Here is a 101,660-nt window from a genome sequence, read left to right as displayed (position 1 = left end):
CCCCGCTTCAACCCATTCAAGGGACCCGACACCAGCAATGATGTCAGGCGGGAACCGGACTGGCAAACCAGAAAAATACAAGCATAAAGTAGTACAAACACACTCTTGAGTTCTCAAACCACCACACCACGACACGCCAACACCACCAAACAAAACTGAAGGGGGAATCGGCCGCGCCGGGCGGCAACAGATGAAACAATACACCACCCAAGCCCAACACGCAAAAACGGCATGCGCAAGCGGGGCGCGAAACGTTGGAACCACAACGATCCCACGGCGTGTCGCAACAGGCCAGCCCGAACCCAAACCCGGCCCGCCCGCGGGCGACACCCGCGTCCTGACACCAACGCTACACCACAGCGAAGCGGCCACGCCCGCGGCCGGGACAACCGTCAGACACACGACACCCAAAATTCACCCAAACACCCCGACCGGCACCACCGGCGCGGCCAGCCAACGCACGACGGTTAAGGATCCTTCGACTCCGCTCCGCTCCGCTCAGGATGACGGAAGGAACCCGCCACGGTGCCCGGCCACGCCGGACCGGCGCGGTAAACCAATGCACAAGATCTAAGGATCCTTCGACTCCGCCCTCCGGGCTCCGCTCAGGATGACTGAGGGACTCCGCCACACGCCATGCCCAGCAACCCAGCGCCGCAACGCCAAGAACGGCAAGCTTCCCGCGAAACCGCCAACCACTTGCTAGTCTGGTTCTGACACCGCGCACGGACAGGGTGCGCGGGATATCCAAGACAAAGGAGCCTTCAACCATGACCACCGTCGCCGTCATCGGATGCACGCACGCCGGCACGTTCGCCGCGCAGTCCATTCTCCAGGAGCATCCCGATTGGGAAGTCCATGTGTTCGAGCGCAACAGCACGCTCTCGTTCCTCTCGTGCGGCATCGCACTGTGGGTGGGCGACCACGTGTCCGATCCCAAGAAGATGTTCTACTCATCGCCGCAGGCCCTTGCCGCAGCCGGAGCCACCATGCACATGCGCACCGACGTGCTTTCCGTGGACGCGGCCGGCAAGACCCTTCATGCCAAGGATCTCGAAACCGGCGAGGAGAAGGATTATGCGTTCGACAAGCTGGTGGTGACCACCGGCTCCAAGCCCGTCATTCCGCCCATCCCCGGCATCGATTCCGAGCACGTGATGCTGTGCAAGAACTGGGATCACGCCATGGCCATCAAGGAGCGCGCGAAGACCGCCAAGTCCGCCGTGGTGGTGGGCTCCGGCTACATCGGCGCCGAGCTGGCCGAGCAGTTCAGCCTGGCCGGCGTGAAAACCACGCTGGTCGACGCCATGGATCGCGTACTGGCCAACAACTTCGACGAGCCGATCACCACGCAGGTGGAGCATGAGTTCGAGGCGCACGGCGTGGAGCTTGCGCTCGGACAGAAAGTGACGAAGTTCGAGGACACGGGCAACGGCGTCACCGTGGTGACCGAGAAGGGCGAGTACACCGCAGACTTCGCGATCCTTGCGGTCGGATTCCTGCCAGCCACCGAATTGCTCAAGGGGCAGGTGGATATGCTGCCGAACGGCGCGATCATCGTGGACAAATACATGCGCGCCAGCGTGCCGGACGTGTATGCAGCCGGTGACTCCGCCACCGTGTTCTACAACCCGACCGGCAAGCACGACTACATCCCGCTGGCCACCAATGCGGTTCGACAGGGCCTGCTTGTGGGACGCAACATCGACAAGCCCACGCGCGCCTACATGGGCACGCAGGCCACCTCCGCTGTCCAGCTGTACGATCTGTCCCTCGCCGCATCCGGCCTGACCAAGGGCGGCGCGGACCGCCGAGGCGTCAATGTCCATCTGACCGAGCTCGTGGACGACTACCGTCCCGACTTCATGCTCACCACCACGCCGGTGACTAGCCTGCTCACGTGGGACCCGGCCACGCGCGAGGTCAAGGGCGGTCAGTTCCTGGCCAAGGCGGACGTCTCCGGCGCGGCCAACGTGATCTCCATGGCGATTCAGGCCCACTTCACCATTGATGATCTGGCCAACGTGGACTTCCTGTTCCAGCCGAACTTCGACAAGCCGGTCTACTACGTGGGCGCGGTGGCGATGAAGGCGGCCGCGGAGGCCTGATGGCACTCAGCCCAACGGCTCCAGCGTTCCGATCGCCTTCATCAGCGACTCGACGTGCCCCTTGGCACGCACGTTGTATCGGGCGATCGCGATGGAGCCGTTGGGCTCAATGACCAAGGTGGAGCGGATCACGCCCACGTGGACCTTGCCGTACAGCTTCTTTTCCCCGTACGCGCCGTACAGTTTGTGCACGGCAAGGTCCACATCGCTCAGCAGAGGGAAGGTCAGGTGATCGCGCTCGATGAAACGGCGCAGTTTGTCCGCCGGATCCTTGGAGACGCCGATCACGCGGACGCCAAGACCTTCCAATCGTGCGAGGTTGTCGCGAAAATCGCATGCCTCGGTCGTGCAGCCCGGCGTCATGGCGGCCGGGTAGAAATACAACACCACGCGGCGCCCTTCACGCAGCAGATCGGACAGGGTGATCGTCGCATCCTCCCTATCCGACATCACGGCGGGCAGGGTGAAATCGGGAGCCGACTGGCCCGGCTGAAGGCGTTCGGGATGATCGTTGGCAGTGGTGTTTGGTACTTCGCTCATACCCGACATCGTAGTCGGAATGTCATTCTGGGAGAAGCCGAAGGATCCTTCGCTACGCTCAGGATGACAGAAAAGATATCCGTCATCCTGAACGGAGTGAAGGATCCTTAACTTTGCGCACTATGACCTTGTGCGAGATGACGAAGGATCCTTCGCTGCGCTCAGGATGACGAAGAAGGGCACCCCGAGGAGCGGACAGGCTCAGCGCTCGGCGAATTCGCCTGCGGCGTCCGCGGCGACGATCCGATCGTACTCGGCGCGGGACAGGCTCATCACGCCGCCGTGCTTGGTGTGCGGGGCCATGTAGAAGTGGTCGTCGCGCAGATAGTCGAAACCATGGTCGGGATCGCTGGTGACCATCGGACGGTAGCCGATCGACGGAATCACATCCACGAACATGAACGTGCGGTCATCGGTATGCGAGGAGAACAGGGCCGGTCCCTCAAGGCCGCCGGCGCGACCGTCCGGGGCCCATTCGGCGCCCACACCCTCCTGGATGACCTCCCACTTGGCGTCTGGCTCCCACCAGCGCGGAGCGTCGGTGGCATCCAGCCAGATGCCCTGACCGGGAACGGGACCATTGTCCTTGGTGGCGCGATACGTGCGGATGTGGCCGTCGGCCGCGCGGCGCTGGAGCATGGTGGTGTCGATCGTGGGATGGCCGCGGTCGATGAACGTGCCGCCGAATTCAAACGTGCTATTGGTGAAGTCGCGGGTCGCGCCCCACAGCACGCGATCGTAGGACTCGGCGGTGTGATCGGGATCATCCGCCTCGAAGACCTTGCTGGACCAGTACAGCACAAAAGCGCCACGGCCACCGGGCGTGCCTTCGGGGTAATAATCGGCCACCCACAAGGCCTCCGGGGCCCAAGCCATGCCAAGCGATGCGTGACCGCCATCGGGCAGGGCGGAAACGTCGAGCGCGCGCGGCTCGCTCCAATGGACCAGATCGTCGCTCTCCCAAATGATCAGATCCGTGCTGCCGTGATGCGAGAAGCCCCACCAGTCGGAATGGGAGTCGGACCCGTGGCCGCCGGCGAACACCTGCAGATCGGTGGCGATGATGTACACGCGACCGGTTTCCGGGTTGCGCGTCAGGTACGGATCGCGCACGCCCTTGGTGCCGAGCGGGGAGGTGAGCACGGGCTTGCCGCCGTTGAGCGGAATCCAGCGCTCCACGTCGTCGCCGTCGGAACGGTCGAGGTAGATGCGCTCGGCATAGTGCTCGGGATCCTCGATGAAGTGGACGAGCAGATAGCCGTACGGGTCGGCCGGTGCCTGCGGCTGGGGGACGATCGTCTGATCGGTTGGTGATTGGGACATGGCTAGCGGGACTCCTTCTCTGAAGCGCGCAATGACGATCGCTCGTTCTGCGCGCACTTTGCACGGCAGATAAGTACAACGTTGTTCCGATCATAACGGTGAATCGATACAACATAGCCGGCGCGCCGCCGATCCGCAGCCGGAAAGAGAAAACCGCCCGCGCCGCAGGAAGAAGAAAAAACGGCACGGGCGGCGGGATGGAAAGGAAGGAAGGGTAAGTCTTAATTTATGGAGTGCGCGGCCGGCTGGATGGAAGGGTGAAGACCACCCAGCCGCGCGCTGTGTTGGTTCGGCCGATCGATTTGGCACGATCCGCCATGGATGGATGTAGATGGGGTGGGGTGCGGGTCTGAGGACCGTGTTAAGGATCCTTCGACTCGCTCCGCTCGCTCAGGATGACGGGTAAGGCCCTATGGCCATCGCTAAACGGCTCGCCTTCGGCCCTGCAATTAAGGACTCGCCCTACGGGCGAGACTCAATCCGACCTTCGCCGCCTTGGCGGCGGCTCAGGCTGACGCTACGCGGAGCCCACCGGGCTCCGCGCTTAACGCGTCAGCCCTTGACCGCGCCCCCTCCAGGTCTTGCAATTAAGGACTTCGCTTCGCGAAGGCTCAACGTTGGCTCCGGGCCTCGCCCCGTATTGGCGAGGCCCTGCGCTCGGCGCCGTCGGGAAGCGCACTGCGCTTCCCTGAAGGGCTATCAGCCCTTCACGGCTCCGATCATGACGCCCTTGTTGAAGTACTTCTGGAGGAAGGGGTAGAGGATCAGCAGGGGCAGGGTGGAGACCAGGATGATGCCGTACTTGATCTGGTCGGCGAACAGCTGCTGCTGGGCGGCGTTCATCATGGCACTACCGGTCTGGGACGTGTTGGCGAGCAGGATGTCGCGCAGCACGTTCTGCAACGGCTGCTTGTCGGCCTTGTTCACATAGATAAGACCGGTGGCGAAGTCGTTCCAGTGCTGCACGAAGTAGTACAGCATGATCACAGCCATGATGGCGGCGGACAGCGGGATGACGATCTTGAAGAAGAAGCCGTAGTAGCTCTCGCCGTCCAGCTGGGCGGCCTCGAACAGCTCGTTCGGGATCGAGGACTCGAAGAAGGAACGGGCCACGATCAGGTTGAACACGTTGACTGCTGTGGGCAGGATGAACACCCACATGGAGTTGAGCAGGTTCAGCTCCTTGTACAGCAGGTAGTTCGGGATCATGCCGCCGGCGAAGAACATGGTGAACGTGAACAGGAACATCAGGATGCGGCGGGGCTTGAATTCGCGACGGGACAGCGCGAATGCGGCCGGGATGGTGACAGCGATGTTCAGGGCCGTGCCCACCACCGAGTACACGATCGTGTTCCAGTAGCCCTGCCAGATGCGGCCGTCCGCGAACACCATCTCATAGCCGTTGAGATTGAAGCCCTTAGGCCACAGCAGCACCTGTCCCTGAGCCACGTACGTCTGGTCAGAGAAGGAGGCGATGACGATGAACCACAGCGGATAGAGCACCACGAAGACCACCAGGGTCAGAATCACCCAGATGGCGATGTCGACGACCCAGTCGGAGAAGGTGCGGCGCTGGTGCACCTTGGGGTTCCAGGGGATTTCGCTGGAGTCCACGCGGGGTGCGGGAGAGGCCGAAGCGTTGATTGCCTGTGACATTTTTCGATTCACCCGTCCTTAGAAGATGCTGGTGTCGGAGACCTTCTTCGAAATGAAGTTGGCCGCCACCAGGAAGCAGAAGTTGATGAGGGTGTTGAAGAGGCCGACCGCCGTAGACAGCGAAATCTGGCCGTTCATGATACCCATCTTGTACACGAAGGTGGAAAGCACCTCGGATCCGGGCGCGTTCAGCGCGTTCTGGAGCAGGAAGGTCTTGTCGAAGCCGACGCTCAGGATGCCGCCGAGGTTCAGGATCAGCATGATCACGCAGGTGGGCATGATGGTGGGTAGATCGACGGACCAGATGAGGCGCAGACGACCTGCGCCGTCGATCTTGGCGGCTTCATACAGGGAGACGTCCACGGAGCTCAACGCAGCCAAGTAGATGATGCAGTTCCATCCGCAGTGCTGCCAGACCTCGGAGATCCAGTAGATGGGTGCGAACCAGTTCGGGTAGGCCAATAAGCTCTGCTCGCCGAAGAAACGGCCCAGGATGCCGGAGTCGGGGGTGAGGAAGATGTTGATCATGGAGACCATGACCACCACGGAGATGAAGTGGGGCATGTAGGTGATGGTCTGCACGAAGCTCTTCACCTTCATGGAGTGGATCTGGTTGATAAGCAGGGCCAGAATGATGGGGAAGATGAAGCCGAAGGCCACAGTCTGCACGGCGATGTTGATCGTGTTGCGCATGATGGGCCAGAACTGCGGATTCTGGAAGAATTGGTTGAAGTATTTGAGTCCTACGAACTTGCCGCCGGCGAGACCCTTCTTCGGGTTGTAGTCCTTGAAGGCCAGACCCAAACCGTACATCGGCACGTAGGCGAAGATGATCACGAAGACCATCGCAGGCAGTACGAAGGTCCACAGCTGCCAGAATTTCTTGAAGTGCCGGACGATCTTCACCGGCAGTGGGGCTTTGCGCTGGGCTTCGAGATTGTCCACCACAACGGGGGCGCCCGCACCCTTCTCCTTTACGGATTCCATGTCTTCTTCCTTGTAGATGATTTGCGAATTGCCCGGTCCCGAACAGGCGGGACCGTTCACAGTCAAGCGGTTAGAGGGTGGGCTCCCCACCAGAGGGAGCCCACGCGATGGGAGGGATCAGACGATCACTTCTTCTTGGCTTCATCCAGCCACTTCTGCCAGATCTGGTTGTTCTGGTCCAGACCCAGCGGCTGCAGGCTGTCGACGTAGGCCTTCCAGGAGGCGTCGTCCAGACCGCCGTTCTGCATCCAGTCGGCGACCTTCGGCAGGGCCGCGCTCAGGTAGGTGGCGGAGTTGTTGGACAGGGTGGTGGAGTCCTCGTCGCTCGGGACAAGGGAGATCGGGAAGTAGTCGTCGCCCACGGCCTTGAGCTGGTCGGCATAGATCGCATCGGCCTTCTGCAGATCCTCGTTGGAGGTGTCGCCCTTGATGGTCCATTCGTCGGAGATCCAGCCGGCGAAGCGGTCGGCGAACGCCGGGCTCTTCTCATTGGCGGTCAGCTTGAAGAGCTTCTCGTTCACGGTGTAGGTGTGGTCACCGTCCTTGGTCACCCAATCGCCGAAGGTGCCGTAGCGCTGCTGGACGGACAGGTCCTCGCCGTACATGGCGTTGATGAGCTTGAGGATGGCGTCCATGTTCGGGGCGCCCTCGCGCACGGCCACGGCATAATCCTCGAACGCACCCTCATCCTGGGAGTGGTCGGCCACGGCGGTCACGCCAGCCTTGGAGGCGGGCCACGGGATGGCCTCGTACTGGTCCTGCAGACCGGTGCCGAAGGCGCTGGCGATGTTGGTGATGGCAAGACCCACGGTGGCGGTCTTGTTGTCATCGGCGCCCTGCAGGGAGGCGTAGTACTTGGAGGACTGCTGGGTCAGGGAGTCCTTGGGGCTGTACCCCTTCTCGATCATGGTGTGCAGGAACTCGATCACATCGCGGTACTCGTCGGACACCAAGTAGTTCTGGACCTTGCCGTCCTTGATGTAGGCGCCGAAGCGGGAGGGGCTGTTGTTGAACTGGGTGGAGATGCCGGTGGAGTTCAGGAACAGGAACGGGCTCCACCAGCCGATCTCGCTGGTGCCGATGTTGCGCATGGCGTAGGGGATCTCGTCCGCCTGACCGTTGCCGTTCGGATCCTGGGTCTTGAAGGCCTCCATGACCTTGAAGAGCTCGTCCCAGGTCTGCGGGACCTGCAGCCCCAGCTTGTCCAGCCAGGTCTTGTTGATGTACAGATGCTGGCCGGAAGCGCGCTGCAGCTTGCCGCTGTAACGCGGCAGCGTGTACATCTTGCCGTCCGGGGTGGTGACCATGCCCTTGGCGATCGGCTGCTCCTTGAAGAACGCCTGCACGTTGGGCATCTGATCGAGGTGCTGGGACAGATCCTCGAAGAACGGGTACTTCTGGGCGTCGGACGGGTGGTAGGCGCGGATGGACACATCGGCCGGGTTGCCGCCCGCCAGCGTGGCGGCCTTCTGCTGGGTCCACTGGGAGTCCTGCACCTCGGACCACTCGATCGTGCAGCCGCAGGCCTCCTGCAGGCCGTTGATCCAGGTGCCCATGGTGGCGATCGTCTGGTTGGACGCGCTCTGGAACATCACCTTCACCAGCGGCTTGCCATCTTTGTCAAGCTGCTGCGCGGCCTCGTCACCGCTGCCGCCACAGGCGGACAGCATCATCGACAGGGCGCTCACCGCGGCGATTGCGGCGACGGCCTTCTTCTTGGTGCCCTTCACGGTCATCTTGGTTCCTTTCTCGCATGTTCCTTCATGCTTTCGATGCCTCGACCGACTACAACGTCCTGTCCGTTTCGGCATCCCGCCCGGGGGCTTGTGCCTCCGTGCTCCCCTTGCTGTTCAAGGTTAACGCTAATCATCATAAAGGCGGTTTATAGCGTTTGCACTGGCATTTCACATCCTTCCGTCAACAAAACATATCCAAATGTAGAGTACGCTTTGAAACCGATATCACACTTCGAAAATGCTTATATTCCAATACTTTTGCCACATACTGATGATAATTTGATCAAACCCAAAGCCCTCAACACACCGTCACTTGGACCAAATGTCAAGTTAACGATAATCTGTGCTGTGAAGGTTAATGCCGTGGTTAACCGTAACTCCGCGGACTGGCCAACCACCTACATAAGGAACGCAATGAAACGCAATTCGGTAACGCTCAAGGACGTCGCCGCCGAAGCGGGGGTCTCCATGATGACCGTCTCCAAGGCGCTGCGCAGCAAGCCCGGCGTGAGCGAAGCCACCCGTGGCATGATCATCGACGTGGCCAACCGGCTCGGGTACGAGGCGAACACGTCGGCCTCCATCCTCAAGTCCGGGCGCAGCGGGATCGTGCAGGTGATCGTCAACGAATACAATATTCCCTTTTACTCGGCTCTGATCGAGGCGCTGTCCACCGCAATCACCAATCAGGGCATGCTCCCCTTCCTGCAGCAGACCGGCTATTCCTCCAAGGAGGCCGAATCGGTACTGGCCAACACCCGGATCGCCGGAGCACTCTCCGATGGCGCGATCATCCACGCCTCCAGCCTCAACGGCGCGCTGGTCAGCAGCATCAACAAGGGCAAGCCCGCCGTGCTCATCGACTCATGCGATGAACAACCTCTGGTCTCATCCATCACCTTCCCCAACGAGGACGGAGCCCGCGCGGCCATCCGTCATCTGGCCGAACGCGGCTGCAAGCGCATCGGCATCGTAGGCCCGCCTTTCATGTCCAAAACGGAGTTTCTCACGGATCCCTCACCCAGAAAGCTGCGTCTGCGCGGCGCCAAATCGGCCCTGCAGGAACTTGGATTGACCTACGACGAATCGACCGTGATCCCGCTAACCGGCCTCACGGAGGAATACGGGCGGGAGGCGGGCCACCGGCTCGCCGAGGATGGCCTGGCGTTCGACGGACTCATGTGTCTCAACGATTCCTCCGCCTTCGGCGTGATACGCGGGCTCAGGGACCGGGGCGTGCGCGTGCCGGACGACGTGAAAGTGATCGGATTCGACGGCGTGCGCGGCGGCGAATTCACCGTCCCCTCCCTCACCACCATCCGCGTGGACATCGACCAGCTCGCACAGCTTGCGGTGATGACGCTCATGCAGCAGATCCAGCGCACCGGAGACCCGGTGCCGCCCACCCGCACGATCGTGGGCTTTACGCTGGTGGAACGCGAATCGACCAAGTAGCGGCATCATCTAGTAAAATGGCTTGATAATCGTCGCATTCAAGCTTCGCCGTCGAGGGACATATGCCAACGCCACTGAAGACCACCATCAATCACGAAGTCAAGCCGTTGCGCATCAACTTCCGCAGCGTCGCCATCGAACGGGACATCACCCGCTCCTCGTGGGGCCCGAATGTGCTTGACCGCACCTGCGTGCTGGTGGTGCTCCGCGGACAAGGGGAATTCATGCTCGACGGCGTCAACCACAAGGTCCACGCCGGTCAGGCCATGGCCGTGCCCAAAGGCGTTCCGGCTTTCTACCACACCGACTTCCATGCGCCTGAGGCATGGAGCCTGTGCTGGGTGATCTTCGACGGCGAGGACGCGAACCAAGTGCTCCAGCACTGCAGATTCACCGTGGCCAGACCCGTGGTCAACGTCGAGGACACCGAACCGTTCGAAGAGATCGTAAGCCATATGCTCGCCTATGCGGATCGTACATATTCCAACGCGATGATGCTGCAGGGACTCATGCTGGCGTTCCTCTCCACCCTCGTCGCCTCCGTCACCTCCGTGGCGGAGGACATCGACCCCAAGGACAACAAGTATCTGGACGCCGCCGTCAATTACATCCACGAGCACATCAACGAGCCGCTGCAGGTGAACGACGTGGCCGACGCGCTGTACATCAGCCGCTCCTACCTGTGCACGGTGTTCCAAGACCATCTGAAGATCACGCCAAAGGTGTTCATCATGAAGGCGAAGATGTTCCAGGCCGCGGAGGACCTGCGGCACAGCGCGGCTTCGATCGCGCAGCTGGCCGAACGGTACGGCTATTCCTCGCCGTTCGCGTTCTCCAAGAGCTTCAAGCGCATCATGGGCATGAGCCCGCGCGAATTCCGCGAGCAGTTCACCGAGCCGGACGATCTGGTGGTGGAGCTGTTCAAGCCACCCACCGCAAGAAAGAACCAACGGTCATACGCCAGCACCGGCGCGGAGCCCGCCGCACGCTGACAACGACGACGGCCACGCGCATTCGACCGGGGGCGACGCTATGGTGGAACCATAGATTTGAATCGTTTACATACGAAGAGGTCGTCTCATGGTCACCATACGCGATGTGGCGCAAGAGGCCGGGGTCTCCCCCGCCACCGTCTCCTACGCACTCAGGGGCGACCCGCGCATCCGCCCCGAAACCGCCGAACAGGTGCTCAAAGCGGCCCGCAAACTGCACTACACGGTCAACCTCACGGCCAAGAACCTGCGTACCGGGCGCACCGGCATCATCGGGCTGGCCCTGTACGAGCTCAATCTGCCCTACACCGCCAGCCTTGTCTCGGCGATCACCAACGAGGCGGACCGACGCGGACTACAGGTGCTCGCCCAGCAGACGGGCTATACGCGCGAAGGCGAAAGCGCGGTCTTCCGCAATGTGACCAACCAGTTCTGCGACGGCACAATCTTCGCCGCCAGCCACCTGAGCAACGACGATCTGCTCACGCTTTCCCAAGGCAAGCCCATTGTGCTGCTGGACGATCGCACTCCGCCTTCCGAGCGCGCCTTCGACACCGTGCTCAGTGTGGGTGCGGAAGGCGTCCGGGAAGCAACCGAGCTGCTGATGCGACAAGGCGCCAGACGCATTGCCGTACTGGGCGCCGATCGTATGAGCCCGGAACAGGCACGCGGACTGCACACGGTGACCGCACGCCGACTGACCGGATTCTTCGAGGCGCTGGCGAGCGGATCCAGCTCCCCCACGGATGAAACCGCCGAAGCCGCCGGATTCCTCCCCTGCACATGGAGCTCCGAGGCCGCGCGAACGACCATCATTGACGCCGTGCGGGGCGGAGCGCGATTCGATGCGCTGCTGTGCATGACCGATCTGGTCTCCATGGGCGCCGTGCGTGGACTCACCGACTGCGGGCTGAGCGTGCCGGACGATGTGAAGGTGATCGGCGTGGACGGCATCCACGAAACCGCCTACACCGTGCCATCCCTGTCCACCGTCGCCGTGGATTTCCAGGACCTAGCCCGCAAGGCCCTGGATCTGATCACTTCCCGCATCGACGCCATCGCATCCGGCGAAGCGGATGACCCCGGGTTGCCCCCGCGCACGCTCACCGCCGATTTCACGGTCATCGAGCGCGAGTCGACCGGCGGGCAAGGATAGCGCGTCGTCCCTTCGGAGCGGCGTCTCTATCCCGTCATCCTGAGCACCAAGCCGTAAAGCGGACAGCCCCTCGTCATCCTGAGCGCCGAGCCGTGAATCGGGCAGACCCTCGTCATCCTGAGCGGAACGAAGTGGAGTCGAAGGATCCTTGGCCATTACGCACTTAACCGTGGCTCCAGTTAGTGCGGGAATTAAGGATCCTTCGACTGCGCCCTGACGGGCTTCGCTCAGGATGACGTTGATGGCCATCATGTCGAGCGCTTGGGTGGGTGTGACGAGGTGTGCGCTGTGACACGGCGTGTGACATGGCGTGCCCATTCCCGGTCACAGGGATTTCAAAATGGCTTTATTCCAACGATTCCGACACCCCGTGACCGGGCGCGCCCACACCATGTCACACCCCCGGTCACAACGCACGCCGGGTCACACACTCGGTCACACACCATGTCACGTTGAATTCCGGAACCGGCACGATCTGCCCAGCTCTGCCCAGTCCGCAAATCCAGCGTCCGCATTTGCCCAGTTTGCGGGCGGAATGGTGCGGAGCGCGTGCGAAGACTCTTTAAACGTCATCCTGAGCGGAACGAAGTGGAGCCGAAGGATCCTTCGACTGCGCTCCGCTTCGCTCAGGATGACGGAATGAGACTACGCTTCGCTCAGGATGACGGAATGCGACCTACTTCACCGCATCGGCCTTGAAGGCGACGCCCTCATAGGTCCAACCCTGAGTGGGCAGGTAGTCGCGCTCCTGCTCATTCAGCGTGAACAGGTGCTCTCCGGTGTACTGGTTGTACAGACGGTAGACATCCTTGGATGCCAGCGGCGCAAACTCGGATTCGGGATCGATCGCGTACCAACCGATTCCTTCCTGGGTCCAACCCCGGGTCTTCAGATAGTCGTACTCTTGCTCGTTCATGGTGTAGTGATGCGAACCATCGTACTGGTTGTACAGACGCCAGACCGGCTTGGCACCCGTCGCATCCTTGCCCACGCTCAGGAAGGACACGCCCTCCTGATTCCATCCCTGGGTCTTGAGGAACTCGTACTCCACAGGGTTGGTGGTGTACAGGTGGGACGATCCGGCGGTCATGTACGGGTTGTACAGGCGATACACCGGCACGCGCCACTGGGCGTACAGCGTGAACGAGGACGTGACCGGCTGCGTGAAGTCGTACGGTTTCGCGCCGGCCTCGTCCGTGGTCCACCGGTAGAACGCATACCCGTCGCGGGTGGGTTCGGCGGGCGCGTCCACGGCGGTGCCGGGTTCCACGATGCGCGTGGTCACGGCCGAGCCGCCGCGCGAGTCGAACTGCACGCGCAGGTAGGAGACGGACGGGCCGGTGGAGCCGGAGTCCGAACCGGAGCCACCGGTCGGGCGCCTCACCAGCGCCTTGATCGCGGCATTGAGCTTGTTCAGCGCCGCATCCACGGCGTCCTGAGTGGTATTCGGATCGTCGAGCACCTTGTTCGCCTCGTCAAGCGCGGTGGCCGCAGCGGCCCACGACTCGGAGGTGTAATCCTCGGCCGATTCCGCCAGTTCATTGGCATCATCCACCGCAGCCTGCAGATCGGCCTTGTCCGCGCGCTCCACCAGCTTGCTCTGGGCATCCGCGAGCGCGGCTGACGCATCCTGGATCTCCTGAGCGGAGGCATCGCCGCGGGCCAACATGTCCTTGGCTGCCTTGAGAGCCTCCGCAAAGGCCTTCCAAGAGTCGGGCGTGTAATCGGACTCGGCCAGCTTGCTGGCCTCATCGACCTGCTGCTGCAGCTTCTCCTGCGTTTCGGCGTCGCCCACCCTCACCAATGCCTTGCGGGCGGCAACCAGCGCATCAAGCGCGGATCGCACCTGCTCGGCGGTGGCATTGTCGTCGGCGAGCACGGCCTCGGCGGCCTTGAGAGCGGATTCGAACGGCGTCCACGTAGCGGCGGTGTAGTCAGTCGCACGCAGATCGGCATCAGCCTCGACTTCGGCCTTCAGCGCGGTCTTGTCCGGCTTGGGCGGGGTCAGGCCATCGGTGCCGAGCACCTTGATTTCCGCGAACTGGGCGCGGTACCAGGTCTGCTGACCCTTGTCCCAGTTGTTCTGGGTGTAGGGGGCGCCGAACACCACCTTCACGTACCGGTAGTTGCCGGCAATCGTTTCGGCGGTGAAGCCGTAATCGGCCTTGTTGTTGGCCGCGGGCTTGCCGGTCTTGTCCAGGATCACGTCGAACTTGGCGCCGTCGTTGCTGCCGTACACCGTGTAGGGGTACCAGCCTTCGGAGCCGTTCATGATGTACGACGAGATCTCGATGCCGGTGAGGTTGCGCGACTCACCCAGATCGACCTGCCAGGTTGCGGGCCAGCGCTTGGCGAGATCCGCATCCGTATTGGCGGTAACGGTCTGATAGTCACCGTCGGTGGTGGCGGAGGCGTCCGCGCCGTTGAGCGTGGCAGCCCGGCCTTCCGAGAGCACCACGCCATCGCGCTCGGGGATCACCTGACCGGTGGTCGCGTCGGTGTAGATGGTTCGGTAGTATTCGGAAGCCGCATAACCATTGCTCAGCGCGAGCGGTGTGATGCGCCAGCCGGCAGTGCCGTCGGAACGCCACCAGCGGTTGCCGGAGACGGTCGCCCCCGTGGCGGCTGAACCCTGCCAGAAGGCGGCACCGTTCTGCTGGGTGGAGAAGGACGATCCCTCACCCACCTGGCGCAGCTCACTCCACTCGCCGTCAAGGGTCTTGGCGGAGTTGTAGCCGCCCGCGGAGGGCAGCCATCCGGCGTTCGCGGAGGTGAACAGGTAGTACCAGCCGTCAGCCTTGATGAGGGCCGGGGCCTCTCGTGATCCGCTGGCGGTGAGCTTGGCCACATAGCCGTTGTCGCCCACCGGTTCCACGGCGGTCCAGTCGGCGTTGAGCTTGCTGATCACGATGTGCCGGTTCGACGGCTCGCCGGGCAGGTTGCTGGCGGTGACGAGATACGCGGTGTTGTCGTCGTCCACGAAGACGGACTTGTCGCGCGCCTGATACCCGTTCGGGAAGACCAGCCCACCGTAATGCTTGGTGTCTGCCGCCTTGCCCGGGGTGACATCGGCCTCGAACAGGGCGCCGGTGGCGTAGCCGGAGCGCTTCTCGTAGTGCGCCCAGATGACCACCTTGTTCTTCGCCTTGTTGTACACGGTGCTCACGGCTTCGAACTTGTAGTCATCAAGCGCGCCGTCCGTCGCGTCGGACTGGGTGACGACCACGCCGGAGTCGGACCATGTCTTGCCACCGTCGGTGGACTTCTGTTCCTTGACCACGTAGCCATTCTTGGCCGCGTCATCGTTGTTGCCGCTGATCAGGTACTGGTACCTGACGCCGTCCACGACGATGCCCCCGTCGTTCGAATCGACCGCACCGGTGCCGGTGTTGTTGTCGAACGCCTTGGCGCCTTCGGGCAGCTTGGCCCACGTGACGGCCTTGGCGATCACGCTTTCGGAAACGACCTTGCCATCAAGATAGCCCTTGACCTGATAGTAGTAGGTCTTGTCCTGCGCCGGCAGGTTGTCATCCCAGCTGGAGGCGGCACCGTCGAAGGACTTGGCCTCCACCGGATCGCGCATGTCCGCGGATTCGGAGCGGAACACCTTGTAGGAGGTGGCGGCCGGATCGGTGGCCCAGTGCAGCTGCACGCGGTTGACCGGATCGAAACCTGCCACCTTGTATGTCTGCGCGGTCAGATCCTTGCCCGCGGTCGGGGTGACCGCACCACCCTCGGACGGCTTGCCCCACACCTGGAACTCCTGAATGCCGGACGCCCATCCGGCACCCTGGTTGTCCTTCTGCTTGGCCACCTTGGTCACGTTGAGACGCACATAGCGCGCCTGGCCAGTCAACTTGTGGCTCATGAAACCGACCGTGGTGTTGTCGCTTTCATCCACGACCTTCGTCCAGTTGGTATTGTTGAGGCTGGTTTCGATCGTGTACTGGTAGTAGGTCTCAGAGCCGTTGACGAGCCTGGTGGACAGATCGATGCGGCTGATGTCCGCGACCTTGCCCAGATCGACCGTGTAGGTGAATGGCATGGTGACGGTGGAGCCATCCTCGTCGAAGCCGCGGAAGTACGTGGTCCAATCGCCATCGTTCGCGTATTCGAGCTTGAATCCGTCCTTGTCGGTGACAGCGGCGGAGGAGGAAGTCGTCACGCCTTCGCCCTGCGAGAGCAGCTGGGAACCGGAAGTGACCACCTCGCCGGTTTCGGTGTTGAGCGACCAATCGGTCTGGTAGTCCATGGCCAGCGGGTTGTCCGCATTGCCGGTCTCCGTCAGCGGCAGCCACACATAGGTGGAGTCGCGCAGCGCGGACGGATTCCAGCGATCGCCCATATAGACCAGCGTGGTGCCCTTGGAGCCGTTGACCTGCATGATGTTGGTGGGCTGGCTGTAGAACGTGGAGTTGTTGCCGATCGCGGCGAACGGGCTCCTGCCATCCTCTGTGAGCTTCCAACCGTTGGGGTCCTTGAGGTTCGTGGTGTACGAGTAGCGGGCCTCATTCGGCAGCCAGCCGGACTGGCCGGAGGTGATGATGTAGTACTTGCCATCGATCTTCGAAAGGGCCGGAGCCTCGCGGCGGCCGCCATCGAACATCAGGTAGGTCATCTTCGGGGTGCCGTCGGCGTTGAACGCCACATCGGTGTAATCCGCGTTAAGCTCGTAGATGCGCATGCGGGAGCCGTCCTGCGCGGAAATCATGTAGGCGGTGCCGTCGTCGTCCACGAACAGGGTCATGTCGCGCGAACCGGTGCCCCATGTGGCGGTGTCGGCCAGATCATCGGGGTTGATGGTCCTGTGGTCGTCCTCGAAGAAGTACTCACCGCGTTCCTGACGCCAGTTGCGGTGATCGGCGTCCGCGCCCGGGCGCCAATGGCCCAGGAACTCGTAGTCGCCGTCGACGGTCTTGCTGGTGGCCACGGCGATCTGCGAGGAGGCATAGCTGTCGTAGCCCTCCCAGTGTCCCCAGAGCACATAGGTCTTGGTATTGGCGTTGTAGATGAGCTTCGGGCGCTCGATCTTGTTCTGGTTCAGACCGGGAATGTCGTTGTTGTACTTGAGGATCAGGTTGCGGAAGGTCCAGTTGACCAGATCCTTGGAGGAGTAGAGCGCGATGCCGTTGTAGTTGGCGGAGTTGTGCGTCTTGTCCTCGCCCACCCAGTAGTAGATGGGCTTGCCGTCGGCGTCGGTCTGCTGCAGGAAGCCGCCGCCGTGCGCCTGAATTGCAGCGCCTTCGGTATCCAGCCAGGTATCGCCCACCTGCACGGTGCTGTAGCGGGAGGTGTTGAGATCCTGAACGGTCATCGTTTCGATGCCCGCGTTGACCATGCGCACCTGCCAGTTGATCTGGTCCTGGTTGTACTTGCCTTCGTTGTCGTTGAGGATCTTGTCCGCTTCACTCACGGCGGCATCGAGGATCGCGGTGCTGTGCGCGGCATAGGTTTTGCCGTCGGACTGGATCGCCTTGGCCTCCTTGACCGCGGTGCGCAGCTCGGCCTTGTTGAGGATCGGATCGGGGTTTTCGCCCTTGGCGACCGCCAGCCAGCTGATCACACCGTTCTCGTTGGATTGGCCGCCCACGTCGGGGCCACGCGGGAATGCGACCTTGACCAGCGTCTTTTCCTTGAGCGTGAAGCTGCCGGAGGAGACCACCGGGGCCGCATCCTTGGCCTTAGCATTGCCGCCGCGCGGAGACAGGCGCACATCATCCAGCGTGAGCAGCTCGGCGCCGGTCTTGGCATCGGTGACCTTCTGGGAGATCGTACGGCCGTGGTTGCCGTCGTACAGCTCGCGGATGCCGGTGGTCAGCGTGTAGGTGCCGGCGTCGAGCGTGAAGTAGTAGGTGAAGTTGTTTCGGTCCAGCGAGGTCATGCCCATGTCGTACTTTCCGGACACGGTATCGCCATTCTCCACGGTCACGCCGAAGGGGATCTGGTCCGGGCTCGGGCGCTTGTCGCTGGCGCGGGTGCCCTGCTCATGACCCCAGGTATCGTTATCCGCGGCGACGTAGAACTGGTCGGAGTCGGCGTTGAGCAGCTGATCTCCGGCGAGCGCCTTAATGGCCTGCCATGTCCCGGAGACGATGTTCTTGCGCGCCTGGGAGGCGTTGCTCTCCCAGTCCTTGCCGGTGCCGGCGTCAATGAAGTACGTGACGCCTTCGGTAACCACATCCACGGTTGCGGTGGCCTTGCCACCGTCCGCGGTGGTTCCGGTCGCAGTGACCGTGCTCCACAGATCGTTGTAGGTGTCGCCCTGCGTGAAGGAATCATCCCACGTGACCTTCTGACCGTCGATTTCGGCCGGCAACTTGGGCGACTGGCCATAGTAGGTGGCGATGTGGGCGGTCACATCGGTGCCGGTCGCGACGGCTTGGGCGCTTTGATCGTCCTGAATGGTCGGACTGGCGGCGAGTGCAGCCGATCCGGAAAGACCCATTGAGGCCAGCATGGCGACTGATGTGGCAAGGGCGGCGACGACGCGAGGAATGCCCTTTGCCTTTCTCGTTGTGCCGAATCTGTGCATGATGCTCCTGTTCTCTTCGCTGAGGAAGCTGCGTTGCAGATGAGTTGGATATCGCCATTCACCGACTGACATCATCATGTGAGTTAACGATAACCTTGCATTCAGGGTAATTCACGGAACAGTAAAATCGTCGGCGAAAGCGCTGCCTTTTGTAGGCTGCTCATATCCAAATCGCGTCCTCCATGCGTAGCGCTCCGCCATCCTGCGAGGAACGGGTGCCGTCATCTGAGCGCTGAGCCGTAAAGCGGACAGCCCCTCGTCATCCTGAGCACTGAACCATAAAGCGGACAGACCCTCGTCATCCTGAGCGGAACGAAGTGGAGCCGAAGGATCCTTGGCCATTACGCACTTAGTCGTAGCTCCAATTAGTGCGGGAAGTTAAGGATCCTTCGACTGCGCCCTGTCGGTGTCCGGCTACGCCGCACCGTCACCGCCTTGGCGGCGGCTGCTCGACCGCAATCACGGACGGCCTACGGCCGCAGCATTATTTGCTCACTGTCGTTCGCCCTCGCCTACGAACGCCGCCGGCGTTCGCCCCACGGCTCGGCTTGCCTACGGACAGCCCACCGGGCTGTCCGCTTAACGGCTCAGTGCTCAGGATGACGTAGACGACTCTCCACCACTCGCTCAGGATGACGTTGATGGCCATCATGTCGAGCACCTGGGTGCGTTGTGACCGGGTGTGCGCTGTGACGAGGCGTGCGCTGTGACACGGCGTGTGACATGGTGTGCCCATTGCCGGTCACAGGGATTTCAAAATGGCTTTATTCCAACGATTCCAACACCCCGTGACCGGGCGCGCCCACACCATGTCACACACCCGGTCACACCGCACTCCGGGTCACGCCCCGGTCACACACCATGTCACGCCGAATCCTCAAAATCGGCACGATCTGCCCAGTTCATGCCCAGTTCATGCCCGTCTCGCGCCCAATCTGCCCAGTCCATGCCCAGTTCGCGCCCGATTGCGCCGCAAACTGGGCAGATCAGGCCTCCCGCCGCACAAACTGGGCAGATCCTGCCATCTTGAGGCCGAAAACCGGCCGCAGAAGACCGGATCTGCCCAGTCTGCAAATCAAGCGTCCACATTTGCCCAGTTTGCGGGGCGGGATGGTGCGGAGCGAGCACAGCGAGAGACCACCAACGTCATCCTGAGCGGAACGAAGTGGAGCCGAAGGATCCTTGGCCATTACGCACTTAGTCGTGGTTCCGATTAGTGCGGGAAATTAAGGATCCTTCGACTCCGTCCTAACGGGCTTCGCTCAGGATGACGTAGATGGCCCTCCTCACTCGCTCAGGATGAGAGAGACCACGCCACAGCTCAGCGCCGGAATGCCGGGATATATTGCCCCGCCAGCCGCGAACTACAGCCGTGTGATCAGGTACAGCCTCGAGGCGAAGTCGCGGCCGCCCAGATCGGTGTCGTTCAGGCCGATGCGCATGAGCTCGGCGCCGGAGCGGACCACCGCCCCCTCGCCAGACTCCGCACCGCCATCGCCGGAATCGACATCGGACGCACCGCCATCGACCCCCGACGGCCCGGAAGTCCCAGAAGCGCCCGCCCAATCCCATGCGCCGGCATCCACCGTGCGCACCTCGTACAGGGCCGCCGGGTCGAGTCCGCGCAGAGCCAACCGCGTGTTGGGGCGGTTCGGCTGCATGAGGATCGTGAAATCGGCCACCAGCGCCTCGGAACCGTCGCGCGCCACCGTCATCCAGGCGGCGGAACGGCGATCGGGCGCGAACGGCGAGCGCAGACGGTAGAAATCACCCCAATGGATCAGCGGGCCGAAGCGCTTGAAGAACGCGACCTGCGAGCGGATCGCCTCCAGATCCTCGGCGGATGTCCGATTCAGATCCATCTCGTAACCGAATGTGCCGAACATGGCCACATTCGCACGGGTGTCGATCGGCTCAGACCGACCGGTCTGGTGGTTCGGGGTGATCGACACGTGCGCGCCCATCGCCTCGACCGGGTAGATGTAGCTGGTCCCCCACTGCACGCCCAAACGCTCCACGGCGTCGGTGTCGTCGCTGGTCCAGATTTGCGGGGAGTACGCCAGAATGCCCAGATCGAACCGCGCGCCGCCGGACGAGCATCCCTCGATGATGAGTTCGGGGAACGCGGCGAGCAGTCGGCGGTAGAGCTCGTACACGCCCAGAATGTAGCGGTGCAGAACCTCGCCCTGCCGTTCGGCACCGCGCGTGGCGTCGAAGGCCTCGGTGATGAAGCGGTTCATGTCCCACTTGATGTAGGCGATGTTCGCGCCGGACAGCAGCGTGTGCAGTTGGCTGTAGATGTTGTTCACCACGGCAGGATTCGCGAAGTTGAGCACGTACTGGTGCCGGTATACGGACATGCCGCGGCCGGGGGTGGCCAGCACCCAGTCTGGATGCTCGGTGTACAGATCGGACGCCTTGTTGACCATTTCCGGCTCGAACCACAGGCCGAACCGCATGCCCAGTTCGTTGACCTTCCGCGCTATGCCGGCTATGCCGTCCGGCAGCCTGTCCGGGTTGGGCGTCCAGTCGCCAAGGCCGGCGTTGTCGGTCACGCGGGCATGCGGCCCCTTGCCGAACCAGCCGTCGTCCAGCACGAACAGTTCGATGCCGGCCTTCCAGGCCGTGCGCGCGAGGGCGAGGAGCTTGTCCTCGGTGAAGTCGAAGTACGTGGCCTCCCAGTTGTTGATAAGCACCGGGCGCTCACGGCCCTTCCACGGACCGCGCGCCAGATTGCCGCGCACGATGTTGTGGAAGGCGTGGCTCAGGGCGTTCAGGCCGTTGCTCGAATAGGCCAGCAACGCTTCCGGCGCTTGGAACGATTCGCCCGGTTCGAGCCGCCACGTGAAGCCGAAATCGTTGATGCCCAGCTGGATGCGGGTGGCATCGAAGGTGTCCACCTCCGCGTGCAGGTCGAAGTTGCCGGAGTAGACGAACGCGACGCCGAACGCCTCGCCTTGGTCCTCATCGGTGTTGGGACGCGCGAAGATGGCCGAGGGGTTGGCGAACGGGCTGCTCGCGCCACGCAGTGAGCCGACGCCCTGCACGCCGGGGTGCAGCGGCTGGCTGTACGGCCGGCGTTCCCGGGCCCAGGCGCCCATGAATTCGGTCATGGTCCAGTTGCGATCCGGCAGATCGAGATTCAGGCTCATGACCCGCTCAAGATCGAGCGGCTCGCGGCCCCCGTTGCGGATCACGGCGCTGCGGGCGATCACCGGCTCGTCGCGGAAGATGGTGTAGGCGAGTGTGACCGTGAGACCGGTCGGATCATCCGCAAGGTCCACGAGAAGGGTCTGCGCGTCGGCAAGACCCTCGTCGCTCCGTCCGGCAGCCCCCTCATTCGCATACGTGGACGGCAGACCATCCAGCTCCGGCTTGCCATCGACCACGCGGTACCCTGCATACGCCAGATCGGTGATGCGCGACCCGTTAGGCTGCGCAACCGAAATGGCGGGCAGGCGGAAGTCGCCGCGACCGTATTCGGGAAACTCCTGACGCAGGAACTCCACGTAGCGCGAATCGTCATCCCGGCGCACGGTGGCCAGCACGCGGAAGCGGTCCTCGAGCAGGTATCCGAAGTCGCTCCGATCGGGCAGCGGCGCGCCGGTGTACAGATTGACGAGCTTGCCCGCGGCCACGCCAAGGATCATGCTCACCTTGCCGTTGCGCAGATGGAATTGAGGGTTGGCGGGCGATTCCGCCTCATGGACGACGATCAGACCGGTCACAGCGACTCCCTACTCGACATGTTTTGTTACGTTCGATCCGTGTGGATCGTCAGCGCGGATTGTCAGCGCGGTTCGTCAGCGCCGATCCAAGGCGATCCAGACCACGCCATGGCCGGGCACGGTGGCCTTGACCACGCGATCGGAGCCCTCGCCCTCGATGCGCACGTCGGAGCCAGCCTCCGCCACGCCGCCATCGCCCCACAGATCAGTGAGCGTCCACGGCTCGTTGCGCGCGTCGATCCCGACCACGCTTTGCAGCGCCAGCTCGCACTCGCGCGGCTCGTCGCCGGTCCAGAACAGGGCCGCGTAATGGCCGCCGGCATGCGCGGATGCGGTGCCATCGGCCCAGTCGGCGGCATCGGCCTTCCACACGATGTAATCGCCCAGATAGCTGGCATCGTCCGACCAGTGGCGGTTGATCCGCTCGCGCACGATCTCCCCGTTGTTCGCGCTGCCCGCGGTGACCTCGCGCAGGGCGGGATTGGCGAGGAGCTTCAGGGTCTCGGGCGTACTGGTCGGCAGATCGCCGCCAACCATGAGCGGGGAGCGGCCCATGGCCCACAGTGCGAGGATCGTGCGCTGCTCGTCGGCGGTGAGCTTGCTCTGGCGGTCGTCGCCGCGCTCGGCCCGCAGGCCAATGTGCCCCAGCGGAAGCATGTCGGCGTCGGCCCAGTGGCCGTTGGTCTGCAACGGGGCCCAGCGGGCGAGGCGGGCGAACTGGGCGTAGATGTCCAGCCACTTGTCCCACAGATCGTCGGAGATGCGCCACAGCTCGGCATTGTTGCGCAGGAAGTCCACGTGCGTAGTGGCAACCCATCCGCCGGGAGACAGGGACAGGACCATGGGATGGCCGTACTTGCGCTCGGCCTTCTCGATGGCCAGATGGTAGGCATGGATCTCCTCGGAGTAGAACGGCGTCTGCATGTCGTCCACCTTGAGGTAGTCGACGCCCCACTGCGCGAACTGGTCGAGCTGGGCGTCGTACCAAGCCTGCGCGCCCGGGTGGGACTGGTTGAGACCGTAATTGTCCGGGTTCCAGCGGCACACGTGATCCAGATCGGCCACCTGCTTGGCGGTGTACTCGGTGCCGTACACCGGCAGATCCTTGTCGACGGCGATGCGCGGGATGCCGCGCATCACGTGGATGCCGAACTTGAGGCCAAGCTCGTGGACCTTCTCGGCGAGGGGGCCGAAGCCCTTGCCTCCGGCCGCGGAGGGAAACCGGACCGGGTCGGGCAGCTGGCGGCCGTACTCGTCGAGCACCAGCGGGGCGTTCGCGTTGTAGCCGTGGGCGCGGGCGGTTGGATCGTACCAGGCGATATCCACCACAAGCGTGTCCCAGCCGGCCGGCTTGAGCTCGGCGGCCATGGTGCGCGCATTGGCGAGGACCTCGTCCTCGGTGACGGTGGTGCCGTAGGAATCCCAGCTGTTCCAGCCCATGGGCGGGCGCCATGCCTTGGGGGCTGCGGTATTGGCGGAAGTGGTCATTGCGTTCCTCCGTGAACGAAGATCAAGCCGAACACCAGCCTGATCCTGAATTAAAGCCTATTGCACTGAATGGCGACATCCAATGGTTGAATCGTTACAACTATCAACGCTCTTTAGTTTAACGTTGTACTTTCCAAGACACGCCGGCCGCGCGATGACCAACGTCATGTACTTGACGAGTTGTGCATGACCAAGGACGCCGTGGCCGTATACAACCCGCGGATTTTCGGCGGAATAACGCCATGGACGTCGCGGATGCGGCCGTTCCGGCATGCATAACTCGGAAATGTCAATCGGGATTGGCGCCATCGGACCCCTCACACACAATCCGGCACGTAATCCGAGCCACCACGGGCCATGCAGTACGTAGAAAAACCGGCGCAGACCAACCCCAGCATCCCGCATGACGCCGAAGCGCCTCCCAAACGTACCGCATTCCGTCATATTTTCGGCATACTTTCGATTCGTGTGGCGGTTTTCCACGTTCCACCCATATAAGCCACCCATATAAGCCACCGTCATTTCGGCAGAATGACGCGCCGATATCCGGCATCGCCACGAAAAACCACCACACGAATCGAAAATATCCGGCCGCGTCCCTGCCGCACCCGTGCGTGCGGCTATGAAATCCGCTACTTGACCTTCTTGATCATGAAGAACAGGCACGCGCCCATGAGCGAGATCAGGAAGGACGCCGGGAACACCGCGCGGTACGTGCCGAACAGCGTGATGATGCCGCCGGCGATGGCCGTGCCAATGATCTGGGACAGCGTGTTCGCGAAGTTGATGATGCCCAGATCCTTGCCGGCGGTGTCCTTGTTCGGCAGCACGGCCAGATTCAGCGCGCCGTCGATCGAGTTGTACACGCCATTGGCGATGCCGGAGATGATGCCGAACACATACATGGCCCAGGCATACGGGAAGAAGTACGGGAAGACCGCGGCGACGCCGATGAAGATCACGGAGATGGCCACAGGCGCCTTAAGCCGGCCGAACTTGTCCGCGAGTGGGCCGGCGATCACACCGAACACGATGCCCGTGACCAGCGAGATGGAGGTCATGGTGGACACGGCGAGCTTGGTGGAGTTGAGGTCGAGGTGGATGTAGTCGGTGAAGATGTACAGCTGGTACAGGCCCACGCAGGTGCCGCCCACCACCATGAGCAGCTTGCCGGCGAGCGCCAGATAGTAGTCGCGGGCGCCGTGCATGGGCAGGAAGAAGTGACTCAGCAGCGAATTCGGATCGATCTGCATGCGCGGTTCATCGAGGTTGGACTTCTCGTTCATCAGGATCACATGCGCCAGGCCAAGCACCAGCGAGATTCCGGCGAGCAGGTACATGCCGGCCTGGGGATTGCCCAGGAACTGGGAGGCGATGATCGTGATGACCTGGCAGCAGGTCCAGCCCACGCCCCAGCACATGGAGGCGGTGCCGCGCCAGCGGGGCGCGATGCGGTCGGACTGCTGGGCCACCATGGAGGCCGCGACGGCGTTCTCCGCCACCGCGACGCACACCCAGCCGGCGATGATCATGGGGATCGTGGCGGCATTGGCGATGAAGACGAACAGCAGCGCCTGGATGACCAGTCCGCCGACGATGTACGGCTTGCGCTTGCCCCAACGGGTGCGCGTCACGTCGGACAGCGCACCGAACACGAAGTTGGCAATCAGGCCCGCGAGCGAGACGAACGACGACAGCAGCGCGACCGCGGCGACCTTGCCCGCCGGGTCGATGTTGCTGAAGATCTGCGGCGTCAGGACGTTGCGGCCGGCACCCACCGGACCCATCCACGTCAACGGGCCCAGAAACAAGCCGGCGCACAGAACGTAGGGCAGCTTCGGCTGCTGTTCGTTGGTCACGCTGGACGACGGTTCCGTCTGCGGGGAAACCGGTTCCGCGGACTTCGAAGCGGACCGCGCATCCGCAGCTGCGGGCATGGTTTGAGTGCTCATTGCTCTTCCTCCTTGGTTAACGTTAACCCAACGGGGAAGATTAGCACTGCGCCAAGTTCGACGCGGACGAAAACGTCACAACTTGGGCTCCACGGATGCAGAATGTGAATTGTTTCACATCCAGCGGAGACAAATGCCGGCAACAGCCAGCCACCGCCGACAACTCGATTGCGCGTTTCGTGACTCGCAAGATGACCACACCCGATTTGTAGCGCTATAATTATAGCGCTACAATTGCGGCGAAATCTGCAAGCTTGGCACCAACCACACCGCCTGCACAAGACACCCGCACCAACCAGAGCACCCCAAGGAGCCCCAATGACCAAGCAATCCACCCAACCCTCACAGAACAACCACCCGGGGCAGTCCGAAACCGCCGCGCCCACCGTCAAGCCCGCCTCAGAGCACGCCGCTAAACCCGCCCTCGCCGACGTGAGCGTCGAGAACGCCGGCGCCGCCAACGGGCCGGCACCCGCCACCAACGAAGCCATCGCCGCCCAGATCTTCCACGTTGATCCGAACGGCACGGCCATCGAATGGACCGGCGACGGCGAATACGTGCGCGTCGAGGCATGGGGCCCCAACAGCGTGCGCGTGCGCTCCCGCTTGATGCAGCGCCCGCTGGACACCGACTGGGCACTGCTGCCTCCCGCCGAAATCGCCGCGAACGCCGCCAACGGCACCAACACCGCTAACAGCACCGTCCGCACCGCCGAGCCGCCCCGGCCCAGCATCGCCGTCGATCCCAATGCCATGACCGCCACCCTCACCAACGGGGACATCACCGCGCGTCTTGAGGTTTTCGGATGGAACAAGGACCACATGCGCATCACCTTCCTCAACAAGGACGGCAAGGTCCTGCTACGCGAAGCGCCCGGCGGCGGCGCACTGCGTCTGCGAGCGCGCAACCACAGGCCCCTGCCCTCCGGCGGCGAAGCCCCGATCGCCAGCTTCGAGCCCCCGGCCGGCGAACACCTGTACGGCATGGGCGAATACCAGCAGCAGGTGCTGGACCTCAAGGGCTCCACGCTCGAGCTCGCCCACCGCAACTCGCAGGTCTCCGTCCCCTTCGTCATCTCCTCGGCCGGCTACGGCTTCCTGTGGCACAACCCGTCCGTGGGCCATGCCACGTTCGCCGCGAACCGCACCGAATGGCAGGCCGATTTCAGCGACCAGATCGATTATTGGATCACCGCCGGCAGCACCCCCGCGCAGATCGAACGCCAGTACGCGGACGCGACCGGCCACGCGCCCGTCATGCCCGAATGGGGCCTGGGCTTCTGGCAGTGCAAGCTGCGCTATTGGAACCAGGAGCAGCTGCTCGAAGTGGCGCGCGGCTTCAAGGAGCGCAACATCCCGATCGACGTGATCGTGATCGACTTCTTCCATTGGCCGCTCATGGGCGACTTCCGCTTCGACAAGGAGTTCTGGCCCGACGTGAAGGCCATGACGGCCGAACTGCACGAGATGGGCATCAGGCTCATGGTCTCCGTATGGCCGCAGATCGATCTCAAGTCGGAGAACTACGACGAGATGAAGCGCCGCAACTTCCTCGCCAAGACCCGCACCGGCAAGGACGTGGGCATGTGGTGGCCACGCGACAGCCAGTTCTTCGACGCCACCAACCCCGAGGCCCGCGCATGGGTGTGGGGGAAGATCAAGCGCAACTACACCGACCAGGGCGTGGACGCCTTCTGGCTGGACGAGGCCGAACCAGAGTGGGGCGGCGACTACGACTACGCGCACTACCTGTTCCACATCGGCCCGGTGGGCAAGGTGGGCAACGTGTACCCGTCCCTGTACAACAAGACGTTCTACGACGGCCAGCTGTCGATCGGCCGCAAGGACAACACCGTCAACCTTTCGCGCGCCGCATGGGCCGGCTCCCAGCGCTACGGCACGCTGGTGTGGAGCGGCGACGTGCACTCCACCTTCAACGACCTCAAGGCGCAGATCACCTGCGCGATCCACATGGGCGCGGCCGGCATCCCCTGGTTCACCACGGACATGGGCGGCTTCGCGGGCGGCAACATCACCACCCCGGAGTTCAAGGAGCTGTTCGTGCGCTGGTGCCAGTTCGCCTGCTTCTGCCCGGTGATGCGCAACCACGGCGACCGAGGCCCAAACCCGCAGCAGATCAAGGACCGGCGCGGCAACGAGTACACCCATGTGCATACCGGCGACAGCAACGAGCCATGGAGCTTCGGCAAGGACGTGGAGCGCGCGATGGTCAAGTACATCCGTCTGCGCGAGACGATGCGCCCGTACACCCGTTCCCTGTTCGACCAGGCTCATGAGGACGGCCAGCCGCTGGTGCGCGGCCTGTTCTACGAATTCCCGGACGACGAGGCGGCGGCGAACGTGGCCGACGAATACCTGTTCGGTCCCGATCTGCTGGTCGCTCCGGTGGTCGAGGCGGGCGCACGTTCCCGTTCCGTGTATTTGCCCGGAAATGAATCGGTGACGTGGACGAATCTGCACGATGGAATCGCTTACAAGGGTGGCCAGACCGTCAACGTGAACGCGCCGATCGATGTGGTTCCGGTCTTCGCCCGCGATGGCCGCGATCACGGACTGGCCGGCCTGATCTGACGATCTGGGACAGACCGCAAGTACCGGCAAAGAGCCATCCGGGGCCGACCGACCGCATGACGATCGGCCCCGAATGGTTCGCCATGCATTACGATCAAGACGACACACCTATATATTGGAGGCCGCATGATCACCTTGGACGATGTGGCGCAACGCGCCGGCGTCTCGCGCATGACCGCGTCGAACGCCCTGCACGGCAAAAGCGTCGTGCGACCGGCCACCGCCGCCCGCGTGCTCGCCGCCGCCAAGGAACTCGGATACCAGCCGAATCTTGCGGCCCGGCAGTTGAGCCGCGGCCGCACGCATGTGATCGGCCTGACCTTGGCGGACATCGATCTGATCTTCCCCGCCGATCTGGCCGCGCAGGTGTCCGATCTGGCCTATGAGCGCGGATACCAGACGCTGGTCCAGCAGACCCGTTTCTCCAGCGAACACGAGCGGACCATGCTGGCGAGCGCCAGCGCGCAGGTGTGCGACGGCATGATCGTGTGCTGGCCGCGCATCGAGCCAGCCGAGATGGAGTCGATCGCTCGTGTCCGTCCGGTGGTGGCGTACGACGGGTTCGATGTGGAGGGGCGCATCGACGGCGTCTTCACGCCGTGCGAGGCGGGCGGGGAGGCGGCCATCCGCCATCTGGCGGCGCACGGGTGCAGGCGAATCATCATCCTGGGCGCACCATTCCGCCCAATGGACGCTCTGTTGGGCCGCGCGGGGGGAACTTCGGAGGCCAATTCGTCCGCCACACGCCGTCTGCTGGGCGCGGCCCGGGCCCTGGCCGATCTGGGCCTGCCATACGATGAGTCGACCGTCGTGCCCTGTGGTTGGGGACGCGAGACCGGGCACGCGCTGATGTCCCGGTTGCTGGATGGCGTTCCCCAAGGCGGCCGCCCCGATTTCGACGGCGTGTTCTGCCTCAACGATCCGATCGCGATCGGCGCGCTCAAGGCCCTGACCGACCATGGCGTGCGCGTGCCGCAGGATGTGGCCGTGATCGGCTTCGACGGCGTGCGCGACGGCCTCTACACCACGCCAGGGCTCACCAGCGTGCGCATCGACGCGCGCGAGGTGGCGAGCACGTGCCTCGATCTGCTCATCGAGCGCATCGAGGCCACGCCCAACAGAAGGACCGGCGCACGGACCGGAGCGAGGACCTCCGAAGCCCCCGCAGCCATGCCCCCACGCACCCACACCGTGGGATATGCGATCGTCCCCCGCGGCAGCGCCGAACGCTGACCGGCCCGCGTGCCGGCTGCGATTGCAACCGGCATGTGAGGAAACCTGCCGTTCACCTTGCTCATGAACTCGTTACATAGCGCTTAGCGGTTTTTTACGACCGGTCGGTAGACTTCTTTTCAGATACGCGATCGTCACTTCACAAAAGTGGCATCCGGGTAAAAAACAACACAATTGAATCGCATACACAGAAAACGAGGTCCGCACATGGCGCAGACGAAAACCATCACACCGCTGGAGCATCTGGTGAGCGTGCTGGAGCTCGGCGAGCCGTCGCAATACCGCAACCACACGTACATCAACGGCGAGAGCCTCTACTTCCCCACAGGGCGCGTGTATGGCGGTCAGGTGATCGCCCAGAGCGTCATCGCGGCCGCGAAAACCGTGCCGTCCGGCCGACTGCCCCATTCCATCCACGGCTACTTCATCTCCGCGGGGGACATCCACCAGGACGTGCTGTTCGATGTGGAGACCCTGCGCGACGGCCGTTCCTTCTCCGCACGCCGCGTGAACGCCACGCAGGCGGAAGGGGCGATCCTCACCGCCATCGCCAGCTTCCAGACCAAGGGCCAGCAGGGTGTGGAGTTCGCCGATCCGATGCCCGAAGACGTGCCGGATCCGGAGAGCCTGACCAGCGCGAAGGAGCTCATGACCCCCTTCGCGGACAAGTCCCCGTTCGCCAACTACTACGCCAAGCAGTCGCCGTTCGACATCCGCCACGTCACGTCCACGGTGATGCTGGGCTCCGACAAGACATCCTCCGCGGACCCTCAGCATCGTTCCGGCAAGCAGATGGTGTGGATGCGCACGGACGGCACGGTTGACGTCTCGCAAACCATGAACCGCGCGATTCTGGCGCTGGGATGCGATCAGATCATGATGGAGCCAATCGTGCGCCGATCCGGCCTGAGCTTCATGACGCCGGGCATCTCCTACGCCACGATCGACCACTCCATGTGGTGGTACCGCGACATCGATGTGAGCGAATGGCACCTCTACGTGCAGGACACGCCCACCGCCGCCCACGGCCGCGGACTGGCCACCGCGAAGGTCTACTCGCAGAACGGCGAGCTGGTCGCGGCCATGGCCCAGGAGGCCATGATCCGCGTGCCCAACCCGCCGAAGGAGTGAGATAGGGGGAAACTATCGCTTCGCTCAGGATGACAGAAGCCCGTTCCTCGTCATTCCTGAGCGGGACTCCCACACCGTCATCCCCGAGCGGGACTCCCACACCGTCATCCTGAGCGAAGCGAAGGATCCTTAACTTGACGCACAAATGAAGGATCCTTCGACTTCGCGCTGCGCGCTGCGCTCAGGATGACGCGGGAAAGGCTTTGCGCTCGCTCGGGATGACGTGAACTTCCGCCGCGCGCAGGATGCTGGCAACACGGCTTTCGCAATCAAGGATGACGGCAGGGGGCTATTCCCGCACCGACTCGGCGGAAGCGGAAGCCGAGGCCGGCGACGCGGCAGCCAACTTGCGCTGCCGTTCGGCCGCCTTGGCCTTGGGATGCTCCGGCCCCTCGTTCGGAGGCAGCTGGCAGAACCACTCCCCCACAATGCCCACGATCATGTCCGCGAGGCAGACCACGGCGCTCACGCCGCACTCCACCATGGCCTGGGTGTAGAAGGGGGCGTCGGCATGGCCGAGGCTCATCAACAGCTGGCCCATATACCATCCGAGCAGGGCCGCGGCGGCCAGCCCCAGCGCCTTGGACAGCACCAGCGCATACACGGACACCGCCGGGTTGATGTACTTGCGCTTGCCCTTGACCACCTGATGGACCTGATACGCCATCGCGAACACCACGACGCCCAGAATGGCCAGCACGATCGGCACGATCCAGGGCGCGCCGATCAGGCTGAATTCGCTGGACTCGCCGATCTTCACCAGCGCGGCGCCGCAGATCAGGCCCATCACGATTCCGACCGCATAATGCCACCACGGCGTGCGGCGCGCGCTCATACGCTTCCCCCAAGTATCCAGTTGGAGGAGATCATGCCCACGCGCGGCGCATCGTTCGCCATGGCGAGCAGGAAGGACACCGGCTCCTTGCCGATGTGAGCATCCTCATCCATGTCCAGCAACGGCGAAAGTATGGCCGCGCGCTGGGTGGCGGAAGGCCAGGGGATCATGAGCCCCGGATCGTCGCTGGTGACGCCCTCATAGTCCACGATGTCCAAGTCGAGCCTGTCGTCATGCGCCGATTCGATGGTCTCCAGCATGCCCAGCAACGCCTTCGGATCGAGCTTGGAGCTCACGGTGACCACCGCGGTGAAGGCGTCGGGCCCATCGAAGTTCGTGACGCTGTACAGCGGCGAGATGCCGGTGATCTCCACGCCGGGGAGGCCGTCAAGGGTCACCACGGCCTCGCGGAACATGCGTTCGGCGTCCGGCTCGGTGCTTTCCATGGAGATGATCGCCTTGCGCGGCACGGCCGGGGCGGCCGGGACGGCGGAATCGGACGGGTTCACCGCGGTCCCGTCCTCGTTCACGATCGTCACATCGGCATCGACCCCGGTCAGCAGCGCGGCGAATCCGTCCTCCCCATGCACGATCACGTCCACATGCGCGCCGGATGCGAGCCGGGCCGCAAGGGCTGCAGGCACGGTCAGCGTGACCTGTGCCCGCAGCCCACCGAGGCCGCCAAACCCACCGAGGCCGTCGCGGCCGTCATGCGCGTCATTCGTTGCGTTCGCCATCGCGCGGCTCACTCACCCGCGCCCACACCGGCCGAGCGCTTGAGATCGTCCGGGATCGGCACCGGCGGCTGGTCGGAGTCCGGGCGGCGGTCGTTGGACAGCCAGGTCTCACGCACCGGCGCCTTCTTGAGCTTGGAGAAGATGACCTCCAGCTCCTTCTCGTTCAGGGTCTCCTTGACAAGCAGCTGGCGCACGAGCTCGTCCAGCACATCGCGGTTCTCGTTGATGATGTTCCACGCCTCGGTGTGCGCGGTCTCCACCAGCTTGAGCACCTCCTCGTCGATGATCTCGGCGGTGCGGTCGGAGTACTTGCGCGGCGCCAGTCCGTCCAGACCGGCGCTCTGGTCGTCGTCGTCCGCCCACTTGATGGCGCCCAGCTTCGAGGAGAAACCGTACTCCACCACCATGGTGCGCGCGATCTTGGTGGCCTTCTCGATGTCGTTGGATGCGCCGGTGGTGGGGTCGTGGAACACGATCTCCTCCGCGGTGCGGCCGCCCATCGCGTAGGCCATCTGATCCAGCAGCTCGTTGCGCGACTGCGAGTAGCGGTCGGAGGTGGGCATCACGGCCGTGTAGCCGAGCGCGCGGCCACGCGGCAGGATGGTGACCTTGGTGACCGGATCCGTGTTGTGCAGCGCGGCGGCGACCAGCGCGTGGCCGCCCTCGTGGTACGCGGTGTTGCGCAGCTCCTCCAGGGCCATGCCCTTGGACTTGCGGCGCGGGCCGGACATCACGCGGTCGATGGCCTCGTCGATGGCGCGGTTGTCGATCAGCTGAGCGCCGGCGCGGGCGCACAGCAGGGCGGCCTCGTTGAGCACGTTGGCCAGATCGGCGCCGGTGAAGCCCGGCGTGCGCACGGCCACGGTGTGCAGATCCACATCCGGCACAAACGGCTTGCCCTTGGCGTGCACCTTGAGGATCGCCTCGCGGCCTTCCAGATCCGGGGCCGCAACGCCCACCTGACGGTCGAAACGGCCGGGGCGCAGCAGGGCCGGGTCGAGCACGTCGGGACGGTTGGTGGCGGCGATGATGATCAGGTTGGTGTCATTGTCGAAGCCGTCCATCTCCACGAGCAGCTGGTTCAGGGTCTGCTCGCGCTCGTCGTGGCCGCCGCCCATGCCGGAGCCGCGCTTGCGGCCCACGGCATCGATCTCATCGATGAAGATGATGGCCGGGGCGTTCTTCTTGGCCTCGTCGAACAGATCGCGCACGCGGGAGGCGCCCAAGCCGACGAACATCTCCACGAAGTCGGAACCGGCCATGGCGTAGAACGGCACGCCGGCCTCGCCCGCGATGGCTCGGGCGAGCAGCGTCTTGCCGGTTCCGGGGGGACCGTACAGCAACACGCCGCGCGGGATGCGGGCGCCCAGGGCCTTGTACTTGGCCGGGTCCTTGAGGAAGTCCTTGATCTCCTCCACTTCCTGCAGGGCCTCGTCCTCGCCGGCCACGTCCGCGAACTTGGTCTTGGGGGTCTGGCCTTCGAGCAGCTTGCCGTTGTTCTTCTTGCCGCCGATGCCGAACATGCCGGAGGCACCCTGCATGCGGCTCATGAGGAACCAGAACAGGCCGAAGAAGATGATGAACGGCAGGATGGATGTGAGCAGATAGCTCAGCACGCTGGTCTGCTGCATGTTGGATGTCCAGCCCTTGGACAGGTTGGCCTGCTGGATGGTCTGCGAGATCTGCTGGCCCTGCGCGAAGGTGTAGTAGAACTGCACGTCCTTGCCGTAGTTCTTCACGCGGCCGGTGTTCGGATCGGTCTTCGTGAAGTCGCTCTTGAGCTCAAGGCGCACCTTCTGCGTGTTGTCCGTGATCTGCGCGTACGTGGCCTGGCCGTTCTGGATCAGGGTCAGGCCGTCCTTGGTGTCGATGGTCTGCGTGCCGCCCATCTGGAACATGGAGAACGCGCTCATGGCGAGCAGCACCACGACCACGACCCACAGCCACGGGGACTGCCAAAACGGCTTCTTGCCATTCTGCTGGCCGTTGCCGCCCCCGCGGTTGGGGTTGGTGAACGGGTTGCCGTTATTGGGGTTGTTGGGCCCCTGGGGTCCGGGGAAACTCATGCCTCATCTCCTTGGTAGACACTCGGCTTCAAAACCGCGATGGAATCGAGGTTGCGGTAGCGCTCGTCGTAGTCCAAGCCGTAGCCGACCACGAATTCGTCCGGGATCTCGAATCCCTTGTACTTCACATCCACGTCGACCTCGCGGCGGGCCGGCTTCTCCAGCAGGGCGAAGATCTCCACGGAGGCCGCGCCGCGGCGCTTGAGTTCCTCGACCAGCCATGCCAGCGTGCGGCCGGAGTCCACAATATCCTCCGCGATGAGGATGTGCCGTCCGCGAACGTCCGTGGACAGGTCCTGCCTCACGGTGATGACGCCGCTGGACTGGGTACCCGATCCGTAGCTGGACAGGCTCATGAAGTCCATCTGCACGGGGATGCTCAGCGCCTGGGTGAAGGCGACCACGGTGTTCACCGCGCCCTTGAGCACGGCGATGACCAGCGGGTCCTTGTCCTTGTAGTCCACACTCACGCGGGCGGCGACTTCCTGGATCTTGGCTTCGATCTGTTCCTTGGAGACCAGCTCATGGTCAATATCGTCTTGTATATCAGCGATTCGCATGCCGTCTATCTTCGCACACTTCAATGACGTGACCCTTGCGGATTGCTGAACATTGACTGGGAAGAACGAGCGGCCGCTGGCCATGCCAGTCGGTGATGAGACGGTCGATGGCCTCCACGTGCACGGCGGCCACCGGGATGCCCAGCGTTCGCAGCGCGCGGACGATCACCCTGCGCCGCAGTGCCGGATGCTCATCGAGCAGACGCCGCGCGTCGATCCGCACGCGGCCGTCATCGCAGCTCAGGGCCTGTGCGGCAAGGCGATCGGCGGCTTGATCGAGGTAATCGGCATCAATCCGCGCGCTTGCGGCGCCGGCGGCGAGGGATGCGGCCGGATCGCGCCCGTAGCATCGGACCATGGCGGGCATCAGATCGTGCCGGATGCGCGATCGCAACGGGTAGGAGACGTCCAGCGGCCTGCTGGCGAGGACCGCGTCGCCGTTGGTCGGATCGTCCCACCATGCGATGTTCAGCTCCCGGCAGATCGCCGTGGTCTGCGCGCGCGTCACGTTCAGCCATGGGCGGACGAACCGGACGGGATCGTCATGCCCGCCATGCCCGTCCTTGCCACCGGATTCGCCGCGTTCCGTGACCTCGGGCATGCCCACGATCGCATCCAGTCCCCCGCTGCGCGCAAGTCCGATCATCACGGTTTCGGCCTGATCGTTCAGCGTATGGGCGAGCAGCACCATCGCCGCCCCGGTTTCGCGGGCCGCGTCGACCAGCGCGGCGTACCGGGCGTCGCGCGCGGCGGCCTCCGACCCGTCGGATGCGATCAGGCGGCGATCCACCTCCACACGCCGGACCATCACCGGATCAAGCCCGATCGCATCGCATCGTTCGGCGGCCTCGCGCGCCACGGTGGCCGACCCGTCCTGCATGCCATGGTCCACGATCACCGCGCCGAAGCGCAGCCCCAGCATGCCGCACACGATGTGCCCCACGGCCGCGAGCGCCATCGAATCGCGTCCGCCCGAACAGGCGACCAGCACCAGCGGGGCGTCGGGGTCCGGCCTGTGCTCGCCGTGCTCGGCGAACCGCGACGACTGACGGCCAAGCCCATGCCGCTCCAGGCACGCGCGCAACTCGCCGACCGCGCGGCGCAGCGAGGGCGAATACGGCATCAGAGCCTCACCAGACCGGAGACCAGCGCGTCGATGGAGGCGTTGGCCTCGTACGGATCCTGCGAATTGTTCACCACCACCGCGAAGTACAGCAGCCCGCCGCCCAGTCGGGACACATTGCCGGCCATAGAGCGCACGCCCGTGAGACTGCCGGTCTTGAGGCGCACCAGACCCTCGGCCTCGTCGCTGAACGATCGCAGCGCGGCGGTGCCCGTCAGCCCGCTCACCGGCAGACCCTCGTTGGCGGCGGCCGCGGAGGCACCGGACGTGATCATCGCGCGCTGCACCTGCACCAACGTGGTCACCTTGAGCCGGGAGCCTGGGGCGAGGCCGGAGCAATCGGCCATCGTCAGGCCGTCGAGGTTGATCCCGGCCTGTTCGAGCTGCGCGCGCACGGCTTGGGCGGCTCCGGCGGGAGAGTTCTCCGCACCGGTCTTGAGCGCCAGAAGCCGGCCGAACAGCTCGGCCTCGGTGTTGTCCGAATTGCGCAGCATATACGCCATGACCTCGCCCAGCGTGGCCGAATGCACGGTGGCGATGGGCGAAAGGTCCGCGGGTGTTTCACCGGATACGGGATCGCCGTCCACCGTCATGCCCTGTTCCGCAAGCCTTGCCGCGAAGATCCTAGCCGCATCCAGCGCGGTGGTGGTGGACAGTGTCGGGTACGAATGCTCCTCGTCCGGGTTGGACGGCCTGGTGCGCCCGGTCCAGTCGCGTCCTCCGTCCACGGCCATGGAGGAGACGTCGGTGGCGTATTGGTGCCCGCCATTGTTCTCGATGATGTTCGGCGGCGTCCGGTTGTCCCCGAACATCGAATCGTCGTATACCAGCTTCACGGCGGTGATGCCCCGGGCGCGCAAAGCGTTGGCGGTGCTTTGGGCCAGCGTACCCAACCCGGCGCGGCCGTTGACGTGGTTGGGGTCGCTGGCACCGGAGCCCAGTAGCATGTTGCCGTGCCCGGTGAGCGTGAGCGTGGCGGTTTTGGTGCCGGCGTCGTAGACGAGCCGGGTTTCGGTGTCCAACGTGGCGTCCATGTCCAGCGCCTGCGATGCGGCGAAGGCCGTGAGGGTTTTCATGGTGGAGGCCGGTTCGCGCAACGCATCCGAATTGCGATCCACCACCACATTGCCGTCGGCGTCGGCCACCAGCAGGGAGAAGTCGGCTCCCACGCCTCCCGCGGCGGAGAAGGTGTCGGCGAGCGCATTGGCGGCGCCGGCGTCGATCGGCGTCCCCTGCTCCAGCGACTGCACGAGTCCTGAGGCCGCGTACGCGGTTCGCGGGGTGGAGAAGGTGCGGACGGGGACCGGATGGATCGTCAGCGCCCCGGGGATCCGATCGTCCAGATCGGCCGCGATCGCACCGGCGCACAGGGCGAGTGTCGCCACCACGCTTGCGCCTACGACGAGCGGCCTACGGTCCTTCCTGGCGCGCCGTCTTGCCACCGGCCACCACCTCCACAGTTCGTCGCGGCCCGGCTTGTGCTACAGGCTCGCGAATCCATTCAGCGTCTTGAGTACGCTCAGCGAGCGCATATCCAACAGCTTACCGCCTAGCCACGTCCCGAGCGCGAGAATGCCCACCCCGTTGGCCAGCGCAATCAGGCCGAGCAGCCGGACCGACCATATGGGCGAGGACTCGAACATGCCCGAAATACCCATGACGATTGCCAGGACGCCGGTGGGCAGGAAGGTCAGCGGCGTGCCGAGCATCTGCACGAACGGGAAGAATCCCTGGGCCACCGCGCGCCCCTGCGGTGTGGAGAACGGCTTGTCGATGGGAGGCACCGGGTACATGAGCACCACGGAAAGCACCTCGGCCAAACCGAGGCTCGCATAGGACAGGCCCAGTGCCATGCCGACGAGCGCCATGTCGAGGGAGGCCAGATCACCGTCCCTCCAATCGCCGGTGAACACGAAGATGCCCAAGGCCAGCGTGAGGATGTACGCCGTGGCCAGCGACGCCAGCAGATGGACGCGACCCTTGCGATCGGTGAATCCGCTCACACCGGCGATCACCTCCATGGTGTAGCCGCGCCCGTCATAGGCCAATCCGTTGCCCTCTCCCAGGAACATGAACCAGCTGCCCATCGCCAGTCCCATCCAGATCACCGGGGTGACCCCGTGCGACTGGAATCCCATGAGCACCACAAAGAGGAGCGGCATGATGAACAGCATGGTCTGGCGGGCGTCACGTTTGAGGTAGGTGAACAGCCTGGCGGCGATCGCGCCGGACGGGGAGTCGGCCATGCGCGCGAAGGCGCCAAGGCCCTTGGCGGAGGCCGTTGTGGACGCCCGAGCGGATTGGCCCGCAGACATGCCCGCGGTCAGACGATCGTGGCGCAGGCAGGCCGTGGAGCCCATGAAGCACAGGATCACCGTGGCGACAAGGATCAGCACGCGCGCGGCGAACGGTCCCCAATCGCCCCGGAAGGCGTCGAAGGGCAGCTGGAAGGCGGCGCCGAATGGGGTCCACGAGACGACATCGGAGACCACCAGCAGGGACTCGACGCGCACGCTGACCGTCTGCACGGAGCCGTCGATGGCCGTGCGGGCGGTCAACGCGCCGCCGACCTGACTGAAGAGGATGACGGCGAGCACCACGATGGCGTAGAACAGATTCTTGCCCCGAGCGGAGCGCACCAGCGAACTGACCGCGGCGACGACCAGCTTGGACAGGCTCATCGCGACGACCACGAACAGCGGGGCGGCGATGATCTGCCCGATCACCGCGGCCGATCCAAGCCCGCGGTATGCGAGCGCCCACAGCATCATGCCAAGAACGCCCACGATGGCCGGCATGCCGGACAAGCCGGCCAGAAGCAGCCCCAGACTCAGCGTGCGATCGGGGATGCCGTACAGCGCGAATTTACCGGGGGTCAGCGTGGATCCCTGACCCAGATACAGCAGCTGGAACAGGATGATCATGAGCACAAGAACGCTGCCGACGAACACCACGGCCGCGTTGAGGGAGCCGAGGAAGGCCGCATCGTCGCCGATGGGCAGCAGGCCCGCCATCCAGCCGGCGATGGCCGCGCCGATCACCACGGACACGGCTATGACGGCGGTGATCACGTATCCCACGGTCTGCGCGACCGATTTGCGCATCGCCGCGAAGGTGAGGGCCCAGCGCAGGCGGACGATGGTGGCGATGGATTCGGTCATCGGAGGGCCTCCGGGGTCTGGGCCGGCTGACTTGGAACCGCGGGCTGACCGGATGCCGCCGGCTGACCGGGTACCGCGGGCTGACCGGGCGCAGTCGGTTGGTCGGGCGCCGCGGGTCCGGATCCCGCGCCGCCGTCGAGCCAATCGAGCTTTGCCGCCGCATGACGCCCGCCGACCAGCGCCATGAACCGGTCCTCCAGCTCGCCGCCGGCCGCGACCTCATCCACCGTGCCGGCCGCGCACACCTGTCCGCGGTTGACGATCGCCACATGCGTGCACATCTTCTCCACCAGGGCCATCACGTGCGAGGAGATGATCACCGTGCCACCGGTGCGCGCGTACTCCACCAGAATGTCGCGCAGGTTAGCGCTGGAGACCGGATCCACGGCCTCGAAGGGCTCGTCGAGGACCAGAATGCGCGGGCTGTGGATCATGGCGGTGGCCAGACAGATCTTCTTGGTCATGCCAGCCGAATAGTCGACCACCATCTTTCCGGCGGCGTCCTTGAGGTCGAAGGCGGCGAGCAGATCGTGCGCGCGGCGGACCACCTCGTCCCGCTTCATGCCGCGCAGCATGCCGGCGTAGACCAACAGCTGCAGGCCGGTGAGCCGGTCGAAGATCTGCTCGCCCTGCGGCATTACGCCAATCTCCCGCTTGGCCCGGTTCACATCGCTCCACACATCGTGGCCCAGAATCATCACCGATCCCGCGTCCGGCCTGAGCAGACCGGTGGCCATGTTGAGCGTGGTGGTCTTGCCGGCGCCGTTGGGCCCCACAAGCCCGTAGAACGATCCGACCGGGATGTCCAGCGCCAGACCGTTGACCGCCACCTTGCGATCGAAAGCCTTGACCAGTCCGCGGATCGAGACGGCTGCGGCCGGATTCGGCGGGACGGGCGCAGGCATGAATGGACCGGGGACGGGTTGGCCAACAGATGCGGCCGAAATGTCGTATGTCATGTCTCAAGCCTAATGCACGACCGGCTGGATCGCCGGCAAGTTCATGCGGAATTCATGCGCGGTCCGATTCCACCTGTCCGATTCCACCCTGTCCGATTCCACCCCCAAGTCCGAAATTGGATGCGATTTCGGACACATTCCGGCCCTCCCGCGTCCGAAGTCACCGCCACTTCCCACTTGGGATGCGAATCCGGACACATTCCGACCCCCTCGTGTCCGATTCCGCACCCATTTTCGAGACTGGGTGCGATTTCGGACACAGCCCGTCTCCCCGCGTCTGTCTCCCCGTGTCCGATTTCGCACCCAGTCTCAGAATCGGATGCGATTCAAGACACATTCCGGCCTTCCCACGTCCGATTTCGCACCCAAATCCGAAATTGGATGCAATTCCGGACACATTCCGGCCTTCCTGTGTCCGAAATCACCACCGGATGCCCATGCGCATGGCCACGCCCACGAACCAGCAGGTCGCGCATGCGGTCATGAGCATCGCCAGACCCACGATCTGCAGCAGGGGCAGGAAAATCGCCGCCGCCACCGCAACCGTCATGCTGGATACGGTCAGTATCAAAGCCACGTGGAATTCAACGTCAAGCCTGCTCATCAACGCCTCCTTGCGTCCGACCGCCCGATCATCCTGCATTGGATGATCGGAAAACGGCTGCGATTCCAAGGATACACGCCATCGGCCCCGGCTGTTCTTATGCCTCGCCTTCGGCCCTGCAATTAGGGACTCGCCCTACGGGCGAGGCTCAATACGACCTTCGCCGCCTTGCTGAGCCGTCAAGACGGCAACCCTGTGGGTTGCCGGTAGGCGAAGTGAGCAACCGCTAAGGTTGCGAAGGTCGGCTTTGCCGACACGCTCAGGCTGACGCTACGCGGAGCCCACCGGGCTCCGCGCTTAACGCGTCAGCCCTTATGCACAATCGGCTTCCATTCGGGCTTGGCGAAGATGGCTTGGAAGGAGATGACCACGTAGCTCAGCGCGAAGATCGGGAAGCTCAGGCAGTAGGCGAACAACTCCTTGTTGCTCGCGCGGATCTTGTCGCGCTCGGCGATCACGGTCATGGCGGCGAGCAGCATCATCGTGAGCATCGAGACCACCACACCCATGCCCCATCCGTTCACGGCTCCCAGCTGGCTGGACCACGAAACGAACCCCAGGGCGGCGAACAGCGCGCCCAATGCAAGCCTCAGGGCCGTCAGCACCATGAACGGGCAGACCAGCAGCGTCAGATCGAGCGCGGAGAAGTCGCGCTCCTGAATGCCGTGGCGGATCATCGCCGCGCCATAGTAGCGGAACACCTGCAGGTAGCCCTTGCTCCACCGAACGCGCTGCCGCCAGCTCTGGCGGAACGACGTGGGCTGCTCGTCGTACAGGATCGCGCTGCCGCAGTAGCCGATTCGATCGCCGTGCAGCACGCAGTCCATGGTGAATTCCATATCCTCGGTGAGCAGGTGGAACTTCCAGCCGTTGTTGCGCTCCATGATCTCGCGCGAGAACATGAAGCCGGTGCCGGCCACATGGCAGCTCGAGCCGATCACCATGCGCGAGGAGTTGACGAACCGGGACTCCCTCAGGAACCACAGCGCGGTGCCGGAGGACACCCAGTTCTCGTTGAGGTTCACCGAGTTGCGGTAGCTGGTGAGGACCTTGAAGCCCGACTGGAAGGCCTTGTTCATCTCCTCCACGTAGTGGTGGTCGAGCCGGTTGTCCGCGTCGAACACAAAGAAGGCGTCGTACTGCGAGGCCCTGCCTTGATCGGCCATGTTGTCCAGCAGGTAGCTCAACGCATAGCCCTTGCCGATCTGCTCTTGGTTGAACCGCTCCACCACATTGCAGCCCATCGATCGGGCGATGTCCGCAGTGTTGTCCGTGCAGTTGTCCGCCACGATCCAGATGTCGATGAGATCGCGCGGATAGCTCTGCGACTGCAGATCGCCGATCAGATTCCCGATCACCGCCGACTCGTTGCGGGCGGAGATCAGCACCGCGTACCGCTTGTCCATCGGCGCGTCCGGGAATGCCTCGGGCTTGGCGAAGAAGGAGACCAGCACGTATGCGGCCTGATAGGCGACCACGCAGAAGCCGAGCAGCGTGATCAGCCAGTCGAGCACGTTGAGGATCGCCATCAGCGCCAGCCCCCGCGCGGGTTGTCCGTGGAGGCGGTTGCGTGCGGATCCGCGGAATCCGGGGCGCCGGCGGGATCATCGGACGATTCCCCGTCCCCGTCCGCAACGCCCTTCAGACCGATCGCTTTGCCCTTGCCCGAACCGGCGTCGGCCGCGCGCAGCGGAATCGCCACGGTTTCGGAGGCATCCAGATCCTCTGCGGTGGGCATGTTGTAGACCTTGCGCTTGAGATCGTCAAGCTCCTCCTCCACCATCACGCGCTTGCTGGAACCCTGCGCGGCGCGGGGCATGTGGTGGATGATCGTCTCCGCGCCTTCCACGAGCTTGGATTTCTTGGTGGGCTTCGGATCGTTCAGCAGCGGCGAGTCGATGAGCTCGTACCGCTTGGTGTACACGGTGAAGATCGCCTGGAAACTCGCGGCCACGGGCAGCGCCAGGAACGCGCCGAGCGCGCCGAACAGCGAGCCCAGGGCCAGCACCACAAGGAAGGAGACGGCCGCGTTCAGATCCATGGTCCGCTGGGAGATCATGGGGCTGAGGATCATGTTCTCGATCTGCTGGTAGATGATGATGTACACGAGCACGCCCACCGCATACCACAGGCCGCCGTTGATCCAGGCGAACAGCACGGGCAGCGCGCCGCCGATGTACGTGCCGACCGTGGGCACGAACTGCGCGGTGATGCCGCAGAACAGAGCCAGCGGCAGCCAGTACGGCACGTTGAGTATTTCAAGGAAGATGGCCGTGCACACCGCGTTGATGATGGCCAGGATGCCGCGGGAGAACAGGAAGTTCGAGATCTGGTCCTGCAGCACCTGCCAGATGAGCACAAATCGGCGCTGGCTGTCCGGACTGAGCCACTGGCACAGGCTGCGGCGCATGGCCGGGCTGCCCGCGGAGATGTAGTAGGTGACCAGGGCCACGGTCATCACGTCCAGCAGCAGGGACATCACGCTGCCGAGCGTGGTGGCGGCCTGCGAGGCGAAGTTGGTCACCCACGAGGTCTGGATGTTGTTGATGATCTCCATGCCGAGATTCTGCATGGCAGGCATGCGGAACGTGGTGTTCGCCGCCACGAACGCGGCGATCTGTTCATACGCCGCAGGCAGGCTTTTGATCAGGTTGGCCATCTGGGAGATGAACATGTTGCCGAACATGCCCAGCAGTCCGATGATGATCACCACCAGCCCCACAAGCGTGACGCCGGACGCCGCACCGCGCTTCCAACCATGCTTGACGAGCATGAGCACCACCGGCTCGACCGCGAGCGCGATGAACATGGAGATGACGAGATCGACGACCAGATATTCGAGCTTGCCCGCCGAACGCCAGACGATGATCGCCGCGAAGACGGTGATCACCGTGTACAGCAGGCCCCTCGTGAACCATTCCGGTGGTCTGCGAGGATCCCCCTTCGCCGGAAACACCGACGCCAGATCGAACTGCCTGTCCTGCCCGCGGTTGTTCTGTTCGCTCATGGGCTCCATTATTGTGAGGTTCGCTGACAATGCGCTGGGCGGGCCGACCGATACAGTTGAACCATGCTCAAGGTTTCGATCATCATTCCCGCATGGAACGAGGAGGAACGCATCAAGGACTGCCTGACGTGCGCCACCCTGCAGACCCTCATGCCCTACGAGGTCATCGTGGTGGACAACAAGTCCACCGACCGCACCGTGCAGATCGTGGAGAAGTTCATCGCCGACCATCCCGGCACGCCGGTCAAACTCATCCATCAGGACGCCGAACAGGGACTCATCCCCACGCGCAACGCCGGTCTCAACGCGGCCACCGGCGACGTGCTGGGCCGCGTGGACGCCGACTGCATGCTCAAGCCCGACTGGGTGGAGGTGGTCACCGGCATCTTCACCGAGGATCCGAAGGCGATGGGCGCCGCCGGCCCGGTGGTCTACTACGACATGCCGCTCAAGAAGACGGGACTGCGGGGAGACAACCGCACCCGCCGCCTGATCTACCGCGCCGACGGCAACAAGACCATGCTGTTCGGCTCGAACATGGCCCTGCGCGCCACCGCATGGAAGGCGATCGCGAACGAGGTGTGCCGCGACTACGAGGACGTGATGCACGAGGATGTGGATATCTCCCTGCACCTGCTCGGCAAGGGGTTCAAAACCGTTTACTCCCCGCGCATGATCGTGGGCATGAGCGCCCGCCGCATGACCTCCGGATTCGTCTCGTTCAAGCACTACACGGACCGGTTCCGCAACACGTTCGCCGCGCATCCGCGCCACACGCGCGTGTTCAAGCCGGAGTATCTGCTGCGCGTGATGTGGCCGTTCATCCACTTCCTCTACCCCATCTACCAACGGCAGATGGAACGCGAGCACATCGACTGCGCGGCCGCGGTGTGGCGCGACGAACAGCGTCGCATCCGCGCCGGCGCGAGCAAGCTCACGCACTAGACGCGCTGAGCCAGGCACGCTGAGCCAGGCACGCCGGGTACGCCGGGCGCGCAAACGCAGGAAGGGCTCCCCACCATGGCGGCGGGGAGCCCTTCCACTATGTTCAATGGACAATCGGATCGGCCGATCGACTCATGCGATCGGATCCGACCGTCCCACGGATCACATCAGGCTCTTGTAGATAGCCAGAATGTCCTCCTCGGTGGCCTTGCGCGGGTTGCCCGGGGTGCACACGTCGTTGAAGGCGTCGTGGGCAAGCGGGACCAGATCGGCCTCGGTGGCGCCGACCTCGGAGATCTTGGTCGGGTTCTTGAGGTCCACGGTCAGCTTGTGGACGGCCTGCACGGCCTCCTCGCGGACGGTCTCAAGGTCGCCGGTGAAGGCGTCGGCCACACCGAACGCGTCGGCGATGTCGCGGAACTTCTCACCGGTGTAGTCCTTGTTGTACTCCATGACCGGGGCCAGCAGGATGCCGTTGGCAACGCCGTGGGCCACGCCCAGACGGCCGCCCAGCGGGTGGGCCATGCCGTGCACCAGGCCGAGGCCGACGTTGGAGTAGGCCATGCCGGTGATGTAGGAGGCGTAGGCCATCTGCTCGCCGGCCGGCACGTCGCCGTCGGCGGACTTGGCCAGGTTCTTGGCGATCATGCGGATGGTCTGCATGGACAGGCAATCGGACAGCGCCCAGGCGCCCGGGGTGATGAAGCCCTCGATGGCGTGGGTCAGGGCGTCAAGGCCGGTGGCGACCTTCAGGCCGCGCGGCATGGAGTCGGTCAGATCCGGGTCCACGAAGGCGACGATCGGGATGTCGTGCGGGTCGACGGCCACGAACTTGCGCTTGTTCTTGGTGTCCGTGATCACGTAGTTGATGGTGGTCTCGGACGCGGTGCCGGCGGTGGTGGGCACGCCGAAGATCGGGACGGACGGGTTCTTGGTGTCCGCCACGCCCTCAAGGCTCAGCACGTCACCGAACTCCGGGTTGGCGGTGATGATGCCGATGCCCTTGCAGGTGTCCTGCGGGGAGCCGCCACCCAGACCGATCAGGAAGTCAGCGCCGGAGGCCTTGAAGCGCAGCACGCCGTCCTGGATGCACTCAACCGGCGGGTTCGGCTTGACGTTGTCGAAGACGTCGTAGGGCAGACCGGCGGCGTCGAGCACGTCGGTGACCTTCTTCACGGTGCCGGTCTCGAGCAGGACCGGGTCGGTGACGATGAACGCCTTCTTGAAGCCGTGCTTCCTGGCGACCTCGGGGATCTCCTTGATCGCACCGCGGCCGAAGTACGCCGTCTGGTTGAAGATCATACGATAGACCATGAATATGCTCCTTTGCTTTGTCATTGCTGGGTTTTGCATCACTTGGCCCATTCCAAATGACACAAGCAATGACACATTTTTCTTGTTGTCGGTTCCAGTATAGCGCCGTGCGCGTACCTATCCCGGTATTTGCCATTGTGTGATGTAGCTCACATTTTTGGGGTGTGATGTATCTCACACTTTTCAAATCCGTTCGTCGGGGGCCGGGTTTTTGCGTTTTCCTCGTTGTACCGGGGTTTTCCGGGTTTTGCTCTCCTCGATATAGGGATAGTGACGCACGGGAAAGGCCCGCGCGAATAGACAGAAAGGTTTTGACATGTCTGATGTTGTTTCCGCCGTGGTGTACCCCGGCAAGCTGAACCTCACTGCTCAGCAGTTCGAGCAGATCTTCGGATGGCAGTTCTCGGCCAATACACGTGTGGAGGCCACTAGCCCCATCGTTGAATGGGAGGACAAAAAGCCCACGGACAAGAAGAAGTTGTTCGACGGAAAGCCTGCGTATGAGGCTCGCGGGCTGGAGGCGGCCGCGTTGGATCCGACCACCGGTGAGCATGAGCTTCAGGTGAAGGGTGTCAAGGTGCGGGTGCGTCAGCCCGTATCTATCCCCCGCTGGACCGCCTTCGTGCCTGAGGGGAACGTGACGGTCACGTTCTCGGCCTTCAACGGCACCTTGAATTGCTCGGTGCTTGTCGACAATCTTGTTCCGGTTCAGAGGCCGCAGGCCAAGTGATGAAGCAAGGGAAGGGGGCTGGCTGAGACTGGCCCCCTCCTCGTAGGGGAAGGCTATGAAATGGTTGAGTATGTTGCTTTGCCGTTCGACGTGAACCGCATCTATCCGCTGGCCGTCTGCCTCAAAGGCACCGGCGTCTCGGTGGCTGAGTTCGTTGAATGGGCTGATCGGAAGGGCATTCCTTCTCACTCCTATCAGGCCGATGGTTCGTACATCGAAAGAACCGTTTCCGAGGATGCGTTTCAGGGGCTGTTCGAACCGGTGGGGGTATTGAACGCCGTGGAGCGATTGAAGGAGGAGCGCGGAGCGCGACTGGAAGATGTGGAGATCGAGGAATGACGCTGTTTCTGGTCGGGTTCGTGTGCGGTGCGGTAGCCGCATTGGTCGGTGTCGTTGTGGAAAGGAAATGTCATGGGAAAGCCGAGGCAGGACGGAAAGGAAGCCGTGAAGTTCTGGGTGGATCCATCCCTGAAGGACGAGTTGTATCGGGACGTAGGCCGGGGGCGTCGGTTCGAGACGCTGACCGAGCTGATGATCTGGCTGGTCGAGGAGTACGTGAACGGCCAGGAGGAGCAAGCCCCCCAGCGCCGGGAACGGATGCCTCAAGGGAACCCGAACGGTCTGGCCTCGGTGATGCTCGATTCACCAGAGCCGGGTTCGAGGATTGGAGAAAGGCCTATCGGGCAAGGACGCAGGCCCCGGCGTCGCATGAGCTTCGGAGAGGAGAACGGCAATGAGTATCGGTGAGTGGCTGACGCACCCGCGTTGGTCCGATGCGTCGTGGTGGACGATGTGGGTCACGGTGCCTGTTCCGGGCTGGGTGTTGGGCCTGATAGCGCTTCTTGTTCTGGCCGTTGTTCTTTGGGCTTGCAAGGCCGAATCGGATCAAGCGAAACGCAAGGAGAAGGAGAACGAGCGGTACTGGGCCGATCGCGAGCGGCTTGAGGCTGAGGGGCGGGAGAAACCCTTCGGGCTTTGAGTCGGCTGGACACCTACGAGGCTACGGCACTGTTGGTGGTGCTGTACGTATCCCCGCGCGTAGGTGGAGCGACCCGCTGTGTCGGTTCGCGCGTATTGGGGGAATGAGCTGGAAGGGGCCGGGTCATCGAGACCGGGGCTATGCGTGGTCTTTCGGGACTGGGCTGGTGTCGGGCCGACGCCCGGCCCTCGTCCTTGGAAAGGAGAACGACGGATGTATGAGATTGACGGGGTGTTGTATTTGTCAGCGGCGAGTTTCGCGAGGCTCCTTGGCAGAGACCCGGCACGTGTGAAACAACTGCGGATCGCGGGGCGCTTCGATGGATGGTGCATCAGGCACGGCGGACGCTGGCTGTACCGGCTGGATGAAGCGCAGGCCTTTGCACGGAACCACGGGAAATGATCACATGGATCCGGGTGGTGAAGTTGCCACGGAGCCGCCGCCGTGCGGCGGCTGGCCTGAAAGGCCTTGCTACGTGGCAACTTCATACAAATATGCTGAAAACCCTTGTGGGAGTAGGCCTCGCGGGGCATTGGAACTTCATACAGATTTTGCCTGAACTTCATACAAATCGGCTGAACTTCATACAGAAAAGAGGCCGATATAGGGCTGGGAAGAAATAGAAAAAGCCCCTTGGAGATGGGTTCTCCGCAGGGCACTGAAACAGAAAGGTTTCGACATGAAGAAGTATATCCGGCAGGACGATGGATCCATCGTTGTGAAGCGCGTGGAAGGCCGTGGTAGGGGCAATTCGGCATTCCCGGTGCCGTGGGACAATCCGGAAGATGATTTCGATGATGCGGAGTCCTTGGGCTGGCGCTGGCTATATGCCGAGGGATGCCGTAGTGTTTGCGACAAGGCTATGTTCCGTCCATCTGCATCTCAGGCCGCAATCGCAATGCAGAAGGATCTGGATGGCAAGGAAAATCCCCGGTACTTGGGCAGTCAATGTCAGTCGTTCTTTTTGACCGTGCCGGTCTGGTCGCTGGGTGGGGAGGATTTGACGTATCCCGTAGGAGATGAACGTCGGTATATGAAGGCCGTTTCAAGGCTGAAGGCCATTCTCGATAGGGGCAAGAATTGGGAGTGGGAATTTCAGATTGAGCTGGGGTCGAATTCCAGTACGACGGGCAAGGCTCCGTATGCTCATGCCCAGATGGTTGTGTACACGCCGCGTATAGACGGCTCGAAGTTCTTGAAGTTCTTTCCGTATGACATCTACTGTCGGAGGACAACGAAAAAAGAAGCGGCTGATCTGTATTGCCGCAAGGAAGACACGCGAGTCGCTGGCCCGTATATGTCGGACGGGTTTGTGATGGGAGGCAAGCAAGGTCAAAGGGAAGATCTCGTGGCTCGTGATGAGGCACGAGAAAAGGCTTTCGAAGGCACGGATCCGGATGAGTTGATAGCTCAGGATCTGTCGCTGACTACCTACGCAAGGGACTTGGATAGAGCGTATGCCGCTGGCATGAAGCATCGGGCATGGAATAGCGGCATGAGGGATGTGGACATTCTATGTTTCGTTGGGAAGCCGGGTGCGGGAAAGTCGCTGTATGCGCGTTGTCTCGCAAAGCGCCGGGGGCGGTCATATTTTGAAGCGCAGGGGGCAAACCCGTTCGATGACTACTCCGGTCAGGAGACGGTCGTATGGGATGAGTTCGGTCGTGGCTGGGTACCGCCACTGGGAGACATCACCCGTTGGTACAACGGCGCTCCGGGAACAAAGCTCAGTGCTAGGTATCACGACAAGTACGCGCTATTCACGCTGTTGATCGTCACGTCCAACGCGGCTATGCCGAGTTGGTATTCGGAAGAGGATCTGGCCCATGACGGTGATGGTGCGCTGGCCCGTCGTGTTTCAACGGTGGAAGTGACGCTGGATGATGATTTCGATACGGTGAGGTTCACGCAGGTGTCGGGGCCGGTCTGGCCTGACCTACCACAGTCGGAAAGCATCCTGTCCATGATGCAGGAGCTGGGCTATTCCGAAAAGCGGCTGGCCGGGCAGGTAGCGAAGAGGGATGGTCAGGTAGCGGATCTGCAAGCGAAACAAGCGAAGGCACAGGCTGATGGAGATTGGGATGAAGTGTGATTCCCGTTCGTAGCGGCTCCGATGTGCTGATGTTCTCGGTTTCTGCCTCGCCGGGTGTCGAGGTGCGGGATGCGCCCTCGGGTCGAGGAAAGGAACGAACGGACAAATGAGGTGGCCTTTGCCGGAGTCCTTGTTTGTCCGTTCGTTCCGTCGACCCGTTTCGGGTGCGTCCGTGGCCTCGGCTGATCCGGGTGTGGCAGGGGCCGGGGTGCTGGTGTGTGGGGGCCGCAGACGAGCGGGGTTGAGGAACGCTGAAATCGAACCATCAACCAAGGCAAAGTGTGTGCTTGTTGCTGGTGAAGGGTCGGAACGCTGGAAAGCGATTCCGGCCTTTTTCGATACCCTGTACAGACATGGGCTGAAATCGGCTCTCAGGCTCGGGTGGTCTTCCTCCGTATCCGGCTCGTGCTTTGCCTTGGTTTGAGACCATCTGCGAGTCTGCGTAGCTCCTCCACTGTGTCTTTGGGCTGGGCCTGTCCGGTGATGCGGATCGGCTGGGGCTTTCGCTTGCGTTGGTCTATCCATTGCGCGGCTGTCATGTCCTTGTTCGGTTCGCCGTGGTAGAGCAGTGCGTCATCGACAAGCTCGATGGCTTCGCGTCGTTTCGCTTTCGTCGTCTGGGTATAGCGATCGGTCACGCTTGGCCGGGCATGTCCCAGTAGGTCTTGACGCACGGCAAAGTCGATGCCCTCCATCTCCAAAATCGATGCGAAAATATGCCGGTTGTCGTGCTGTCTCCAGCGGTATGAGGTATAGCCTCCTTTGCTCCATTGGGTCTTGTCGAGCGGGTCAGCGGGATTCAATTCGCTGTTGTAGAAGGCTCGCTGGATGATGTTCCATTGCTCCCCCGTGTAGCTGGGCTTGAGCGGGGTTCCTCGTTGGGTATGGAAAACGAGATCGTTTGGGTCTGGATGCGCCGGGCGTATGGCCCGTAGTGCATCCTCCACACGTCGGGGCATATGTATAGTTCGCTGTGACGAGTCGGTCTTGCCATAGGGTTGCTCCCGGCGTTTCCCACCTACCTCGATGACGGTACCCTCGACACGTATCGACTCGTGCGTGGCCCGCAGATCCACGCAACCCCACCTCAGACCGCATACCTCACCACGTCTCAAGCCGCATACAAGCTCGATGAGAAAGAACGCGTACCAACGTCGGTGATAGGCATTGTTCGGGTCGCTGAGCCACCAGAGCAGGTGTCCCGCATGACGGATCCAGTCCTCCACGTATCGCTCTTGGGACTCGCGCACCTTCGGCTTGCTTTCCGTCCTGAGGTACTGCGCGGGGTTCTTTCCCCTTGGCAACCATCCCATACGCTCGGCATAGCCCCAGATGCCCTGAATGAACCTTGCGATGCTGGGGTGGCCGTCCACGATGGCCTGTAGCTCCTCCGTCGTGTACTCCGCAATGGGTTTGTCTGGACGTTCGGCACCGTTGGGTCGTAGGTGATTGTCGATCTCGCGCCGGTAGATGTCGCGGCTGGAGTCCGCGATGTTCTTCAGATCCTTCTCTTCCCACCATCCATCAATAGCCTCAGACAACCTATGCTTTCGGCTACGTACTGGTCGGGGGGTTTCGAGCCTGCGCTGGACGTTCCTCTGTAGGGCAAGGATCGCGGCCTGCCGCGCGGCGTCCTTCTCTATCTGCGGGGCGTCATCCGATGGACGAGGGGCAAACCCTGTGATGAATCGACGCCGCCCTTCAGCGTCGTAGTAGTACCGCACTGCCTTGTACACGGGTCGGTGATTGTTCATTGTCTCTACGACACAGTCGTGCCCCGCGAGGCCGTCCTTTTTTCGCATGGTTTGAGTGTACCACAATGACACAATCAATGACACAAAAAGTTGCGCTTTTGCGCAACGTCAGGAAGAAGAAATGGCTATTTTTCAACGATTCAGTATATGGGATGCAAAATCATCCTGTAAACCATAATGCTCTCCTTTAAGCTGTTTACCGTTTCACTGTCCATCGTGGGCGTTCACCACATGGTGATTGCCAACGTTTTCCATACTAGTCCGGCGCCTGAGCGTTCCCTGAACCAGCGCGGGAAAATTTGAACAAGAATCCCAGATGTTGGGATTGCAGGGGGCTCTGCGATTCACGCCCCCGCACTCCGTCCCCTCCCCGCCATCCGATCTGCTCACTGTGCGCCCCCGCGCGCGCAGAATGAGCAAATCCATTGTCCTGCAGCCGATTTTGGCCCGTCACGCATCGGATCTGCTCATTCTGCCCTCAACCGCCGGCAGAATGAGCAGATCCGATGTGGCAGGACACGCGAAACCGCATACGAAACCACAGCACGCGAGACCGCGTCTGCAAGATCTGCCAGAAAGTCGCCACATTTGCGGACTTACTGGCGGATCTTGCAGCACAGCGGCTCCAGAAGCCCGCTCAGATGCAAATTCCGCCAGAAAGACGGCAACACGGGAAACTTGCTGGCAGATCTTGCATACGCGCCCCACCGGCCATATGGGCGTGTCGCGATACCTTTTCGGCTCCTTTTGCCATTAAATGTGCTGGGTTTATGCTGGGCTACCGGGTTTATGCTGGGCCGGCCCCGAATATGCGAAAACCCCGAAAGCCAAGTATTGCAAGGCTTGCGGGGTTTCCCGTGGTGGCTCCGAGCGGCATCGATCCGCTGACCTAGCGATTTTCAGTCGCTCGCTCTACCAACTGAGCTACAGAGCCAGAGAATAGCTATTGACCATTCCAGCGACCCCGGCCGGACTTGAACCGGTGACCTCCGCCGTGACAGGGCGGCGCTCTAACCAACTGAGCTACGGGGCCGTGTTAACTTCGCTTGTGCGAGGCAACGAATGAATATATTACAGGAAATGAGTCATCGCGCAAGTCGAGTCAACATACGGCGTGTCTCGTTGGAATTCCGCCACTTTCCCGCAACAGCTCAGGCCACCAGAGCAACCGCGGAGCTCACGTATTGGGTCGTCAAACCCTGCAGAGCGCCCGAATCCATGATGTCGCCATAGCCGTAACCGCGGGGACCGTCGTAGTAGTACCCGTTCTGCATCGCATAGCCCAGCGCATACACGAACAGGGCGATGAACAGCACGATGAGCACCGTGCAGACCGCGCCCACCGCAATGCCGGCGATCGCAAGGCCCTTGCTCTTCTCGCCGGACTTGTTGATCTGAAGCAGCGCGATGATCGACACGACCAGACCTGCCGGTGGGATCACGAAGGAGAGAATGAAACCCACGATCGACATGACGTTCCAACGCTGCATGGGCGGATAATAGCCGGCATAACCGGGATAGACGGGCTGGGGGCCGGGCTGATAGCCAGGCTGCCCCGGCTGCGGCGCATAAGCTCCGTACATGGGAGCACCCTGCGGAGGAACAGCACCCTGCGGAGGAACCGAGCCGGCCCCCTGAGACGGAATTGCCCCCTGAGGCGCGGACCCATACGCACCATAGGCTGGCTGCTGAGGCTGGGCCGTTTGCTGAGACTGGGCAGTCTGCTGCGACTGCGCGTATTGGGCCGGCTGATTCGCCTGCTGCGGCTGGGCCGGCTGGCCGCCGGTCTGGGATTGGGCCTGGGACTCGGAAGAGGACTGGAACGGCTGCTGCGGCGTTCCATCATTGTGATTGGCATTGTTTTCGCTCATGCCCCCAGTGTGGCAGACGTCGCTGGGACTGGGCTGGGAAACGGCTGAGGGCGCAACGGGGACATCACCCCATCGCGCCCTCGGTCTCATCAAGCCGGCAAATCGGTTCAACACACCGGCTCAGCACACCGGATCAGTCGGTCTGCTTCCAGTTCTCCACATCGATGTGATGCTGCGGGTTCGCCTGCCAGGCGTCCCACGCGGACTTCACGATGTCCTCGACGTTGTACTTGGCGTGCCAGCCCATCTCCTCGTTGATGCGCTTCGGGGAGCCGATCAGGTGCGGCGGATCGCCGGCGCGGCGGCCCTGCACATGCTCCTGGAACGGGATGCCGGTGACCTTCTTGAGCTCGTCGACGATCTGGCGCACGGAGGTGCCCTCGCCGGTGCCCACGTTGAAGGCGTCGTACTTGCGCTCGTCGCGGTCGAGGTAGTTCAGGGCGGCCAGATGCGCGTCGGCCAGATCGGAGACGTGGATGTAGTCGCGCACGCAGGTGCCGTCCGGGGTCGGGTAGTCGTCGCCGAAGATCAGCGGGGCCTTGCCCTTCTTCAGACGGTCGAGCAGCATGGGGATGAGGTTGAGGATGGCCGGATCCTCAAGCTCCACCGGGCCGCAACCAGCCACATTGAAGTAGCGCAGCGCGCAGAAGCGGATGCCGTAGCGGCCCTCGCAGGCGCGGGCCATCCACTCGCCGAACAGCTTGGTCTGGCCGTAGGGGTTGATGGGGAGCATGGGGACCACGTCTTCGGGCACCACGTCGACCGGCGGGACGCCGTAGGTGGCGGCGGAGGAGGAGAAGACGAGTTTGCGGGCGTGCTCGGACTGGGTCATGCCGACCAGCACGTTGAGCATGCCGTTGAGGTTCTGCTGGTAGTACCACAGCGGCTTCTCCACGGACTCGCCCACCTGTTTGCGGGCGGCGAAGTGGATGACGGAATCCACGTTCTCGGCGTCGAGGATCTCGGCGAGGCGGTCGCCGGCGCCGGGGGCGGCGATGTCCATGCCATACAGGCGGGCGCCTTCAATGCGGGTGGGCTTGCCGTAGCTCAGATCGTCGACGACGACGACGTTTTCACCGGCCTGATGGAGAGCGTGGACCACATGGGCGCCGATGTAGCCGCAACCGCCCGTGACAAGAACAGTCATGTCTAAGCCTTTCGTAGGGAGCGCAACCAAATGTTCGATTTTGCTCCGATTTGTTATCTTTTGACAGTTTTGAGTATAGCATGCAATGGGCGCGCAAACCGCGGTTTGTCGGGTGGTTACAGGATGTTTAAGAAAGATTTTCCATCGAACAAGCGAACACGGACCACACCGTCAGACCATATATAAGGAGCGTAGCATGGCGTTGAACGAAGAGGCGGGGACCGAGCGCGTCGGATCGGCCGAACGCGAGGATTTCGGCGAGCTGATGCGCAAGCTGCACCCGGTCAAATCCTTCGTGCGCCGATCGGCCCGCTTGGACGACCGACTGCAGCGCGCATGGGACAGGTACGCCGATCATTTCCTGCTCAGCCTGCCTCAGGGCGATCGCGATCTTGAAGTGGCCGCCGGATTCACCTTCGACCGCGACTTCGTGCGCAAGGCATGGGGCAACGATCACGATCTGATCATCGAGGTGGGCAGCGGACAGGGCGAGAACGTGGCGGCGGCCGCGGCCGCGCATCCCGAGCTCAACTTTCTGGCCCTGGAGGTGTACGATCCCGGCGTGGCCCACGCGCTGCTCTTCGCCGGACGCGACGGCCTGGAGAATCTGCGCATCGCACAGGTGGACGCGCAGGAGTTCTTCGGTCATCTGGGCGCCGGCGTGGCGCGCGAGATCTGGACCTTCTTCCCCGACCCGTGGCCCAAGATGCGCCACCACAAGCGCCGCATCGTGCAGTCCGGCTTCGCCGCGCAGGTCCGCCACGCGCTTGCCGAAGGCGGCGTCTGGCGCATCGCCACGGACATCGAGGACTATGCGCTGCACGTGCACGAGGTGATGGACGGGGACGCCGGATTCGAGAATGCCGGCACGATCACCGTGAGTCTGCCCACCGAGCACGTGGGCAAGGGCAACGCCGAGGACGCCGCCGCGCTCCCCCACGCCGATTTCACGGAATCGGAGCGCTTCGAGGGCCGAGTGCTCACCAACTTCGAGAAGAAGGGGCTCGCGGCCGGCCGAGTGATCCACGACTTCACCTACCGCAGGGCGTAGCCAATCCAGAGCTCGGCCCGGCCACGGGCTATCCTGAGACCCAGAAGGTAAAGCACTTTACTAAATATCGCAGGAGGTTGCCATGGCCACGCTCAAAGAGGTCGCCGAACGCGCCGGGGTGTCGCAGAGCACGGTATCCCGCCTGTTGAACGATCCATCCTTCTCCATCAAGGAGGAGACCCGGCGCCGCGTGCTGCGCGTATGCGAGGAACTGGGCTACCGCAATGTGTTCCGGCCGGCGATCGCGGTGCTGGACGCGCCGCCGAGCGGCGAGGAGCTGCAGGACGCCTACTTCGCCGAGCTGCGCGACATTCTGATCGAATGCGCCAAGTCGATGGAGCTGGATCGGCTGACGTTCATCCACTCCATCGACGAGCTGATCGAACGCGCCTCCGAGTTTGACGGGTTTGTATCGATCGGCGCGACCGTCTTTCCGGCGGACAGCCTGCGAGCGCTGCATGCCGCGCTGCCGCACGGCGTGTGCATCGACACGAATCCGGCGCCGCATCTGTTCGATTCGGTGCGCCCGGATCTGTCGCAGACCATGCTGGACGCCCTGGATGCGATGATCGCCGCCGGACGGCGCAGGATCGCGTTCATCGGCGGCGTGGGCAGCCTCATGGGCCTGCACGACTACCCGGAGGACATCCGCGAGGCGTCGTTCCGCCAGTGGGCCGCGCATCTGGGGCTCGACGTGGATGGTCTGGTGTACGCCACCGGCACGTTCAGCGTGGAGAACGGGTACAGGCAGGCCGAGCGGCTGGTGGCCGATCACCGCGCCGCCAACGTCAACGCCGGCAGCGCCATGCCGGACGGCCTGATCGTGGCGGCGGACGTGCTCGCGGTGGGCGTCCTGCAGGCGTTGAACGCGCTGCATGTGCGTGTGCCGGACGAGCTGGCCGTGATCAGCGTCAACAACCAGTCCATCGCCCGGTACACGTCACCGTCCCTGAGCTCGTACGCGATCGATCAGCACGAACTCGCGCGCACGGCCCTGAGCACGCTGATCGACGGACTCAAGCACGAGCGCGGGATCCGCCGCCATGTGCTGCTCACCACCGAGCTCGTGCCGCGGGCCAGCTTCACACCCGCGTCCCGCTAGACAAGCCGCACATCCACATCCAGAGTGAGCGGACGGGCGGCGGGAAGCCGGTAGGCGGCATGGACGGGCGCACCCCACGAGTCGTCGCCGCCCACGCCCATTTGGGCAGCCAACAGCCGCAGGTAGGTGTGGCGCGGCCGGGGCAGATCCTCCGGTCGGCGGGCGGCTTCAATGGTGTAGGTGTCCCACGGCAGCAGGCTGGCGGCGAAATGGCGGTCGCCATGCCGCTGGACGCGCAGGCCGTGGCCCTGATCGTCCGCAACCTCAAGCCATCGCACGTCCTCATGGTTGCCGGTTTCCTGAACCATGGGATACGGCGCGAACTCCGCCGCCGCGCGGGTATCCCAGATGCCAAGTCGTCCGCCACGCCTGCGATCGGCATAGGTCTCCTCGGGGCCAAGCCCGTAGTAGCGCAGGCGATCGTACTGGCTAGGCAGCTCCCATTCGATGCCGAATGCGGGCAGATCGGCCACGTCCTGCGCCGAGACGACGCCCGGATAGGAGACGGTGAGCCGCGCGCGCATCTTGGGCGCGATGCGGTAGGTGACGGCCACCGGCGTGCGGCGCTGATCGGCGAGCTCGTACTGGTATACGGCCGTCAGCCCGCCGTCGTCGGTCGCGTGGATCAGCGTGCCCGAGACGGTGGCATACCGGCCGGCGGCGAACCACACGGCTCGGTCGAACCCGGAATGGTTGCCCCGATCGTTGTCGGTCAGGGGACGGAAGGTGACCAGATCGGGCCGGCGCAGCACCATTTCCCGGCCATCGCGCCGCCATGAGACGATGCCGCCCTGTGTGCGGGAGAGCAGGATCTCCTCGCCGTCGCGCCGGATGCCCGCATTCCAACGACCAAGGGTGACCGTGGGCACGCATCGCAGGTCCATTGACGAAGTCTCGATGGCGTCGTCATCGCCATCGCCGCCGAACGTGCCGACGAGCTGGCCGAACGCCATCTCATAGCCCGCGGGCGCCCATGCGGTGGACTCGGCCAGACGCATGGAGACCTCATAGACCACCTCGTGCGCCGCGCCGGCGGACCGGCATGGCGACAGGCCTTCCGGGGACGGGAAATCGATGTTGTGACGGACGGTCTCCCCCGCGGGCACGTCGAACCTGCAGTCGGCATGCCACGTCTCATGCCCGTCCACCAGCAGTCTGGCAACGAACAGGTAGCCGTCGGTGCCGGTGAACAGGTTGCGGTTCTCGATGGTCACGCCGTGGCCGTCCGGGGTGAGCCGGACCGGGGCGTACAGATGCTTGACCTCCTGCGCCTTGGGACTGGGCGTGCGATCGGCGAACACGATGCCGTTGCAGGCGAACTCGTAGTCGGTGGGCCGGTCGCCCCAATCGCCGCCGATCGAGACGCGTTCCGTGCCGTCGGCCAATCGCTGGACCAGCCCTTGGTCGATGTAGTCCCAGATGAACCCGCCGGCGTAGCGGCTGTATGCCTCAAGGTCCGTGTACTCGCTGAACCCGCCGCAGGAGTTGCCCATCGCATGCATGTACTCGCACACGACGAACGGCTTGGGGACCTTGCCATGGCCCGAACCGTGATGCTCCTCATGCTCCAGCCATTCGCGGATGTCCGCGGGCTTGGCGTACATGCGGCTTTCGAAATCGCTGATCGCATCGTATGCGCGGTTCCATGTGACGCCCTCGTAATGGACAGGACGGGTCGGGTCAATCGTATGCGCCCGCTCGCTCATGGATTTGAGCACCTCGCCCGCGAACGACTCGTTGCCCAGGGACCAGACGAGCACGCTGGGATGGTTGCGGTCGCGCAGGATCATGCTGTCCAGCCGGTCCATACAGGCGGGCTCCCATGCGGGATCGTCGCCGGGGATGGACGTGCCGACGGGGATATCGCCCGGGCTGTCCCAGCTGCCGTGCGTCTCCAGATTCGCCTCGTCGACCAGATAGATGCCGTATTCGTCGCACAGGTCGTACCAGCGCGACTGGTTCGGGTAATGGCTGGTGCGCACGGCGTTGATGTTGTGGCGCTTCATGAAGCGGATGTCCTGCAACATGTCGTCCTCGGTGACCGCGCGCCCGCGATGGCAGTCGAATTCATGCCGGTTCACGCCGCGGAACACCAGTCGTTTGCCGTTGAGCTTGAGCACGCCGTTCTCAATGGTCACGCGGCGGAAGCCGATGCGGGTGGACGAGGTTTCGATCGCATCGCCGGCCGCGTCCCTCAGTGTGATTTCCAAGGTGTACAGTGCCGGATTCTCCGCGCTCCACGGTTCGATGCCGTCGATCGAGTCCGCCAGACGCAGCGAGGCGTCGACCGATTGCGTGCGACGCCAAACCACGGTTCCGCGGGCATCGGTCAGCGTGAGATCGGCCGCATCCGCATGGGACGATCCGTCCAACCTCGCATCCACGGCGAGCAACGCGCGGCCGGCCTCGTGATCCCAATCGGCCGCCACGTTGACGTCCCGAACATGCGCGGCCGAACGGGCGTTCAACTCCACCGATCGGAACAGGCCGTGCAGCCGCCAGAAGTCCTGATCCTCAAGCCAGCTGGCGCTTGAGAACTCATAGCATGCCACCGTCAGCACATTGCCGCCGGGCCTGATGGCCCCGGTCACGTCGAATTCGCTGGGCGTGAAGGAATCCTCCGCATAGCCCACGAACACGCCATTGAGCCAAACGTAGATGGCGGTTGCGGCACCGTGGAACGTGAGCGTGACGTTCCGCCCCCGCCCGATGGCACGGGCCACCTCGCCGGCCGGCTCGAAAGCCCGCCGGTAGACCGCCACATGATTGGTATGCGGGATGTCCGGGGCTTCGGGATTCTCGTGCCCATCCCACGGGTACTGGATGTTCACGTACTTCGGGGGCAGCAGGCCTTCCGTCTCCAGGCACGACGGCACCTCGACATGCCGGAACGATGGTTTTTCCGGGGCGGACTCGTCCAATGACAGACCGCTTAGGGGCGATTCGCCCGCGCCGTCCGGGAAGCGCCCGGCCGGCGCGACCTCCACGCGCACCCGCCATCCGCCGTCCAGACTCTGCACGGGGTTTCGTCGCTCGGGGACGCCGTCCGGGCCTGTCGCATACAGCCAGCACGTGTGGTCGGAGTGCGCCCGGAGCCGACCGACGGCGTACGTGCGCGGATCGGTGAGCCACGCCGTGGTGGGGATGGCCGTGGTGGGCATGACTGGGATGCTGTCGTTGGATTCCATGATGGTCTCGCTTTCTCATCGTTGAGCTGAATCAATGACTCAATTCCTTGCGTAAGGAGCATACATTGTTTTACTGATTTACGCAAATTCTTGCCTAAGCGCGCTCCATGTCATCCCGAGCGGAGCGATGACACTCTCCGTCATCCTGAGCGGAGCGATGCACCCCACGCCACCACCGGGCGGAGCGATGGCTCCCGTCATCCTGAGCGTAGCCCGCAGGGCGGAGTCGAAGGATCCTTAATCTATCGCATACAGTTAAGGATCCTTCGACTCCGCTGCGCTCCGCTCAGGATGACAGAAAAAACACCGCTCAGGACGACAGAAAAGAAACTCCGCTCAGGATGACAATGGGAAGCACCGACGCTTTACGACACGCGGTAAAGTTTTTTACTTTTTCCAGAAAGTCTTATACTCACCTCTGAGGAGATCGGAGCCGTTCCCGCCAGACATTCTTACCGGTCGCAAGGAGGCCGCCACACCATGAACGAATCCACACCACAGCAACCCAATCCCCCCGCCCGCAACACCGGCCGCCGCATCGCATACGCGATCGGCAACCTGGGCCAGGCCGCGTTCTACAACACCATGAGCACGTTCTTCATCACGTACGTGACCACGGCCCTGTTCATCAACGTCGATCCTGCGCTGGCCGCGCGCATGATCGCGATCATCACCGGACTTGTGGTGGTGATCCGCATCGCGGAGATCTTCCTCGACCCGCTGCTCGGCAACCTCGTGGACAACACGAACACCAAGTGGGGACGCTTCCGCCCATGGCAGTTCATCGGCGGCATCGTGCCCGGCATCCTGCTGGTCATGGTGTTCACCGGCCTGTTCGGACTCGTCAACGTGAACACCACCGTGTTCATGGTCCTGTTCGTCATCGTGTTCATCCTGCTGGACGTGATCTACTCGTTGCGCGACATTTCCTACTGGGGCATGATCCCCGCGATCTCCTCCGACTCGCATGAGCGCGGCGTCTACACCGCACTGGGCACCTTCACCGGTTCGATCGGCTACAACGGCGTCACCGTGATCGTCGTGCCCATCGTCAGCTGGTTCACTTGGAAGTTCACCGGCCAGTGGGTGCAGGGCCAGTCCGGCTGGGCCGCCTTCGCCGTCATCATCGCCGTGCTCGGCCTCATCACCGCGTGGAGCGTGGCGTTCGGCACCCGCGAGAACCAGGACCAACTGCGCGCCAAGGCACAGAAGGGCGGCAACCCCATCGAGGCGTTCAAGGCCATCGCCCGCAACGACCAGCTCCTGTGGGTGGCCCTGAGCTACCTGCTGTACTCGGTGGCGAACGTGGCCACCACCGGCGTGCTGTTCTACCAGTTCAAGTACGTGCTGGGCATGCCGGACAGCTTCTCCATCGCCGGCATCATCCCCATCATCACCGGCCTGATCACCACGCTCCTCTACCCGGTCCTCAACCGGTTCATCCCCCGCCGCTGGCTGTATGTGGCCGGCATGGTCATCATGATCGCGGGCTACACCCTGTTCATCATCAACCCCATGAGCCTGCCCACGGTGATCGCCGCCCTGATCCTCTTCTACCTGCCCGGCCAGACCATCCAGATGACCGCGATCCTGGGCATGACCGACTCCATCGAATACGGCCAGCTCAAGACCGGCAAGCGCAACGAGGCCGTGACGCTTTCCGTGCGCCCCATGCTCGACAAGATCGCCGGCGCCCTGTCCAACGGCATCGTGGGCTTCGTGGCCGTCGCCGCCGGCATGGTCGGCAACACCACCGCCGCCGACATGACCGCCGCGAACATCCGCACCTTCAAGACCTGCGCCTACTACCTGCCCCTGGCCGGCATCGTCCTGAGCCTTGTGGTGTATCTGCTGACCGTCAAGATCGACGAGAGGATGCACGAGAGGATCGTCGAACAGCTCGAAGAACGACTCGCCAACAAGGAAACCGACCAGAAGTAAAAGGGTCTGCCGCAAACAACAATGCCTTGTGTGGTGGGTTGGCATATTGAAATACCAACCCACCACACAAGGCATTCGATCGCAATTTTGCTTCGTTGTCGAAGTGCGCTTGCACCCGGAATGAGCCGGATTCTCATAATAAGGACTAGGCAGGTGATGGAGTTCCGCATGGGATGGTCACCGCGCAGTTCCAATGACCGTATTGCCGTGATGACAGGAATTGTCCGCCAAGAGATTCCACAGCCATTTTGCAGCGTTGCATTCCCGTACCCTGCGACAGTTGCGGGTCTGGATCGTCTCGTATTGTGTTCGCAGCCGATATCCTTAGGCTGTCGTTATCGACCTGCACGGACACCACATAGCCGCCTTGCGGGTCGGCGTATTTGAGGATGTTGGTGTATATCTCGGTGATCGTCTCATGAAGGACGCACCCCAGCTCAGGATCAACCGGAAATCGCAGGTTCGGAGGTGCCACGGTACCGCCTTGGAAACCGAGCCGACGGAGTCGTTGGTCATATTCCTCAATCAGCGGGGTGATGTCCAATGACTTCGATTGGCTAGCGGAGATGTTTATGGCCGAGGTTTGGGTATCTCTGGTCTTTGCCGTCTCGTCGCTTTCCAACTTGGATATCACTGTTCTGGTTTTCCCTAGCGCGGACCGGGCCGTCTCCTTAATCTGGCACAGATCGTATTGCGCGCCCCTCCCCTCCTTCTCCCGTTCCAGAGCATGGGACGCGGAGTACACGATGTAGACCAGATCATTGCACAGTGAGTTGTGAAGCTGGTCGGCCAAGCCGATGTTTACCAGACGCCGCCGTAGCGCTTCCCGGTCTCTTTCGACGGCATCCATGTCGATTTTGCACGCCCACGTCACTCCGGCGAACGCGCACATCAGCAATATCGCGCATGTGCCGATGGTCGATTCCCAGTACAGGCCCCCCGAGCCCGCCGTGATGGACATGTTCGGGAAACCCGTCATCCGACCGTTGTTCGATCCATACCCATATATGACGTCACCATGCACGGATAACGCCTTGATGAGGGCGGCTCCCGAACAAACCGTGGCGGAGGCAAATCCGGCGACACCCCATTCGCGAGCAAGACAGACCACACCCATGGCGGTAGGAGCGAGGACAAGCACCGATACATTGGACGGCGTCATGCATGATGCCGTGTACAAAGCCGCCAACATCACGGAGGAGATTCCCGGCCTCCACAACGCGAGCATGCACGCAGCGACGAATGCCACCAGCAGCAGCACCGCAGCCCCGTCCCGATTAAGCATCGGGAGAGAATACAGCGAATCGACCAATACCGGAATGAATGACGCGGCAGTCAGCACGCGCCAAGGCCATCCAATCGGAGGCCGGCTCACTGGACGGGAGAAGGCCTTGCCGACTATGGACTTCATGCCCGCCATGGTGCTTCTCATTCCGGACATGCTGATATGAATTCGCTTCATGGTGCGCATCCTTCAGTCAAATAGATGGAGCCGTACGCAGATTGCGATGCCTTCCGCCCTGTTCTTAGCACGCAGCTTCTCCAGAGCACGCTGTTCGTAGGACCAGAGCGTACTCTTGGAAACATTCATCTCTTCCATGATTTCCTTGGTTTCACGGCCTTGGGAATACAACTTCAGCACTTCGCGTTCCCTGCCGGATAATGTCTGAGGGCGGGATACAGTGCCGAGAGTGCCATTGATGGCATTGGCGGCTTTTACGTCAGACTCTTCTCTCGTGTGAGGTGATTCAAGAACGATTCGAATCAGATGGGGGAAATCCTCCTTCTGCACTACGTAGGCCATTCCCGCCTCCTTTGCCGCACGCGCGTATGCATCCACCGAATATGAGGTCATGCCGATGCACCTTATTCTGATGCGGAAACCGGAAAGCTGGCGGCATACATCCAACCCAGTCATACCGTCCAGCGCCATGTCGACAAGGATGACATCCGGCCTGCTCCGCGGGTCGAGACACAGCTGGATTGCCCCCACCGGATCCTTCGTCAGCCAAATCAATTTCACGCCTTGTTGTTGGGCGAACAGCCTTCTGATCATCAACAGCACCAACGCGTCATTGTCCAACACGCCTACACGCAGCACATGTCCGGAATGATTCGGCTTTTCCTCGGACATCGCATCTCCTTCGTTCAGAAATCCCTGCCGGACTGGGACCGGCAGGGACTGGAATCCCAAGAATCAACGGAAAACAATATGAATCGAGGGGCGACCGTCCCTCAGGGGAGGACAAATCCCCTCAGTAAGAGCCAACAATAAAACTGCCCCAAGGCAGAGACAATCCCATACCTGTGTTTCTACATGAGATTGGAGTCCGTCAATCATGTCCGGCCCGCACAACACAATTCATCGCTTGATGCGTCTGGTCGGCCCCGTGCTGACCGTAATGTGCCTTCTTTCCCTGGTGACCGCCTGTTCGTCTCCAGACCATTCGAAAACGGGAGACTCCGATTCATCGTCCGTCTCGTCCGCGTATGCGTCACGCATTCAGGCCTCATTGCGTAAAGCACCTGACGAATTATCGAAGCAGATTCTCGAGGAGGCACTGAAAACGGGAACAATCAGCGAGAAAAACATGAACGCGTTGATCGATCAGCAAACGCAATGCCTCACTGACGCCGGTTTCACAGATGTGTCCATCGACACGACGGGCGCGGGCTCATACAACGTGCCACCGTCGATCAGCAAGGATCAGGAAGACGGCATCGTCAAGAAGTGCACGGGAGACTGGCAGGGCGTGGACAGCGTGTTCTCTCTGTACAACTCGATGCACGCAAACCCGCAGAACAAGGACGTTGCCCAGATCATCGTGGAATGTCTGGCCAAGAACGGGCTGGTGGACAAGGGATTCACCGTTAACGAATACAAGTCATTGCAGGCTGACGGGGATAAGTTCATGGATTGGGTCGACTCGTTCGTCAACCCCGAGCATTCCGGATACAGCGCCGACAAGGCACAGAAGTTCCAGCAGTGTTCGTCCGGCATCGCATGACCCAACGGCATACGGAACACACGCCGTAATAGGAAGGCAACGCCATGAGGGAATCCTCCACCGACAAGCGCACGCGAAACCATGCGGGGACGAGCACACATATCCTGCTATGCACTGTATTGGCATGCGTGGCCCTACTGGCCGGATTCATGCTGCCACGGGGGCAGTCCACGCCACCGGCGCTCGTGTCCACGATCAAAGAGGGAGTCACCAAGGCACAGAAGACCGTATTCGACGATTCACGCACCGTTACGTTGAATGTGTCCAAAGGCGTACAGACCAAGATTGCGTCCGCTGTCACCGGAACGGTCACCGCCAATTCATGCTCATCGGATGGCTTGCTGGAATCGGGCAAATCAGCACTGTCGATCGATTCGAAGCCCCAACTCATGCTGCACACCAGCACACCGCCATGGCGCGATCTGTCCTCCGGCACGCGTGGAGATGACGCGGCAGCGCTGAACACGGAGCTGCGACGGCTAGGCGGAGGCGCTCCGGACACTGACACCGTCACTTGGCGGACACTCGTCGCGTTCGATCGGATTGCCCATGAAGCGGGAATCAAGAACAACGCAGCCGCCGCCAGGGGAAGCGTCACGCGCGATATGTTCATCTGGCTGCCCTCCACCACGGCCAAAGCCAGCCAGTGCAACGCGACCACCGGCCAACAGGTGACCCAAGGAGACACGCTGTTCACCACCGCCGCCAACGTGGCATCGGCTGTGCCGGCCAGCTTGCCCCCAGACCTCGCCCAAGGTTCGCGATCCATACAGATTGGGGACAAGCAGCTCGACGTGAATCCGGATGGCACCGGCTTCGACTCGGCGGAATTACTCTCCGCGATTCAGACCAGTGGTGAATATCTCGCCGCCGACAGGCAGTCCAACGATTCCGGAAGCACGGGTACCGTCGCAGCAACTCTCAGCGTGTCTTACACATGGAAGCTCAAGTCCCCAGTTGAGGCATTCGCCATCCCACCTTCTGCAATCTATGATCAGCAGGCCATGTCCGCATGCGTTATCTCAGATGGCAAGCCAAGCAAGGTCGATGTAATAGCCTCCAGGCTCGGCCGCACCCTTGTGACCACTGAGGACAAGCTCGGGCAAATCACCATCGTCCCCGAGGAGCCCGAACCATGCCAATAAACAGCACAGCACGCACGGATACCGGTTGCAAGACCACCGGCGGAGACGACAGGCGAGTCACGCTCGACGATGTCGGCCACGGCTTCCAAGCAGACGACATGCTCTACCGACACATCAGCCTGGCTCTCCTGCCCTGCCATGTATACGCGCTCACCGGTCCTTCCGGCTCCGGCAAATCCACGCTACTATCGATCATCGCCGGCTGGCAGACCCCCACCGAAGGCCATGTCGAACGTCACGGCATCCACCGCGTCGGATGGGTGTTCCAGAACCCGCATGGGACCGCATGCCGGACCGTTCTCGACCACATCGCCCTACCATTTATCGCCCAGGGGAACACACGGAGCCAAGCCGACGAGCAGGCGCGTGACCTCCTGAAGGCATTCGGCTTAAGCCAACGGGGGCGGAGCCTATTCCGCGACCTGTCGGGCGGCGAGGCCCAACGCCTCATGCTTGCACGCGGCGTAGCCAGCCGTGCCGAGCTGCTCCTCGTGGACGAGCCCACCGCCCAACTCGACCTGAACACCTCCCAAACCGTCAACACATATCTCGATAACGTATCTTTATCCGGCGCAATCGTCGTGGTCGCCACCCACGACTCCGGCACCCGCGACGCATGCACCGACGTCATCGACCTCAAGGATTACCAATGAAACGAAGCACAAGACTCGCCCCCATCATCGGCGAAGCCCTTCGCGACATTGCCAGTGGCACTACGCATGCCCTCGCTCTGACAATACTTCTTGCACTTCTGACCACCGCCGCCACGGGTTCGGACATCATCTCGATTGCACGCATCGAGCAACAGGCACGCTACTACGTCGACTCCGGCGGCACTACAACCATTCTCGACTACCCCGGGCACATTGACGGTCAAGCCTGCGATCGCCTTTCCCGGATCCAAGGAGTTCTCGCCTCCGGAGCAATCAAAACCACCAACGGCAAACTCACCCCTGCAGCCACTCCCTCCAGCACAATACCTTCCTACGAAATCACCCCCGGAGCGGAGCACCTCTTCCAATCCGCCGACACCGCACGCAACGGAAATGCCGAAGCGGCACAAAGCGGAGGCATACTCCTGTCCCAGGACGCCGCGGAACCTCTCGCCGTCAAACCCGGCAGCCAACTCAAAACCACCGACAACATGACCGCGCGCATACTCGACGTCTACCAGTGGCCAGATGACGGACGACTGAGCACCTACGGATATGCTGTCCTCATCCCCACCTATGCCGCACAAGCATTCGACCAATGCTGGATCAAGACCTGGCCCACACCCGTGAACACAAATAATCTGCTTCGCACCAGCATCGCCGACACCACCACCGACAACTCATCGGGCAACACACCCAAAACGATTAGCCTCAACATCAACCAGGGCAGCAGTCTCGACACTGGCTCCCTCTATCAGCAACGTCTTACCGCGGCAGTATCACCAGTCATGTTGACGATATGCTTCGTTCTCGCGCTGATCGTCACACGGACTCGACGACTTGAGATCGCCAGCGCCCTGCACGACGGGATGCCCAAAATCTCCCTGGCTACGCAACACCTTATCGAGACACTCGTGTGGACGTTATCAGCCATGCTCATAGCAGCGGCACCTATCTGCATAATGGCAACTCATCTCATACCGATAACTGATCTGCCCGTAGTGCTCACCGACACATTCGCGAGAACGGCAACCGCCGCGATTACCGGAACTGTTATCGGCACCGCTCTCGCTGTCCTCACCATCAAAGAACGGTATCTCTTCATCTATTTCAAAAACCGGCAATGAACAAGAAATCGGCACCGGTGGTATGTCCCGCTGAATACCCCATGGCGCTGTGGAGGCATGCTTCTATTCGCCTTCCGTAACACCGTAAAAAGGACCATAATACGGTCGTATCCCCCGCATCCACGCGCATGTGAATCCCGCTGGTGGTCGCCCGGTTCGCCGGCCACCGCGATTTCTCGGTGACCATGCGCGTATACACGGACCTGTATAACGAGGATCTGGGCGCAGCGGGAACTGCCCTTGACACGGAAGCGCAGAAAACCGACTGACGGCTTGTCAAAAGTTTGTCAAAACTGCTCCGGGAATGGTAGGCATTCGCCTTGGAACATGCGAGAGGCCTTGGAATCATTGCGGTTCCAAGGCCTTTGTGTTTGGTACCCCCAGAGAGGGGGATACGGCCCAGCGTCGTACAAGTCCACATCCACCACTCCGGGGGCAAATAAATTCACTTTCATTTCTTACAAAACCAATCATAGCAACGGTTCCCGCTTTCTTCCAATAGACACGCAAGCAGTGTTGCTCCTTAGCGTCATCTTCATGCGGCTGATGGTCGAAACGACCTGTGACGAGTGATCGAATCATCCTAAACCCCAATGATTGCAAGGCCTAAGGTGCCGTAGGTGCATTTTTAGGTGCAATGGCTCGCCGAGAGCCCATTCGGCCACTTGGTGGCATTTTTGGTGGCATTTTTCCGAGGCCGTTATGCGTGCCATCGATCCTGGATTCAGCACAAGGAGCATCATCATGTCCGCAAGGACGAAGAAGGACAGAATGGGGCCGTCGCCGGAGCGGCGGAGCAGATTCGGCACCGTGACGCCGCGCTACGACGCCGCGGGCAATCTCATCGCCTGGCAGGTGCGCTACCCGGACCCGAAACGACCGGGCAAGAAGGTCCAGCGCCAGTTCAAGCCGGACATGGAGCACGAGGCGCACCAGTGGCTCGAAAAGGAGCGGCATCTGGTGGAACTGGACCGCAAGAACATCCAGGAATGGGTCCATCCGTCCGAACGCCGCCGCAGGAAGCGCGCGAGCCTTATCTCGTTCGAGGATTACGTGACCCGATGGGCGGAGGGATACCGGCTGCCGAACGGCGAGAGGATAGCCGGCGGCACGCGCCGGAACCTGTATCTCGACATCGCGCACTTCATGCCGGGCTTCAAGGGCAAGCTCCTGACCGAGATCACGCCGAAGGACATCAAACGCTGGTACGACGCACCGCACCCCGAGGGGCAATGGGCGTTCCGTCGCTCATGCATGCGCCTGAAGGCGGCGTTCGCCAGCGCCACGAAGATGAGCATGGACGGCTCCCCGCCGCTGATCCGCGACAACCCGTTCATCCTGCCCATACCGCCAGCGCCACGATCCGCCAGGGAGGACGTTCCGCCGGTCACGCCGCTGGAACTCAAGCTGATCGCGGAGAACATGCCCGACTACACGAGACTGGCGGTGATACTCGCCACGCTCGTCGGAGGTCTCCGTTGCGGCGAGCTGTGCGGCCTGCAGGTCAAGGACATCGATCTGAAGGCCAAACGCCTGACCGTGCGCCATTCCGTCAACAGGGGCTATGCGGATCGCGGTTCGACACGCATCGCCAGGACCAAGACCGACTCCAGCCGGCGCACCGTGCCCATCCCCGACGGTCTCGTTCCCCTGATTCACGACCATCTGCTCAGGCACTGCGAATGGACGGACCCGGAAGCCATGGTCTTCCGCCCCAGACGAGCCTCGGTGATGAGTCAGACCACCCTGGAGGCCCAGTTCCGCAAAGCCAGGGAGAAAGCCGGCCGACCCGACCTGACCTTCCAGTCCCTGAGGGCGAGTCACGCGACCCTGCTCATGCTCAAGGGCGGCACCTTGAGGGAGGTCATGGACGAACTCGGCCACGTCAGCGAGAAGGTCGCCATCAAGCACTACCAGCGCATCGTCGCCCGACACCGCAACCAGATCGTCAACCAACTCGCCGAAGACTTCATCAAAGCAGCGCAATGACCACATATGGACGAATACGGATTGAGATGTCCTGCCGTCCGATGTATACAGAACTATTCCCAATATGGAATAGTTCTGTATACAATAGAGGTATGGCTATCAGAACGAATCGGACGCTGCTCACACGGCGGGAAGCCGCCCGCCGACTCGGAGTGAGCGAACGACGGGTCAGCGCGCTTCGCGCTGCCGGCCGGCTTGAATCGTTTCCCGTGGGAGGCGGCTCGCTGGTCACGGAGGATTCCGTACGCCGCCAAGCACAGTGGCAGGGGGCGGACGGGCGCCCGTATTCACCGGACATGGCGTTCGGGGCACTATACATGCTTAGCGGGCTCGACGCGCCATGGCTGGGCCGGCAGCAACGGTACCGGCTCAAAGGCTACCTGAGACAGATGGATGCCGAGAATCTGACTCGTCTCACCCGACGGCGCGCAATGATGGTCGAATACTGGTGCAGAGATTCCAACCTCGCCAAGGTCGAAGCCCTCATTCGTCCCTCCGCCGCCACCGGAGCATTGGCCGCCTCGTTCCAATTGACCGCCACGAACGTGGTGGAAGGCTACGTCACCGCCGATGCTCTAGATGACGTCATTCGGCAATGCCGGCTGAAGCAGGGGACGACGCCGGTTCGGGTGCGACTCCATGTCACCGACGGTCTTCCCGCCGGTGAGGGCCCTATGCCTCTCGGCGTATGTGCGGCCGACCTGGCCGAATCCAACGACCCGAGGGAACGCCGCGCCGGTCTGGAAACCCTCCAACGGCTGATCGATGAATATCATCGCAAGGAGCATCAGGCATGATTCCGACAATCCACATTCCCAGCACGGGCCATCCGTGGAGCACCGTGTACGCGGTCGCCGCGGCGGACATCCCGGAATCATGGCTGCTTACGGGCGGGCTCATGGTCCAGCTGCACGCCATCATGGGCGGATTGACCGCGCGTCCCACCACCGACGCCGACCTGCTCGCCGATCTCATGACGGACCGACGCGGCATCGCCAGACTGCGCAGTATCCTCGCCGCCCGCGGGTTCGAGACGCAGCCGGGCACGCTGACCGGATACACGACCCGCATGAGCGCGCCGAACGGCGACGTCGTGGATCTGCTGGTCGCCGACCACCTGCCCAAGTTCCTCGGCAACGACGCGACCATCGCCGGCACGCCGGTACTGTCCATGCCGGGCGGCGCTCAGGCCGTGGAACGCAGCATGCAGGTCGGACTTATCGACGACCAGAGCGGAACTGAAGTCACAATCCGTATCCCGGACCTGCTCGGCGCCCTGATACTCAAAAGCGCGGCCTACAGTGCCGACCACGCCGGCTACGGTGAACGCCACCTCTACGACGCCGCCCTGCTGGCATCACTCATCCCGGACCCTGACGCTGAACTCATGCGCCTGCACAGTGGTACCGACCGCAAACGCATCAAACTCCTGCGCGACCAGCTCACCGAGGATTCCCCCTACTGGGACAACCTCGACGAACCACACCGTCAGGACGGACTGGATGCCATCGAAACACTCGCCACATGGTAAATCATTTCCTGTAGCTTCGGCCGATGTTTGGCGACAACCTCTAGAGAAACGTGCCGTCTCGCATGGTGAGGGTGGTTTCGCATTGGGCCGCGACGCGTGGGTCGTGCGTGGCGAGGATGAGCGTGGCGCCTTGCCTGCATTGCGCGAGGAGCATGGTCATGATGACGTCGGCGGTGTGCGTGTCGAGTGCGGCCGTGGGTTCGTCGGCGATGATGATGGCCGGGTGCATCACGGTCGCCCGGGCGATGGCGATGCGTTGTCTTTCGCCGCCGGACAGTTGTCTGGGCATGCGTCGTGCCTTGCTGGCGAGTCCGACTTGTTCCAGTGCGGCCGTGGCGCGTTGCCGGCGTTCGGCGCGTCCGATCCGGGGGTTCGCGTATTCCATGGGGATGGCGACGTTGGCCCATGCCGGTTCGTCTTCGAGGATCGCGTAGTCCTGCGGGATGAAGCCGAACATGCGGTTGCGCCATGCGGAACGGTCCGTGTCGTTTTCCGGTGCCGGGCGCCCCTGCAGGAGCAGGGAGCCGGAGGTGGGTTTCATGGACAGTCCGATCATGCGCAGCAGGGTGGATTTGCCGCATCCGGACGGTCCCATGATGGCGATCGACTCCCCGGCCGAGGCGTGCAGGGATACGTCGTGCACGGCGAGGAGCTGCGCCTGCCCGTCCGTGTATCGTTTGGTCAGGTTTCTGGCGTCTATGGTCGTCTGTGGCATGGTCGGTGCTTCTTTCATTGGATGTGTGTGGTTGCGCGTCGCGCGGCGGTCGTCCAGATCGGGATCGCCATGACGAGGATGACGGCGATCATCGTCCGGGATGCGGTGGCCACCGGTTCCCCTATCAGCTGGAAGCATGCCAGTACCACGGTGGCGGGCAGCAGCATGCTGAGGATGAGTCCGGCGACGCGGATCGCCTCGTCCACGGCGGTGGCGCCGTAGAGCCGGCGGACGAGCATCGACGGCCGTTCCCGTGCGAGGGTCACGGACAGTGTTTGGATGATCACGATGACGGTGAGCGTGAGGAAGGCGGACAGTCCGAGCAGGTACATCAGTGCGCGTACGATGAGGTCCTTGTCCCGTTGGGGTTGTTCCGTGTTCAATCGGTGTGGCACGAGTATCAGGCCGGCGTCGCGGCTTCCCGTGATGAACTCGTCGAGCCGGGTCCGGGACGGGTTGAACATGACCGTTTTGGTCACCGCCTCTTCGAGTTCGATGTCGTTGAGCCGGTTCAACGAACTCGGGTCGAGCCGGATGACGAGATACCGGTCCAGGTTGATGCCGGCGGTGTTCGGGTCGAATATGGCCGCCGAGGCCGGTAGCGTGCCGGTTACCTTGACGTCGGTGCCGGCGATATGCACGCTGTCGGGCGCCTGCGCCCGGTCCACCCGGTAGCCGATGGACGCGCAGGGCGCGTGGGAGCACAAGCCCAATCGGGGGAACACGTCGTCGACGTTGCCCATCAGGATGATGGTCGGTATGCCGTTGGCGAACCCGGGATCGTCGATCTCGATGTTGTTGATGATCGCGGAGTACGCCCTGCCCTGTTCCAGCATGTCCTGCAGGCCATCCGCCACCTTGGGGTCCGTCTTGCTCGGGGACTGCAGGAGGTATTGCGGGGAGAACGTGACCGCGTCGGCGGCCCGCAGGCGGGCCTCGCCGCCGATCACGCTGGACTCGGTCAGCACGTCGCTGAGCGTCATCGTGAACACGCTGCCTGCGAAGACTACGAGCAGCGTGATGCCGAGGATCGATCCCCATCGCCTCAATCCCATACGGACGCCGGTCATCAGTTCATGGATCATCGTTCCACCTCGTCATTCGATCGTATGCCAAACCATTCGGCCAGACCCGTCACCAGCACCGTCAGGGCCGTCCCGCCGATGAAGGCCGCGGCGAACGCGACAGCCGGGCCGATGCCGGTCCTGCCCGACACCACGGTGATGAGCACGGCACTCAACATGGTTCCCGCCAGCACGCCCGTCACAATCGAGGCAACGGCCCCGCGCACCCGGCCCGCCCACACCTGCCTGCCAGTGGCACCGAACAATCGCCTGACATGCAGGTCGGCCTTCCTCGCCGTCTCCATCGTCGTCACGCACACGCAGGCGCAGACCAACGCCAGTACGAGGAACAACAAGGTGACGCCCACGAAGGAATCCCCGGCAAGGGACGACCACAACGACTGCGCCTGAGGCCGGGTCACGTCCATGCCACAGCGCGCGAACAGATCCGAAATCTCCCGGAGCCGCTGCGGGTCGCTCGTGTTCACGTACACGCTGCCGGGAAACAAGGGAACCGCCCCCAACGGGAGCACATACTGCAGATTGCCGCCCACGTTCACCCCCGGAACCCTGGCGACGCCGCCGACGGAAAACCCCTGGGGCAGCAGCGGGGCATCCCCATGCTCGCGCCATTGGCCGGCCGAGAACGACGACTCGATCACACAAGCCATGCGACTGTCCATGTCCCGGCATCCGCGCGGAAGCGCATCGGCCCATCCGATGGAGGACCCCGACGACTGGAACACGATCGCCGGCCAACCGTCCCCCACGGAACCCTCCAACAGGGAAATACCGTGACCGGAAAGATACCTGGCCAGATCACGCGTCGCCTCAAGATTCTTCCCGTCGTCGTGCTCGGCATCCGCCGAAGCGGTCAGCACCAGTTGCGTCCGCGCATCGGACATGCCCCACTGCGAGCCACGCCAATCAAGAACAATCCAGTACACAGCCCACGCAAGAAACGAAGACAACACACCCAACAGCAACGATATTGCGCAAATGGATGTAGAAAAAATCTTTAGATGATGGGTAATTTTTAGCATTCCGTATCTTTCCAATCACGGTATTTCTAGATGGGTGCAATAAGAAATGCGTCAGAAGTATTCAACGCCCCAGTAATAGTGCGTGACGTACTTATCGCCCCACAATACGGAATCCCAGACGGAGTCCGTCCTGCTTCGAACCTGAGTGTCTCCTGAATAGGAAGCAGCTGATGTATACAGGCGTCCGGTATCCAGACTGGGGCCGGCCTGTCGGGTGAAGCGCTGATATCCGCGACGCGCGTGACGCCCGCCATCATTATAGGAGGCCTGAATCTGTACATAGCCATTCACCTTGATGCCGCCAATGCTGCTTTCCCATGTGCGACCATAATTCGGACCGCCGGCAAAAGCGGTAGAGGGCAATGCGATGCCAGTTATACCCAGAATTGTCGCAAGGACAATTGCCGTAAATTTCTTTCGCACAATCATGATTACTCCTTTGTTTTTGTTGGGAAATTTGGAATGTGTAAAGGCATACGTAAAAACTAGATGGTAATTACTTTCCTTTCTGCTAGGTGTCGAAGCCCTATGACTTCATCTTGCAAGATTCAGTCTTCTGCCCAAGCGAGAGAGAAGCAATCAGAAAAGGAGTTATTGACATCTAGAGATGACTTGCAATACGTCAATCGCGGGAAGGGAGAGATACAACTAGCTGCTTCTATAACCCGCTTAAGGCCGATTATGTTTGTTTTTGTCATCTCTGGATGACAAAAACAAACAACGGTTCTTTCAGCATATCTGCCTACACTGGTTTTTGGTTTCAATCTCCCCACAAGGCGCACGCAGGGTGCGCCTTTTCGCGATCGAGGGAGATCAATATGCCGAAAATCAGGCATTCCCATGGAAACCATCCGCAGAAGCCTCCGCGAAGCAAGTGGGGAACCGTGCTGGCCCGTTATGACGGAACCGGCATGCTAATCGCATGGCAGGTTCGATATCCGAATCCATTAGAACCTGGCAAACGCGTCCAACGCCAGTTCAAGCCGGATCAGGAGCTCGAAGCCCGTAGGTGGTTGGAAGCCGAAAAGTATCTTGTCAGTCTCCATCGTAACGGCATCGCCGAATGGGTTCATCCAACGGAACGAAGCCGACGAAAAGCCGTCGCGGAAAAGAGCCGGACACAACGCAATATGCTGTTCCGCGACTATGTGATGCGATGGGCCGAGGAATACCGGCTGCCCGACGGCAATGGTATCGCCGGTGGCACGCGTCGCAATCTTTATCTGGACATTGGCCATTTTTTGCCAAGTCTTGGGGACCTGCCGCTTAACGAGATCACTCCGTCCATTATCAAGGCTTGGTATGATGCGCCTCACCCGGAAGGACGGTGGGCGTTCCGACGCTCATGCATGCGACTGAAGGCGGTACTGGAGTCAGCCACCCGTGGCGGATTGGACGGTTCGGAGCCATTGCTGTCCTTCAATCCCTTCATATTCCATATTCCGCCAGCGCCACAGCCCGCCCGCATCAATGTACCGCCGGTGACTCCTTCCGAACTGATCCTGCTGGCTGACGCCATGCCCGATTACACCAGACTGTCCGTATTCCTCTCGACTTTAGTGGGTGGTCTGCGATGTGGTGAACTATGTGGGCTTCAGGTGCAAGACATCGATCTGAACAGGCAGATACTTCATGTCCGGCACTCCGTGAATCGCGGTGACGCTGACAGAGGGGATCTCCAATTCGGTAAGACGAAAACGGAATCCAGCATCAGGAACGTACACATCCCGGATACCCTGATTCCTCTTATTCGACAGCACCTTTCTGATTACTGCGATCTGACACGACCGGATTCGCCGGTGTTCGTGCCCAAACGTGCAAGAATCATGTCCCAGACAACGCTGGACGGCCAGTTCGCCAAGGCCCGGCTGAAAGCAGGACGCCCTGATCTGACATTCCAGGCATTACGAGCCAGCCATGCAACATTACTCATGATTCAGGGTGGAACGTTGCGGGAAGTCATGAATCAATTGGGACACGTCAGTGAGAAGGTGGCTATCCGGTACTACCAGCTCACCGTCGCCTCACATCAGAGTCAAGTGGTTGACGAGCTTGCCGAATCATTTATGAGCGACATTCAGCGGCGTGAGTCCTAGACCAAAGTGATGCACCATCGCGATACGTGACTCACCTTCATATAGGAAATGCCGTGAGGGATCTGAATCTGGTCCCTCACGGCATTTCGGTCTCTGACTGGTCGAAGTCTCACAATCGCAGCATCAGACGGATTGGAAGCGCAGATAGTCCGTTAACTCCCACACCGTATCTTGCAGCCGACGAAGTTCGGAGTCTCGGCTGAGAGTACTCCATTGCGCCGCATACGCCTCCATCCAGATTTCCAGCGCTTCGGCAAGACGCGCCGTATCATCATGCTGAGATGCGGCACTTGACTGCAAAGAGTCGATGACCCCGACATCGGACGCAAGCTGGAGACCAACTCGGTTCAACAGTCGTTGCCCCTCGATGGCTACGCGGAATGCAGCGGCGTTTCCTGCGATTCGCGGTCCTGCGGTCGCGGTGATCGCGGAGATTCGACGGGCGCTGGTCTGCAGAAGGTGATCTGCGGTTTCACCGAGCGAGATGTGGTGCTTCAGATAGCGGAGCAGCATCCGTCGGGATTCCACAAGTGACGGTGCCCGGCTTCCGTCCTGAAGGGCGCGGATCACATCGTCTGGTCGTTCGTTTTCCGGCAGCAGTCCTGGGATGGTTTGCAGGACACCGGTGTTGACGCCGCCCCGTCCGTCATCAAGTTCCAGCCAAGTGATCAGGTGGTTCCATTGGAAGCAGGCCGCATGGCTTGCGCGAGCAAGGATATCAAGCAGTTCTCCGCTGGCGTCGTGGTATTCGAGTCGGGAGATGCGTCGGAGCATGTCGGTCTCGTCGGGGATGCGCCCGGGGTTCCAGGATTCCTGTGCGCCGATGATCATGCCGGGGATGGCCATGCGCGGGTCGTTGACGTGGCCGAGGTCGCCCCAGTCGGTGACGAGCATGCCTGCCGCTTGGTATTGCGTGCCGTAGCGGGCCATGCGGGTGATGTTGTTCCCGGCGTCGTCGATGCGCGGCAGGAGCGCGTTCCAGCACCATACGGCCGGGCACACGATCTGTGTGGCGCCGGATTGGGCGACGGTGCGGACCTTCTCGTCGGTGACCTGCGGGTCGTACTGCCAGTTGAGCAGGGTGACGGCTTCGGGGAGGCGCTCCAGGATCTCGGGGTGTTCGAGGGCGATGTCGCCCCACATCATCGGCTGTTTGCCTTGGGCTTCGAGGTGGCGGCACAGGCGGGTGACGTAGTCGACGTACATGGCGGCGACGCCGATCTCCTCGGCGAAGGTCTTGGAACGACCCCTGCCGAGGTCGAAGGTCTCGTCGGCGCAGATGTTGAACTTGTCGGAGCGGAACAATTGCAGGTAGTCGTCGATGAGCCGGCATGACAGAGTGAAGGCGCGTTCGTCGCTGATGTTCAATGTGTGGTGGCGCATGCGGTCGATGAATCCGAACGGTTCGTCGGCGGTCTCGGGGAACTCGCCGAGATCGCGCAGGCTCCGGGTGCGCAGGGCCATGTAGAGGTGACCGAACGTGGAGACCGACGGCACCAGCTCGATGCCCCGTTCGGCGCAGTAGTCGTCGAGGTCGAGGATGTCGCGCGGGGCGAGCGGGCTGGAGCCGCGCCATGTCTCGCTCATGCCGTCGAAGCGGAAGGTGTGTTCGACGTAGAGCTGGAGCTGGTTGTACTTGTAGAGGCAGAGTTTGTCGGCCCAGTGTTTGAGCCAGTCGAGGGTGGGGACGCGCCCGCGGGTGACGTCGAGGTAGTAGCCGCGCGTTTCGAAGGCGGGCCGGTCCTCGATGTGCAGGAGGGGCAGGGCGGCGCCGCATTGGCGGATGAGCTGGCGCAGGGTCTGCACGCCGTTGCGCACGCCCTCGAAGTCCACGCCCGCGACGGTCACGCCATCCGGGGTGACATCGAGCGTATACGAGCCGGACGGGTGTGCATGGGGATTGTCAAGTATGGTCAGGGTGATGAATCCCGGCCAGCGGTCGCCCGTCGCGATGTCCCATTCCAATCCGGTGGCTGCGCGGATGTCGTCGATGAGTTGTGCGGCGAGTATATGCCGATCGTCACCGACCGTGCGCGCTTCGTTGATTCGTCCGCACATTGGCAGCAATGCGATGCCTGCTTTATGCTGCATGGTTTGCGGCGTGGGGATGATGGTCCATCCTTGCAGGAGTATTTGGCCGTTCATGGGAAGTTCCTTTCTTGGCATATCGCTAAGGATTGTTGTGAGGTTCGTTTGGCCCTGAGATGGCAGTGCGGTGTCGAGGCCATTTCGCGGATATGGTCCCGACACCGCACATGCTGCCGATCGATTCGGTTGGGTTATTTGACGGCTCCCGTGGTGACGCCCTTCATGATGTTCCTTTGAATGATCATGAAGAAGATCACGACGGGCAGGGAGAAGATAACGGATGCGGCCATCTGCCCGCCGAAGTCGGTGCCCATGGTGGGCGTGGAGAACGAGGAGAGCCACACGGGCAACGTATACTTCGCCTGATCCTTCATAAACGTGTAAGCGGTCATATAGTCGTTCCACGCGTTGATGAACGCGAACACGGACGTGGACACGATGCCGGGCGCGGCCAGCGGGAAGGTGATCTTCCACAGGATCTGCCAGTCGTTGGCCCCCTCAACGGCCGCGGACTCGAAGATGTCCTTCGGGATGTTGAGGAAGAAGCCGCGCATGTTCCAGATCGCAAACGGCAGGACCATGGCGATGTACGCGAGGATCAGGCCGCTGTACTTGTTCAGCAGGCCGAACTGGTTGAAGATGATGAACTGCGGGATGATGCCGCCCGAGGTCATCTGGATGGCCAGCACGAACACCATGATCGCCTTGCGGCCGCGGAACCGGTAGAGGGTCAGGGCCGCGCACGCGAAGAACGCGAGGACGATCGACAGGACGATCGACACGGCGGTCACGATCACGCTGTTCTTCAGGTTCGTCAGGAAAGACGTCTGGGTGACGGCCACCATGAAGTTGTCGATCGACAGCTTCGCGGGCCAGAACACGGGCGTGGCGGTCATGATCTGGTTGCGCGGCTTGATCGACGTGACGAACATCCAGTAGACCGGGAAGATCCACACGATGCAGAACGCGACGGCCAACACGATCGTGCCGATGCGGCGCAGCCGTGAGGAAAGGCTGCGCTTGGCTCGCGGCGCGGCAGAGGTTATGGTTGCGGTGGTCATCACAGGTCCTCCCCGGATTTGAGCAGGTATCGGATGTACACGCTCGTCAGGGCGAGCAGGATGAGCGTGACCAGCACGCTCGCGGCGGCGCCGGTGCCGATGTCGAACGACACGAACGCCTTCTTGTAGGTGAAGATGCCGATCGTCGCGGTCGTCTCGCGGGGGCCTCCCTGGGAGACGAGCCAGATCTGGTTGAACACGTTGAAGTCCCAGATCACCGACAGCATCGTGATGACCATCAGGCTCGGCTTGATCAGCGGCACGGTGATCTGCCAGTAGCAGCGCAGCTTCGAGCAGCCGTCCAGCTGGGCCGCCTCAAGGCAGGACTTGTCCACCTGCGTGGTCGCCGCGTACAGGTTGATCGCGATGTACGGGACGGCCTGCCAGACGACCAGCAGCCAGATCTCCAGGAACGCGAGCCACGTGTTGTCGGTCCACGACAGGTTCGTCACGTCCCCGAACAAATGGGTCTGGGTCAGTAGCCAGTTGACCACGCCGTACCCCGGCTGGAACAGCCACTTCCATACCACCGACGAGGCGACGTTCGGCATGGCCCACGCGAAGATCAGCACGAACGTGACCAGCCAGCGCATCACCGGCCCCAGCTTGGTCATCAGCTGGGCCACGCCCATGCCGATCAGCACGCTGCCGGCCACGAGGGCGGCAGCGAACCCGAACGTGCGGGCCAGCGACTTGTAGAACTCCGGGTCGGTCAGCACGTTCTCGTACTGGTCGAACCCGACGATGTTGAACGAGCCCGTGAACAGGGTCTTCTGGTTGAAGTCCGTGAACGACGTGAAGACCAGGAAGATCAACGGCACCACGACCAGCGCGATGATGATCACGCCGGCGGGTGTCAGGAGCCACAGGGGCGTCAGATTGCGACGCCGCTTCACCACGGGGACGGCGGCAGCCGTCGATTGCGCATTGCTCATCACGCTTCCCCTACTTCTTCGCGTACAGGGAGTCCGCATGCTCGTCGAACGACTTGGCCGCGGCCTTGGCCGTGGTGGCGCCGGTGGCGATGTCGCCGAAGCAGTTCAGGGAGCTGTCGTTCTCGATGGTCAGCCATTGCGGTGACGCCGGCGTGGCCTTGGTGTTCTTCGCCGACTCGAAGAAGCCGGTCAGGTAGGACGGGAAGTCCGCGGACTTCATGACCTCGTCGAGGCCTTCGACGTAGTTGGGCATCCACCCGTCCTTGGCGAACACGTAGTCCTTCTGGATCTCGGGGCTCGCGGCGATCTTGATCCACTTGAGCGCCAGCTCCTGACGCTTGCTCTTCTGGGCGACGCCCCATACCGAGCCGGCCATCATCGCCGGCTGGAGCTTGCCGCTGGCGCCGGGCATGGGGAACGATCCCAGATCGTCGGTCGTGAGGTCGGGGTTGTACTGCTGGATGGTGCGGATGCCGGCGCTGTTGTTCAGGATCGCGCCGGTCTTGCCTTCGGCCAGCAGCTGGCTGAAGTCGGGGTTGCCGGTATCCAGCGAACGGGACGCCTCGGAGGACCACTTGTGCTGGAATTCCAGCCATTGGTCGATGCCCTTGAGCGAATTGTCGCTCGACAGGGTGCTCTTCCAGGTTCCGTCCGACTGCTGCTCGGCGAAGTCGCCGCCGGCATCCCAGATCCACCGTGCCGCCGACTTCCAATCGCGGCCGGGCATGTAGAACGGGGAGAAGTCCTTGTCGGTGTTCGCGTCCCGGAGCTTCTGCAGGTCGGCTTCAAGCTCCTCGTACGTGCTCGGCGGATTGTCGATTCCGGCCGCGGACCACATCTTCTTGTTGTAGATCACGGCGCCGGCGGCCCCCAGCGCGGGGATGCCGTACAGTCTGCCGTCGATGGTGGCGGGCTCCTCAAGACCGGACAGCCAGGTGTGCCCCTGCCTCATATCGTCGGCCTTGTCCGTCAGATCCAGCAGGCCGCCGCTCACGGCGAACCCGGCGACCTGCGTGTTGCCCAGATCGATAACGTCCGGCGGCGTGTCCGTGGACAGCGCGGTCGTCACCTTCGTGTTGATGTCGGCCCACACCTGGGTCTGCACATCGACCTTGACGCCCGTCTCCTTGGTGAACCGCTCGTTGATCGCCTTGATGGTGTCCTCGCTCTGGTCGCCCTGCATGATCCACACCGTCAGCTTGCCGCCCGCGGACGCATCCTGCTGCGATCCGCCGGACGGGGCTCCCATCGAGCATCCCGACAGGGTGAGCGCTGACGCGGCCGCCAAGGCGATGGCCGCGGAAATCCTCTTCGTTCTCATGGTGGTTTCCTTTTCCTGGAATGCCTGCCCGACGCCGCCGTTCGGAGGAATGGCGCGACGTGCCGCTGCGCACGACGGTCCCGGGTCCGTATCCGCCCGCGCTGCCATGCGTGGACGATGCTGTTTCGGACGCCGTCGCCGGCGCCCGAAACAGCGCCTGGGAACGTGATGTCACATCGTTCCTCGACATGACATCACGGCATGAATGACCAGAATTTTGTTAGTCATCCTTGCTTAATTCCCTTAGTTGGTTTCAACCTCCTTGATAGCCAAGGATATGACGCCTTTATCTTTTTTGCAAGTCAGTCGAACAAAATAAGGGGCATGCTACGGCCTTGCTTGGCGAAACCTGACGGAACGCGCGGCATTCGGCCCGACGCGCCGAAGGGGGGCGTTGCATCGGGAAGTGCGGTCAGCAGGCGATGAGGGATGCACCGAGCGCGCCGATCGGAATCGACGGGTCGGCGAGCCGCAGACGTTCCGTCAGGCGCAGACCCGCGATGAAACCGCTGGAGGATTCCCGCCTGCGCAGTTCCCCGCGCAATGCGTCAAGCAACGGGGAGCCGACGCGCGAGACGCCGCCCCCGATGACGATGACCGAAGGGTCCTCGCCCTGGGCGACGATCTGCACGACGTCGGCGAGGGCATGCAGCAGGATGCCGAGAACCCGCCCGGCTTCGGCATCGCCTCCTGCGGCCTTCGCGAGGATGTCGGGCAGCGGAGGATCCGCCATGGGCCACATGCGTCGCAGAGCCCCTCCCGAGCATGCGGTCTCCAGACATCCGCGTTGGCCGCATTTGCATGCCACGCGGTTGGAATCCACCGGAAGGTGGCCGATCTCCCCGAGGGCGCCCGTGTCGCCGCGTTCGACGAGACCGGCGCGGACGAATCCGGCCGCCAGCCCCGTCCCCAGGTTGACGAACGCCATCCTTCCCTGACGGAGCCGTTCGGGAAGCGTCCCATAGGCTCCCAGCGCGGCGGCGTTCACGTCGTTGTCCACCCACACGGGCAGACCGAGCACGCCGGACGCGCGGCCCCCGAGCTCCAGTTTCTCGATTCCGAGATTGACCACGTTCTCCACCTGCCCGGTGTCTCGGTGGACCAACCCCGGGATGCCGATGCCCACCGATCTCACATCACCGAACCTCATGCCGGCCACCTGCCGCACGATGGCGGCCACGTCCTCCACGACCTCATTGCCGCCCTTTCGGGCCGTCCTGCGTCCGGACGCGAGGATGGCGCCGGCCGCGTCGGTCAGCACCGCCTCGATCTTCGTTCCCCCGACATCCACTCCGACGCGCAGGTTCTCTATTTCCGTCGCGCCGCCGCCGTTCATCATCATGGCAATCTCCGTTCCCGTTGGACGGACTTCTCTTTCGTCCGCCGATCATTATGTTCGAAATCCTTACATATTGGATTCGGGAAGCGATGATACACCACGACATGCGCGCCCTGCGACGGCGGCCGCATCCATCAGGACGAGGCCGCCGCCGCGGACAGCCCGCGCCTGCCCACGATCTCGCGCAGAACCGAGACCGCCTGCCCCCGCAGGGTGGCGTCGTCGCCGAGCTCGCACCGGCGCACCCGTATGTTGCTCTGGTAGTCGTTCCGCGACAAGGAGTTGACGGTTTCGCCGCATGCGCCGAGCAGCGTCTCGCCGACGATGTCGGGAGGCCCGTAGACGGCGATGTCGTGAAGGTTCAGCAGGCTCGCCGGCATGGCCAGCGCGCTGCCGAGCCTTGCGCCGGCCTCGGCCAGGATGTCCGCGCGCCGCTCGGGATTCCGGCGGATGCGGTCGCGCAACGCGATGGCCGATACATAGGTCTCCAGACAGCCGCGCTTGCCGCAGGTGCACGCAGGGCCGGCGGGATCGATCACGACATGGCCGATTTCGCCGGCCGCATGGTCATCGCCCTCCACGAACTCGTCGTTCAGCAGCACCGACGCGCCGATGCCCCGAGTGATCTGCACGAGCAGACAGTTGGGATTGCCGTGCCCGAGGAAGCGGTCGGCGAGCAGAGCCGCGTTCGCGTCGTTGTCCACTCGGACCGGCAACGAGAACTCGCCTTCGAGCATGTCGCGAAGCTCCACGTCATCCCAGCCGAGATTGGAACTGGAGATCACCCTCCCCGCGCCGGAAACCACGCCGGGGACGGCCACGCCGATGCCGACGAGCCCCGAACCGGCAAGCCGGATCATCTGGCCCACAAGCGAGAGCACATCGTCGAGATCGACCCGGTCGCCATCATCGAGCACGCGTTCGCGGCGCTCCACGATTCTGGCCCGCAGGTCCATCACGGCGCCGGTCATCACATACGGGCGGGACAGATCGACGCATACCAGACGAAGCACGTCCGCGTCGATGGCCAGCAGGGTGCCCGGCTTGCCCCGGCCGTCGCGCCTGCCCGACCCCAGTTCCCTCAGCAGGCCGTCGTCGATCATCTCGCCGGTCACATCCGTAGCGGTGGCGCGGGAAAGCCCCGTCTCCTTACACAGGTCGGCGCGCGACAGCTGCCGGTCGGGAAACAGTAGCCGGAACAGCAGTCTGCGGTTGTTGGCCCTTGCATCGCTGGGATTGGATTTAGCGTACATGGGAGCCCTCCTCGGGTGAGACGATTGCGGAAAATGCGGAATCACATTATCGGGACGGACATCCCGGCGTCATCCTCGAACGGCTTTCAGGATAACACCCATCAGGGGACTGACAATATGAAAACCCCGGCACTTTGACAAGTTTCCCATCTTTGTACATAATCATGTTCGACATCCAAACAAAATAGTTGCGACATACGGCCAAAGATGGTCGAGCACGGAAAGAAGACCAACATGAACAACACCACACGCGCAGCCATCGCCACGGCCGCCATCGGAGCGCTGCTCATCCCTCTCGCGGGATGCGGCAACACGACAACAAGCTCGGGCAAGACCGAACTGACGGTATGGTCGTGGGACGCCAGCATCGATCGCGCCGCCAAAAACTTCATGAAGGCCAACCCCGACATCACGGTGAAGGTGAGCAACGTCGGCAGCACCGAGGAGACCTACACCGCGCTCAACAACGCGGCCCAGGCCGGCAATGGCCTGCCCGACGTCACCCTGATCGAATACCTCGCCATCCCGCAGTTCGTGCACTCGGACACGCTCATGGATCTGAGCAAGGTCTACGACACCGTCAAGTTCAAGGACACGTTCACTCCCGGCACATGGAACTCCGTGAACATCAACGGCGGCCTGTACGCGATGCCTGCCGACTCGGGCCCCATGGCCTACTTCTACAACAAGGACGTGTTCGACAAGGCCGGTATCGGCCAACCACCGACCACCTGGGACGAGTTCTACGAAGACGCGAAGAAGATCCGCGCCACCGGCTCCTACATCACCTCCGACTCCGGCGACGCCGGCCTGTTCAACGCGATGATGTGGGCCATGGGCGGCCACGCCTACAAACTCAACGACGACAAACTGACCATCAATATCACCAAGGACAAGGGCGCCCAGCGGTTCATGAACCTCTGGCAGAAGATGCGCGACGAAGACCTCATCGACGTCCACACGAAGACCTGGACCGACGACTGGATGAAGTCACTGGGCGACGGCTCCATCGCCAGCCTCATCAGCGGCGCATGGATGGCCAACAACCTCCTGCAGGGCGTGCCCCAAGCCACCGGCAAATTCCGCGTAGCCCTCCTACCCACCATCGACGGAACGCCCATCAACGGCGAATACGGCGGCAGCGGACTGGCCATCACCAAGAAGATCCCCGACGGCAAACTCGACGCCGCCAAGAAGTTCGTCGAATACGTCACCACCAACGACGAAGGCATCGACGCCCGCGTATCCAACGGCAGCTTCCCCGCCACCACCAAGACCCTCGACCAGAAGGACTTCCTCGCCAAGACCACGCTCAGGAACGCCGACGGCAGCGACAACGAGTTCTTCGGCGGACAGAAATACAACGAGGTCTTCTCCCAGGCCGCCAAGAACGTCACCGGCAAATGGGAGTTTCTGCCCTTCGAACCCTACGCCCGCTCCATCTACAACGACAATATGGGATCGTTCTTCTCCGGCAAGACCGATTTCAGGACTGCTGCTGGCAAATGGCAGATAGCGCTAAGAAATTATGCCGCTGACCAAGGATTTGCATCGTTTCAAGATGAATAGATTACAAAGATGACTCCTGTAAGAAATTAGCTATGGTTCATATAGTATTATAAAGGAGTATATAAATTATACTCGTAATTAGATGGATACTTCATGTTAAGCACATTTCATAAATGTGTGAAATATTGACATGGGCCTATGTTTGAATTGAAGTCACTATTTCAGTTGTGTAAAAACACCCGATTTAATCCAATTGATTGCAATTTGGGTGCGGTTTGAAAGATGAAGTTTCGATAGAATTCGACTAACATAGCGTTTGACTGATTTGGTTTCCAGAAATAGTTTTTTTGCTATGTCTTCATTACTGAGTCCTTGTGCGATTAAGGCACATATGTCACGCTCTCTAGTAGTAAGACTCTTGAATGATTCAATAAATATATTTTGTTGGTCTTGAAAAATGAATTTGCTTTGTTGATATTCTACTAGTTTCTTTGTTATTCGTGGAGTAAGAATTTTACCATTTTCAAAAACAGCTTTTATCGATTCCATTAATTGTGATTTACTTATGTCTTTCAGTAGGAATCCGCTGGCTCCAGCGTCGAGCCCGCCGAAGGCGTAGTCGTCTTCGTCGTAGGTGGTGAGGATGAGGGTTCTGATGGTGGGCCAGTGTCTGGCGATGTGTCGGGTTGCTTCGATGCCGTCCATGCCGGGCATGCGCACGTCCATGAGGATCACGTCGGGCAATGGCCGGTGATTGGCATCCAACTGGTTGAGTGTGTCGATGGCGGATTGCCCGTTTTCCGCTGAGGTGATGACGGTGATGTCGGTCACGTCGTCGAGCATGAGCTGGAAACCGAGGCGTGCCAGTCTCTGGTCGTCTACGAGCATCACACGGATCATGGTTGAATCTTCCTTTCGGCCGGTTGCTTCCCGGTCATGTTCCCGGTTGGGGGAATGACCGCTTTGACATGCCATTCGGTGCCATCGACCGGCCCATAGGCGAACGTGCCGCCGGCGTCTTGCACGCGCCGTGACAGTCCGGCCAATCCGGTGCCGTCATCGGGTGCGACGGCTTGCGCCGCACCGGTGGCTCCGTCGTTGCGGACGATGACGGTGACTCCGTTGGGCTGGTGGTTCCATGATACGTTGAGATGCGTGACGTGTCTGCCGTGGCGGATGGCGTTGGTTATGGCCTCTCGGGTCACGTCGAAGCAGAGGTCCGCCTGGGGTTCGTCGTCGGCGCGGATGCCGGTTTCGGTGAATATGGTGATGATGCCGAGCGTGCGGGCATGTGCGAGGATCGGACGGATGTCATCCCATGAACGCATGCTCCGGGATCCCGGTTCAGCAGGGTCTTCGTCGGTCGTGTCGGTTTCAGTCAGTGCGCGCACGGCCTTGCGCGTGTCCGCCAGGCTTTCCCGTGCGATCTCGTTGATGCCTTTCAGGGCCTCGTCCACGCGCGGGTCGCCGGTCTTACCGCTCAATCCCTCGGATAAAGCGATGATCGTGGTCAACCCGTGACCCACGCTGTCGTGCAGCTGTCCGGCGATGCGCGAACGACGCACCGCGGCGTCACGCTGCTTGACGGCGGTCTGCGCGCGCCGGTGTTCCAGGCCGGCGGCGGCCGTGGCTCTCCTGGCTTGAACCATGCCGCGGTGCGCCAGGGCGATCGCGCCGGCGAGGGCGAGTAGGAGGATGCGGCCAGGCCATTCGCCGAGGAACTGGCTGGCGGGCCATGACATGAACGTCGCCAAGGTCACGGCCAACGTCGTCGCGAGGGATCCGATGTACATGCGGCGTTCCCCGGTCGTGCGCATGAACGCGTAAAACGCCGCGACCAGCTGGACCAGCAGAATCGAGTCCGCATGCCAGAAGGACAGCATTAGGGTCAGGACGAGCTGCGACATCAATGTGACGGACGGGACCCGGTAACGGAACATCAAGACCGAGCATGACAGGCACAGGGCCAGCAACAGCAGCACGAATCCGCCGGTCTGCTTGGCGAGCGTGTACATCGGGTCCAATGGGGTGCCGATTATGCGCTCCCACATGAGCATCATGACCTCGACCGCGAGCACGCATAATGGCATGGCTGTGGCCGTGACCCTGCCGACGTTCACCGTTTGCCGTTCCATACGATCCACTGTGCCGTCTCGCCGGGTCATCGGCGTGCTTACTGGGCGAGACAGTCCGCGCCGGGCATCAGGCAGCCGAGCATCGTGACCGAACCGGTGAACAACAAAGTGAATACGATGATGATGGCCAGCCATACGAACGGCGAGAGCAGCGCCCCGATCCATGCGGCGACGCGGCCGCCATGCTCCCATCCGTGCCCGTCGCGGCCGGTGATCCACGCGATCAGCACGCCGGGCAGGGACAGGAACAGTCCGAGCAGCAGGAATCCGACGATCGAATCGTTCGGCGCGGCTTGCAACGGTTGGGGCGGGTTCGGCCGGCCGGGCTCCGGGACGGGCGGTGACGCCGACAGGGGCTTGCCGGGTGACGGTTCGTGATGTGCGGGAATGTCCATGAGCGCCGATCCTTTTGAGTGTCATTGGAGCTTGTTGATGTTGATGGTGCCGTTGTCACCAGGCAATGCACTGATGGAGACCTTGACGATGCCGTCGTCGGCCGTGTAGTCGTATACGCCGGCCTGTTCCTCCTCGGTGGCGTTGCGGGTGAAGCCCGCGTCCTTGATCTTTCGCGCGTAGTCCTTCGCCTCGGCGATGGTCCATGACACGTCGATCAGATAGCCGTTGTCGGTCTCGTCCCTGATACGGGTCGTCACCCGATCGGGTTCGGGCACCCGGCCGGCATACTGGCCGTCCGGCCAGGAGCCTTGGACGGAGCCGCACGCCGCCAGCCCGAACAAGGCCGTCAGGATTAGCAGGAACGCGAGCAGCATGGACACCGGGGCTCGCCTCGGCATGGCCGTGTATCGGACAGGCATGATCTCATCCTCCTTTTCCGAATCCGGTGCCGTCAACGGCTTCTGATCGCGTCGGCCACGCTGCGGCGCAACGCGGGGCGGATCTGCATGTACTGGATGAGGAACAACGCCAGCCAGCAGGCCGCTGCCGCGCCGATCACACCGGTCCACGGGATCTCGGCCACCGGAACACCGACGAGCGTGATGGAGCGTGTGGCGAGCACGAGCGAGCTGACGGCGACCGGGATGAGCGCGAGGACGACCGCGCCGGCGGCCAATTGCAGGCTCTGCCACAGGATCATGCGCGTCACCCGGCGCGGCGACATGCCGATGCTGCGCAGAAGCGCCTGGTCGGCGACCATGCCGCGGTTCGACAACGCGATGACGGCCAGGCTCGTGGCCAGGGACACGATGCACAGCATCGCGATCATCAGCAGCGAGTCCGCGTAGTTCAGGCTCGTCGGATGGCCACCCAGGGCCAGTATCCGCCCGTAGGACCGCGCGCAGGTCAGCAGGGTCGCGGACAATCCCAGAGCCAGTGCGAGCGGGGCGATGGTGTTCATACTGGACACGGCCTTCGCCCTAGCGGCACGGGCCGCGAGCACGCCGGTCGCCGACCCGCACAGGCGGCACATGACGCGTCCCGCGTCCAACAGGATCGGGACCAGCACGCCGGCGAGGACATACATGCCGAACGACGCGATGATCCCGGCCCATAATGCGCCGTTGAACGTCTGGCCGGCCTCCTGTCCGAACGCGCGGGCGCGCGGCATGCCCATGCCGGAGAACGCCAATACCAGCGCCGCCGCCATGACAACCAGTCCCAGCGCCCAGCGCACCCAATACCGCCATCCACGCCGTCCAATCGGCGCGTCCTTGCCGCGGATCGCCTCGATGGGACGGACCTTCGCCGCACGCATCGAGGGCACAAACGCGCCCAGCATGCACGTGACCACGCCCAACAGCAGCGAGCCGAGCCATGCCGCCACGGACGGCGCGAACGCGGGAGGGACGAACGAGCCGAGCCCGCCGGCGAAGCTCTCCGCGGCCATCGCGTCGAACTCGGGAACCGCGAGCAGGCTGGCCGGCATCGCGATCAGTGAACCGAGCAGCGAGCCAATGAGGCTCGCCACGCCCACGAGCATCCACATGCCCGCACGCACCTGGCTCGGGCTGGCGCCCATGAGACGCCATTGCGCGAACGTGCCGCGGATGCGGTCAACCGTGGCCGAACCGACCACCGTGAGCGAGAAGAACGCAAGCAACGCCACCACGACATAGATCGTGACCGACACCATGGCGAACTCGGCCGGATCCAAACCCGCCAGCCGGGCGGCCGACGCGAACGACGGCGACGAGGTCCACACGAACTGGTTCATGCACACGCCCACCAGCGTGGTCACCACCGCGACCACCATGATCGTGGGCACCCAACCCGCGAGATTGTCGCGGAACACGCGAAGCACATACCTACCCACGGCGAACCTCCTGACCGTGCTGCGACATGGGCGGCTCGAACGTGCGGCGCATGCCCTCGACGATCTGCCCGGCGGTCAGCCTGCCCGCGACGTGGGTGATCCCGCCGTCACGCAGGAAGACTACGCGGTCGGCCAGTGCGGCGGCATCCGTGTCATGCGTGACCATGACCACGCTGGAACCCGAATCCGCCAGCTCGCGCAGCACCTGCAGCACGAGCTCGCTGTTCGCGGTGTCGAGCGCGCCGGTGGGCTCGTCGGCGAACACCACCGCCGGACGCAAGAGCAGGGCCCGGCACAGGGCCACGCGCTGCTGCTCTCCACCGGACAGGGCGCTCACCACGGTCCTCGCCCTCTGGCGCAGGCCGAACCGGGACAGCAGCTGCGTGACATGCACGTAGTCGGCCTTGCGATGGGCGAGCGAGAGCGGCAGCGTCACGTTCTCCTCGACCGTCAGATACGGCACGAGGTTGTACTGCTGGAACACGAAACCGATATGCCCGCGGATGAACCGCGAACGACGCTCCTCGTCCAACGCGTAGATGTCGGTGCCGCCGATGACGACCCGGCCCGAGTCGGGCCTGTCCAAACCGGACAACACGTACAACAGAGAGGTCTTGCCCGCTCCCGAAGGCCCGACGATCGCCGTCAACCCGGCACCGGGAATATCCAACGAGACATCATTGAGAATCACACTCGGACTGGAACCATCAGCGGAAGCCACACGCTTGACCAGCCCACGCGCCTGAATCGATAAATATGTATTTACCCCAATGAAGTCATTTGGTTGTTTTTTCATGGACGAGAATCCTTCCTACGAGAGTGCTACTGCCGACAGTATCCATAAAGACGAGTCAATCGTCTATGCCGGAGAGACGATTGACATCAAAAGATGTCAATCTGTGTCGAAGAGAGAGTCGAGTAACCATATAGTTGATAAACAGCCACCGGTCAAAGAATCATCAGAATTGTGATGTCCTTCATCTAAAAGTTGCAAAAACACCGAATTATGTGCGGACGGAACAATAGCCGAATATGAATTCAGCCATTGTTCCGTATATAAGAGAGGCGCCTTTATATCATTCTTGCCGGCAGTAATCCAAATGTCAGGAGCTTGATTAGAAAAATCAGCTGGAAGACGCCGCAATTGCGCCAAAGGTGAAAACGAGTCATAGCAAGAAGATGATGATGGATATCCGAATTCATCCCAATCGCTAATTGTAAGTGGATTGTCGGGGTTTGTGAGAATCAATTCCGGTGTTAAAAAAGGGTGCGATAATTGAACAATTTTGAAATAATCCGGGCGGCGCAATGCGGCAGAAAGAACAACCAAAGCGCCGGCGCTTGAACCCACTGCTCCAATGCGTTTGGCGTCACATAAGTTATTTGCAATCAATCCTTTAGTGCAATCGAGAAAATCATTGATAGATATGAACTTATTGTTTTTTATCGCTTGCCTATGCCATTCCTCCCCATACTCGCCCCCACCTCGAATATGGCAGAAGGCAACAGTTATGCCGGACTGTATGACATATGAAATCAAACGGTCATAGGCTCCCTCAAGTGCGATTCCATAACATCCGTATGCCATCAATAGAATAGGAGACTGCTCGAGAATACTATCAAGTCTATAAAAAAGTGTAATGGGAATATTTGTTTGATCTCTACTCCGGATAATACTTTTGCGACAGTGAATATTAGGTGTGGACGATACAGCCTCTAAGAATCCTTTCCTATTTCCTGTTACAATTTGCGTTTGATGGATTGGAGATGATATGCAGAAAACAGGGAACCTATCCTGAAATCCAAGAAAACTAATAACTCCACAAGGAGGAGCTTTCCATATCCCATTTTGTCCGAGAGATGGAATCCAGATGGCGGAGTCGCCCGATAGGCGTCCTATCACATAAACAATCCCATTACGCTTTTGCAATGATTTAGGAATAAATCCATGGGGAGACTGAATCATTTGCCTATCATGTATATCGTTAAAAAAGTTAATAATTAGAAGTTGGTTATTGACGATAGCATATAGAAGAGTATTTGTAATCTCCATCGAATCAATGGGGAGTGATGCAGTAATTTCCCTAAAGCGTGTGTCTCTTTCGCCGAAATCATCGAAAAACAGCATACGAGAATTGTCTCCGTGCGTCATTCTTATAACAATAACCGCATCATTACTGCAAACGAAAGATAATATATCATATTCACTATTTGTGCCGTATACTTCAATGATGCCACACTTGTTTGCCATCATTAGTTTATACGGGCGATTTGATTTGCTTTTATTAATCCAATAGATAGAATGGTATGTCGTTCTTATCTGAGGTACAACATTGTTGCACCTTAGAAGAATATTGGCGGATTGCTTTTTCAATTCATATAATGAAATAGTGTAAAAATCAGTTTTTGGCATCTGCGTTAATAATGCCGCTATTGTCTTCTCTGAATTAATGTAAAAACCAGATATTCTTCCAATCGGTTTTTGACATAAATGAATATATTGCGACGGATCATCCTTGAAATGAATTACTAGTTCATTATTAATTTGCATTAATTCGAGCGATTGATTACTGGAATAATGAAAATTATTTGTATCCTCTATTAAATGTTCACAAAGTTGTTGCGCCTTGCTGCGATACTTGTCAGAGAATTCTTCATACAATTTGATGGGTTGATTGAGTGTTGTACACTTCATAGTTACTCCATTGCAAAAGTGTCTGGCATCAATTTTGCGAATTGGTGCCAGACACTTGTCTTGTCAGCAGTTGCTGTAGGTCAAGGTACTCGGCAGGCCCGGGCAGGGGCCATTGAAGCTAAACGTGCTGATACGTGCTGCATCATCCGTTTCGCCGTCAGCAGTCAAGATTTGAAAATCAAGAACGTTGTTTCCCATTGTGCACCTCCTTTCTAATATCTAAGGAATCGTTCCATGACAGGAACGGTATGCCTGACCATTTCCCCTGGAGTGCGGCAAGAGATCCGAGGACTCCGGCGGATCCGGTCAGAAAATCACACGACAGTTTTAGTCCTTGATTTCCTCGGACATAAAAACCGCCTTTACTTGGAATGATAAATAGTCGAAGAGAATCGCAATATGAGTTAATTACCTGATATTCCAGCTTGCTTTTATCGTCCTTTGCATTCAGAAAAGTCAAAAAGCCTGACATACCATATGCGTATGTTCCCTGTGCACACTGATAGTAGGTGCATGCGCGAACTAGGGACTCATACTCTTTGTCCAAGAGACATTCTCCGGTCGCTTTTCGCAAGGCATATAAAGCGATTGCAATACCGCATGACCCGGTTCCCAGATATGGCAGAGTTCTCCACTTTTCATCGTATTCCATGGTCATATTTTGGGTCAAAACACATTTTTTAATATCGTTTTGTATTGCATGTAGTGCATAATCCACATATTTTTCATCTCGATCAACCGTTCTATAGATTTCGGCCCACAATAAGGCCGCGCCAGACCAGCCATATAATAATCCAGCGGATTCACATTCGACATCGTTGGTAAGCATGTTCTGCAACTTTGATGAGGCTAAAAATAGTTCATCATATGATTTATTCGACCCGATACTTAGGTCATTTAGGCCGACGCCAGCCCATCCGGACCAATAAGTAGGATTAATGGGGTTTGCCACGGGCAAAGAATGTGCTTCTCGAGCGAGTTCATCAAATCCCGCCATGCGTAAGCCATACTCCAAACCATCTTTGCCGGCGAATCCTCGGTTTTTAACGCCCGAAAGATGATTTAAAATCCATTGAGATGCTTTTTGAACCGATGCGGAATCTATTGGATCACCTGCCAAAGCTAACGTCGACAAAGCACCCGCAACGCCATAAGGGTATCCCACCGAGGCTTGTACAGCATTAGGGCCAAATAGTTCTATATCACCGGGTAGAGCAACTGTAGCGCCTTCATCAAAATGAAGGTGTGCCTTTATTCCCCGAGCTAGTCCATGTATTAAATCTTCAATAGAAGCGAGATTGACAGCTCGCTGATCCAAGGATAGCTGAGTATTTTTAGATGTCTTTTGAATTATAGATTCGATGGAGTCTTCGTTAATATCGAGATGACTCTGCGCGTGTCTAGCGATTCGTATAATGCTTCCTTCATTGCCCTGATCTGTAATGGTGGCTTGAGGAAGAAGCATATCTAACTCCAGCAACCCTAATGAACAAAAATCTGCGTCGGTGCCGGTAAACCCTGTCAGAGGACCATATCCTGGTGCTATTTGTTTAATTCGCCATCCTTTATCCATTTTGTGCGCGAATTCAAAATCAATAAATTTAGGATTAACTCCGTTTTCCATAATGATATTTTTAGGGTGAATATCACCAAGAAGCCATCCGTGTCGATGAAAGAGCGACATTGCTTTATCAAGCTGTGAAACGGTATGATCAACCCATTGCCCAAAGGCAGCATTATCTAGTTTCCAAGGAGCTGGCTTTAGTATGGGAGTTCTAAGCATGCATTCATGCTTAAGGTTGTTCCCTGGTATTTTCTCCATCACGAGATAAAGGTTTTCCCATGCTCTCAACATTCCGAATACCTGAGGCACAAAGCCCGTATCTTGTAATTCGGATAAGACATGTTCTTCGTGCTTCAAACGATATACAGCATCATGGCCGTCGGAATCAAGCGCCGTATATGGTCGCGCCTCCTTTAGTACAACGATAGTTCCTTTTGAAACGTATTCATCCGTCAACGCCTCTGCGGTATACACACCTCCACCGCATGAAAAATGCATAGCTGATTTCATCTCGAATGGGAATGGTATAGATTGAGATTCTATGGATTCGTGTAGAAATTCCGGTATTTTCACCCAATCCGGCACGATAAAGGTAGGACGACGTACATCTTCCTCCTCGACTCCGTCGGGCCTTTTCAATACACTTATATATTTTGTCTTATCCTTAGGCGGGATAAAAGCGCCGAAGCGATAGAATATAGGCCCGTTCCTCCAACGTCTATCCGAAAGGATATAGGGTCCTGACTCATTCCCAATAATGTCGTCTAACCCATTGAGAGTAGAATGAAACTCCAATTCGTTTACTGGATATATTGTAATATATTTTCCGGCAGCAGCCCTATCGGTATATTTACTGTTTTAATCAAAAAAATCAGCTTTTGTTGATAGATATTTAAATGCGACTTTTTTTGAAAAACAATAATTTGATACTTCTCTTAATATCTTTTCATAATTCCAAAGAGTTGCCGAGATGTGAATCTTCCATCCCTGTTCCGGAATTTTAACATTACTAGGACGACAATTTGTCCATGGGGTACCTTTATATATCTTCCAATTATTTGGAAAGTGAATTTCATCATCAAGTCTTGGCGAAGATTGACGATCTGGTGGCTCATAGAAGGAACTGTTGGACTGACAGAATGGGATATATTTTAGGTCGATGGGCACGATTCTGTCTCTTTCCTTATTAATGGCTTATGACATTTTTATTACATCACCTATTCGCGTGCCGCGCGACCCGTTATGGGTTATCTGTCATCTCCAGATGACAAGAGATAAGAGTCGATATAGATTTCCGTCCAGTCGTCGGCCTTGTCATCATATGATGATATATACATTTTTTGTATAGTTTATGTCTGTATTTGTTATAGAGTTAGTCAGAGTGTTGCTTATTTGACCTAGCGGAACATAGTGTATTTTGTGTAGATGTCCAATCGGTTGTAATCGGTGAAAAGTGATATATATGCAGCATATATAAAATAACTATATTTTATAGTTAGATGAGGAATTATTGTAATAAATCGCCAAATTTCTTTTAGCTATGAGATATATTGTTCCGTTGCGAGATTGCGATAAAATGGTGCCGTTTTAAAAAGTTGTTTATGGGTTCCCGATCCGATAATCCGCCCTTGATTAAGTACATATATAAGATCGGAGTCAATTATCGTGGCGAGTCGATGCGCAACGATAATAAAAGTGCGGCCTTCTACCTGAGTCAATAGCTGAGTGATAAGGCGTTCGTTATCGGCGTCCAGGTTTGCGGTGGCTTCGTCGAGCAGGATGATTTTTGCCGTGGAAAGAAGGGCGCGGGCTATGGCGAGTCTTTGGCGTTCTCCGCCTGATAGCATGATTCCGTTTTCCCCTATCTGCATATCAAGACCTTTGTCGGATCGATCTAGCAGATGGGAGAGATTCACGGATTCCAATACCCGTCGGCATTCATCATCGCTACAATCGTTTGATCCGAGAAGTAGGTTCTCTCGTATGCTACCGGACAGTGCCGGTGAATCCTGTTCCACGTATGCGATGTGGCTGCGTAAATCGTCTCGATCACAGGTTGTTATGTCCTTACCGAGTACATTGATATTTCCGCTGGAAGGATCATAGAAACGTTCGATAAGTTGCAGGATCGTGCTTTTCCCTGCCCCTGAGGGCCCGACAAGTGCCGTGACACTTCCTTGGGATATGGAGAGATTCAGGTCACGCAGAATTGGTTTGGATCCATAGGAGAAGTAGACGTGTTGGAATTCCACCGCTGGCGGACGGGGCCCGCTGTGTGCCAGCGGCATATGTTCATTGATTGTTGCGACGACGGTGTCAGAGTCCTTTTCTTCGGGAATATCCAATATTTCCCGTATACGGTTCATTGCGGCCATTGAATTGCCGATTTGTGAGCCTGCGTAAATGATCTGGCTGAGCGGTGAGATGCTGATGAACAGCAACATGATGAACTGAGTAAGTTTCTCTACGGATAGCAGCCCTGTGGTTACGCGCCATAATCCCAGACCGAACACAATGATAGCTGCGAGTTGCAGGGCTATCGTGGCCAGTGGATTGACGATCGACTGGATTTTGGCAATCTTGAGTCCGGACAGGCGGACGCGGTTGATCAAGGCGGCAATAACCTTATTCTCGTTCTCGAAGCCGTTTGAAGCGCGTATGGTGCGGATGCCGGCGAGATCACGATTGAGCGTGGAGGTAAGGTCGCCGAGCGTGTATTGGCTGTCATAGCTTGCTCGTTCGATGAATTTAGCGGACAGCAGCATGAGCGTGAATACCGTAAGGAGCAAGGTGATCGCTGTGCCGAATAGGATCGGGTCAAGCATTGCCATAAACGCAGCGGAACCGATGACGGTGATGAAACCTGATGCAAGGGCTGATGTGCACTGCATGAATGCATTACGCAGTTGTGAGGTGTCGTTGCCGACACGGCTGAGCAGGTCGCCGGAGTCACGTTGATCGTATTCGCGTATGGGCAGACGTAGCAGGTGTTTGCTTAGTGCGAGACGAGCATCCCTTACGATATCCTCCCCTGTGCTCTGCAATTGGTAGTTCTGTAGGGCTGATATAGCTCCTGAAGCGGTGACGAGTAACAGCATTCCGGCAATGACGGGCCACTGGGGAACCTGGAATACACCATTCTGGAAGAAGTTGGTCATGTACTTAGGCACGAGCAGCGTCATAACGGCTCCTATGGCTCCAAGACATAGGATGAGTGCCAGCCGTCCTCGGTATTTTCGGAGAGGAGAAATCAGATTGTACATGGAGGCATGTTTCATGTGCATGGTGTCGTCCGGGTCGTTGGCGGTCATTGCGTATCTTTCCGTTCGGAACTGGTTCTGGTGATGGTGTACCGTCTGACGGCATCAGGTTCGCCGATGGGTATGCCGTTGGCTTCGACCCAGGCGTGTGCGCGAAAGGGACGATCGGTGAACCCGGTGCACCATGTGACGGATCGGCGAGATATGCGGCATGCCGCCGCCGTGGAGAGCGACCGAAGCAGACAACCCTGCTGGCTGCGGCATCTGCGGCTTACCGAACATACGGCGTTGCGGTAACGCTTCGCCATGTCGGCATCGGCTGGCGGATACCGTTCGGACCACGTTTCAAGCCGGCGGCAGAACTTTCCGATTCGTTGTCGTTCCATCCGTCTTCCGATAATGATGGCAATCAGCGCCACCAGGCGGTCGTGAAAGTTGACGCGTGTGGTTGCTTCCGGCTGTAGAGGGATACTCATAGGCGCACGTGCTTCCCTATATCGGCGAGGAATCGTTCCGTATCCCGGACGATGATTTGTCTGTCGGTCTGATATTCTTCGGCGATTGCGTTCATGCAATCCTCGACGGTTTTGCCGTGCATCAGACCGTCGAGGATGATTCGGCCTATTTCGTTGACCTGCAGGTATTCGCCGGTGTCGTTGACGAATACGATTGCCCCTCCCTCTTTGGGATATAGGGATATCTGGTCTTTCAGGCTGGTGTTCGCCATCGTGTTATCGGTTTGCATGTCTTAGCCACCTTTCCACTGCCGCGACTCGTTGCATTTCAAACAGAAACGTGATGTCAGGCATCGGCATGGAAGCTCGACGCCGTACGGCTGGTATATCGATCAGTCCTTCTTCGTCCAGCACTCCGCCGGCGATTGAGTCGAGCAGCGTGTCTTTCGAGCGTTGCCATGCCAGATACAGTGAATATGAGTGATCGCCTTTGACGGGACGCCGGAATATCGTTTCGGGGACTATACCCTTGAGCGCCCGGTACAATACGGCTTTGTGTAGATTTCCCTCGGTGCGTGCACTGATTGGGGCGCATAGCGCATAGCCCACGATTCCACGGTCCAGGTAGGGGGAGCGGAACGTTATGTCGTCGGAGGCGAACGTCCGATTAACCTGATTGAGCATTCGTGCCTGCATTGACAGAGAGTAGAGCGCCTGATGACGGCTTCGGTCGGGGCTTAATGGCCGAATGTCGGCGTGTTTCAATTGTGATTCAATGGCGCCATATAGGGTATCCCTGGCTTTCGCGGTCAGGAATTCGGGAATGCGTATGGCATCGTGCCATCCACAAGGCGAGGAGCGATGGCCATGATCTTGTTCCGCGTCCAGGAGCGATGACCGTAATTCCTCATGCAGATCGGTGCTGTCGGTCAGATCGAGAATTGCCTGATAGGGTGGGACCCGGTAATCGGCGCTGTATTGTCTTCGAATGTCCCGTAGCCGCAGCGGGTGTTCCCGCAGACAACTCCATGATGAGGATGGCATGGATGCGAACAGCTCGTCTCCTCCGAAACCCGTGACATGGATACGGCTTGTGTCTGCTTCCATTTCGGAGATTCGGCTGAGATAGCCTTCGATATCGCTCCAGAAGACCGGTTCTTCAGGTATCTCTCTGTTGGGATATTCGGCTGTGGATTCGAATGATCTGTTTCCATCCACGACTCGGCCGATTTTGATGAGTGGCATCCGAACGTCCTCGGAGATTCGCTCGGCCCATCGGGAATCCTGATTCATTGGATCGTCGGGTGTTTCATGATACAGGGGCATACGAACCCCCTCACTGGCGAAGATGTATGCGATGGCGGCGGAATCCACTCCTCCGGACACATCGGCGGATAGTGGTGCCTCATTGCGCCACTCATCCGCGATCGTCAGGAAACGGCTCCTTAGCGATGCCAGAATTACGTCGTTTGAAACATGTTTTATGGGTGAAGGTTCCGCTCTCGTATATCGCGGCCTATTGGATTTGTCGAGGTGCAGTGTGGTTGCGGCGGGTACGGAATGTATGTTCCTCCATGGGGATTTGTCCCCTCGCAGGCTGTCAGGGAGCGAAGGCAGCAGATCCATGATGATGCGTTCCATGTCAAGATCGGCGTTCGTGATGCTTGCAAGCCGGAAGGCGCTGTCCGACAGGAGCACTTCATCTTCGGAGACGGTCCAGAACATGCGATCGCCACTCAACAGAGGAACCTGGACGCATGTTCCCTCGTCATTGATGCTGATGGAGGCGGGAAGCTTCGAACGGTCCGTCGGCTTCCCGCCGCGGACAATCACGGTACGGTTTGGGTTCTTATGCGTAAACGGCATCACGTTTCCCTATCCTGATACAGCTAGGGATCATCAATATATGCAGGGTTTCGGTCAGTTCGATCCCCAAGAGAACGGGGCCTTGGCTCCGCCAACATCGACATAGTTGCCGAACCATACGCCATTGGTTGCTTCCTTGAATGATGCGATGACCTCAACGACAGGAGGCACATAATCCTTCATCTTCGTTCTCCTCATGTTCTGTATATGGAACCGGATTGCATGCCGGTGCATGCCATTCCAGTTAACCTGATTTGGATGGTACATCCAAGAATGTGTTTGGTGTTTGTCATCTTCGGATGACAAACACCAAACACATGGACCTATGGGAGCGGGTGATCCGCCGGCGTTTTTCAGTCTTCCTTCCAGAGCTGGCCGCGGGAACCCTCTTTTACCACGGTGCCTTTATCCAGTACCACAACATCATCGGTAATCGGCTTCAGTCTGCCGTCCGGTTCGGATGCGATGAGCACCGCAACGCCACGATTCGCCTGCTTCCGTATCTGCTCGCAGATCCAATTCGTGCCCGATTGATCAAGTGCCTGGAGCGGTTCGTCTACGATCAGAGCTTTGGGGTTGGGAAGCAGAGCTATAGCGAATCGCATTTTGAGGACACCGATCGGAGCGAGATCGTGGAGCTTGACGGTGAGAAGATTCTGCAGTTCGGTCATGTGAATGATCCCGTCAAGAAGCGAATCAGACGTCCCGGCCCAGAGCGCCTTCCAACGAAGATAGGTTCCGGCCGAGTAATACGGGGACAGTGAAATGGCTTCGGGCATTGCACTCACAACGTTTTTTGGTATACGGGATGTGCCATAGGGTTTGCCACAGGTGGATATGCATCCGGAATCCGGGATATCCAGTCCCAACAGCATCCGGAGAACAGTTGTTTTGCCGGCGTCATGCGGTCCCATCAGAACGGTGACTCGACCTGCATAGGCGGCAAATGAGATCCCATGCAATTCGCGACCGGCATGATTGAATGAGACGTTCTCAAACGCGATGATGGGTGAAGCCGAATCGGGCAGCTGGCACATCGTTTTCCTTTCTTCGATTGACCCGAGCCGCAATAATCGAAGTCCCCCCCCCCCCTAACGGTTTTTGGATACTGCCCTATCTTAGGGGATGGCAGAAGTGACGTGATATATATGCTAGGTTTGTTCCGTTCGCTTGAGCGATGGACATAGACAGTTAACCAGTTCGCTCTATTCTCCAATAAAAGGATTGTGGTGTTTGTCATCTGAAGATGACAAACACCACAATCCTTGAGATGAATATCGTGATTTTTATGCTGGTTTGCCGCCTGTTATTTGGTCCAGCCCCGATTGATACCAGGCTATGGCGATTTGAACCCGGTCCCGCATGTGCATTCTGGCCAATATGCGGCTTACCGTGCGCCGTACCGATGTCGTTTCGATGAATAGGCGCTCCGCGATTTCCTGATTGGACAAGCCTGCCGCCACGAGTTCCGCGACTTCACGTTCCCGCTTGGAAAGTCCGTCGAATAGGCTTCGTAGCAGCTTGATGCGGGTGTTGTCCGATATGGGCCGAACCCCGCGATTGAGCACTTCACCGGTGATTCTCGGTGTCAATACCGCATCTCCGTTATGCACGGCGTGTACGGCGTCACGTAGCTGTTTGGGGGTCGCATCCTTGAGCAGGAATCCGGATGCCCCGCGCGCCAATCCGTCGAAGGCGTAATCGTCCTCATCGTATGTGGTCAGGATCAGTATCTGGATTTGGGGGAATTGCTCCTTGATG

78 protein-coding genes, 2 tRNA genes and 1 pseudogene (1 of these 81 running past the window's edge) are annotated in these 101,660 nt (G+C 60.9%); 25 read left to right on the top strand and 56 right to left on the bottom strand.

Going from position 1 to position 101,660, the window contains the following annotated elements; genetic code table 11:
* Positions 1–770: 770 nt before the first annotated feature.
* On the top strand, positions 771–2,108 hold the full coding sequence (locus EMO90_RS07265; protein ID WP_150353601.1) for an NAD(P)/FAD-dependent oxidoreductase: 1,338 nt from the start codon (positions 771–773) through the stop codon (positions 2,106–2,108).
* A gap of 6 nt (positions 2,109–2,114) precedes the next feature.
* Here the strand turns inward: EMO90_RS07265 and EMO90_RS07260 are convergent, their stop codons facing one another.
* The 5 genes from EMO90_RS07260 to EMO90_RS07240 all read right to left on the bottom strand — a co-directional run bounded on the left by EMO90_RS07260 (position 2,115) and on the right by EMO90_RS07240 (position 8,350).
* Entirely contained in the window at positions 2,115–2,657 is a 543-nt protein-coding gene (locus EMO90_RS07260) for a peroxiredoxin (protein WP_150353602.1), read from the bottom strand.
* A gap of 192 nt (positions 2,658–2,849) precedes the next feature.
* The gene (locus EMO90_RS07255; RefSeq protein ID WP_150353603.1) at positions 2,850–3,971 is read right to left on the bottom strand and encodes a glycoside hydrolase family 43 protein; all 1,122 of its coding nucleotides are present in this window, start codon (positions 3,969–3,971) and stop codon (positions 2,850–2,852) included.
* Between the two features lie 699 nt (positions 3,972–4,670).
* Positions 4,671–5,627 carry a carbohydrate ABC transporter permease gene (locus EMO90_RS07250; protein ID WP_150353604.1) on the bottom strand — a complete coding sequence of 319 codons (957 nt, stop codon included), beginning with the start codon at positions 5,625–5,627 and terminating at the stop codon, positions 4,671–4,673.
* Between the two features lie 18 nt (positions 5,628–5,645).
* Positions 5,646–6,614 carry an ABC transporter permease gene (locus tag EMO90_RS07245; protein ID WP_150353605.1) on the bottom strand — a complete coding sequence of 323 codons (969 nt, stop codon included), beginning with the start codon at positions 6,612–6,614 and terminating at the stop codon, positions 5,646–5,648.
* A gap of 125 nt (positions 6,615–6,739) precedes the next feature.
* Entirely contained in the window at positions 6,740–8,350 is a 1,611-nt protein-coding gene (locus EMO90_RS07240; RefSeq protein WP_190971960.1) for a type 2 periplasmic-binding domain-containing protein, read from the bottom strand.
* 414 nt (positions 8,351–8,764) lie between these two features.
* Here EMO90_RS07240 and EMO90_RS07235 point away from each other — a divergent pair, with 414 nt between their 5' ends.
* The 3 genes from EMO90_RS07235 (at position 8,765) to EMO90_RS07225 (ending at position 11,953) form a co-directional block, all read left to right on the top strand.
* The gene (locus EMO90_RS07235; RefSeq protein ID WP_150353607.1) at positions 8,765–9,805 is read left to right on the top strand and encodes a LacI family DNA-binding transcriptional regulator; all 1,041 of its coding nucleotides are present in this window, start codon (positions 8,765–8,767) and stop codon (positions 9,803–9,805) included.
* A 62-nt stretch (positions 9,806–9,867) separates the two neighbouring features.
* Positions 9,868–10,797, top strand: a complete 930-nt coding sequence (locus tag EMO90_RS07230) for an AraC family transcriptional regulator (protein WP_150353608.1) — start codon at positions 9,868–9,870, stop codon at positions 10,795–10,797.
* Between the two features lie 61 nt (positions 10,798–10,858).
* Entirely contained in the window at positions 10,859–11,953 is a 1,095-nt protein-coding gene (locus EMO90_RS07225; RefSeq protein ID WP_395953026.1) for a LacI family DNA-binding transcriptional regulator, read from the top strand.
* A 676-nt stretch (positions 11,954–12,629) separates the two neighbouring features.
* Here EMO90_RS07225 and EMO90_RS07220 read toward each other — a convergent pair.
* The 4 genes from EMO90_RS07220 to EMO90_RS07205 all read right to left on the bottom strand — a co-directional run bounded on the left by EMO90_RS07220 (position 12,630) and on the right by EMO90_RS07205 (position 25,653).
* Entirely contained in the window at positions 12,630–18,398 is a 5,769-nt protein-coding gene (locus EMO90_RS07220) for a family 43 glycosylhydrolase (RefSeq protein WP_190971961.1), read from the bottom strand.
* A gap of 1,451 nt (positions 18,399–19,849) precedes the next feature.
* Positions 19,850–22,213, bottom strand: a complete 2,364-nt coding sequence (locus EMO90_RS07215) for an alpha-galactosidase (protein WP_223849692.1) — start codon at positions 22,211–22,213, stop codon at positions 19,850–19,852.
* A 75-nt stretch (positions 22,214–22,288) separates the two neighbouring features.
* On the bottom strand, positions 22,289–23,653 hold the full coding sequence (locus EMO90_RS07210; RefSeq protein WP_150353661.1) for a glycoside hydrolase family 27 protein: 1,365 nt from the start codon (positions 23,651–23,653) through the stop codon (positions 22,289–22,291).
* A 680-nt stretch (positions 23,654–24,333) separates the two neighbouring features.
* Entirely contained in the window at positions 24,334–25,653 is a 1,320-nt protein-coding gene (locus EMO90_RS07205; protein ID WP_223849694.1) for an MFS transporter, read from the bottom strand.
* Between the two features lie 318 nt (positions 25,654–25,971).
* On the opposite strand from EMO90_RS07205, the gene EMO90_RS07200 reads away from it, so the two are divergent.
* The 3 genes from EMO90_RS07200 (at position 25,972) to EMO90_RS07190 (ending at position 30,609) form a co-directional block, all read left to right on the top strand.
* Positions 25,972–28,245, top strand: a complete 2,274-nt coding sequence (locus EMO90_RS07200) for a glycoside hydrolase family 31 protein (protein WP_150353611.1) — start codon at positions 25,972–25,974, stop codon at positions 28,243–28,245.
* Between the two features lie 126 nt (positions 28,246–28,371).
* Positions 28,372–29,478: a LacI family DNA-binding transcriptional regulator gene (locus EMO90_RS07195; RefSeq protein WP_150353612.1), complete on the top strand. Its 1,107-nt coding sequence runs from the start codon at positions 28,372–28,374 to the stop codon at positions 29,476–29,478.
* Positions 29,479–29,685: 207 nt separating this feature from the next.
* Entirely contained in the window at positions 29,686–30,609 is a 924-nt protein-coding gene (locus EMO90_RS07190) for an acyl-CoA thioesterase (RefSeq protein ID WP_150353613.1), read from the top strand.
* A 289-nt stretch (positions 30,610–30,898) separates the two neighbouring features.
* Here EMO90_RS07190 and EMO90_RS07185 read toward each other — a convergent pair whose 3' ends face one another.
* The 11 genes from EMO90_RS07185 to EMO90_RS07135 form a co-directional block, all read right to left on the bottom strand.
* The gene (locus EMO90_RS07185) at positions 30,899–31,444 is read right to left on the bottom strand and encodes a DUF3180 domain-containing protein (protein WP_150353614.1); all 546 of its coding nucleotides are present in this window, start codon (positions 31,442–31,444) and stop codon (positions 30,899–30,901) included.
* Complete coding sequence (locus EMO90_RS07180) at positions 31,441–32,181, bottom strand: 2-amino-4-hydroxy-6-hydroxymethyldihydropteridine diphosphokinase (protein WP_150353615.1); 741 nt, start codon at positions 32,179–32,181, stop codon at positions 31,441–31,443. Before EMO90_RS07180 ends, EMO90_RS07185 begins: the two co-directional genes overlap by 4 nt.
* An 8-nt stretch (positions 32,182–32,189) precedes the next feature.
* Entirely contained in the window at positions 32,190–34,247 is a 2,058-nt protein-coding gene (gene ftsH, locus EMO90_RS07175) for an ATP-dependent zinc metalloprotease FtsH (protein WP_150353616.1), read from the bottom strand.
* Entirely contained in the window at positions 34,244–34,807 is a 564-nt protein-coding gene (gene hpt / locus EMO90_RS07170) for a hypoxanthine phosphoribosyltransferase (protein WP_150353617.1), read from the bottom strand. Before hpt ends, ftsH begins: the two co-directional genes overlap by 4 nt.
* A complete protein-coding gene (gene tilS, locus EMO90_RS07165) occupies positions 34,794–35,930 on the bottom strand; it encodes a tRNA lysidine(34) synthetase TilS (RefSeq protein ID WP_150353618.1) in 1,137 nt (378 codons plus the stop codon). Before tilS ends, hpt begins: the two co-directional genes overlap by 14 nt.
* Entirely contained in the window at positions 35,930–37,318 is a 1,389-nt protein-coding gene (locus EMO90_RS07160) for a D-alanyl-D-alanine carboxypeptidase/D-alanyl-D-alanine-endopeptidase (RefSeq protein ID WP_150353619.1), read from the bottom strand. Before EMO90_RS07160 ends, tilS begins: the two co-directional genes overlap by 1 nt.
* Before the next feature lie 93 nt (positions 37,319–37,411).
* Entirely contained in the window at positions 37,412–39,091 is a 1,680-nt protein-coding gene (locus EMO90_RS07155; RefSeq protein ID WP_150353620.1) for an ABC transporter permease, read from the bottom strand.
* The gene (locus tag EMO90_RS07150) at positions 39,088–39,996 is read right to left on the bottom strand and encodes an ABC transporter ATP-binding protein (protein ID WP_223849705.1); all 909 of its coding nucleotides are present in this window, start codon (positions 39,994–39,996) and stop codon (positions 39,088–39,090) included. Before EMO90_RS07150 ends, EMO90_RS07155 begins: the two co-directional genes overlap by 4 nt.
* Before the next feature lie 475 nt (positions 39,997–40,471).
* A complete protein-coding gene (locus EMO90_RS07145; RefSeq protein WP_150353622.1) occupies positions 40,472–40,654 on the bottom strand; it encodes a hypothetical protein in 183 nt (60 codons plus the stop codon).
* A 305-nt stretch (positions 40,655–40,959) separates the two neighbouring features.
* Positions 40,960–42,183 (bottom strand): glycosyltransferase family 2 protein, encoded by a 1,224-nt coding sequence (locus tag EMO90_RS07140; protein WP_150353623.1) that lies wholly within the window; start codon positions 42,181–42,183, stop codon positions 40,960–40,962.
* A complete protein-coding gene (locus EMO90_RS07135) occupies positions 42,183–43,661 on the bottom strand; it encodes an AI-2E family transporter (RefSeq protein ID WP_150353624.1) in 1,479 nt (492 codons plus the stop codon). Before EMO90_RS07135 ends, EMO90_RS07140 begins: the two co-directional genes overlap by 1 nt.
* Before the next feature lie 63 nt (positions 43,662–43,724).
* Between EMO90_RS07135 and EMO90_RS07130 the strand changes: the two genes are divergently transcribed.
* Positions 43,725–44,606, top strand: a complete 882-nt coding sequence (locus EMO90_RS07130) for a glycosyltransferase (RefSeq protein ID WP_150353625.1) — start codon at positions 43,725–43,727, stop codon at positions 44,604–44,606.
* Between the two features lie 162 nt (positions 44,607–44,768).
* On the opposite strand, the gene fucO is transcribed toward EMO90_RS07130, so the two are convergent.
* The gene (fucO, locus tag EMO90_RS07125; RefSeq protein WP_150353626.1) at positions 44,769–45,920 is read right to left on the bottom strand and encodes a lactaldehyde reductase; all 1,152 of its coding nucleotides are present in this window, start codon (positions 45,918–45,920) and stop codon (positions 44,769–44,771) included.
* 316 nt (positions 45,921–46,236) lie between these two features.
* On the opposite strand from fucO, the gene EMO90_RS07120 reads away from it, so the two are divergent.
* The 5 genes from EMO90_RS07120 (at position 46,237) to EMO90_RS07100 (ending at position 49,721) form a co-directional block, all read left to right on the top strand.
* Positions 46,237–46,650: a hypothetical protein gene (locus tag EMO90_RS07120; protein ID WP_150353627.1), complete on the top strand. Its 414-nt coding sequence runs from the start codon at positions 46,237–46,239 to the stop codon at positions 46,648–46,650.
* Positions 46,651–46,710: 60 nt separating this feature from the next.
* Positions 46,711–46,989: a hypothetical protein gene (locus EMO90_RS07115; protein ID WP_150353628.1), complete on the top strand. Its 279-nt coding sequence runs from the start codon at positions 46,711–46,713 to the stop codon at positions 46,987–46,989.
* A gap of 72 nt (positions 46,990–47,061) precedes the next feature.
* Positions 47,062–47,397: a hypothetical protein gene (locus EMO90_RS07110; RefSeq protein WP_150353629.1), complete on the top strand. Its 336-nt coding sequence runs from the start codon at positions 47,062–47,064 to the stop codon at positions 47,395–47,397.
* Positions 47,384–47,629, top strand: coding sequence for a hypothetical protein (locus EMO90_RS07105; RefSeq protein ID WP_150353630.1), 246 nt, complete (start codon positions 47,384–47,386; stop codon positions 47,627–47,629). The genes EMO90_RS07110 and EMO90_RS07105 overlap by 14 nt, the downstream gene beginning before the upstream one ends.
* Positions 47,630–48,308: 679 nt before the next feature.
* Positions 48,309–49,721, top strand: a complete 1,413-nt coding sequence (locus EMO90_RS07100; protein ID WP_150353631.1) for a P-loop NTPase family protein — start codon at positions 48,309–48,311, stop codon at positions 49,719–49,721.
* A 371-nt stretch (positions 49,722–50,092) separates the two neighbouring features.
* Here the strand turns inward: EMO90_RS07100 and EMO90_RS07095 are convergent, their stop codons facing one another.
* The 5 genes from EMO90_RS07095 to galE all read right to left on the bottom strand — a co-directional run bounded on the left by EMO90_RS07095 (position 50,093) and on the right by galE (position 54,493).
* Complete coding sequence (locus EMO90_RS07095) at positions 50,093–51,523, bottom strand: tyrosine-type recombinase/integrase (protein ID WP_150353632.1); 1,431 nt, start codon at positions 51,521–51,523, stop codon at positions 50,093–50,095.
* 810 nt (positions 51,524–52,333) lie between these two features.
* Positions 52,334–52,409 (bottom strand) — tRNA-Phe (locus EMO90_RS07090).
* A gap of 25 nt (positions 52,410–52,434) precedes the next feature.
* Positions 52,435–52,508 (bottom strand) — tRNA-Asp (locus EMO90_RS07085).
* Positions 52,509–52,626: 118 nt separating this feature from the next.
* Positions 52,627–53,346 (bottom strand): DUF4190 domain-containing protein, encoded by a 720-nt coding sequence (locus tag EMO90_RS12445; RefSeq protein WP_223849696.1) that lies wholly within the window; start codon positions 53,344–53,346, stop codon positions 52,627–52,629.
* 133 nt (positions 53,347–53,479) lie between these two features.
* On the bottom strand, positions 53,480–54,493 hold the full coding sequence (gene galE, locus EMO90_RS07075) for a UDP-glucose 4-epimerase GalE (protein WP_150353633.1): 1,014 nt from the start codon (positions 54,491–54,493) through the stop codon (positions 53,480–53,482).
* A gap of 196 nt (positions 54,494–54,689) precedes the next feature.
* Here galE and trmB point away from each other — a divergent pair, with 196 nt between their 5' ends.
* Both trmB and EMO90_RS07065 read left to right on the top strand, forming a co-directional pair.
* Positions 54,690–55,544, top strand: coding sequence for a tRNA (guanosine(46)-N7)-methyltransferase TrmB (gene trmB, locus EMO90_RS07070; RefSeq protein WP_150353634.1), 855 nt, complete (start codon positions 54,690–54,692; stop codon positions 55,542–55,544).
* A gap of 82 nt (positions 55,545–55,626) precedes the next feature.
* Complete coding sequence (locus EMO90_RS07065) at positions 55,627–56,646, top strand: LacI family DNA-binding transcriptional regulator (protein WP_150353635.1); 1,020 nt, start codon at positions 55,627–55,629, stop codon at positions 56,644–56,646.
* Here the strand turns inward: EMO90_RS07065 and EMO90_RS07060 are convergent.
* Entirely contained in the window at positions 56,643–59,834 is a 3,192-nt protein-coding gene (locus tag EMO90_RS07060) for a glycoside hydrolase family 2 TIM barrel-domain containing protein (protein WP_150353636.1), read from the bottom strand. The genes EMO90_RS07065 and EMO90_RS07060 overlap by 4 nt on opposite strands.
* A gap of 480 nt (positions 59,835–60,314) precedes the next feature.
* Here EMO90_RS07060 and EMO90_RS07055 point away from each other — a divergent pair, with 480 nt between their 5' ends.
* Entirely contained in the window at positions 60,315–61,775 is a 1,461-nt protein-coding gene (locus EMO90_RS07055; RefSeq protein WP_150353637.1) for a glycoside-pentoside-hexuronide (GPH):cation symporter, read from the top strand.
* A gap of 145 nt (positions 61,776–61,920) precedes the next feature.
* On the opposite strand, the gene EMO90_RS07050 is transcribed toward EMO90_RS07055, so the two are convergent.
* On the bottom strand, positions 61,921–63,237 hold the full coding sequence (locus EMO90_RS07050) for a hypothetical protein (protein WP_150353638.1): 1,317 nt from the start codon (positions 63,235–63,237) through the stop codon (positions 61,921–61,923).
* Positions 63,238–63,249: 12 nt separating this feature from the next.
* Positions 63,250–63,909, bottom strand: coding sequence for a response regulator transcription factor (locus tag EMO90_RS07045; protein WP_150353639.1), 660 nt, complete (start codon positions 63,907–63,909; stop codon positions 63,250–63,252).
* A gap of 235 nt (positions 63,910–64,144) precedes the next feature.
* On the opposite strand from EMO90_RS07045, the gene EMO90_RS07040 reads away from it, so the two are divergent.
* From EMO90_RS07040 to EMO90_RS12435, 7 genes are all read left to right on the top strand, one after another.
* Entirely contained in the window at positions 64,145–64,783 is a 639-nt protein-coding gene (locus tag EMO90_RS07040) for a hypothetical protein (RefSeq protein ID WP_150353640.1), read from the top strand.
* A gap of 44 nt (positions 64,784–64,827) precedes the next feature.
* Positions 64,828–65,928 (top strand): hypothetical protein, encoded by a 1,101-nt coding sequence (locus tag EMO90_RS07035; RefSeq protein ID WP_150353641.1) that lies wholly within the window; start codon positions 64,828–64,830, stop codon positions 65,926–65,928.
* Positions 65,919–66,581: an ATP-binding cassette domain-containing protein gene (locus EMO90_RS07030; protein WP_150353642.1), complete on the top strand. Its 663-nt coding sequence runs from the start codon at positions 65,919–65,921 to the stop codon at positions 66,579–66,581. The genes EMO90_RS07035 and EMO90_RS07030 overlap by 10 nt, the downstream gene beginning before the upstream one ends.
* Positions 66,578–67,708, top strand: a complete 1,131-nt coding sequence (locus EMO90_RS07025; protein WP_150353643.1) for a hypothetical protein — start codon at positions 66,578–66,580, stop codon at positions 67,706–67,708. Before EMO90_RS07030 ends, EMO90_RS07025 begins: the two co-directional genes overlap by 4 nt.
* A gap of 744 nt (positions 67,709–68,452) precedes the next feature.
* Positions 68,453–69,697, top strand: coding sequence for a tyrosine-type recombinase/integrase (locus EMO90_RS07020; protein ID WP_052119031.1), 1,245 nt, complete (start codon positions 68,453–68,455; stop codon positions 69,695–69,697).
* 92 nt (positions 69,698–69,789) lie between these two features.
* Entirely contained in the window at positions 69,790–70,494 is a 705-nt protein-coding gene (locus EMO90_RS12440) for a helix-turn-helix domain-containing protein (RefSeq protein WP_223849697.1), read from the top strand.
* On the top strand, positions 70,491–71,228 hold the full coding sequence (locus EMO90_RS12435) for a hypothetical protein (protein ID WP_081887206.1): 738 nt from the start codon (positions 70,491–70,493) through the stop codon (positions 71,226–71,228). The genes EMO90_RS12440 and EMO90_RS12435 overlap by 4 nt, the downstream gene beginning before the upstream one ends.
* A gap of 40 nt (positions 71,229–71,268) precedes the next feature.
* On the opposite strand, the gene EMO90_RS07005 is transcribed toward EMO90_RS12435, so the two are convergent.
* From EMO90_RS07005 to EMO90_RS06990, 4 genes are read right to left on the bottom strand one after another with little or no spacing between them, the layout of a single operon-like run.
* Complete coding sequence (locus tag EMO90_RS07005; RefSeq protein ID WP_043164762.1) at positions 71,269–71,943, bottom strand: ABC transporter ATP-binding protein; 675 nt, start codon at positions 71,941–71,943, stop codon at positions 71,269–71,271.
* A gap of 14 nt (positions 71,944–71,957) precedes the next feature.
* Positions 71,958–73,028 carry a hypothetical protein gene (locus EMO90_RS07000; protein ID WP_043164763.1) on the bottom strand — a complete coding sequence of 357 codons (1,071 nt, stop codon included), beginning with the start codon at positions 73,026–73,028 and terminating at the stop codon, positions 71,958–71,960.
* Positions 73,025–74,050 carry a hypothetical protein gene (locus tag EMO90_RS06995; protein WP_150353644.1) on the bottom strand — a complete coding sequence of 342 codons (1,026 nt, stop codon included), beginning with the start codon at positions 74,048–74,050 and terminating at the stop codon, positions 73,025–73,027. Before EMO90_RS06995 ends, EMO90_RS07000 begins: the two co-directional genes overlap by 4 nt.
* Positions 74,051–74,101: 51 nt before the next feature.
* Complete coding sequence (locus tag EMO90_RS06990; RefSeq protein ID WP_044089000.1) at positions 74,102–74,479, bottom strand: hypothetical protein; 378 nt, start codon at positions 74,477–74,479, stop codon at positions 74,102–74,104.
* A 389-nt stretch (positions 74,480–74,868) separates the two neighbouring features.
* Between EMO90_RS06990 and EMO90_RS06985 the strand changes: the two genes are divergently transcribed.
* The gene (locus EMO90_RS06985; RefSeq protein ID WP_043164767.1) at positions 74,869–76,146 is read left to right on the top strand and encodes a tyrosine-type recombinase/integrase; all 1,278 of its coding nucleotides are present in this window, start codon (positions 74,869–74,871) and stop codon (positions 76,144–76,146) included.
* Positions 76,147–76,269: 123 nt separating this feature from the next.
* On the opposite strand, the gene EMO90_RS06980 is transcribed toward EMO90_RS06985, so the two are convergent.
* The 6 genes from EMO90_RS06980 to EMO90_RS06955 all read right to left on the bottom strand — a co-directional run bounded on the left by EMO90_RS06980 (position 76,270) and on the right by EMO90_RS06955 (position 84,143).
* Entirely contained in the window at positions 76,270–78,291 is a 2,022-nt protein-coding gene (locus EMO90_RS06980; RefSeq protein ID WP_150353645.1) for a beta-N-acetylhexosaminidase, read from the bottom strand.
* Between the two features lie 134 nt (positions 78,292–78,425).
* Positions 78,426–79,295: a carbohydrate ABC transporter permease gene (locus tag EMO90_RS06975; protein WP_043164770.1), complete on the bottom strand. Its 870-nt coding sequence runs from the start codon at positions 79,293–79,295 to the stop codon at positions 78,426–78,428.
* The gene (locus EMO90_RS06970) at positions 79,295–80,230 is read right to left on the bottom strand and encodes a carbohydrate ABC transporter permease (protein WP_044088999.1); all 936 of its coding nucleotides are present in this window, start codon (positions 80,228–80,230) and stop codon (positions 79,295–79,297) included. Before EMO90_RS06970 ends, EMO90_RS06975 begins: the two co-directional genes overlap by 1 nt.
* Before the next feature lie 10 nt (positions 80,231–80,240).
* On the bottom strand, positions 80,241–81,551 hold the full coding sequence (locus EMO90_RS06965) for a sugar ABC transporter substrate-binding protein (RefSeq protein WP_043164773.1): 1,311 nt from the start codon (positions 81,549–81,551) through the stop codon (positions 80,241–80,243).
* A 412-nt stretch (positions 81,552–81,963) separates the two neighbouring features.
* On the bottom strand, positions 81,964–82,893 hold the full coding sequence (locus EMO90_RS06960; protein WP_052119032.1) for an ROK family protein: 930 nt from the start codon (positions 82,891–82,893) through the stop codon (positions 81,964–81,966).
* Positions 82,894–83,024: 131 nt separating this feature from the next.
* Positions 83,025–84,143 carry an ROK family protein gene (locus tag EMO90_RS06955; RefSeq protein ID WP_044088998.1) on the bottom strand — a complete coding sequence of 373 codons (1,119 nt, stop codon included), beginning with the start codon at positions 84,141–84,143 and terminating at the stop codon, positions 83,025–83,027.
* Positions 84,144–84,377: 234 nt separating this feature from the next.
* Between EMO90_RS06955 and EMO90_RS06950 the strand changes: the two genes are divergently transcribed.
* A complete protein-coding gene (locus tag EMO90_RS06950; RefSeq protein ID WP_043164978.1) occupies positions 84,378–85,712 on the top strand; it encodes an ABC transporter substrate-binding protein in 1,335 nt (444 codons plus the stop codon).
* Positions 85,713–85,868: 156 nt separating this feature from the next.
* On the opposite strand, the gene EMO90_RS06945 is transcribed toward EMO90_RS06950, so the two are convergent.
* From EMO90_RS06945 to EMO90_RS06870, 17 genes and pseudogenes are all read right to left on the bottom strand, one after another.
* Positions 85,869–86,552 (bottom strand): response regulator transcription factor, encoded by a 684-nt coding sequence (locus tag EMO90_RS06945; protein WP_043164775.1) that lies wholly within the window; start codon positions 86,550–86,552, stop codon positions 85,869–85,871.
* Positions 86,549–87,730 carry a sensor histidine kinase gene (locus EMO90_RS06940; protein WP_223849699.1) on the bottom strand — a complete coding sequence of 394 codons (1,182 nt, stop codon included), beginning with the start codon at positions 87,728–87,730 and terminating at the stop codon, positions 86,549–86,551. The genes EMO90_RS06945 and EMO90_RS06940 overlap by 4 nt, the downstream gene beginning before the upstream one ends.
* A 95-nt stretch (positions 87,731–87,825) precedes the next feature.
* Positions 87,826–88,182 carry a hypothetical protein gene (locus EMO90_RS06935; RefSeq protein ID WP_052119033.1) on the bottom strand — a complete coding sequence of 119 codons (357 nt, stop codon included), beginning with the start codon at positions 88,180–88,182 and terminating at the stop codon, positions 87,826–87,828.
* A 21-nt stretch (positions 88,183–88,203) separates the two neighbouring features.
* A complete protein-coding gene (locus tag EMO90_RS06930; protein ID WP_043164778.1) occupies positions 88,204–88,602 on the bottom strand; it encodes a DUF6591 domain-containing protein in 399 nt (132 codons plus the stop codon).
* A 32-nt stretch (positions 88,603–88,634) separates the two neighbouring features.
* A complete protein-coding gene (locus tag EMO90_RS06925) occupies positions 88,635–90,059 on the bottom strand; it encodes an FtsX-like permease family protein (protein ID WP_043164780.1) in 1,425 nt (474 codons plus the stop codon).
* A complete protein-coding gene (locus tag EMO90_RS06920; RefSeq protein ID WP_223847561.1) occupies positions 90,052–90,750 on the bottom strand; it encodes an ABC transporter ATP-binding protein in 699 nt (232 codons plus the stop codon). Before EMO90_RS06920 ends, EMO90_RS06925 begins: the two co-directional genes overlap by 8 nt.
* A gap of 201 nt (positions 90,751–90,951) precedes the next feature.
* Positions 90,952–92,754 carry a prolyl oligopeptidase family serine peptidase gene (locus EMO90_RS06915; protein WP_150353646.1) on the bottom strand — a complete coding sequence of 601 codons (1,803 nt, stop codon included), beginning with the start codon at positions 92,752–92,754 and terminating at the stop codon, positions 90,952–90,954.
* A gap of 63 nt (positions 92,755–92,817) precedes the next feature.
* Complete coding sequence (locus tag EMO90_RS12600; protein WP_257798101.1) at positions 92,818–92,952, bottom strand: hypothetical protein; 135 nt, start codon at positions 92,950–92,952, stop codon at positions 92,818–92,820.
* Positions 92,933–94,828: a protein kinase domain-containing protein gene (locus EMO90_RS06910; protein ID WP_150353647.1), complete on the bottom strand. Its 1,896-nt coding sequence runs from the start codon at positions 94,826–94,828 to the stop codon at positions 92,933–92,935. The genes EMO90_RS12600 and EMO90_RS06910 overlap by 20 nt, the downstream gene beginning before the upstream one ends.
* Positions 94,829–94,861: 33 nt before the next feature.
* A pseudogene (locus EMO90_RS12820) lies at positions 94,862–95,485 on the bottom strand (class III lanthionine synthetase LanKC N-terminal domain-containing protein); the annotation flags it as partial.
* 371 nt (positions 95,486–95,856) lie between these two features.
* Positions 95,857–97,629, bottom strand: a complete 1,773-nt coding sequence (locus tag EMO90_RS06900; protein ID WP_043164784.1) for an ABC transporter ATP-binding protein — start codon at positions 97,627–97,629, stop codon at positions 95,857–95,859.
* Entirely contained in the window at positions 97,626–98,054 is a 429-nt protein-coding gene (locus EMO90_RS12725; protein WP_081886553.1) for a lasso peptide biosynthesis B2 protein, read from the bottom strand. The genes EMO90_RS06900 and EMO90_RS12725 overlap by 4 nt, the downstream gene beginning before the upstream one ends.
* Positions 98,051–98,323 (bottom strand): PqqD family protein, encoded by a 273-nt coding sequence (locus EMO90_RS06890; RefSeq protein ID WP_043164786.1) that lies wholly within the window; start codon positions 98,321–98,323, stop codon positions 98,051–98,053. The genes EMO90_RS12725 and EMO90_RS06890 overlap by 4 nt, the downstream gene beginning before the upstream one ends.
* Positions 98,310–99,899 carry an asparagine synthase-related protein gene (locus EMO90_RS06885; protein ID WP_150335866.1) on the bottom strand — a complete coding sequence of 530 codons (1,590 nt, stop codon included), beginning with the start codon at positions 99,897–99,899 and terminating at the stop codon, positions 98,310–98,312. The genes EMO90_RS06890 and EMO90_RS06885 overlap by 14 nt, the downstream gene beginning before the upstream one ends.
* A 54-nt stretch (positions 99,900–99,953) precedes the next feature.
* Positions 99,954–100,082, bottom strand: a complete 129-nt coding sequence (locus tag EMO90_RS06880) for a lasso RiPP family leader peptide-containing protein (protein WP_150353649.1) — start codon at positions 100,080–100,082, stop codon at positions 99,954–99,956.
* A gap of 170 nt (positions 100,083–100,252) precedes the next feature.
* Positions 100,253–100,936 carry an ATP-binding cassette domain-containing protein gene (locus EMO90_RS06875; RefSeq protein WP_043164790.1) on the bottom strand — a complete coding sequence of 228 codons (684 nt, stop codon included), beginning with the start codon at positions 100,934–100,936 and terminating at the stop codon, positions 100,253–100,255.
* 249 nt (positions 100,937–101,185) lie between these two features.
* Positions 101,186–101,660, bottom strand: the 3' portion of a protein-coding gene (locus EMO90_RS06870; RefSeq protein WP_032743799.1) for a response regulator transcription factor. The gene runs 233 nt beyond the window's last position; 475 of the gene's 708 nt are visible here — the last part of the coding sequence; its start codon lies off the right edge, out of view; it ends in the stop codon at positions 101,186–101,188.

This window comes from Bifidobacterium vespertilionis (assembly GCF_008698145.1).
Lineage (GTDB): Bacteria > Actinomycetota > Actinomycetes > Actinomycetales > Bifidobacteriaceae > Bifidobacterium > Bifidobacterium vespertilionis.
The sequence above is the reverse complement of the archived record's forward strand: the minus strand, read 5'-3'. Positions and strand labels throughout refer to the sequence as shown.

What these genes read in the sequence shown, in the direction of transcription:
- EMO90_RS07110 (WP_150353629.1), top strand. Translation starts at nt 47,062, where the DNA reads ATGGGAAAGCCGAGGCAGGACGGAAAGGAAGCCGTGAAGTTCTGGGTG.
- EMO90_RS07000 (WP_043164763.1), bottom strand. Translation starts at nt 73,028, where the DNA reads ATGATCCATGAACTGATGACCGGCGTCCGTATGGGATTGAGGCGATGG.
- ftsH (WP_150353616.1), bottom strand. Translation starts at nt 34,247, where the DNA reads ATGAGTTTCCCCGGACCCCAGGGGCCCAACAACCCCAATAACGGCAAC.
- EMO90_RS06935 (WP_052119033.1), bottom strand. Translation starts at nt 88,182, where the DNA reads ATGGACATTCCCGCACATCACGAACCGTCACCCGGCAAGCCCCTGTCG.
- hpt (WP_150353617.1), bottom strand. Translation starts at nt 34,807, where the DNA reads ATGCGAATCGCTGATATACAAGACGATATTGACCATGAGCTGGTCTCC.
- EMO90_RS07180 (WP_150353615.1), bottom strand. Translation starts at nt 32,181, where the DNA reads ATGGCGAACGCAACGAATGACGCGCATGACGGCCGCGACGGCCTCGGT.
- EMO90_RS07195 (WP_150353612.1), top strand. Translation starts at nt 28,372, where the DNA reads ATGATCACCTTGGACGATGTGGCGCAACGCGCCGGCGTCTCGCGCATG.
- EMO90_RS06995 (WP_150353644.1), bottom strand. Translation starts at nt 74,050, where the DNA reads ATGCTAAAAATTACCCATCATCTAAAGATTTTTTCTACATCCATTTGC.
- EMO90_RS07255 (WP_150353603.1), bottom strand. Translation starts at nt 3,971, where the DNA reads ATGTCCCAATCACCAACCGATCAGACGATCGTCCCCCAGCCGCAGGCA.
- EMO90_RS07230 (WP_150353608.1), top strand. Translation starts at nt 9,868, where the DNA reads ATGCCAACGCCACTGAAGACCACCATCAATCACGAAGTCAAGCCGTTG.
- EMO90_RS06945 (WP_043164775.1), bottom strand. Translation starts at nt 86,552, where the DNA reads ATGATCCGTGTGATGCTCGTAGACGACCAGAGACTGGCACGCCTCGGT.
- EMO90_RS06980 (WP_150353645.1), bottom strand. Translation starts at nt 78,291, where the DNA reads ATGAACGGCCAAATACTCCTGCAAGGATGGACCATCATCCCCACGCCG.
- EMO90_RS06875 (WP_043164790.1), bottom strand. Translation starts at nt 100,936, where the DNA reads ATGTGCCAGCTGCCCGATTCGGCTTCACCCATCATCGCGTTTGAGAAC.
- EMO90_RS06885 (WP_150335866.1), bottom strand. Translation starts at nt 99,899, where the DNA reads ATGCCGTTTACGCATAAGAACCCAAACCGTACCGTGATTGTCCGCGGC.
- EMO90_RS06965 (WP_043164773.1), bottom strand. Translation starts at nt 81,551, where the DNA reads ATGAGAACGAAGAGGATTTCCGCGGCCATCGCCTTGGCGGCCGCGTCA.
- EMO90_RS07140 (WP_150353623.1), bottom strand. Translation starts at nt 42,183, where the DNA reads ATGGCGATCCTCAACGTGCTCGACTGGCTGATCACGCTGCTCGGCTTC.
- EMO90_RS07150 (WP_223849705.1), bottom strand. Translation starts at nt 39,996, where the DNA reads ATGCCTGCGCCCGTCCCGCCGAATCCGGCCGCAGCCGTCTCGATCCGC.
- EMO90_RS07145 (WP_150353622.1), bottom strand. Translation starts at nt 40,654, where the DNA reads ATGAGCAGGCTTGACGTTGAATTCCACGTGGCTTTGATACTGACCGTA.
- EMO90_RS12440 (WP_223849697.1), top strand. Translation starts at nt 69,790, where the DNA reads ATGGCTATCAGAACGAATCGGACGCTGCTCACACGGCGGGAAGCCGCC.
- EMO90_RS07045 (WP_150353639.1), bottom strand. Translation starts at nt 63,909, where the DNA reads ATGTCCGAGGAAAAGCCGAATCATTCCGGACATGTGCTGCGTGTAGGC.
- EMO90_RS06900 (WP_043164784.1), bottom strand. Translation starts at nt 97,629, where the DNA reads ATGACCGCCAACGACCCGGACGACACCATGCACATGAAACATGCCTCC.
- EMO90_RS07095 (WP_150353632.1), bottom strand. Translation starts at nt 51,523, where the DNA reads ATGCGAAAAAAGGACGGCCTCGCGGGGCACGACTGTGTCGTAGAGACA.
- EMO90_RS07060 (WP_150353636.1), bottom strand. Translation starts at nt 59,834, where the DNA reads ATGGAATCCAACGACAGCATCCCAGTCATGCCCACCACGGCCATCCCC.
- EMO90_RS07220 (WP_190971961.1), bottom strand. Translation starts at nt 18,398, where the DNA reads ATGGGTCTTTCCGGATCGGCTGCACTCGCCGCCAGTCCGACCATTCAG.
- EMO90_RS07185 (WP_150353614.1), bottom strand. Translation starts at nt 31,444, where the DNA reads ATGAGCGCGCGCCGCACGCCGTGGTGGCATTATGCGGTCGGAATCGTG.
- EMO90_RS07065 (WP_150353635.1), top strand. Translation starts at nt 55,627, where the DNA reads ATGGCCACGCTCAAAGAGGTCGCCGAACGCGCCGGGGTGTCGCAGAGC.
- EMO90_RS07030 (WP_150353642.1), top strand. Translation starts at nt 65,919, where the DNA reads ATGCCAATAAACAGCACAGCACGCACGGATACCGGTTGCAAGACCACC.
- EMO90_RS06915 (WP_150353646.1), bottom strand. Translation starts at nt 92,754, where the DNA reads ATGAAGTGTACAACACTCAATCAACCCATCAAATTGTATGAAGAATTC.
- EMO90_RS12435 (WP_081887206.1), top strand. Translation starts at nt 70,491, where the DNA reads ATGATTCCGACAATCCACATTCCCAGCACGGGCCATCCGTGGAGCACC.
- EMO90_RS07155 (WP_150353620.1), bottom strand. Translation starts at nt 39,091, where the DNA reads ATGACCGAATCCATCGCCACCATCGTCCGCCTGCGCTGGGCCCTCACC.
- EMO90_RS07200 (WP_150353611.1), top strand. Translation starts at nt 25,972, where the DNA reads ATGACCAAGCAATCCACCCAACCCTCACAGAACAACCACCCGGGGCAG.
- EMO90_RS07205 (WP_223849694.1), bottom strand. Translation starts at nt 25,653, where the DNA reads ATGAGCACTCAAACCATGCCCGCAGCTGCGGATGCGCGGTCCGCTTCG.
- trmB (WP_150353634.1), top strand. Translation starts at nt 54,690, where the DNA reads ATGGCGTTGAACGAAGAGGCGGGGACCGAGCGCGTCGGATCGGCCGAA.
- EMO90_RS12725 (WP_081886553.1), bottom strand. Translation starts at nt 98,054, where the DNA reads ATGAGTATCCCTCTACAGCCGGAAGCAACCACACGCGTCAACTTTCAC.
- EMO90_RS07190 (WP_150353613.1), top strand. Translation starts at nt 29,686, where the DNA reads ATGGCGCAGACGAAAACCATCACACCGCTGGAGCATCTGGTGAGCGTG.
- EMO90_RS06950 (WP_043164978.1), top strand. Translation starts at nt 84,378, where the DNA reads ATGAACAACACCACACGCGCAGCCATCGCCACGGCCGCCATCGGAGCG.
- EMO90_RS07100 (WP_150353631.1), top strand. Translation starts at nt 48,309, where the DNA reads ATGAAGAAGTATATCCGGCAGGACGATGGATCCATCGTTGTGAAGCGC.
- EMO90_RS07245 (WP_150353605.1), bottom strand. Translation starts at nt 6,614, where the DNA reads ATGGAATCCGTAAAGGAGAAGGGTGCGGGCGCCCCCGTTGTGGTGGAC.
- EMO90_RS06990 (WP_044089000.1), bottom strand. Translation starts at nt 74,479, where the DNA reads ATGATTGTGCGAAAGAAATTTACGGCAATTGTCCTTGCGACAATTCTG.
- EMO90_RS07120 (WP_150353627.1), top strand. Translation starts at nt 46,237, where the DNA reads ATGTCTGATGTTGTTTCCGCCGTGGTGTACCCCGGCAAGCTGAACCTC.
- EMO90_RS07210 (WP_150353661.1), bottom strand. Translation starts at nt 23,653, where the DNA reads ATGGGCTGGAACAGCTGGGATTCCTACGGCACCACCGTCACCGAGGAC.
- EMO90_RS06890 (WP_043164786.1), bottom strand. Translation starts at nt 98,323, where the DNA reads ATGCAAACCGATAACACGATGGCGAACACCAGCCTGAAAGACCAGATA.
- EMO90_RS07240 (WP_190971960.1), bottom strand. Translation starts at nt 8,350, where the DNA reads ATGACCGTGAAGGGCACCAAGAAGAAGGCCGTCGCCGCAATCGCCGCG.
- tilS (WP_150353618.1), bottom strand. Translation starts at nt 35,930, where the DNA reads ATGCCGTATTCGCCCTCGCTGCGCCGCGCGGTCGGCGAGTTGCGCGCG.
- fucO (WP_150353626.1), bottom strand. Translation starts at nt 45,920, where the DNA reads ATGGTCTATCGTATGATCTTCAACCAGACGGCGTACTTCGGCCGCGGT.
- EMO90_RS07005 (WP_043164762.1), bottom strand. Translation starts at nt 71,943, where the DNA reads ATGCCACAGACGACCATAGACGCCAGAAACCTGACCAAACGATACACG.
- EMO90_RS06960 (WP_052119032.1), bottom strand. Translation starts at nt 82,893, where the DNA reads ATGATGATGAACGGCGGCGGCGCGACGGAAATAGAGAACCTGCGCGTC.
- EMO90_RS07055 (WP_150353637.1), top strand. Translation starts at nt 60,315, where the DNA reads ATGAACGAATCCACACCACAGCAACCCAATCCCCCCGCCCGCAACACC.
- EMO90_RS07250 (WP_150353604.1), bottom strand. Translation starts at nt 5,627, where the DNA reads ATGTCACAGGCAATCAACGCTTCGGCCTCTCCCGCACCCCGCGTGGAC.
- EMO90_RS06985 (WP_043164767.1), top strand. Translation starts at nt 74,869, where the DNA reads ATGCCGAAAATCAGGCATTCCCATGGAAACCATCCGCAGAAGCCTCCG.
- EMO90_RS07235 (WP_150353607.1), top strand. Translation starts at nt 8,765, where the DNA reads ATGAAACGCAATTCGGTAACGCTCAAGGACGTCGCCGCCGAAGCGGGG.
- EMO90_RS07265 (WP_150353601.1), top strand. Translation starts at nt 771, where the DNA reads ATGACCACCGTCGCCGTCATCGGATGCACGCACGCCGGCACGTTCGCC.
- EMO90_RS07050 (WP_150353638.1), bottom strand. Translation starts at nt 63,237, where the DNA reads ATGAAGCGAATTCATATCAGCATGTCCGGAATGAGAAGCACCATGGCG.
- EMO90_RS07260 (WP_150353602.1), bottom strand. Translation starts at nt 2,657, where the DNA reads ATGTCGGGTATGAGCGAAGTACCAAACACCACTGCCAACGATCATCCC.
- EMO90_RS06910 (WP_150353647.1), bottom strand. Translation starts at nt 94,828, where the DNA reads ATGAAATCAGCTATGCATTTTTCATGCGGTGGAGGTGTGTATACCGCA.
- EMO90_RS07115 (WP_150353628.1), top strand. Translation starts at nt 46,711, where the DNA reads ATGGTTGAGTATGTTGCTTTGCCGTTCGACGTGAACCGCATCTATCCG.
- EMO90_RS07025 (WP_150353643.1), top strand. Translation starts at nt 66,578, where the DNA reads ATGAAACGAAGCACAAGACTCGCCCCCATCATCGGCGAAGCCCTTCGC.
- EMO90_RS07135 (WP_150353624.1), bottom strand. Translation starts at nt 43,661, where the DNA reads ATGAGCGAACAGAACAACCGCGGGCAGGACAGGCAGTTCGATCTGGCG.
- EMO90_RS06930 (WP_043164778.1), bottom strand. Translation starts at nt 88,602, where the DNA reads ATGCCTGTCCGATACACGGCCATGCCGAGGCGAGCCCCGGTGTCCATG.
- EMO90_RS12445 (WP_223849696.1), bottom strand. Translation starts at nt 53,346, where the DNA reads ATGAGCGAAAACAATGCCAATCACAATGATGGAACGCCGCAGCAGCCG.
- EMO90_RS06955 (WP_044088998.1), bottom strand. Translation starts at nt 84,143, where the DNA reads ATGTACGCTAAATCCAATCCCAGCGATGCAAGGGCCAACAACCGCAGA.
- EMO90_RS06975 (WP_043164770.1), bottom strand. Translation starts at nt 79,295, where the DNA reads ATGACCACCGCAACCATAACCTCTGCCGCGCCGCGAGCCAAGCGCAGC.
- EMO90_RS07035 (WP_150353641.1), top strand. Translation starts at nt 64,828, where the DNA reads ATGAGGGAATCCTCCACCGACAAGCGCACGCGAAACCATGCGGGGACG.
- EMO90_RS07130 (WP_150353625.1), top strand. Translation starts at nt 43,725, where the DNA reads ATGCTCAAGGTTTCGATCATCATTCCCGCATGGAACGAGGAGGAACGC.
- EMO90_RS06970 (WP_044088999.1), bottom strand. Translation starts at nt 80,230, where the DNA reads ATGAGCAATGCGCAATCGACGGCTGCCGCCGTCCCCGTGGTGAAGCGG.
- EMO90_RS06880 (WP_150353649.1), bottom strand. Translation starts at nt 100,082, where the DNA reads ATGAAGGATTATGTGCCTCCTGTCGTTGAGGTCATCGCATCATTCAAG.
- galE (WP_150353633.1), bottom strand. Translation starts at nt 54,493, where the DNA reads ATGACTGTTCTTGTCACGGGCGGTTGCGGCTACATCGGCGCCCATGTG.
- EMO90_RS07105 (WP_150353630.1), top strand. Translation starts at nt 47,384, where the DNA reads ATGAGTATCGGTGAGTGGCTGACGCACCCGCGTTGGTCCGATGCGTCG.
- EMO90_RS12600 (WP_257798101.1), bottom strand. Translation starts at nt 92,952, where the DNA reads ATGGGAAACAACGTTCTTGATTTTCAAATCTTGACTGCTGACGGCGAA.
- EMO90_RS07020 (WP_052119031.1), top strand. Translation starts at nt 68,453, where the DNA reads ATGTCCGCAAGGACGAAGAAGGACAGAATGGGGCCGTCGCCGGAGCGG.